The sequence below is a fragment of the Streptomyces luteosporeus genome (genome assembly GCF_039532865.1).
GTDB classification, from domain to species: Bacteria; Actinomycetota; Actinomycetes; order Streptomycetales; family Streptomycetaceae; genus Streptomyces; species Streptomyces luteosporeus.
This window is the reverse complement of sequence record NZ_BAAASL010000002.1, coordinates 54,985-169,117: the sequence shown is the minus strand read 5'-3', so window position 1 is coordinate 169,117 and position 114,133 is coordinate 54,985. Positions and strand designations below refer to the sequence as shown.

Sequence of the window (114,133 nt, the reverse complement as noted above, 5' to 3'; positions counted from 1 at the left end):
CACCTCGTCGGCCGCGACCGGGAGGAGGACGTGGCCCTCGCCCCCGCCGCCGGGACGCACACCTGGGACCTGCGCGCCGACTGCCGCCACCCCGTCCTCTTCGACCACCCCGTCGACCACGTGCCCGGCATGGCCGTCATGGAGGCCATGCGCCAGGCCGCCCACCTGGTCGCCGGCCCCGGACCCGTGACACCGGCCTCCTACACCACCGAGTTCGCCCACTACGTGGAGTTCGGCACGCCCTGCACCGTGCACGCCGAGATCACCGGCCGCACCGAGGAGGGCACGCACATCACCACCCGGGCCGTCCAGGACGGCCGGACCGCCGTCACCGGCCGCCTCGTCATGCGCCCGCGAGCCCGCGCATGAGCACCGGACGCATCCTGCTCACCGGCGCCACCGGCTTCATCGGCTCCACCGTCCTGCAGGAGCTGACCCGCACCACCGACGCACCCGTTCGGGCCCTGGTCCGGCGCCCCGTCGCCACCTCCCCCGGCCCGGCACCCGAGTACGTCCACGGCGACCTCACCGCACCGGACTCGCTGCGCGGCCTGTGCACCGGCGTCGACACCGTGCTCCACCTCGCCTCGTACGTCGGAAGCGACGAGGACACCTGCAAGGCGGTCAACGCCGCCGGCACCCGCGCCCTGCTCGCCGAGGCCCGCCGGGCCGGCGTGCGCAGGATCCTGTACGCCGGCACGACCGCCGTCCTCGGCGCCGGCCCGCACCGCGGCCTCGCCGAGGACGCCCCCGCCCGCCCCGTCTCGCCCGCCAGCCGCACCCGGCTGGCCGCCGAGCAGGCCGTGCTCGCGGCGGGCGGCACGGTGCTGCGGCCGCCCCTGGTCTACGGACGCGGCGACACGTGGGTGGTCCCCGCGATCGCCGAACTGACCGAACGCGTACCCGCACTGATCGACGGCGGCCGCGCCCTGCTGTCCCTGGTCGCCGTCGACGACCTGGCCCGCCTGGTGGTGGCGGTGGCCGGCAGCGACGCCGTGCCCGCCGGCGTCCACCACGCCGCCCACCCCGAACCGGTCGCCTTCCGCGACCTGCTGGACGCCCTCGTCACCCACGCCGGGCTGCGCCCGCCCGTGGACGACCTGAGCCAGGAGGAGTACCTCGCGCGCCTGCGCCGCACCTCCGGGCGCGTCTCGGAGCACCAGGTCTCGCTCATCGCCGCCGACCGCTGGTACGCGAGCCGGCGCATCTGGGAGCTGGCCGGCTGCGCCCCCGGCCCCGGCCTGCGCATCGCCGAGCACGCCGACTGGTACCGCGCCCACCTCGCGGGACGGGCCCGCCCCTACGGCAACGCCGCCTGACAGCACCACCCGACGAAAGCGGCCGGCGACATGGCCGACGACATGGCGAAAGGGCGGCTCGAGCCTCCCCCCTCTTGGCTCGAGCCGCCCGGCTCCACGAGGAAGAGCCGCGCGAACCAGGCTAGTTGACTCTGCGTCAGTGTCCAATCACGCCGGCGACACCGCCCTATCGACTTATTTATAGTTCCCCCACAATCAGTGGCGACAAGCCAAGGGGAGACACATGGATCTGGCCCTCTTACGCACGTTCGTCACGGTGCACCGGGCCGGCTCCCTCACCCGCGCCGCCGCCCTCCTCGGCCTCTCCCAGCCCGCCGTCACCAGCCAGATCCGGGCCCTCGAACGCCAGGTCGGCCGCCCGCTCTTCCTGCGCGTCGCCCGCGGCGTGCGCCCCACCACCACCGGCGACGAACTGGCCCACCGCATCGCCCCGCACGTCGACGCCCTGCTGGAGATCACCGAATCCGGCTTCGCCGGCCAGGGCCCCGCCCGCACCCTGCACCTGGCCGGGCCGCCCGAGTTCACCGCCCTGCGCATCCTGCCCGCCCTCGCCCCGCTCATCGGCCGCGGCCTGACCGTGCGCGCCGCCCACGGCATGGCCGAGGAGCTCTTCGAGGGCCTGGCCGCCGGCCACCACGACCTCGCCGTCACCACCACCCGCCCCCGCGGCCCCCTGCTGACCGCCACCCCGCTGTGCGACGAGGAGCACGTCCTGGTCGCCGCCCCCCGCTGGGCCGCCCGGCTCGGCGGCCCGGCCGTCCTGCGCGACAAGGGCGCGAGCGCCCTGGAGGGACTGCCCGTCGTCGAGGTCCACGAGAGCCTGCCGCTCCTGGCCCGCTACTGGGCCACCGTCTTCGACTCCGCACCCGTCACCGCCGGCACCGTCGTCGTCCCCGACCTGCGCGCCGTCCTGGCGTGCGTCGCCGCCGGGGCCGGCATCGGCGTCCTGCCCCGCTACCTGTGCGGCGACGCCCTCGACACCGGGGAGGTGGTGGCCCTGCTCGACCCGCCGGTGCCGCCGCTGCGCACGTACTTCCTCGTCGTCCGCGCCGGCACGCTCGGCAACCCGCAGCTGGCCCGGGCGCACGAGTGGCTGCTGCGCGCAGCGGTGTCGTGGTGAGACGCCCTTTCACCCGGCACCCGCGTTTCGCCCGCCGGTCCGCGCGGCAGATCTTCCCCATGACCGAACGCCCCGTGGTCAAACGCACCGCCCGCGCCATCCTGCTCGACACCCTCGACGCGCCCGGGGGCGGCTCCCGCCCGGCCGGCCACGAGATGATCCTGATCAAACGCACCAAGCCCGGCGAGCCGCCGTACTGGATCACTCCCGGCGGCGGCGTCGAGCCGCAGGACCCCACCGTCGTCGCCGCCCTGCACCGCGAGGTCGACGAGGAGCTCGGCGCCAAGGTCACCGACGTCGTCCCCGCCTTCGTCGACACCGTCCGCCACTCCCTGCACCACGCCGCCCACGGCGTGAAGGTCCAGCACTTCTTCGTCTGCCGGCTCGCCTCCATGGACCTCTCCCGGCGGCACGGCCCGGAGATCGACGAGCCCCACGGCACGTACGAGGTGGTGCGCATCCCCTTCACGCCCGCCGGCCTGGAGTCGGTCGAGGTCGTCCCGCCGTCCCTGCGCACCTACCTCCGCGAGAACGTCGAGGGCATCCTCGCCCTCCTCGCCCCCGACCTGGGCTGACGCCGAGCGCCCCGAAGGGGCGCGGGGCAGTGTCGATCTGCGGCTGCCGCCGCGTGGGCGCGATCGGCCACCGCCGGCCCGCAGACGAAGTGCCGCGCCCCCTACGGGGCACCCGCCGAGGCCAGCAGTTCGTCGAGGGAGTCGTGCCGGATGCGGTGCGGGGGGATGCCGATGCCCAGCAGGGCGTCCACCCCGCTGCGGACCATGCCGGGCGGCCCGGAGAGGAACGCCTCGTACGCCGTCCACGGCCCGTACTTGCGCACGACCTGCGGCAGCCGGCCGCTCAGCCCCAGCGTCGGGCCGTCGGAGACCACCGGGCGCACCGACAGCCAGCGGTGCACCTTCTGCAGCCGCAGCAGCGTGTCGAGGTCGTACAGGTCGTCGTCGTGCCGGGCGCCGTAGAAGACCTCGACGGGACGGCTGCGGCCGTGCTGTGCCACGTCCTCGACCAGCGCCTTGATGGGGGCGATGCCGGTGCCGCCACCCAGGCAGAGCATGCCGTCGTCGGTGCTGTGGTCGGCCACCATCGACCCGGCCGGGGGCCCGAGGCGGACGACGTCGCCGGGCCGGGCCCGGTGCACCAGCGCCCCGGACACCCAGCCCGCGGGCACGGCCCGCACGTGGAAGGTGAGCAGGCCGTCGGAGCGGGGGGCGCAGGCGAAGGAGTAGTGCCGCCACACCCGTGGCCACCACGGCGTCTCCACGCTCGCGTGCTGCCCGGCGCGGTAGGGGTAGGGCGCGTCGGGCCGGACGGTGATCACGGCAATGTCGTGGTTGCGGGGTTCGTGGGCGACGATCTCCGCCTGCCACCAGGGCGGGGAGGTGCGCTCGTCCGCGGCGGCCGCGTCGATCATGATCTGGGAGACGGTGGTGTACAGCCGCGCCCACGCCGCCTCGGCGGTCGCGTCCCACGTCTGCGTGGCGTAGCGGGCGAGCGCGCCGAGGAGGGCCTCGCCGACGGCGGGGTAGTGGGCGGCGACCGTGCCGTACTTGCGGTGCCCGCGGCCGAGTTCCGACAGGTACGTGGTGAGCACCGGCACGTCGTCGGCGTGTCGGGCGGCCGTCAGCAGCGCCTTGAACAGCCGGTCGCGCTGGACGTCCATGGCGGCGGGGAACAGGGCGCGCAGGTCCGGGTCGCGCAGGAAGAGCAGGGCGTAGAAGTAGGAGGTGACCTTGTCCGCGACGGGCTCGATCTCGGCGAGCGTGCGCCGCACGAGCGCCGCGTCGGCGGACGGCTGCGCCGCGCTGCCCTCCGGCCGGTGCGCCCGCTCCTGGTAGGCGAGCGGCTGCCAGCGGCTGCCGAGGCTGGACGGGGGCGCGGTCGCGCAGGAGGCCGGTATGCCCCCGCCGTTCGCCGGGGTGCTGGGAGCGTCCATCGTTCCCTCGCTCGGACGTCATCGTCTGCTGATGGAGCGCAGCCTGCCACCGGCATATCGGGCGGCAGAACGATTCAGCAGAAGTCCGAACGGGCGCGGGGGCGTTGCTCTAGGGTGCCCCGACGAGGGCGTGTGCCTCGCGCAGGTCCGTGCCGCGGTAGGAGTGCGTGGCGACGTGCTGGACGTGGTGGTCGGCGTTGACCGCCACCGACACCGGCACCACCTTGAACAGTTCGGCGTCCGACATCGAGTCGCCGTACGCCACGCAGTCGGCGCGCCCGAGCCCGTACTGCGCACACAGCGCATCGGTGATGCGGACCTTCGCCGAGGCGTCCAGGATGCCCGCCGGGTCCACCCGCTCCCGGAAGGGCACCGACGGCCACCGCGAGCCGTGGGCGGCGTCGGCGCCCCAGTCCAGCAGGCGCCGGACGAAGAACGCGGGCGACAGCGAGATCACCGCGATCCGCTCCCCGCGGGCCCGGATCGCGGCCCACACCTCCTCGATGCCGGTGAGCCACGGCGCACCGGCGAAGGCCGCGGCCACCTGGGCCTCGGTCAGCTCCGTCCACAGCGCGACCGCGCGCTCGGCGAACTGCGACGGCGTCAGCCGACCCGCGGCGAACTCCCGCTCCAGCTCGCCGGTTTCCGCCTCCAGCCCCAGCTGCCGGGCTATCTCCACGGCGGCGGCCGAGCCGTGGATCAGCGTTCCGTCGAGATCGAACACGTGCAGTCTGCTCATGGGCCGGAGCCTATGGCTTGTTACGCGGCACCAGTGCGCCCCGTAGGGGCGCTGTGCTCGGCCGTCGGGGCGACCGGCGCCCCGACAGCCACGAGCCGGCCCCCGGCGGACGCCGTCCGCCGCTCCACGGCCGCCGCGACCAGCGCCAGCAGCAGCGCCGACGCGGCCATCGCAGCCCCCACCCACGCGGGCGAGGTGTAGCCGTGACCGGCGGCGATCACGACACCGCCGAGCCAGGCGGCAATCGCGTTGCCCAGGTTGAACGCACCGATGTTGACGGCCGAGGCGAGGGTGGGCGCCTCGGCGGAGTGGTCCAGCACCCGCTTCTGCAGCGGCGGCACGGTCGCGAAGCCGAAGGCGCCGACGAGCATGACGGCCACCGCGGCCGTCGTCTTGTCGTGCGCGGCCAGCGGGAAGAGGGCGAGCAGCACCGCCAGTCCGCCGAGGGCGGTGTACAGCATGGGCATCAGCGCACGGTCGGCGTACCGTCCGCCGACAAGGTTGCCGGCGAGCATGCCGACGCCGAACAGCACCAGCAGCCAGGTGACCGACTGCGGGGCGTAGCCGGCGACCTCGGTCATCATCGGCGCCACGTACGTGCTCATGGTGAACACTCCGCCGAAGCCGAGGACGGTCATCGCCATGGCCAGCAGCACCTGGGGGTTGCGGAAGGCGGCCAGCTCGCCGGCGACCGGCCGGCGCTCGGGGCGCCCCTGGTGGGGGACGAGGGCTGCGATGCCGAGGACGGCGAGCACGCCGAGCCCGGCGACGACGAAGAAGGTGGCGCGCCAGCCGGCGTGCTGGCCGAGCAGCGTGCCCAGGGGCACTCCGGCCACCGTGGCCACGGTCAGGCCGGTGAACATCATCGCGATGGCGCCCGCCTTCTTCTGCGGGGCGACCAGGCCGGCGGCCACGATGGCGCCGATGCCGAAGAACGCGCCGTGCGCGAGCGAGGCCACGACGCGCCCGGCGAGCATGACGGAGAAGACCGGGGCGGCCGCGGAGAGGGCGTTGCCGGCCACGAACAGCCCCATCAGGGCCATCAGCATCGTCTTGCGCGGGACGCGACTGCCGAGCACCGCGAGGACGGGGGCACCGGCGACGACGCCGAGCGCGTAGCCGGTGGTCAGGAACCCCGCGGTGGGGATGGAGACGCCGTAGTCGGCCGCGATCTCGGGCAGCAGGCCCGAGACGACGAATTCCGTGGTGCCGATGCCGAAGGCACCGACGGCGAGCGCCAGCAGGGCGAGGGGCATGGGGGCAACTTTCCTTGCAAACGGTCTCTACTGGCTTAGACAATAATTGCAGACGCATTTGCTTGCAAGCGCCTGCTATTGCAGCGGAGGGATATCCTGGGGACGACCAGCACGAACGCGGCGAAGGAGGCCCACCCATGTCCCGCACGACGGACCCCGCACTGGTGGGGCTGGCTCAGGGCTGGTGCGCGCTCTCCGCACTGCACGGCCGCATCGAGGCCCACGTGGAACGCGCCCTGCAGGAGCACCACGACCTGAGCGTGCGCGAGTTCTCCGTGCTCGACGTCCTCAGCCGCCAGCACGACGGCGAGGGCGGCCACCTGCGCATGAACGAGGTCGCCGACGCGGTCGTCCTCAGCCAGAGCGCGACGACCCGCCTGGTCAACCGCCTGGAGGAGCGCGGCCTGCTGACCCGTTACCTCTGCCTCACGGACCGGCGCGGCATCTACACCGACGTCACGCCCGCCGGCCGCACCCTCCTGGAAGAAGCCCGCCCCACCAACACCCGGGCCCTGCGCGAGGCCCTGGACGAAGCCGCCACCCGCCCGGAACTGGCCCCGCTGGTAGCAGCAGTGGAGTCCCTGACGAGCGCCTAGCCCGGTTGTGGGCAATCGTCCCGCTGGGCGGGACGGGTGGGCACAACCCGACCCACGGGCAGCAACCGCCCCCGGGCCCGGGGCGCAGCCCCGGCTAGGCTCCGCGCTCCGCCCGGGCGCGGGCCCGGTGGGCGCGTTGGCGGCACGCCGCCCCGCAGTAGCGGGCCGGCCGGCCCGTCCGCGCCGGCACCACCACGCCACCGCACGCAGCGCACTGCGTTTCGTTACGCTCAGGTGCCGGATTCGGCGGGAGTTTCGTCACGCGCCGCCCCGGCCGGAGGCTGTCGCACGCCAGGGTCGTCATCCGGCCCGGTGCCACCTGGGGCCCGCGCCGCTGTTCCATGGACAGGCAGCCCACGAGCAGGGCGCGTACGTCGTCGACGGTGACGTCGGGCCGTACGGCGCCCGCCTGTTGAGCGCGTTCGAGGAGTACCGCGAGGGCGGCCCGGAAGTCCTCCTCCACGCCCGGCGAGGGCTGGAACGTGCCCTCCAGCGCGTCGCAGAGCCCCTTGTTGCGCACGGACAGCCGGACGACCGCCGCGAGGTAGCGGAAGAAGACCGGTCCGGCGTCGTCGGCACCCGCCAACTCCCTTGCCGTGTCGGTGAAGAGCCGTACCCGGTCCGCCACCGTCGCCCTGAACAGGGCGTCCTTGGACGGGAAATGGCGGTAGACCGTGCCCGTGCCCACCCCCGCGCGGCGGGCGATCTCGCCCAACGGCACGGCCAGCCCGGCCTCTTCGAAGGCGGAGCGGGCCGCACGCAGCACCAGTGCCCGGTTGCGCCGGGCGTCCGCGCGCAGCTCCGCGGGTGCCCGGACGGGGGTGCTGCGACGTGCCATGGGGTCCTTCCGCGGCCGGGGAACGAAGCGGGATCAGTGTTCCGATTCTATCCGCGGGTGTGGGCGAGCCGGCGCGGCGCCATACCGGGGCAAATGGGCACAAAGACGAAAAGGACAGCAAAAAGCCGCCCTCGGCGCGGGAGCGCCGGGGGCGGCTGGGCCTGTCCGGCCCCGTAGGGGCGCGGGGAACTGCGCGATCGGCCACGGACGGCCCGCAGCTGACACGCCACCCCGGGCTTCGGGACATCTGCGGGTGCGTCGTGGCTTGTCGCGCAGTTCCCCGCGCCCCTACGGGGCGCCGTGGTTACTGCGCGACGAGGGGGCGCGACACGTCCCGTGCCCCTGCGGGGCACCGTCAGGCGGCGGCCACCGCGTCCCAGGCCTTGCCCGCCGCGGCCAGGGCCTCGTCCGGCTCGGCGACCGGCACCTCCAGGGCCCGCAGGCCCGCGGCCAGCGCCTCCAGGGTCGCGAGGACGACCTCGCGGTCCGCGTCGAGCCCGTAGTGGTTGACGCGGATCATCTCGGTGGCCAGCGCGCCGCCGGCCGCCTGCAGCGGCACCGACGCGTCGGCGGCCAGGGCCGCGGCCACCACGTCCCGGGCGTCACGGTCCTGCGGGGCGCGCAGCGTCGTCGCCGCGGGCGCGGCGTCCTCGTCGCGTACGACGTAGGGGGCGAGGGCGCCCAGCAGGCGCACGCCGGCCCGGGTCGCCGCGGAGGCGGCCCGGTGCCGGGCGACGACGGAGTCCAGGCCCTCCTCCTGGATGCGGTCGACGGCCTGTTCCAGGGCGAGCATCTCCAGCTGGGCCGGGGCGTGCGGCAGGGCGGAGCGCCCGGCGTCGACCCAGCGCTCCTTCCAGTCCAGCAGGGACAGGTAGGAGCGGCGCGGGGCCTGCGGGTTGGCGGCGATGCGCTCCCAGGCCCGCTCGCTGACGGAGACGGCCGAGACGCCGGCCGGGCCGGCCATGGCCTTCTGGCCGCCGATGACGCACAGGTCGACGCCCCACTCGTCGGTGAGCAGCGGTTCGGCGGCCACCGAGGCGACGGCGTCGAGCATCAGCAGCGCACCGTGCTCGCGCACGACGGCGGCGATGTCGGCGACGGGGTTGGTGTTGCCCGTGGCCGCCTCCGCGTGCACCAGGCTCACGAAGTCGATGGCGGGGTGGGCGCGCAGCGCGTCGGCGATCTGCTCGGCGCTCACCGCGCCGGTGAACGGCGCCGCCACCGTCACCACGTCGGCACCGCACGAGCGCAGCCAGCCGCCGAAGGTCTCCCCGTAGGGGCCGGTGACGACGTTCAGCGCGGTGCTGCCGGGGCGTACGGCCGAGCGGATGGCGGCCTCCAGCGGCAGCAGCGCCTCGCCCTGCATGGCGACGACGGTCCGGCGGGTGCGCATCAGCGCCGCGACCTTGTCCTCGATGCGGGCGAAGTGGCCGGCCTCCAAAGGCGGGAAGTCGAGCAGGTCCGGTGCGATGTGGGCAGTCACGGTGCCTTCCAGGTGGGTGTCGCGCCGCTTGTTCGGGCGCCGCCGTTCTCCCGGTCGACTCTACGTCCGTGGTCCACCGCGTGACGACGATCCGACTATCGCCAGCCGCCCGTGTCGACTCCCCCGGGCACGGCGTCCCCGGGCTCGTAGGGGCGGCGGGTGAAGACGAAGGTGCCGATGTCCAGGTGGCTCACGGTGCCGTCGGCGGTGCGCACCGCGCGCAGGGTCTCCCCCGCGTAGTAGCCGTCGAGCCCGGTCCAGGTGCCGTCGGCCTCTGGGCGGAAACGTGCCGCGCGGCCGGGGCCGTCCACCGGTGCGAGGGACAGGGCGCGGTCCGCGCCGAGCCGCAGGGCGAAGGGGCTCGCGCCCCAGTACCAGGGCCCGGTCAGCTCCAGCAGCTCCGGGTCGGCGTCCTGCAGGGGCCGCCAGGGTGCGGGCAGGCCGGGTTCGAGCTCGGCCACGGTGGTGATCAGGTCGACGGCGACGGCGCCGGCGGTGGGCAGGGAGGTGAGGTTGCCCAGGACGACGGAGGCGATGCCTTCGCGCGGGTCCGTCCACAGCTGGGCCACGAAGCCGGGCATGGTGCCGGTGTGGCCGGCGAGGACGGTGCCGTCCTTGCGTACGAGCTGGACGCCCAGGCCGTAGCCGCCCGTCCAGTCCGCGCCCTGCGGCTCGGCCAGCGGCGTGCGCATCTCCTCGACGGTGGCCGCCGGCAGCACCGCCTCGTCCCCGGCCATGAGGAACGCGGCGAAGCGGCCCAGGTCGGCCGCCGTCGACCACAGCTGCCCGGCGGGTGCCATCCGCCCGGTGTCCGCGGCCGGTTCGGGCAGCAGGACGTCGGCCCACGGGTGCACCGCCCAGCCGTCGGCGTGCGGAGCCACCGGGTGCAGCGTGGTGCGCTCCAGCCCCAGCGGCAGCAGCACCTCGCGGCGCAGCACCTCGTACCAGTGCTCCCCGCGCAGCTTCTCCACCAGCGCGCCCAGCAGCGCGAAGCCGAGGTTGGAGTAGTGGTGGAGGCGTCCGGCCGGGTGGCGCTGCGGGCGCTCGCCGAAGAGGTCGCCGAGGCCGGGGCGCAGGCTCCCGTCCGTGCGTTCCCACCAGGGCCCGCGCGGCTCGGCGGACAGGCCGGAGGTGTGCGACAGCAGCTGGGCGATCGTCGCCCCGGCCCCCTCCGGCACCTCCAGGTGCTGCCCCAGCCGGTCGCCGAGGCCGAGCAGGCCCTCGTCGCGCAGCCGCATGACCAGCACGGCGAGGAAGGTCTTGGTGATCGAACCTATGCGGTACTGCGTGTCCGCGTCCGGCTCGCGCCCGCCGACGTCCCCGCGCCCCGCGGCCCACACCAGGTGCCCGTCGCGCACGACGGCCCCCACCATGGACGGCGTACGGCCCTCGGCCTGCCCCTGCGCCACCCGCCGCAGGAGGGCCCGCCGCGTACCCGGCAGCAGCCCGTCCCCGCCCTGCACCCCACTCGTGTCGATCATGCCCGCACCCTAACCAGGGCCGGCCGGTGCGGCAGCCCGGTTTCCCGGGCGTGCCGCCGGGGAGGCGGCGGGCCTTCTTGATAGGCAGTCGCGGTGACGCCTGATCAGCCCACCGGACCGGACGAGCCCGCCTGGCCCTTCGCCACGGCCGCGTACGCCTTCGCCGTCGCAATGTGCGGCACCACCCTGCCCACCCCGCTGTACGCGTTCTACCAGCGGGAACTGGGCTTCTCCTCGCTCATGATCACGGTGATCTTCGCGGTCTACGCCGTCGGCGTCATCGCCGCCCTGCTCCTGATGGGGCAGCTGTCGGACGTCGTCGGCAGACGGCCGGTCCTGCTGGCGGGGCTCGTGCTGTCGGCGGCGAGCGCCGCCTGCTTCCTCTTCGAGCACGGCCTCGCCGAACTCTTCGCCGGACGCATCCTCTCCGGGCTGTCCGCCGGGCTCTTCACCGGCACGGCCACGGCCGCCGTCGTCGAACTCGCCCCCCGGCGCCTGGCCGGTACGGCCGTGCTCGTCGCCACCGCCGCCAACATGGGCGGCCTGGGCAGCGGCCCCCTGCTCGCCGGCCTGCTGGCCCAGTACGCCCCCGACCCGCTGCGCCTGGTGTACGTCGTCGACCTGGCGCTGGTCGCCGTGGCCATCGCCGGGGTGCTGCTGATCCCCGAGACCGTGGGCGGCCGCCGCCGGGCCTCCCTCGTACCGCGCCGGCTGCGGGTGCCGCGGCAGGTGCGCCCCGCCTTCGTCCCCGGAGCCATGGCCGGCTTCGCCGGCTTCGCGACGCTCGGACTGTTCACGTCGGTGGCCCCCAGCTTCCTCGGCGAGGTGCTCGGCGTGCACGACCCGGCGGTCGCCGGCACGGTCGTCTGCGCCGTCTTCGCGGCCTCGACCGCCGGCCAGCTCGCCATGGGACGCGTCGGCGTCCACCAGGCCCTGCCGTGGGGGTGCGTGGTGCTCGTGGCGGGCATGGCCCTGATCTTCGCCGCGCTGCTCGCCGCCTCGCTGCCGCTGCTCGTCACCGGCGCCCTCGTCGCGGGCTGCGGGCAGGGCCTGTCGTTCCGCGCCGCCGTCACGGCGGTGGGCGACCTCGCTCCGGCCGAGCGGCGGGGCGAGGTCACCTCCGCGCTGTTCGTGGTGCTCTACGTGGCCATCTCGATCCCCGTGGTCGGCGTCGGCGCCATGGCCACGGCCTTCGGCCTGCGCTCCTCGGGGCTGGTCTTCAGCGCCTGCGTCGCCCTCCTCGCGACCACGACGGCCGTGCTGCTCGCGCTGCGCCCGCTGGAGGGCGGGCGGCGGGATCAGGTCTGGGCCATGTCCACGAAGCGCGAGTAGTGGCCCTGGAAGGCGACCGTGATGGTGGCCGTCGGACCGTTACGGTGCTTGGCCACGATCAGGTCGGCCTCGCCCGCGCGGGGCGACTCCTTCTCGTACGCGTCCTCGCGGTGCAGCAGGATGACCATGTCCGCGTCCTGCTCGATGGAGCCGGACTCACGCAGGTCGGAGACCATCGGCTTCTTGTCGGTGCGCTGCTCGGGACCACGGTTCAGCTGCGAGAGGGCGATGACCGGCACCTCCAGCTCCTTGGCGAGGAGCTTGAGGTTACGGGACATGTCCGAGACCTCCTGCTGCCGGCTCTCGGGACGCCGGGCGCCGCCGGACTGCATCAGCTGCAGGTAGTCGATGACGACGAGCTTGAGGTCGTTGCGCTGCTTGAGCCGGCGGCACTTGGCGCGGATCTCCATCATCGACAGGTTCGGGGAGTCGTCGATGTACAGCGGCGCGGCCGAGACGTCCGGCATCCGGCGCGCGAGGCGCGTCCAGTCGTCGTCCGTCATCGAACCCGAGCGCATGTGGTGCAGGGCGACGCGGGCCTCGGCGGACAGCAGGCGCATCGCGATCTCGTTGCGGCCCATTTCGAGGGAGAAGATGACGCTGGGCAGCTGGTTCTTGATCGAGGCGGCGCGGGCGAAGTCGAGAGCGAGGGTGGACTTACCCATGGCCGGACGCGCCGCGATGACGATCATCTGGCCGGGGTGCAGGCCGTTGGTCAGGGCGTCGAGGTCGGTGAAGCCCGTGGGCACGCCGGACATCTGGCCGCTGCGCGAACCGATCGCCTCGATCTCGTCGAGGGCGCCCTCCATGATGTCGCCGAGCGGGAGGTAGTCCTCGCTGGTGCGCTGCTCGGTGACCGCGTAGACCTCGGCCTGGGCCTTGTTGACGATGTCGTCGACGTCGCCGTCGGCGGCGTATCCCATCTGCGTGATGCGCGTGCCGGCCTCGACCAGGCGGCGCAGGACCGCCCGCTCGTGGACGATCTCCGCGTAGTACTCCGCGTTGGCCGCCGTGGGGACCGACTGGACGAGGGTGTGCAGATAGGCCGCACCGCCGACCCGGGTGATCTCACCGCGCTTGGTCAGCTCCGCCGCGACCGTGATGGGGTCGGCCGGCTCGCCCTTGGCGTACAGGTCGAGGACGGCCTGGTAGATCGTGGCGTGGGCGGGACGGTAGAAATCGTTGCCCTTGAGGACCTCGACGACGTCGGCGATGGCGTCCTTGGACAGCAGCATGCCGCCGAGCACGGACTGCTCGGCGTCCAGGTCCTGCGGGGGGACGCGCTCGAAGCCGGTCTCGCGGCCGCTCCAGTCGCCGTCCTCCGCGCCGCGGTCGTGCTGCTCGCCCCGGCCCTTGCCGTCGCCGCGGCGGGCGCGGGGGAAGGGGAGCCGGTCGCTGGGGCCGCCGTCGTCCCAGGGGTCGTCCATGGGCTCGGGGATACTCACCCGGGGACCTCCTACGGCACGGGGAAACGGACGACGGACAGCGCGCCCGACTCCGGCGGCCGCCGGTCCACGGTAGGGCCGCGGGCACCGTCAGCCAATCTGGTTATCCACAGGGGGTGTGGATGAGCGGCCCCAGTCTGTGGAGAAGTCCCCGTAACCTGTGCACAGCACGGGGGACAGCGCTGTGGACAAACACACAATCCCCCTGACCCAACCCCTCTGACCTGCACCTTTGCCATCCACCGGCTGTTGAGGAGAAAAAGTTTCGCCCGTGGCCGGAGATCACGACAAACGGCACAGAGAAGATCACACAACACCCCGCGACGTAAGGGGCGTAGACTGGGAGGACTGATTACCTGTGGAAGATGGGAGCGCATCCGTGGCCCAGCCGCCCACAACCGCCCGGCAGGCCGACCGGAAGGCCGCTCGGCAGACCGCCCGACGGCACGACCGCGAGATCCTCGCCCTGGCCGTCCCCGCCTTCGGCGCACTCGTCGCCGAACCCCTCTTCCTCATGGCCGACAGCGCCATCGTCGGCCACCTCGGCACCCCCCAGCTCGCCGGCCTCGGCATCGCCGCCGCCCTGCTCACCACCGCCGTCAGCGTCTTCGTCTTCCTCGCCTACGCCACCACCGCCGCCGTCGCCCGCCGCCTCGGCGCCGGCGACCTGCGGGCCGCCATCCGCCAGGGCATGGACGGCATCTGGCTCGCCCTCCTCCTCGGCGCCGCCGTCACCCTCGGCGTCCTCGCCACCGCCCCACTGCTCGTCGAGGCCTTCGGCGCATCCCCGACCGCCGCGCCCCACGCCACCACCTACCTGCGGATCAGCGCGCTCGGCATACCCGCCATGCTCGCCGTCCTCGCCGCCACCGGCGTCCTGCGCGGGCTGCAGGACACCCGCACCCCGCTCTACGTCGCCCTCGGCGGCTTCGCCGCCAACGCCGCCCTCAACCTCGGCCTCGTGTACGGCGCCGGCCTCGGTATCGCCGGCTCCGCCTGGGGCACCGTCACCGCCCAGTGCGCCATGGCCGCCGCCTACCTCGCCGTCGTGATCCGCGGCGCCCGCCGGCACGGCGCCTCCCTGCGCCCGGACGCCGCAGGCATACGCGCCTGCGCCCGGGCCGGGGCGCCCCTGCTGGTGCGCACCCTGTCCCTGCGCGCCGTCCTGATGATCGCCACGGCCGTCGCGGCCCGGCTCGGCGACACCGACATCGCCGCCCACCAGGTCGTGCTGTCCCTGTGGAACCTGCTGGCCTTCGCCCTGGACGCCATCGCCATCGCCGGTCAGGCCATCATCGGACGCCACCTGGGCGCCGGGGACGCCGCCGGGGCCCGCGCGGCCTGCCGGCGGATGGTGCAGTGGGGCATCGGCTCCGGAGTGGTGCTGGGCGCCCTGGTGGTGCTGGCCCGGCCGCTGTTCATCCCGCTGTTCACCTCGGACCCCGCCGTACGGGACGCCATGCTGCCCGCCCTGCTGCTGGTGGCCCTCGGCCAGCCGGTCGCCGGGGTCGTCTTCGTCCTGGACGGCGTGCTGATGGGCGCCGGCGACGGAACGTACCTGGCCGGGGCCATGCTCCTCGTCCTGGCCGTCTTCGCACCCGTCGCCCTGCTCGTGCCCGCCCTCGGCGGCGGACTGACCGCCCTGTGGTGGGCGATGACGCTGATGATGACAGTCCGGATGGCCACCCTGTGGCTACGGGCCCGCTCGGGCCACTGGATCGTCACGGGAGCGGTGCGGCCGTAGGGCGGTCCGGCGGATCTTCGCCATGCAGCACCAGGGCGCCCCGTCAGGGGCGCGGGGAACTGCGCGACAAGCCACGACGCACCCGCAGACGGGGTGGCACATCGGCTGCAGGCCGCGGGTGGCCGATCGCGCAGTTCCCCGCGCCCCTGACGGGGCGCTGCACGATCCGCCGGCACGCCCTAAGCGGCGGAGGGCAAAACGGCGAAGGGCCGCACCCCGAATGGGGTGCGGCCCTCGCTCAGTCTGCCGAGCGCAGCGATTACGCGGCGACGACCTCGATGCCGAGCTTGGCAACGACGTCGGCGTGCAGGCGCACGGACACCTGGTGGGCGCCGAGCGTCTTGATGGGCGCACCCAGCTCGACACGACGCTTGTCCACGTCCGGACCACCGGCAGCCTTGATCGCGGAAGCGACGTCGGCCTGGGTCACGGAACCGAACAGACGGCCGGCCTCGCCGGCACGGACGGCAAGGCTGACCTTGACGCCCTCCAGCTTGCCCTTGACCTCGTTGGCCTGCTCGATCGTGGCGATCTCGCGGATCTTGCGACCACGACGGATCTGCGCGACGTCCTGCTCGCCACCCTTGGTCCAGCGGATCGCGAAACCGCGCGGGACCAGGTAGTTGCGGGCGTAGCCGTCCTTGACGTCCACGACGTCGCCGGCGGTGCCGAGGCCGGAGACCTCGTGGGTGAGGATGATCTTCATGTTTTGGTCACCCTTCCCTTATCGCGCGGACGAGGTGTAGGGCAGCAGCGCCATCTCACGGCTGTTCTTGACGGCCGTGGCGACGTCACGCTGGTGCTGCGTGCAGTTGCCGGTCACGCGACGGGCACGGATCTTGCCGCGGTCGGAAATGAACTTCCGCAGCATGTTCGTGTCCTTGTAGTCCACGTAAGCGGTCTTGTCCTTGCAGAAAGCGCAGACCTTCTTCTTCGGCTTGCGCGGGGGCGGCTTCGCCATTGTCTCTCTCCTGTGAATCAAGAAGTTTTGTGCTGACGCCCTCGGGCCGGAAGGGCCCGGGCCCCTGCCGGGACCTAGAAGGGCGGCTCGTCGGAGTAGCCGCCGGAGTTGCCGGAGCCGCCGCCCCAGCCGCCTCCGCCGCCGCCCGGCTGGCCGCCGGACGGAGCGCCGGTGGCCCAGGGGTCGTCGGCGGGAGCCCCGCCGCCCTGCTGGCCGCCGGGGCCGGAGCCCCAGCCGCCGCCCTGGCCGCCACCCTGGCCGCCGCCGAAGCCACCCTGGCCACCGCGACCCGTGGTCTTGGTGACCTTCGCCGTGGCGTTCTTCAGGCTGGGGCCGACCTCGTCGACCTCGAGCTCGAAGACCGTGCGCTTGACGCCCTCGCGGTCCTCGTAGGACCGCTGCTTCAGACGGCCCTGCACGACGACGCGCATGCCGCGCTGAAGCGACTCGGCGACGTTCTCCGCCGCCTGACGCCACACCGAGCACGTGAGGAAGAGGCTCTCGCCGTCCTTCCACTCGTTGGTCTGGCGGTCGAAGGTGCGGGGGGTGGACGCGATACGGAACTTCGCGACCGCCGCACCGGACGGGGTGAAGCGCAGCTCGGGGTCGTCGACGAGATTGCCGACGACCGTGATGACGGTCTCGCCTGCCATGGATGAACCTCTCGGCGGGTGTGCTGCTGGCTGCTTGCTACTCGTTGGAGATGCAGCCCGATGACTCCTCTAAGCCGTCAGGCTCAGTGGGTCTCGGGACGGAGGACCTTGGTCCGGAGGACCGACTCGTTCAGGTTCATCTGGCGGTCGAGCTCCTTGACGACCTCAGGCGTGGCCTGCAGGTCGATGACCGAGTAGATGCCCTCGGGCTTCTTCTTGATCTCGTAAGCGAGACGACGACGGCCCCAGGTGTCGACCTTCTCGACCTTTCCGTTGCCCTCACGGACGACGGAGAGGAAGTTCTCGATCAGCGGGGAGACAGCGCGCTCCTCGAGATCGGGGTCGAGGATGACCATCACCTCGTAGTGACGCATGTGGAACCCACCTCCTTTGGACTCAGCGGCCACGGTCGATCCGTGGCAGGAGGGTCGTGATGCGTGAACAACGGTATCGGCGGACACTGACAATCAGCGGAGAGTCCCTGGGTTGCCCCCGGGACCGAAGCTGGGTCCGGGCAGACACCGGTGCAGACCGTACAGAGTACCCCCACCGTGGCGTGCGGTTGAAATCCGGCAGTCCGGGCCCTCAGTCTGGACGGAACGGGTGTGACCGGCGCCATACGGCGCCCCCTGCCTTCTGGAGGTGCCCCCATGACACAGGCAGCACGACAGCCCCGCCGCCCCGGGTCCCTGCTCGGCGGTCTGCTCAACAGCGACGGAAAGCCCCACCCGGTCGAGAACACCTTCGTCGCCGTGACGGTCGTGCTCGGCCTGGTGGCCTTCGTCTCCTCGGCCTTCGACAACCTGCACCTGCTCAGCTCCTGGAGCGGACTCCTCGGCATCCTCAGCGGGGCCTGGGGACAGTTCATCTCGGCCACCACCGGCGAGCGCTTCCTGCTGATCATCGGCCTCGGGGCGGCCGCCATCGGCTTCTTCCTGGGCATGGCGCACGGCGGGCTCTTCGGGGGTGTGATCGGATAGCGGGGCGTACGCCCAAACGGGGCGCTCCCCGGTCGCAGTAGGCTTCGGCGCGAGAGCCGGAGCCCCGACCATGGGGACACACCTGCCGAGGAGCGCCCCGCATGAGCCTGACCCTGAGGACAATCAGCCGAGAGCAGCATCTGGCATTCATCCAGAGCCTGCCCGCGGCCAGTCACATGCAGGTGCCGGGGTGGGCGGACGTCAAGGCCGAGTGGCGCTCGGAGAACCTCGGCTGGTTCGACAAGACCGGCCAGCTCGTCGGCGTGGGCCTGGTGCTCTACCGCCAGCTGCCCAAGGTCAAGCGCTACCTGGCCTACCTGCCCGAGGGCCCGGTGATCAACTGGTACGCCCCCAACCTCGCCGACTGGCTGGAGCCGATGCTGGCGCACCTGAAGCGGCAGGGCGCCTTCTCGGTGAAGATGGGCCCGCCCGTCGTCATCCGGCGCTGGGACGCCGGCGCCATCAAGAACGGCATCTCCGACCCGGACGCCAAGCGCCTGCGCGACGTCCAGCCGACCTTCATCGAGCCGCGCGCCTTCGAGGTCGCCGACCAGCTGCGCCGCATGGGCTGGCAGCAGGGCGAGGACGGCGGCGCGGGCTTCGGTGACGTCCAGCCCCGCTACGTCTTCCAGGTGCCGCTGGAGGGCCGCTCGCTGGAGGACGTCCACAAGGGCTTCAACCAGCTGTGGCGGCGCAACATCAAGAAGGCCGAGAAGGCCGGCGTCGAGGTCGTCCAGGGCGGCTACGAGGACCTGCCGACCTGGCAGCACCTGTACGAGATCACCGCGGAGCGCGACAAGTTCCGCCCGCGGCCGCTGAGCTACTTCCAGCGCATGTGGACGGCCCTCAACAACGAGGACCCCAACCGCATGCGGCTGTACTTCGCCGTCCACGAGGGCGAGGCCGTCGCCGCGGCGACGATGCTGATCGTCGGCGGGCACGTGTGGTACTCCTACGGCGCCTCCGCCAACCACAAGCGCGAGGTCCGTCCGTCGAACGCCATGCAGTGGCGGATGCTGCGCGACGCCTACGCGCTGGGCGCGAGCGTCTACGACCTGCGCGGCATCGGCGACTCCCTCGACGAGAACGACCACCTCTTCGGCCTGATCCAGTTCAAGGTCGGCACCGGCGGCCAGGCGGCCGAGTACCTCGGCGAGTGGGACTTCCCGCTGAACAAGCTGCTCCACAAGGCGCTCGACATGTACATGTCTCGTCGCTGATCCAACGGCTCCAACGACACTCAGGGAAAGGTTCCGGGACCGGCCATGGCGCTCACGCTCTACGTCGACACCGCGCGCTGGCGGGCACACCAGCAGTCCGTCATCCAGCAGTTCCCCGGGATCATCCCGGTCTGCAAGGGCAACGGCTACGGCTTCGGCCACGAGCGGCTGGCCGAGGAGGTCACCCGCATGGGGGCCGACACCCTCGCCGTCGGCACCACCTACGAAGCGGCCCGCATCAAGGACTGGTTCAGCGGTGACCTGCTGGTGCTGACCCCCTTCCGGCTCGGCGAGGAGCCGGTGCCGCTGCCCGACCGGGCCATCCGCTCGGTCTCCTCGGTCGAGGGCGTGCGCGGGCTGGTCGGCGCGCGCGTCGTCATCGAGGTCATGAGCAGCATGAAGCGGCACGGCATCAGCGAGGAGGACCTGCCCAAGCTGCACGCGGCCATCGAGGACGTGCGCCTGGAGGGCTTCGCCATACACCTGCCGCTCGACCACGCCGACGGCAGCAGCGGGGTCGACGAGGTCGCCGCGTGGATGGAGCGGCTGCGCGCCGCCCACCTGCCGCTGCACACGATGTTCGTCAGCCACCTCAAGGCCGAGGAGCTCGCCCAGCTGCAGCAGCAGTTCCCGCACACCCGCTTCCGGGCCCGCATCGGCACCCGGCTGTGGCTGGGCGACCACGACGCGACCCACTACCGGGGCGCGGTGCTGGACGTCACGCCGGTGGCCAAGGGCGACCGCTTCGGCTACCGCCAGCAGAAGGCCACCGGCGACGGCTACCTCGTGGTGGTGGCCGGCGGCACGTCGCACGGCGTCGGCCTGGAGGCGCCCAAGGCGCTCCACGGCATGATGCCGCGCGCCAAGGGCGTGGCCCGGGCGGGCCTGGCCACCATGAACCGCAACCTGTCGCCCTTCGTCTGGGCCGGCAAGCAGCGCTGGTTCGCCGAGCCCCCGCACATGCAGGTCTCGATCCTGTTCGTGCCCTCCGACGCCCCCGCCCCGCAGGTCGGCGACGAGCTGGTGGCCCACCTGCGGCACACCACCACGCAGTTCGACCGCGTGGTCGACCACTGATCCGGTCGTTCCCGCTGATCCCACTGTTCCCACCCCCGTGATCCGGGGCCGGGGGCCGTCACCTCACGGGTTGCGGCTCCCGGTGCCCCACTCGACGCGTGCGACCGAGGCGGGTTCCGTGCGCCGCTCGCGGCGCACGGAACCCGGGACCCATATGTCCGGGGCCCCGTCCAGCACGCCTCCGGAGGGGTCGTCGGAGCCGTCGCGGCGCACCACGTCCCGCTCGGGGAACCAGATGTCGCGCACGACCAGCGCGCAGAGGTAGAGCGTGCCCAGCAGGTGGGCGACGATGGCCAGTTGGTAGCCCTCGGGGGGCAGGCCCTGGTGCTTGTCCCCGCTGCCGGTGTAGGCCAGGTAGAACCAGATGCCCAGGTAGTACAGGACCTCGCAGGCCTGCCAGATCAGGAAGTCCCGCCACTTGGGCCGGGCCAGCGCGGCGAGCGGCACCATCCACAGCACGTACTGCGGCGAGTAGACCTTGTTGACCAGGATGAACAGGGCCACCACCAGGAAGGCCAGCTGGGCGAAGCGCGGGCGCCGGGGCGCGCACAGGGCGAGGACACCGATGCCCAGGCAGCCCAGGACCATCAGCGCGGACGCGTAGGTGTTGGCGTCCTCCAGGGGGTTCCCGGTGCGCTGGGAGAGGAAGAGCCACACCGAGCCGAAGTCGATCGGCCGCTCCTGGCTGAAGGTGTAGAACTTCGCCCAGCCCGGCCGGATGTGGAAGCCGCTCGCGTCGTGCGTGAGCATCACCGGCAGGTTCACCACGAGCCAGGACGCGGCGGCCGCGGCCGCCGCCGAGGCGAACGCCCGCAGCCGCCCGGCCCGCAGGCACAGCACGAACAGCGGCCCCAGCAGCAGCGCCGGGTACAGCTTGGCCGCGGCCGCCAGGCCGATCAGCACGCCCGCCGCCACCGTCCGGCCGCGCGACCAGGCCGCCATCGCCCCGGCCGTCAGGGCGACCGCGAACAGGTCCCAGTTGATCGTGGCCGTCAGCGCGAAGGCCGGTGCCAGGGCGAAGAGCAGGGCGTCCCAGGGCCGGCGGCGGTGGGTGCGCGCCACGCACACGGCGATGGCGGCCGTACAGGCCATCAGCATCCCGGCGTTGACGAACCAGTACATCTGCTCGCGGTGCTGCAGCGTGCCGCCGCCGGGTGTCAGCAGCGCCGCCACCTCCATGAACAGGCCCGTGAGCACCGGGTACTCCAGGTAGTCCATGCCCCCGGAGACGGTCTGCGGAATGTGGTCGAAGTAGGGAATGAGCCCCTGGTCGAAGCCGCGCCCGTAGTAGAGGTGGGGGATGTCGGAGTAGCAGGCGTGGGTGTACTGCGTGGTGGCGCCGAAGAACCAGCCGTAGTTGTAGCAGGGCAGCTTCTGCACCATGCCCAGCGCGAACAGGCCGATCGCCACGAGGGCGATCACCCGCACCGGCGACCACCATCCGGCGCCGAGCAGGGCCCGCCGCCCCATCGGCCCCCCGATGAGTTCGCTGCCGGCGGCGGCCACCTCGTCCTCGACGGTGGGCCGTACTGGCTGATCGTCCCGCGCGCTCCTCATGCGCCCATCCTGCCGTACGGGCCAGCAGCGGTGCGGAGCCTGTGGACAACCGCACGGGCCGCCCCGCGAAAGTGCGGAGCGGCCCGTGAAACGACCTGCTCAGGCGCATCGCGCCCTATTCGTATGACAATCAGCCGCCGGGGCCGCCGAAGAGGCCGCCACCGCCCTGCTGACCGCGGCGGCTCGGGGTGGGCGACGGGGTGTCGCCCGTGTCACCGCCGATGTCGCCCGTGCTGCCGCCGGGGCCGCCGGTGGTGCCGCCGTTGCCCTTGCCGCCGCCGTTCGGCTTGCACTTGGGCTCGAACAGGCCGCCGCAGGACGCGCTCGGCGAGGGCGAGGCCGACGGCGACTTGGAGGGCGAGGGGGACGCCGACGGGGACGGCGAGACCGCCGAGGGCACCGGGCTGGGGGCCGGGCTCGCCCCGTCGCCGTAGACCTTCTGGCCGATCGGCTGCGGCGGGTCGAACTGCATCACGGGCTGGCCCTTGAGCGCCTGGCCCATGTAGTCGGCCCAGATCTCGGCGGGGAACGACGCACCGTGGATCGTGGGCTGGCCGCCCACGCCGCGCATCGAGAGGAACTCCTGCTTCTTGGCGTTCGGGTCCACGCGGTACATGCCGATCGCCGTCGACAGCTGCGGGGTGTAGCCGGCGAACCAGGCCGAGCGGTTGCCGTCCGTCGTACCGGTCTTGCCCGCCACCGGGCGGTCGCCGAGCTTCGCCTTGGTGCCGGTGCCCGACTCCACGACCGTCTTCAGCACGTCGGTGACGTTGTTGGCGACGTTGGCGTCGAAGGCCTGGGCGCTCTTGAGCTCGTGCGCGTAGACCGGCTTGCCGTCCTTCTCCACCTTCTCCACCGAGTAGGGGTCGACCTGCTTGCCGGAGGCCGCGAAGGTCGCGTACGCGCCGGCGAGGCGGATGGCGCTGGGGGCGGAGGTGCCCAGCGAGAAGGTGGGCGTGATCGAGGCCAGCTGGTCCTTGTCCAGGCCCGCCTTGAGCGCCGCCTCCTTCACCAGGTCCGTGCCGACGTCCATGCCGAGCTGGATGTAGGGGGTGTTCACCGAGAACTGCATGGCGGTGCGCAGCGTGATGAGGCCCCTGTCCTCGTCACCGTCGTTCGGCTGGTGCCATTCCTTGCCGTCCTGGTCGTGCCAGACGGTGCCGTTGTACGTCCGCAGGGTCAGCTTGTTGTTGCCGTTGTAGATGCTCTCCGGCGAGACGACGGTGCGCTGGCTGTCGCTCTGGTTGGGGCCGAGGCCGGGGTTGCGCTTGCCGTGGGTCATCGCGGCGGCCAGCACGAACGGCTTGAAGGTCGAGCCGACCTGGACGCCGGTGTAGTCGGCGTTGTTGGTGTAGTGCTCCAGCGCGTTCTCACCGCCGTAGATGGCGACGATCTTGCCGGTCTTGGGCTCCACCGACGCGCCGCCGAACTGCACGAACTGGTCGACGTCGCGCACCTTCGGCTTGATGTTGGCCTTGCGGACCTCCTCGACGGACTGCGCCAGCGCGTTGATCTTGTCGCGGTCGAACGTCGTGTAGATCTGGTAGCCGCCCTTGTCCAGCTCGGCCTTGCTGATCTTGGAGTGGGCGACGATGTAGTTGTCGGCGAGATCGGTGAGGTAGCCGATCTGGCCCGCCCGGTTGGTCGCCGGCTTGGGCTTCTGCGGCTGCGGGAAGCCCTTGGCCACCCACTTGTCGTGCTCGGCCTTGTCCATGCGGCCGACCTGGACCTCGCGGTCCAGCGTCCACTTCCAGCGGTCCGTGGCGCGCTTGGTGTTCTTCTCCGGCGTCGCCGCCGGCCCCTGGCCGCCGTACGGGTCGTAGAGGTTCGGACCGTTCAGCGTCGCCGCGAGGAACGCGCTCTCGCTGGGCGTGAGGTCCGCGCAGTCCTTGTCGAAGTACGCCCGGGCCGCCGCCTGGATGCCGTACGCGCCGCGGCCGTAGTAGGCGGTGTTGAGGTAGCCGGCGAGGATGAACGGCTTGTCCTTGGTGGCACCGACCTTCACCGAGATCAGCAGCTCGGTGGCCTTGCGCTTGAGCGTCTGCTCCTGACTCAGGTAGGTGTTCTTCACGAACTGCTGGGTGATGGTGGAGCCGGACTGCGTCTCACCGCCCTGCGCCATCTTCACGACGGCGCGCAGGATACCCATGGGGTCGACGCCCCAGTCCTTCTCGAAGCTGGCGTTCTCGGCGGAGATCACCGCGTTCTGCATGGACGTGGGGATCTGGCTGATCGGCACGATCTGCCGGTTGAGGCTGCCGCCGCCGGCGACCACCATCTGCTTGCCGTCGGACCAGTAGTAGACGTTCTTCTGGACCTTCGACGCCTTCTGCGCGTCGGGCACCTGCACCACCGCCAGGGCGACGCCCACGATGCCCACGATCAGGCCGGCGAAGGTGACGATCATGCCGGTGACCAGCTTCCAGGACGGGATCCAGCGCCGTACGCCCGTCTTCCCCGCGCGCGGGTAGTCGATGAAGCGCTTCGCCGCGGGCCGGCCGTCCCTCCTGCCGCCGCGGCCCCCGCCGGCCGCTCCGGCCGCCGGCGGGCGTCTGCGCCCGCCGGGGGCGCTCGATCGCCGGTCGCTGCGGCGGGCGTCGGCCCGGCCGACGGGCCGGGCCCCGTCACGGCCGTGACCCGGCGCGCCCGGATTGCTGTGTGGTGCGGCGCGACGGCCGGACGCCGGCTGCGGGGCCGCGCGACGGGCCGCGGCTCGTCCGCCGCCCTGAGGCTGCGGCGGCTTGCGGCGGTGCTCGCTCATCGAACGATTACTCCTCGGGCAGGCACTGTGCGCCTGACAGCTGCAGGTGGCTTGCGTTCCCCCCGGTGTGCGAGCCGGCTGTCCCCCCGAGCTACGGTCCGCACTGCTGCATACGGGTCGAGGACGCGTGTCGGCGTCACCCGGTTCCCGCTGGTCTGCATGCCGCACAGACTACGCACGGCCAAATCACGCCCTCTGCGGATGTTCACTCCAAATCAGGCCCGTTGTGTCCCACGAATCAGTGATGTGACCTCGTTCACCGTGCCCGCTCTTGTCCGCTCGGGGTGCCGGCCCTATCGTCTGGATGTATCGAGTCGATACATCAGCTCGGCATAAGGGACCAATAAGGATCGGATCATCAAGGACTAGGCTGTGGGGGACAAGGAGGCGAAATATGAGCAGACGCTCCGGCATCCTCGAGTTCGCCGTCCTCGGCCTGCTCCGCGAGTCCCCGATGCACGGCTACGAGCTGCGGAAACGCTTGAACACCTCGCTCGGGGTGTTCCGCGCGTTCAGCTACGGCTCCCTCTACCCCTGCCTGAAGTCCCTCGTGGCGAACGGCTGGCTGGTCGAGGAGCCCGGGAGCGCTCCGGAAGCCGCCTCCACGGCGGCCCTGGCCGGACGGCGGGCCAAGATCGTCTACCGGCTGACGGCCGCGGGCAAGGACCACTTCGAGGAGCTCCTGACCCACACCGGCCCGGACGCCTGGGAGGACGAGCACTTCGCCGCCCGGTTCGCGTTCTTCGGACAGACCTCGCGGGACGTACGGATGCGGGTGCTGGAAGGCCGCCGCAGCCGGCTGGAGGAGCGCCTGGAGAAGATGCGCGCCTCCTTGGCCCGCACCCGGGAACGGCTGGACGACTACACCCTCGAACTCCAACGGCACGGCATGGAGTCCGTGGAGCGCGAAGTCCGCTGGCTGAACGAGCTGATCGAGAGCGAGCGGGCCGGGCGTGACACACGCAACGGCCCGGACAAGTGAGTCCTGCACCCCGCAGGGCTTCGTCGAGTACAAACAGGGAGCAACCGCCAATGGGTTCGGTTCGCGTAGCGATCGTGGGTGTGGGCAACTGCGCCGCCTCGCTGGTGCAGGGCGTCGAGTACTACAAGGACGCCGACCCGAACGGCCGCGTGCCGGGTCTGATGCACGTGCAGTTCGGCGACTACCACGTCGGTGACGTGGAGTTCGTGGCCGCGTTCGACGTCGACGCGAAGAAGGTCGGCCTCGACCTCGCCGACGCCATCGGCGCGAGCGAGAACAACACCATCAAGATCTGCGACGTGCCCGCCACCGGCGTGACCGTCCAGCGCGGCCACACCCTCGACGGCCTCGGCAAGTACTACCGCGAGACCATCGAGGAGTCCGCCGAGGCCCCGGTCGACGTCGTCCAGGTCCTCAAGGACAAGCAGGTCGACGTTCTGGTCTGCTACCTGCCGGTCGGCTCCGAGGACGCCGCCAAGTTCTACGCGCAGTGCGCCATCGACGCCAAGGTCGCCTTCGTCAACGCCCTCCCGGTCTTCATCGCCGGCACCAAGGAGTGGGCGGACAAGTTCACCGAGGCCGGCGTGCCGATCGTCGGTGACGACATCAAGTCGCAGGTCGGCGCCACCATCACGCACCGCGTGATGGCCAAGCTCTTCGAGGACCGCGGCGTCGTCCTCGACCGCACCATGCAGCTGAACGTCGGCGGCAACATGGACTTCAAGAACATGCTCGAGCGCGAGCGCCTGGAGTCCAAGAAGATCTCCAAGACGCAGGCCGTCACCTCCCAGATCCCCGACCGCGACCTGGGCGAGAAGAACGTCCACATCGGTCCCTCGGACTACGTGGCCTGGCTCGACGACCGCAAGTGGGCCTACGTCCGCCTCGAGGGCCGTGCCTTCGGCGACGTCCCGCTGAACCTGGAGTACAAGCTCGAGGTCTGGGACTCCCCGAACTCCGCCGGCGTCATCATCGACGCCCTGCGCGCCGCGAAGATCGCGAAGGACCGGGGCATCGGCGGCCCGATCCTCTCCGCCTCCTCGTACTTCATGAAGTCCCCGCCGGTGCAGTACTTCGACGACGAGGCCCGCGAGAACGTCGAGAAGTTCATCAAGGGCGAGGTCGAGCGCTAAGAAGCGCCCCACCGCCGTTCGCACAGGGGTCCCCGGGTCATCCGCCCGGGGACCCCTGTGGTGTGTGAGGCTGTGGGCCATGCCTGTCGTGCGGGATCTCCGCGTTCTGCTCCGGCTGCGCCCCGTCCGCCGCCTGCTGACGGTCCGGCTGCTCTCCCAGGCCGCCGACGGCGTCTACCAGGTCGCCCTCGCCGCGTACGTCGTCTTCTCCCCCGAGAAGCAGGCGTCGGCCGCGGCCATCGCCTCCGCCATGGCCGTCCTGCTCCTGCCCTACTCCCTGCTGGGCCCCTTCGCCGGAGTGCTCCTCGACCGCTGGCGCCGCCGCCAGGTGCTGCTCCACGGCAACCTGCTGCGCGGCGCGCTGGCCGCGGTGACCGCGCTGCTCATCGTCGCCCGCGTCCCCGACGGCCTCTTCTACGCCTCCGCGCTCTCGGTCACCGCCGTGAACCGCTTCGTCCTCGCCGGGCTCTCGGCGTCGCTCCCCCGCGTCGTCGACTCCCCCGAGGGCCTGGTCATCGCCAACTCCCTCTTCCCCACCGCGGGCACCCTCGCCGCCACGGCCGGCGGCGGCCTGGCCTTCGCCGCACGGCTCGGCGCGCCCGGGGGCGGCGTCTCGGACGCCGGCGTGGTGCTCCTGGGCGGCGTCCTCTATCTGATCGCCGGGCTGAGCGCCCTGCGGCTGCCGGCCGACCTGCTCGGCCCGGACGTCCCGGCACCGGACACCCGGCTGCGGACGGCGGTGGTGGTCACCGCCCGTGGGCTCGCCGAGGGGCTGCGCCACCTCGCACAACGCCCCGTCGCGGCGCGGGCGCTGGCGGCCATGACCCTCATGCGCTTCTGCTACGGGGCGCTGACGGTCACGGTGCTGGTGCTCTGCCGGCACGCCTGGGCCGGTGACGGCTCGGCCGGGCTGGCCCTGCTCGGCTACGCCGTCGCCGCGTCGGGGGCGGGGTTCTTCACCGCCGCCCTCGTCACGCCCTGGGCGGTCGAACGGCTGGGGCGCCGCGGCTGGATGCTCGCCTGCGCCGGGGCGTCGGCGCTCCTGGAACCCGCGCTCGGCCTGCCCTTCGCGCCCGTTCCCATGCTGGTCGCGGCGTTCGCCCTGGGCATCGCCACGCAGGGAGCCAAAATCACGACCGACACCGTGGTGCAGGCGTCCATCGACGACGCCTTCCGGGGGCGGATCTTCTCCGTGTACGACGTCCTGTTCAACGTCGCCTTCGTCGGCGCGGCAGCCGTGGCCGCCGTCATGCTGCCGCCTGACGGCCGCTCACCCGCCTTGATTCTGGTGACGGCTTTTCTCTATGCCCTGATTACCGCCGCGTTGTGGGCATTTGGCCGCCGATAAGTGTCACATCAAGGCCACAGGACCGCTCGAAATCTCTGGAATGTCATGGACACGGGGTACCTTCGCTGCACCGCCTGTCTGCTTTTCGACATTCCAGAGGACATCTGTGACCACTCCGCCGCCCAACCAGCAGCACCCGTACGCCCCCCAGGGCGGCACCCCCTACGGCCAGCAGCCGCCGGCCCCGTACGGCCAGCAGCCGGGGCCGTACCCGCAGCAGCCCGGTCCGTACGCGCAGCAGCCCGGCCCCTACGGCCAGCAGCCCCCCGCTCCGTACGGCCAGCCCGGCGCCTTCCCCGGGAACCCGGTGCAGCCGCCCAAGCGCTCGAAGCTGAAGTTCATCCGCAAGGTCATCGTGCCGATCATTGCGATCATCGTGGCCGCCTGCGGCTGGTTCTTCAGCAAGAGCGACGACACCCAGAAGCTCGCGGTCGGTGACTGCCTGCGGAACTCCGGCACCGAGAACAAGCCGGAGATCCACAAGGTGGACTGCACCGACGCCAAGGCCACCCACAAGGTGCTGAAGAAGGTCAGCGGCACCTACTCCGACTCGGTGTGCAACGGCGTCGAGGGCACCGTCGCCGCCCTGACCTGGGAAGAGCGCCGGAACAACTTCGTGCTCTGCCTGGCGGACAACAAGAAGTAGGGGAAAAGCAGCGGGGGCGGTGTTTCACGTGAAACACCGCCCCCGCTGACGTTTCACGTGAAACATCAGCCCTGAACGTCAGCCCTGGTCCTGGGCCGCCCACCACTCCTTGAGGGCGGCGACCGCCGCCTCGTGGCCCATCGGCCCGTGCTCCAGGCGCAGCTCCAGCATGTGCTGGTACGCCTTGCCGACCGCCGGACCGGGCTTGATGCCGAGGATCGTCATGATCTCGTTGCCGTCCAGGTCCGGGCGGATCGCATCCAGCTCCTCCTGCTCCTGCAGGCGGGCGATGCGCTCCTCCAGGCCGTCGTAGGCCCGGGAGAGGGCATTGGCCTTGCGCTTGTTGCGGGTCGTGCAGTCCGAGCGCGTCAGCTTGTGCAGCCGGTCCAGCAGCGGGCCGGCGTCGCGCACGTACCGGCGCACAGCCGAGTCGGTCCACTCACCGGTGCCGTAGCCGTGGAAGCGCAGGTGCAGCTCGACCAGCTTGGAGACGTCCTTGACCATCTCGTTGGAGTACTTCAGCTTGGTCAGCCGCGCCTTAGTCATCTTCGCGCCCACCACCTCGTGGTGGTGGAAGGAGACCCGGCCGTCCTTCTCAAAGCGGCGCGTCCTGGGCTTGCCGATGTCGTGCAGCAGCGCCGCGAGACGCAGCACCAGGTCGGGGCCCTCGGTCTCCAGGTCGATGGCCTGCTCCAGGACGGTGAGCGTGTGCTCGTAGACGTCCTTGTGGCGGTGGTGCTCGTCGCGCTCCAGCCGCAGGGCCGGCAGCTCGGGCAGGACCCGCTTGGCCAGGCCGGTGTCGACGAGCAGGGCGAGCCCCTTGCGGGGGTGGTCGGAGAGGATCAGCTTGTTCAGCTCGTCCCGGATGCGCTCGGCGGAGACGATCTCCAGCCGCTCGGCCATCCCGGTCATGGCGGTCACGACCTCGGGGGCGACCTCGAAGTCGAGCTGGGCCGCGAACCGCGCGGCCCGCATCATGCGCAGCGGGTCGTCCGAGAAGGACTCCTCCGGCGTCCCCGGGGTGCGCAGCACCCGGGCGGCCAGGTCCTGCAGACCGTTGTGCGGGTCGACGAACTCCTTCTCCGGCAGCCTCACGGCCATCGCGTTGACGGTGAAGTCGCGACGGACGAGGTCCTCCTCGATGGAGTCGCCGTAGGAGACCTCCGGCTTGCGGGAGGTCCGGTCGTACGCCTCCGACCTGTATGTGGTGACCTCGATGTCGAAGTCCGACTTGCGGCATCCCACGGTCCCGAAGGCGATGCCGACCTCCCAGACGGCGTCCGCCCACGGCCGCACGATCTTCAGCACGTCCTCCGGACGGGCGTCGGTGGTGAAGTCGAGATCGTTGCCGAGCCTGCCGAGCAGCGCGTCGCGCACGGATCCGCCGACCAGGGCGAGCGTGAAGCCGGCGTCCTGGAAGCGGCGGGCGAGGTCGTCGGCCACGGGGGAGACCCGCAGGAGCTCGCTCACGGCACGGCGCTGCGCCTGGCTGAGCTCGTTGGTCGACGGCAGGGTGGGGCTGTCATGGTTGGCGTTCGGCACAACAGAAGAGGGTACGTGTCCGCGCGCGCCGCGGCCTCCTCGTTATGGGGCGGTTTCCGGCAGCTCCGGCAAAGCAGGCGCAGCCCGGACAACGGACCCGGTGGCGATCTTGTGATGCGGTCCGCGGCACTTCGCCACAGCGGGCCTCGTTACCATTCGTGGACGCACCATCCGACGACCACTGACACGACGAGGGACGGGCGAGCGCGTGGCCGAGGCGGCAGAGGTCCAGGAGGCCTTGTACGGGACACGGCCCGCTCCTGCCTTCCGGCGGTCACGCTGGGCCGTCCTGGTGCTCACCGGCCTGCTGGTGGCCTTGGGGCTGGGGCAGCTGCCCGCCGCCCCCGCGGCCCGGGCGGCGGAGACCGGCGGCACGTCCGCGGTCGACGTCTCCGTGGACTCCCTGGCCCCCGTCGCACCCAAGCAGGACGACACGCTCGTCGTCTCGGGCCACGTCACCAACAACAGCCGCTCGACGATCACCGGCGCCCACGTGGGGCTGCGGGTGGGTCCCCAGGTCACCACGCGCAGTGACATCGACGCCATCGGCGACCAGGCCCCCTTCTCCTCCTCCGACGGCTCCGAGGTCGGCGGCAACCACACCCAGAAGATCGACAGCCTGCCGCCGGGCACGAGCCGCGACTTCACCCTGAACGTCCCCGCCAAGGACCTCGACCTCGGCAAGGACGGCGTCTACCAGCTGGGCGTCACGCTCTCCGGGCAGTCCGGCGGGCAGCCCTACGAGCGCGTGCTGGGCATCCAGCGCACGCTCCTGCCCTGGCAGCCCTCCGGCACCGACGGCAAGAAGACCCGGCTGACCTTCATGTGGCCGCTGATCTCCGCGACCCACCTGACGGCCCGCACCGAGTCCGACCAGCAGCAGACGCCGGTCTTCCCCAACGACGACCTCGCCGCCGAGCTCGCGCCCGGCGGGCGCCTGCAGCAGCTGGTGGCGCTCGGCAAGAACCTGCCGGTCACCTGGGTGATCGACCCGGACCTGCTGGCCACCGTCGAGGCCATGACGAAGAGCTACCACGTCAGCGGCCGCAACGGGCAGGAGAACACCCCCGGCCACGGCCAGGCGGTGGCCAAGCAGTGGCTCAACCAGCTGCAGCAGGCCGTCGCCGACCACCAGGTGGTGGCCCTGCCCTTCGGCGACCCGGACATCGCCTCCCTGGCCCACCGGGGCAAGGACGTCTCCGGCGCCCTCAGCCACCTGCAGTCCGCCACCGAGCTGGCCTCGACCACCGTCGACACGATCCTCGGCGTGAAGCCGCGCACGGACTTCGCCTGGCCCGTCGACGGCGCCGTCGACTCCTCCATCGTGGACGTGGCCACCTCGGCCGGCGCCCACAACGTCATCGCCCGCAGCGACAGCCTCCGCGAGCCCGTTCCCTACGCCCCCACGGCGGCCCGGCAGATCGGCGGCGGCAACACCGCGATCGTGGCCGACGCCCGGCTCTCCACCGCCTTCCAGGGCGACATGATCCGGGCCGAGGACGCCTCCCTCGCCGTGCAGCGCTTCCTGGCCCAGAGCCTCGTGGTCACCAAGCAGGCCCCGGACAACGAGCGCAGCATCGTCGTCGCCCCGCAGCGCATGCCCACGGCGAGCCAGGCCCAGGCGATGGCGACCGCGCTGGGCGGGCTGGCGGACGGCCGCTGGAGCCAGGCCGCCGATCTGGGCGCCGCGGCCGCCTTCCAGCCCGACCCGGCGGCCGGCCGGCACGTGCCCGGCCCGGGGTCCTACCCGGACGCACTGCGGGCCCAGGAACTGCCCACCGAGGCGTTCGAGGCGATCCAGCGCACGCAGAACACCCTGGACAGCTTCAAGGTCATCCTCACCGCCCAGGACCGCGTGGTCACCCCCTTCGGCAGCGCGATCATGCGGGAGATTTCCACGTCCTGGCGCGGCGACCCGCAGGGTGCGGCCGCCTTCCGGGACGCCGTGCAGTCCTACCTCGACCAGCTCACCCGCCAGGTGCAGCTGATCAAGAAGTCCGACGCCACGCTCTCCGGCCGCAGCGCGACCATCCCCGTGACCGTGCACAACGGCCTGCTGCAGGGGGTCCGCGGGCTCAAGCTCGTCCTCACCTCCAGCCAGCCCAACCGCCTCAAGATCGACGCCTCCCAGCCCGTCGAGGTCGGCGGCGGACGGCAGCAGACGGTGAAGTTCGAGACCCGGGCCAATGCCAACGGCCCGGTGCAGGTGACGGCCCGGCTCTACGCCGAAGACGGGCAGCCGTACGGCGAACCGATCCGCTTCACTGTGCATGTCACCTCCATCACCCCTATGGTTCTGCTGGTCATCGCCGGTGGGGTGCTCCTCCTCGTCCTCGCGGGCCTGCGGATCTACCTCCAGCGACGCAAGCGGGCGGCCGCCCGTGGCACCGCCGGTGACGGTCCCGGCCAGGACGGCGGACCGGACGCGGGCGGCGAAGGGCCCGGTGGCGACCGGCCCGGCGACGGCGAGAGCGGCGAGGGCAAAGCCGGCGACGGCGAGCCCGAGCAGCCGGGTGATCCGGCAGCCGAAACCGGGGCGCGGAACGGTGAGCCGTCCGGCCCGGGTGAGAAAGTGGAACGTTGAGCGTGCGGTGGGGCCAGCCCGCCGCCGACGATGAGGTGGGGTAGCGATGAGCGCGCCGTACGACGGTGACCGCGGTCAGGGCACCGGCGGTGGGCAGCGGGGCCCGTACCCGCCGATCCCGCCTGCCCACATTCCGCCCGGCCAGACGCCTCCCCCCGTGATGGACCAGGGCACGACGGGTGCGATGGGCACGACGGGCGCGATGGACCAGGGGCAGCAGGGCGGCCCGTACGCGCGGGACCCGTACCTGCGGGACACCTACGCCTCGGACCCCTACCCCCGCCAGCAGACGTGGCCGCCGGCCCAGGCCCAGTACGCCGCTCCGCAGGCCCAGCAGCAGCCGCAGCCGTACGGTGACGCCGACGAGACCCAGATCATGGGCGTGGGCGGCTTCGACGAGCAGCCCGCCGAGGGCCGGCCCCGCGACGCCTTCGCCCACCTCTACCGCGACCAGCAGCAGCCGTACGAGCCCCAGCCGCCGGTGGGCCGCCAGGTGCCCCCGCCGGGCGCCTACGTGCCCCCGCCCGTCGCACCGCAGCCGGCCGAGCCGGCCACCGAACCGGAACCGGAGCAGGTGGCCGAGGCACCGGCCGCCGGCAAGGGCGGCAAGGCCGCGGGCCTGCTGAAGTCCAGCGCGATCATGGCCGCCGGCACGATGGTCTCCCGCCTCCTGGGCTTCGGCCGCAACCTGGTGATGGCCGCGGCCATCGGCGTCAGCACGCTCAACGACGACTACCAGGTCGCCAACGTCCTGCCGACGATGATCTACATCCTCGTCGCCGGTGGCGCACTGAACTCGGTGTTCATCCCGCAGCTGGTGCGCGCCATGAAGAACGACGAGGACGGCGGCGAGGCCTACGCCAACCGCCTCCTCACCCTCGTGGTCGTGCTGCTGGCCGGCGTCACCACCATCTGTGTGCTGGGAGCTCCGCTCTTCATCCGGATGATGTCGCCGACGATCGCCGACGACCCGGCACGGATGGACGTGGCGGTCGCCTTCGCCCGCTACTGCGTGCCGACCCTCTTCTTCATGGGCGTGCACGTCGTCCTCGGCCAGATCCTCAACGCCCGGGGCCGGTTCGGCGCGATGATGTGGACCCCGGTCCTGAACAACATCATCATCATCGCCACCTTCGGCGCCTTCATCTGGGCCTTCGGTCCCTTCACCACCACTGACGTCAGCGCCGCGACCATCACGCCGGAAGGTGTCCGCCTGATCGGCATCGGCACGCTGCTGGGACTCGCGGTCCAGGCCCTGGCGATGTTCCCCTACCTGCGGGACGCCGGCTTCCGGATCCGGCCGCGCTTCGACTGGCGCGGCCAGGGCCTCGGCAAGGCCGCGGGCCTGGCCAAGTGGACCCTCTTCTTCGTCCTCGCCAACCAGCTCGGCATGGTCGTTGTCACCCAGCTGGCCACCAAGGCCGGAGCCCTGGCCGACAAGGCCGGCCACAAGGGCACGGGCATCACGGCCTACAACTTCGCCCTCCAGCTGTGGCAGATGCCGCAGGCCATCATCACCGTCTCGGTCATGACCGCCGTCCTGCCCCGGATCTCCCGCGCCGCCCACGACGGGGACGCGATCGCCGTCCGCGACGACCTCTCCCACGGTCTGCGCACCTCGGCCGTCGCGATCGTGCCCTGCGCCTTCGCCTTCCTGGCGCTCGGCGTCCCGATGACGACCCTGATGTTCGGCGGCTCGGGCGTCTCGGCCGCCACCAACATCGGCTACATCCTGATGGCCTTCGGCCTCGGCCTGATCCCGTTCTCCGCGCAGTACGTCATCCTCCGCGGCTTCTACGCCTACGAGGACACGCGTACGCCGTTCTACAACACGGTGATCGTCGCCGCGGTCAACGGCGCCGCCTCCTTCGTGAGCTACCTCGTCCTGCCCGCGCGCTGGGCCGTCGCCGGCATGGCCGCCTCGTACGGCCTCGCCTACGCCGTCGGTGTGGGCGTCGCCTGGCGCAGGCTGGCAGCGCGTCTCGGCACCGACCTGGACGGCGCGCGCGTCGTGCGCACCTACGCCCGCCTCACCGGCGCCTGCATCCCGGCCTCGCTCGCCGGCGGAGCGGCGGCCTACGGAATCGGTCAGGTCCTGGGCAACGGCGTCCTCGGCTCGCTCGCGTCCCTGGTCGGCGGCGGACTGCTCCTGATCGTCGTCTTCTTCTTCGCCGCGAAGCGGATGCGCGTGGAGGAGTTGAACGCCATGGTCGGTATGGTGCGCGGACGCCTCGGTCGCTGACCGGAGCACAACCATCGCCCGCCGCCGCGTGTCGTGCATAGCGCCGGACTGTGGGCACAATTGTCTTGGCTGTGGACAGCGTGCAACGGATGGGGAGGCAGGAACGACGGTGGCGGAACGGAGCACGGCTGCCGTCGACGTGGCTGGCAACAGCGGCGACCAGCCGCTGACCGCCCAGGCGGGCCCGGCCACGGCCGACGGGGCGAAGGCCCAGAAGAAGGCCAGCACCCACCAGGACCACTCGCGCGCGGAGAGCAAAAGCCCCGCGCGCGACGCACAGCAGCCCGAGCTGCACAGCGGTCACAAGCTCGCCAGAAGGTACCGCCTGGAGGAGTGCGTCACCCGTCTGGAGGGATTCAGCAGCTGGCGTGCCGTCGACGAGAAGCTGCGCCGCGCCGTCGGGGTCCACCTCCTGCCCGCCGACCACCCCCGGGCCCGGCCCGTCCTCGCCGCCGCCCGCTCCGCCGCCCTGCTGGGCGATCCCCGCTTCGTCCAGGTCCTCGACGCCGTCGAGGAGAACGACCTCGTCTACGTGGTCCACGAGTGGCTCCCCGACGCCACCGAGCTGACCCCCGTCCTCGCCTCCGGCCCGCTCGAACCGCACGAGGCGTACCAGCTCGTCAGCCAGGTGTCCCAGGCCATGGCCGCCGCCCACCGCGAGGGGCTCGCCCACCTGCGCCTCAACCCCGGGTCCGTGCTGCGTACGGCGACCGGGCAGTACCGCATCCGCGGCCTCGCCGTCATGGCCGCCCTGCGGGGCATCACCTCCGAACACCCGCAGCGCACCGACACCGAGGCCATCGGCGCCCTGCTGTACGCGGCGCTGACCCAGCGCTGGCCCTACGAGGGCAACGCCCACGGGCTGCCCGGCCTGCCCAAGGGCGTCGGCCTCATCGCCCCCGACCAGGTCCGTGCCGGCGTCCACCGCGGGCTGTCGGAGCTCGCCATGCGGGCCCTGGTCAACGACGGCGCCACCGCCTCCCGGCAGGAGCCGCCGTGCACCACGCCGGAGGAGCTGGCCAAGGCGGTCGCCGCGATGCCGCGCATCCGGCCGCCGGAGCCCGACTTCACGACTCCGCCCCCCTACCCGCGCCCCCACGCCGGGGCGCGCGGCGCCGCAGCGGCCCCGCCGGTGCCGGTGCCCCCGCCCCCGCTGGAGGGCCGCACCGGGCGGGCCCTGAAGTGGACGGTCTCCGCCCTGCTCATCGCCGCCCTCGGACTGGGCAGCTGGCAGCTGGCGGACACCCTGCTCAAGGACGGCGAGGACGACACCCCGCGCTCGCAGTCGTCGGGTGACGACACCCCGCAGAAGACGCCGCGGCCCATCCAGATCCACGGGGCCAAGGAGTACGCCCCGGACGGGCTGCCCCAGCAGAGCGACCGCGTGCGGCAGACGTATGACAACGACCCGAACACATACTGGCAAACCAGGGCGTTCAACGAGGGTCCCAAGATCCTGATCAAGCCCGGTGTCGGCATCGTCTACGACCTCGGCGAAAAGCAGGAGCTGAGCGAGGCGACGATCGGCCTCAAGTACGGGGGAGACCACACCAAGCTCTCGCTGTATGCCGTCGACTCGCTGAACCCGTCCACTCAGCCGAACGCCATGAAACCGGTGGCCACGGAACAGACGTCGGACAAGACGCTGAAGTTTTCACTCAAGGAGCCGGTCGAAACCCGCTACGTCCTGCTGTGGCTCACGGACGTGCCCTCGGCCCCGGCCGAGGGATACAGCCAGGCCGGCTACAAGCAGGGCATCACCGAAGTGCGATTCACCGGCTGACCGTCAGGTCGCGTCGGTCAGGGGGAGGGCTCGACGGTGGACGAGGTCGCTCGTGACGACGCAAGCGATGCCGAGCTCCTGGCCCTGCACGTCGGCGGGGATCCCGACGCCTTCGCCGAGATCGTGCGCCGGCACCGCGACCGGCTCTGGGCCATCGCGCTGCGCACCCTCGGGGACAGGGAAGAGGCCGCCGACGCCGTGCAGGACGCCCTGGTCTCCGCCTACCGGGCCGCCCACACCTTCCGGGGCCAGTCCGCGGTGACCACCTGGCTCCACCGCATCACGGTCAACGCCTGCCTGGACCGCGCCCGCAAGGCCGCCTCCCGGCGCACCGCGCCGCTCGCCGAGACCGAGCGCCTGGAGCAGCTCCTCGAACCGCACGAGTCGGCCGCCGCGCCGGCCGAGCGCGGCGATCTGCATCGTGAGCTGATCCGGGCCCTGGCCAAGCTGCCACCGGACCAGCGCGCTGCCCTGGTCCTCGTCGACATGCAGGGGTATCCCGTGGCGGAGGCGGCCGCCGTCCTGGGGGTGCCACCCGGCACCGTGAAGAGCAGATGCGCCCGGGGCCGGGCCCGGCTGCTGCCGATGCTCACCCATCTGCGCCACGACGGCATGGGTAGCGCCTCCGCCGGGAGGGAAAGGAACCGGTCGCAGGGCGCATCCGTCCCACCACCGGCGGGGCAGAACGACTCGGATCCAGTGAAGGGCGGAGGTGGGCGAGCGTGACCAGGACCGGCACGGATGGGCACCCGGAGGTCGCGGAGATCTCCGCGCTCACCGAGGGCATCCTCTCCCCGTCCCGTACGGCGGACGTCCGGGAGCACCTGGCCGACTGCGCCGTCTGCGAGGACGTCCACAGCTCCCTGACGGAGATCAAGGACCTGCTGGGCACGCTGCCCGGCCCGGCCCGGATGCCTGTGGACGTCGCCGAGCGGATCGACGCGGCGCTGGCCGCCGAGGCCCTGCTCGATGCCACCGTCCCCGGGGCCGACTCCGTTGTTTCACGTGAAACGGCGGAGGACGAGGAGGAAGGACAGCGCTCCCCCGTCCGCGTTTCACAGGAGCAGGTTTCACGTGAAACGGCCGAACGCCCCTCCCGGCCGCGCCCCCGTGCCGTGACCGGACCCGGCCGCCAGGCACCCGCTGCCTCCGGCCCCGGCAAGCGAAGCCCCCGGCGCTGGTCCCGGGCCCTGCTGGGAGCGGCCTGTGCCGCGGCCGTGATCGGCGTGGGCACCTTCTTCCTCCAGTCCGGGCAGGACACCGACCAGCACGCCGACGCACCGGCACCCGGCAGCAGCCAGGCCACCCTCTCCCCCCTCGCCGCGGACGACCTCTCCACCAGGGTGGCGAGCCTGCTCCACCAGTCCTTCAAGGCTCCGGACGGCCAGAGTGCCGGCGCCCAGGGGATCAGTCCCAAGACCTCCACCGACGGCACACCGACGACATCGGCGACCGTGGAACCCCCGTGCGTCCGCCAGGGCATCGGCCGCTCCGAGCCGGCGCTCGCAACGCACCGCGAGACGTACGACGGGCAGGACGCGTACCTGGTGGTGCTGCCGCACCCGGGTGACACGCAGCTCGTCGACGCCTACGTGGTGGCCTCCTCGTGCGAGACCGCGTCCGCCCCCACTCCCGGGAAAGTGCTGAGGCAGCTGACCCTGCCGCGCCGCTGAGGGTGGCGTGCCGCGCTGTCGTCCGCGCCGGGAATGCTCGCCCCGTAGGATCCGTTGGGTGGGGTGAGACCCAGCAAAGACCCATACAGCTGTCGGCAGACAAGGAAGACACCCGTGAGCGACGTCCGCAACGTGATCATCATTGGCTCCGGGCCTGCGGGCTACACGGCCGCGCTCTACACCGCCCGCGCCTCCCTGAAGCCTCTGGTCTTCGAGGGCGCCGTCACCGCCGGTGGTGCGCTGATGAACACCACCGACGTGGAGAACTTCCCGGGATTCCGTGAGGGGATCATGGGCCCGGACCTCATGGACAACATGCGGGCCCAGGCCGAGCGCTTCGGCGCCGAGCTGATCCCGGACGATGTCGTCGCCGTCGACCTCAGCGACGAGATCAAGACCGTGACGGACTCGGCGGGCACCGTCCACCGCGCCAAGGCCGTGATCGTGACGACCGGCTCTCAGCACCGCAAGCTGGGCCTGCCCCGCGAGGACGAGCTCTCCGGCCGCGGTGTCTCCTGGTGTGCCACGTGCGACGGCTTCTTCTTCAAGGACCAGGACATCGTCGTGGTCGGCGGTGGTGACACCGCGATGGAGGAGGCCACCTTCCTCTCGCGCTTCGCCAAGTCCGTCACCATCGTCCACCGCCGGGACACCCTGCGGGCCAGCAAGGCGATGCAGGAGCGCGCCTTCGCCGACCCGAAGATCCGCTTCATCTGGGACAGCGAGGTCGCCGAGATCCACGGCGAGAGCAAGCTGTCCGGGCTGACGCTGCGCAACCTCAAGACCGGCGAGACCTCCGAGCTGCCGGTGACGGGCCTGTTCATCGCCATCGGCCACGACCCGCGCACCGAGCTGTTCAAGGGCCAGCTGGAGCTGGACGACGAGGGCTACCTCAAGGTGGAAGCCCCCTCGACCCGCACCAACCTCACGGGTGTGTTCGCCGCGGGTGACGTGGTCGACCACACCTACCGCCAGGCGATCACCGCCGCCGGCACCGGGTGCTCCGCGGCACTCGACGCCGAGCGTTTCCTCGCTTCCCTGACGGACAGCGAGAAGGTCCGGGAGCCCGAGAAGACCCCCTGATCCACCCCACCCCCCACCCCACGCAGAAAGACCCGAGGAGACCTCAGTGGCTCTCAAGAACGTGACCGACGCTTCCTTCGACGAGGATGTCCTCAAGAGCGACAAGCCCGTCCTGGTGGACTTCTGGGCCGCGTGGTGCGGCCCGTGCCGCCAGATCGCCCCGTCGCTGGAGGCCATCGCCGCCGAGTACGGCGAGAAGATCGAGATCGTCAAGCTCAACATCGACGAGAACCCGGCGACCGCCGCGAAGTACGGTGTCATGTCGATCCCGACCCTGAACGTCTACAAGGGCGGCGAGGTCGTGCAGACCATCGTGGGCGCCAAGCCGAAGGCGGCGCTGGAGCGCGAGCTCTCCGACTTCATCCACGCGTAAGCCACGCGCTGTTTCACGTGAAACGGGACTGCCCAGCGGGCAGTCCCGTTGCGTTTTCCCGCACCTGTGCCCGCGCGCCTAGAGCGGTCGGAGCGCAGGTTCCTTCTGCACGGCGCCCAGCAGCCGGTCCAGCGCCAGCTCGACGTCCTCCCGCCACGACAGCGCCGTACGCAGCTCCAGCCGGAGCCGGGGATAGCGCAGGTGCGGTCGTACGGTCTTGAAGCCCACGGCCAGCAGATGATCGGCGGGAAGGACACACGCCGGGTCCTTCCACTGGGCGTCACCGAACGCCTCGATCGCCTTGAAGCCGCGCCTGAGCACATCCTTGGCAACCGTCTGCACCATGACCCGGCCCAGCCCCTGCCCCTGGTAGGCGGGCATCAGCCAGGCAGTCATCAGCTGAACCGCATCCGCAGCGACGGGGCTGGTGGGAAAGGCGGTCGAGCGCGGCACATAGGCCGGGGGAGCGTAGAGCACAAAGCCGACGGGCACGTCGTCCACATAGACCACCCGGCCGCAGGAACCCCACTCCAGGAGCACGGCGGAGATCCAGGCTTCCTTCTCCAGCTCGGGGCGACCGGCTCTCAGTGCGGCTTCACCGCTGACGGGGTCCAACTCCCAGAAGACGCAGGCGCGGCAGCGCTTGGGCAGGTCCGGGAGGTTGTCCAGCGTGAGCGGTACGAGCCGACGCCCCATGCAGCCAGTTCCTCACTTCCGTCGTCTGCCACGCTCCGGGCGGCGCTCAAGGCGCTGCGCTCCCTCAGGAAGCTGCCGACGAAACCGCCGACTGCCCCCAGGCCCAAGCCTGCCGCCACCAGCCCGGTCCGGCTCACCGATCGCATGGCCCCGCCCCTCCGTGAACCGTGTCCAACGTGGATGTGCCATACCTGAACGCATCGTATCCGCAGCCCGATTCAGCGGACAGCGCGACAAGGCAAAGGGCGGGTGTGTTGCACGCAAACGTTCCACGTGAAACACGACCCGCCCTCCACGAGCGTCAGCCTGGGCGCCCCTACCCGGTGGCCTCGTCCTCGCCGGTGGAAAGCCGCTGCTCCATGACCCGGCCCTCGCCGGGGGCGAGCGTCCCCAGGATGCGCTCCAGGTCCTCCATCGAGGCGAACTCGACGACGATCTTCCCCTTCTTCTGACCGAGGTCGACCTTCACCCTGGTCTCGAAGCGGTCCGACAGCCGGGCGGCGAGATCGGTCAACGCGGGCGACACCCGGCCGCCGGCCCGGGGCCCCTTGGCCCGGGCGTTCTTGGGCCGCGACCCCATCAGGGTCACGATCTCCTCCACCGACCGCACCGACAGCCCTTCGGCGACGATGCGCCGGGCCAGGTCGTCCTGTGCCTCGGGGTCGTCGAGCGAGAGCAGCGCCCGGGCATGGCCGGCGGACAGCACGCCCGCGGCCACCCGCTTCTGGACGGCCGGTGAGAGCTTCAGCAGGCGCAGGGTGTTGGACACCTGGGGGCGGGAACGCCCGATGCGGTCCGCGAGCTCGTCATGCGTGCAGTTGAAGTCCTTGAGCAGCTGGTCATAGGCGGCCGCCTCTTCCAGCGGGTTCAGCTGAGCCCGGTGGAGGTTCTCCAGCAGCGCGTCCAGCAGCAGCTTCTCGTCCTCGGTGGCCCGGACGATGGCGGGGATCCGCTCCAGGCCGGCCTCACGGCAGGCCCGCCAGCGGCGCTCGCCCATGATGAGCTCGTACCGCTCCGGACCCAGCTGACGGACGACCACCGGCTGGAGCAGGCCGACCTCGCGGATCGACGTGATCAGCTCGGCGAGGGCGTCCTCGTCGAAGACCTCGCGCGGCTGGCGGGGGTTGGGCGTGATGGAGTCCAGCGGCAGCTCGGCGAAGTGGGCACCGGCCACGCCTTCGTCGTCCGGACCGTTGGCACCGGCCGGGCCCACGCCATCCGTTTCACGTGAAACGGCGTCGTGGCCCCCCGGCTCGCGCAGAGTGTCCTGGGAAGGGGCGTCCTCCACCGCAAGCGTGGCAACCTTGGCCGCGGCGACCCCCCGCTCGGGAGTCAGCACCGGCACCGCGGTCGGGGACGTGGCCCCCGTCCCCACGATCGGTCCCCCCGTCTCCCCTCCCTTCGGCGCCGGCGGGATCAGCGCACCGAGCCCCCGGCCCAGTCCTCTACGTCGCTCACTCACTGAAGCCCCTCCGACATGCTGTGCTGTTCGTGCTGTTGCTGGCGGCCCACCATGTGGGCCCTGCTGCCGTCGTAGTGCACCCCGACCCCCCGCAGTGCGATCTCCCGGGCAGCCTCCAGGTAGGACAGCGCCCCGCTCGAGCTCGGGTCGTAGGTCAGAACCGTCTGCCCATAGCTGGGCGCCTCGGAGATGCGCACCGAACGCGGAATGCTGGTGCGCAGCACCTCGTGCCCGAAGTGGCTGCGCACCTCCTCGGCCACCTGGGAAGCGAGCCTCGTCCGGCCGTCGTACATCGTCAGCAGGATCGTGGACACATGAAGCTTGGGGTTCAGATGCCCCCGTACCAGCTCGACATTGCGCAGCAGCTGCCCCAGGCCCTCCAGCGCGTAGTACTCGCACTGGATGGGGATCAGCACCTCCGCACCGGCCACCAGGGCGTTCACCGTGAGCAGGCCGAGCGAGGGCGGACAGTCGATGAGGATGTAGTCCAGCGGCTGCTCGTAGGCCTTGATGGCCCGGTCCAGCCGGCTCTCCCGCGCCACGAGCGAGACCAGCTCGATCTCCGCGCCGGCCAGGTCGATCGTCGCGGGGGCGCAGAAGAGCCCCTCCACGTCGCGCACGGGCTGCACCACGTCGGACAGCTGCTTGCTGTCCACGAGGACGTCATAGATCGACGGCACCTCGGCATGGTGGTCGATGCCCAGCGCGGTCGAGGCATTGCCCTGCGGGTCGAGGTCGATGACCAGCACCCGGTTGCCGTGCAGCGCCAGGGAGGCGGCCAGATTCACGGTGGTCGTGGTCTTGCCGACCCCACCCTTCTGGTTGGCGACGACCATCACCCGGGTGCGCTCAGGCCGGGGCATGGGGGGCGGCGGCGTTTCACGTGAAACGAGCTCGCCCATGGGCAGGGGTCCATGAGCGGCCGTCGATGGGGAGTCGGAGGGGCGGGGACCGGGGACCGGGTCGGTCATCGGTCCCCCAAGATTGGCGTCGGACCGCAAGGATTCACTCTCCTCGACTTCAGGCTCGCGATGCACAGAGCCTGCCATGCTTTCGGGGTCATGAACCAGCGAGGCCCGTTCTCCTGTGGATGAATCCCCCGGGCCTGTGGATGAATCCACGCCCTCACAGCCCACAGCCTCGACCGCCTGGCGGTCACGCGTTGCCGCGGCGGCACGACCTCGACCGATGATTCCCTGCAGCAGCGAGCGATGTTTCACGTGAAACACGATGCATGGCACACCTCGCTACGTCGGAGCGACACTCCGTGACGAGTCGTCTTGCCAGCTTGTATGGAGCATTCGCCGCCCCGTGGGGCGGCGTGCACCAGGAGAATCAGCGAAACGAGGCTCAGCGGCGACGACGCGCGCGGGTGGACCGGGCGGCCTTCGCCCTCTTGGCGGCGAAGCGCACACCACCGGGGCTCTCGCCCACCTCCACCCGCACCAGGGTGGACAGGGGGTCGACGACGCCCTCGCCGACGTGCAGCACCGAGGTCCGTACGACCCCCAGCTTGCTGAGCGCGGCCCGCGCGGCCTTGAGCTCCTCCTCGGCCGTGTCCCCCTTGAGGGCCAGCATCTCGCCGTACGGCCGCAGCAGCGGGACGCCCCAGCCCGCCAGCCGGTCCAGCGGCGCCACGGCACGGGCGGTGACCACGTGCACGGGATCGATCTTGCCGAGCATCTCCTCCGCCCGGCCACGGACCACGGTCACATGGTCCAGGCCCAGCAGCTCCACGACCTCCTGCAGGAACGTCGTCCGCCGCAGCAGCGGCTCCAGCAGGGTGATCTGCAGGTCGGGACGGACGAGGGCCAGAGGGATGCCGGGCAGCCCGGCCCCGGAGCCCACGTCGCACACGGACACGCCGTCCGGCACGGCCTCGGCGAGAACCGCACAGTTCAGCAGGTGCCGCTCCCACAGCCGGGGCACCTCACGGGGGCCGATCAGGCCCCGCTTGACGCCCGCGTCCGCGAGCAGCTCCGCGTAACGGACGGCCTCCGGAAAGCGGTCACCGAAAACCGCCCGCGCCGCCTCGGGCGCCGGGGGGAGCTCCGCTGCCTCTTCCACGGGGACCGTCCTTCCGTACAACATCGTTCGTCTGGGGATGCGGGCTGGTGATACGGGCTGGGATTCAGGCCGGCCCCGCCTGCCGGGCAGACGGGGCCGTGCACACCTGAAGGCGTGAGTGGGTCAGGCGGGCAGGACGACCACTCGGCGCTGGGGCTCCTCGCCCTCCGACTCGCTGCGCAGCCCCGCCGCGGCCACGGCGTCGTGGACGACCTTGCGCTCGAAGGGGGTCATCGGGTCCAGCTTGACCGGCTGACCGGTGCTCCGGGCCTCCTCGGCGGCCTTGGCGCCCAGCCCGGCCAGCTCCTCGCGCTTGCGCGCGCGGTAGCCGGCGATGTCGAGCATCAGGCGGCTGCGGTCGCCGGTCTCCCGGTTCACCGCGAGGCGGGTGAGCTCCTGGAGGGCTTCGAGCACCTCGCCGTCCCGGCCGACGAGCTTCTGCAGGTCGCGGCTGGTGGTGTCGCTGATGATCGACACCGAGGCGCGGTCGGCCTCGACGTCCATGTCGATGTCGCCGTCGAGGTCGGCGATGTCCAGCAGGCCCTCGAGGTAGTCGGCCGCGATCTCGCCCTCCTGCTCCAGGCGGGAGAGGGTGTCGGTGGTGCCCTCAGCGGCGGTCTGGGGCTGCGTCTCCGTCACGGTGGACTCCTTCATCACTTCTTCGAGGGGTGCTTGGGCCGCTGCGGGCCGCCCTTGCGCTGACCGGACTTGCCGCGGGCCGAGCCGCCGGCCTGCTTGCCCTTGCCGGCACCGGGCTCCTCGGGCTTCTCCAGGGAGGTCTGCTCGCCGTTGCCCGCGGTGGCCCGGGCGTGACCGGTGGTACCGGTCGTACCGGCGGCACCGGCGCCCTGGCGCTTGGACTTGGTCTGCCGCTTGGGCTGCTGGCGGGACGCACGGGCCGCCTCGGCGGCCTGGCGGGCCTCGACCTCGGCCGGGTCCTCCTTGAGCTTGCCCTTGGCGCGCAGGCGCTCCTGGCGCTGCTTGAAGGCGAGGCTGCCGGGGGTGGGGTTGCGGCGGATCACGAACATCTGCTGGCCCAGGGTCCACACGTTGGTGGTCAGCCAGTAGACCAGGACACCGACCGGGAAGTTGATGCCGAAGACGGCGAACATGATCGGGAAGACGTACATCAGCATCTTCTGCTGCTGCATGAACGGCGTCTTCACCGTGAGGTCGACGTTCTTCGTCATCAGCTGGCGCTGCGTGTAGAACTGCGACAGCGACATCAGCACGATCATGATGACCGTGACGACGCGAACGTCGGTGAGCGTGGCGCCCAGGGACTCGACCTTGCTCGCGCTGTCCATGAACTTGGACGCGATCGGGGCACCGAAGATGTGCGCCTTACGGGCGCTGTCCACCAGGGCCTGGTCCATCACGCCGACGGTCCGGCCACCGGCGATGTGGTTCAGCACCTGGTACAGAGAGATGAAGAACGGCGACTGGGCCAGGATGGGGAAGCAGCTGGAGAGCGGGTTGGTGCCCGACTCCTTGTAGAGCTTCATCATCTCTTCGGACTGGCGCTGCCGGTCGCTCTTGTAGCGCTCCTGGATCGCCTTCATCTTCGGCTGGAGCGCCTGCATGTTCCGCGTGGCCTTGATCTGCTTCACGAAGAGCGGGATCAGGCAGATGCGGATCAGCACCACCAGCGAGACGATGGACAGACCCCACGCCGCTCCACTGTCCTTGTTGAAGATCAGGCTGTAGAACGAGTGGAACTGGACGATGATCCAGGAAACTGCGTCATAGAGAGGACCGAGGATCGTGTCCACGAATCAGGCTCCTTGGGCGTTGGGCTGAGTCTCGGGCTGTGCGGCGGCCACCGTGGCGGGGTGTCCGCCCAGTCGGCTCCTCAGCCGCTGGTGCCAGACCGGACGCTTCCGGGGAGGAACGTGGTCGACGCCACCGAGCGACCACGGGTTGCAGCGCACGATGCGCCAGGCGGTCAGTACCGACCCCTTGATCGCGCCGTGCACGTCGATGGCCGTGTAGCCGTAGTGCGAGCACGAGGGGTAGTACTTGCAGACCGGGCCCAACAAGGGGCTGATGGTCCACTGGTAGATCTTGATCAGCCAGAGCAGCGGGTACTTCACCGTGCGCTCCCTCCCGGGTGACCGGGGTTCCGGGGGTCACCCCCCGGGGGATTGCTTCGCGGCGCCCTCCCCTTGGCTCCGCCGGGGGTGCCCCCGCCCAGAAGCCGCTGCAGCGCTGCGTCGAGGTCGCCGGCCAGCTGTCCGTAGTCGGCCTCGCCCGCGCCGGGCAGGGCTCTCACCACCACCAGGCTACCGGCGGGCAGCCGATCCAGCCGTTCGCGCACCAGGTGGCGCAGCCTGCGTTTGACCAGGTTGCGCACCACGGCGCCGCCGACGGCCTTGCTCACGACGAAACCCGCACGCACCGGGGGGACGATTCCCCCAGGTGGGTGCGGGTCCGTGGTACCGCTGCGGAAGTGGACGACGAGGAGCGGGCGGCCGGCCCTGCGTCCCCGGCGAACCGCGGTCGCGAAGTCCTCGCGCCGCCTCAGCCGGGACTCGGAAGGCAGCACGTCATGGACCTTGACGTCGTGGCTGCTCAGGCCGACAGGCGGGCGCGACCCTTGCTACGGCGGGACGCGAGGATCGCGCGGCCGGCGCGGGTGCGCATGCGCAGGCGGAAGCCGTGGGTCTTCGCGCGACGGCGGTTGTTCGGCTGGAAGGTGCGCTTGCTCACTCGGGGACTCCAGAAATGAATCGTGTGATGGCGGTACATCGCCTGGCTGTCACCGTGCGCCCACGAGTAGCTCGCAAGTGCGCCCAAGTGCACCGCTTCATGACCACGAACTCGGCAAGAATCCCGGGGAGAGAACCCGACGAGATCGCGACCTTTGCCCATCGGAGGCAGGCGGCAGCAGCCATCGACAACTCGACCTGGTCACGGTACGCGTGGTTACGCCATCCGGTCAAACCGGCAGCGCATCACCTGTTTCGTCGCGCACCACCGTAGCCTCCGGACGGCCGGGAGGACGTCAGGCGCCACCGCATGGCACATTTGTACACACCCTGTGGACAACGACTTGAACCACGTACCTCGCCCTGACTACCGTGACTGAACTCCGAATCCTTCCCGCCCGTCCCGAGAACCACACATTCGTGGGACTCCAGGGCACCCCCTGTGACTGAGAGAGCGTGCCCTGTGGCTGACCTGCCCGCCGATCTTGCCGCAGTGTGGCCGCGCGTGCTCGAACAGCTCCTCGGTGAGGGGCGCGGCCAAGGCGTGGAGAGCAAGGACGAGCACTGGATCAGGCGCTGCCAGCCCCTGGCGCTGGTGGCGGACACCGCCCTGCTCGCGGTGCCCAACGAATTCGCCAAGGGCGTCCTGGAGGGCCGGCTCGCGCCGATCGTCAGCGAGACCCTCAGCCGCGAGTGCGGCCGCCCCATCCGGATCGCGATCACCGTCGACGACTCCGCCGGCGAGCCCCCGGCCCCCCAGCCCCAGGAGCGCCCGCAGCCGCGTCCGCACGCGACCGGCCCCGCCCAGGACGGCTACGAGGGCTACCCGGGCCGGCCCGGCGACGACCTGCCGAGCGTGCGCCCCGCGTACCCGGACTACCAGCACCGCTCCGCCGAGCAGCCGGGCGCCTGGCCGCGCCACTCGGCGCCCTCCGGCCCGGTCGGCGGCGGCGAGCGGGGCGAGCGGCCGGAGCGCCCGGGCGGCCGGTCCGAGCGTGGTGACCGGGGCGACTACGGCTGGCAGCAGCCGCGCCTGGGCGCCTTCGCCGAGGCGGAGCGTGATCCTTACGCCTCGCCCTACGAACAGCAGTCGGAGTACCGCTCCCCGGCCCAGGACGGCCGCTCGCCGTACGAGCGCCCGCGCCACGACCTGCCCGAGGGCCCGCCGTCCCGCGGCGGTGCCGGAGGCCACGCGGACCGCCCCTCGTCCCCGGTGCCGCCGCTGCCGTCCGCCGGAGGCGGCTCGTCCACCGGTACGGGACCGGGCACGGGTGCGGGCGAGCCGACGGCCCGGCTGAACCCGAAGTACCTCTTCGACACCTTCGTCATCGGCGCGTCCAACCGCTTCGCCCACGCCGCCGCGGTCGCGGTGGCCGAGGCGCCGGCCAAGGCGTACAACCCGCTGTTCATCTACGGCGAGTCCGGGCTCGGCAAGACGCACCTGCTGCACGCCATCGGGCACTACGCCCGCAGCCTCTACCCGGGCACCCGCGTGCGCTACGTGAGCTCCGAGGAGTTCACCAACGAGTTCATCAACTCCATCCGCGACGGCAAGGCGGACGCGTTCCGCAAGCGCTACCGCGACATGGACATCCTGCTGGTCGACGACATCCAGTTCCTGGCGAGCAAGGAGTCGACGCAGGAGGAGTTCTTCCACACCTTCAACACCCTGCACAACGCGAACAAGCAGATCGTGCTGTCCTCCGACCGGCCGCCCAAGCAGCTGGTCACCCTGGAGGACCGGCTGCGCAACCGCTTCGAGTGGGGCCTGATCACCGACGTGCAGCCGCCGGAGCTGGAGACGCGCATCGCGATCCTGCGCAAGAAGGCGGTCCAGGAGCAGCTGAACGCTCCGCCGGAGGTGCTCGAGTTCATCGCCTCCCGCATCTCGCGCAACATCCGCGAGCTGGAGGGCGCTCTGATCCGGGTGACGGCCTTCGCGAGCCTGAACCGGCAGCCGGTGGACCTCGGCCTCACCGAGATCGTCCTGAAGGACCTGATCCCGGGCGGCGAGGACGCCTCCCCGGAGATCACAGCGACCGCGATCATGGCGGCCACCGCGGACTACTTCGGACACACCGTGGAGGACCTGTGCGGGGCCTCCCGCAGCCGGGTGCTGGTCACGGCCCGGCAGATCGCGATGTACCTGTGCCGGGAGCTCACCGACCTGTCGCTGCCCAAGATCGGTGCACAGTTCGGCGGCCGCGACCACACCACGGTGATGCACGCCGACCGCAAGATCCGCGCGCTGATGGCCGAGCGGCGCTCGATCTACAACCAGGTGACCGAGCTGACCAACCGCATCAAGAACGGCTGACGGGCGCGGCCGGCGGCCGCCGTACGGACCCGTCCGAGGGCGCTCCGGGGCTTCCCGGAGCGCCCTTCGGCGTACCTGGAACGGCTCACGTACCGGCTCCCGGCACCCGGTACGGGCCGGCCGCGATCCGTTGGCGATCCGTTCCGCGGGCCCCGTCGTCCCCGCATGATCCCCAACCTGTTCGAATAGTGGCCCTGATCTGCGGGTTCTCCACAGATCGGCCCTCCATCGGCCGTCCACACCCTGGGGAGGGCGAAGTTATCCAGACCCTGTCCACAGACCGGGCTGTTGATATGCCATCAGCAGCAGGTCAGCGGCGTGTGGATTTGTGGCCAAGCCCGTTCCACAGCCTGTGGACGACGCAGGGCGCCGCGACACGCCGGAACGTTGTCCACCGCCCGCCCACAGGAGGCGCGGTGTTATACACAGCCTTTCCACACGGCTGTCCACTGTTCGGCAACGAAACGCCCGAGGTCACCGCGCCGAGTGAAAGGCATCACACCAACGAGGCGGGTTGGGCTGTGGGCAACGTGGGTAAAGCTGGGGACAGTGCTGGGGAGAAGTGCGCCCTGCCTGTGCACCGGGTGTGCAGAACTTTCCCCGGTCCACAGCACCCCCCGGTTTTCCACCGCTCCCACCCACAGGCCCGGTGGACAAAAAATCCGGCCTGAGCTGGGCAAAGAAGGTTTTCCACGGTTTCCACAGGCCCTACTACTACGACCACAGAGATCTAGCGGGGAACTCGTTTCGAAGTGGGTCCTGTGCACAACTTCGCCTCGGGCCGCGCCACGCCCCGGGCCTCGACTTGACCGCCAGCCGCACCGACTGTCGGCGGCGTGCGTCAGACTGGTCTCCGGCAACTCGTGCCGACGAAGAAGCCAGCAGGGCGAGCCAGCGACTAGCAGGAGGCGGTTCCGGTGAAGATCCGGGTGGAGCGCGATGTACTCGCGGAGGCAGTGGCCTGGGCGGCCCGCAGCCTCCCGGCCCGTCCGCCGGTACCGGTGCTCGCGGGCCTGCTGCTGAAGGCCGAGGACGGCTCCCTGAGCCTGTCCGGCTTCGACTACGAGGTCTCGGCCCGCGTCTCCGTGGAAGCGGACGTGGAGGAGGACGGCACCGTCCTCGTCTCCGGCCGCCTGCTCGCCGACATCTGCCGTGCACTTCCCAACAGGCCTGTGGAGATCTCCACCGACGGCGTGCGCGTCACCGTCGTCTGCGGCTCCTCGCGATTCACACTCCACACCCTGCCTGTGGAGGAATACCCGGCCCTGCCCCAGATGCCGACCGCCACTGGCACCGTCCCGGGCGAGGTCTTCGCCTCCGCCGTCGCCCAGGTGGCCATCGCCGCCGGCCGTGACGACACCCTGCCGGTGCTCACCGGTGTGCGCATCGAGATCGAGGGCGAGACCGTCACCCTGGCCTCCACCGACCGCTACCGCTTCGCGGTGCGCGAGTTCCTGTGGAAGCCCGAGACCCCCGACATCTCCGCCGTCGCCCTGGTGCCCGCCAAGACGCTGCTGGACACCGCCAAGTCGCTCAGCGGCGGCGAGACGGTGTCGCTGGCGCTGTCCGGCGAGGGCAAGGGCGAGGGCCTGATCGGCTTCGAGGGCGCCGGCCGCCGTACGACCACCCGCCTGCTCGAGGGCGACCTGCCGAAGTACCGCACGCTCTTCCCGACCGAGTTCAACTCCGTCGCCGTGATCGAGACCGCGCCGTTCGTGGAGGCCGTCAAGCGCGTCTCCCTCGTCGCCGAGCGCAACACCCCGGTGCGGCTGAGCTTCGAGCAGGGCGTGCTGATCCTGGAGGCCGGCTCCAGCGACGACGCACAGGCTGTGGAAAGGGTCGACGCCCAGCTCGACGGCGACGACATCTCGATCGCGTTCAACCCCGGCTTCCTGCTGGAGGGCCTGTCCGCCATCGACTCCCCGGTCGCCCAGCTGTCCTTCACCACGTCGACGAAGCCGGCGCTGCTGAGCGGCAAGCCGGCGATCGACGCGGAGGCGGACGACGCGTACAAGTACCTGATCATGCCGGTGCGCCTTTCCGGCTGACGCCGGGTTTCCCGGGAGCGCGGTCGGCTGCGGGCCGTCTGTGGCCGATCGCGCAGTTCCCCGCGCCCCTGCGGGGCGCGCCCCCTCAGGGGCGACCCGACCCGTTTGAGCGGTGCGACCCCACAGGTGTGCGTGCGGGCCCGGGCGTAGGCTCGGACCGTACCCCTGGTACGTATCGCACGACTACGGCAAAGAGGATCACCCATGGAGCTCGGTCTCGTCGGTCTCGGCAAGATGGGCGGCAACATGCGCGAGCGCATCCGTCGCGCAGGCCACACCGTCATCGGATACGACCGCAACCCGGACCTCGCGGATGTCCACAGCCTGCGTGAGCTTGTGGATTCCCTCCAGGGTCCGCGCGTGGTGTGGGTCATGGTGCCGGCCGGTGCCGCGACGCAGTCCACGATCGACGAGCTCGCCGAGCTGCTGTCCCCCGGCGACGTCGTGGTCGACGGTGGCAACTCCCGCTGGACCGACGACGAGAAGCACGCCGAGGAGCTGGCGGCCAAGGGCATCGGCTTCGTCGACTGCGGCGTCTCCGGCGGCGTGTGGGGCCTGGAGAACGGCTACGCGCTGATGTACGGCGGCGACGCCGAGAACGTGGCCAAGGTGCAGCCGGTCTTCGACGCGCTCAAGCCCGAGGGCGACTTCGGTTCCGTCCACGCCGGCAAGGTCGGTGCGGGCCACTTCGCGAAGATGGTCCACAACGGCATCGAGTACGCGATGATGCAGGCCTTCGCCGAGGGCTGGGAGCTGCTGGAGGCCGTGGACTCGGTGACCGACGTCCGCGAGGTCTTCCGCTCCTGGCAGGAGGGCACGGTCATCCGTTCCTGGCTGCTCGACCTGGCCGTGCGCGCCCTGGACGACGACGAGCACCTGGAGAAGCTGCGCGGCTACGCGGCCGACTCCGGCGAGGGCCGCTGGACGGTCGAGGCCGCGATCGACAACGCGGTCCCGCTGCCGGCGATCACCGCGTCGCTGTTCGCGCGGTTCGCCTCCCGCCAGGACGACTCGCCGCAGATGAAGATGATCGCGGCGCTGCGCAACCAGTTCGGCGGCCACGCGGTCGAGTCGAAGTAACACCGAGCACTACAGCAACACCCAGCAGCCGGGGGAGGTCGGCGCGCACCCATGCACGTCACGCATCTGTCGCTGGCCGACTTCCGCTCGTACGCCCGGGCCGAGGTCCCGCTCGACCCGGGCGTCACCGCCTTCGTGGGCCCCAACGGGCAGGGCAAGACCAATCTCGTCGAGGCCGTCGGCTACCTGGCCACCCTCGGCAGCCACCGGGTCTCCTCCGACGCCCCGCTGGTGCGCATGGGCGCGGACCGGGCGGTGATCCGGGCCGCCGTCGTGCAGGACGAGCGCCAGCAGCTGATCGAGCTGGAGCTCAACCCGGGCCGCGCCAACCGCGCCCGGATCAACCGTTCCTCCCAGGTCAGGCCGCGCGACGTGCTGGGCATCGTGCGCACGGTGCTGTTCGCCCCGGAGGACCTGGCCCTGGTCAAGGGCGATCCCGGTGAGCGCCGCCGGTTCCTCGACGAGCTGATCACCGCGCGCTCGCCGCGCATGGCCGGCGTGCGCGCCGACTACGACCGGGTGCTCAAGCAGCGCAACACCCTGCTGAAGTCGGCGGCCATGGCCCGCCGGCACGGCGGCCGGTCCATGGACCTGTCCACCCTGGACGTGTGGGACCAGCACCTGGCCCGGGCCGGCGCCGAGCTGCTGGCCCGCCGCCTGGACCTGATATCCGCGCTGCGCCCGCTGGCCGACGCGGCCTACGAGCAGCTGGCGCCCGGCGGCGGCCCGGTCTCCTTCGACTACCGCGGCCCCGAGGGCCTGACGGACTCCCAGGGCCGCGACGAGCTGTACGAGGTGCTGCTCGCCGCCCTCGGCGAGGTCCGCAAGCAGGAGATCGAGCGCGGGGTGACGCTGGTCGGCCCGCACCGCGACGAGCTGGTGCTGCGCCTGGGCCGGCTGCCGGCGAAGGGGTACGCGAGCCACGGCGAGTCCTGGTCGTACGCGCTGGCGCTGCGCCTGGCCTCGTACGAGCTGCTGCGCTCGGAGGGCAACGAGCCGGTGCTGGTGCTGGACGACGTCTTCGCCGAGCTGGACGCCCGTCGCCGGGAGCGGCTGGCGCAGATGGTCGCGCCCGGCGAGCAGGTGCTGGTGACCGCGGCGGTGGACGACGACGTGCCGGGCGTGCTGGCCGGTGTCCGGTACGCGGTCTCGGAAGGCAGGGTCGAGCGCGCATGACCACTCCGGCCGAACAGCCCCGCGAGGGCGCGGCGCCACAGCCCTCCGGCGTGCCGCAGCCTTCCGGTGTGGATCTGGCGCGCGTGGCGTTGCGCGCGGCGAAGGAGCAGGCGCGGGCGCGGGGCAACGCCGTGCAGCAGAAGAAGCAGGCGCGCCGCGGCGGCCTGCGCTCCGGCGCGCGTGCCGACGGGCGTGACCCGCTGCCGCTGGGCGCCGCCATCAACCGGCTGATCACCGAGCGCGGCTGGGAGACGCCGGCCGCGGTGGGCGGGGTGATGGGCCGCTGGCCGCAGATGGTGGGCCCGGAGGTGGCGCTGCACTGCGAGCCGCTGAAGTACGACGAGGACGCCCGGGTGCTGACCGTCGGCTGCGACTCCACGGCCTGGGCGACGCAGCTGCGGCTGCTGGCGCCGACCCTGGTGGCCCGGCTGAACGCCGACCTGGGACAGGGCACCGTAAAGATGATCAAGGTGGTGGGGCCGGGCGGTCCCGGCCGCCGCTTCGGCCCGCTGCGCGCCCCAGGCAGCACCGGTCCGGGCGACACGTACGGCTGATCACCGGGGCCTCCGGGGCCCCGGTCCGGGTGCGGTGGCGGGCCGTTGGTGAAGGGCGTGGCGCCCGAAGGTTCCTGGGACTGCGCCCACCGTAGCGCGCGGTTGACAGCCGGAAGCGCTGAGTGCCTCTGTGAGCCGCTCGGAGCCCGGGGTCGCATATAGGGAGTCGGCTGATGCCGGTTCAGGGCGGCACATGGGGACTCAGGCACCGCCAAACCCCCATTCATGTCAGCGCCCCCGGTACACTGGTAAGTAATCCCGCCGGATCGCGGGGGGTCGCCGACACACACCGACAAACCGAACGACGCAGCCTCTCCTGTCTGCCCCGGAAGTGCCCATGCAGCAGGGATGGCCTGTGCTGTGCCAGAAAGGGCGCTTCGTGGCCGATTCCGGCAACTCCAACGAGAACACCACCCCCTCCGAGGCAGTGGGCGCCGCCGGCGCCGCCGGCGGTGAGAAGTCGTACGACGCGAGTGCGATCACCGTCCTGGAGGGCTTGGACGCGGTCCGCAAGCGGCCCGGCATGTACATCGGCTCGACCGGTGAGCGCGGCCTGCACCACCTCGTCTACGAGGTCGTCGACAACTCCGTCGACGAGGCCCTCGCCGGTCACGCGGACACCATCGACGTCACGATCCTCCCCGACGGCGGCGTCCGCGTCGTCGACAACGGCCGTGGCATCCCGGTCGGCATCGTGCCCTCCGAGGGCAAGCCCGCCGTCGAGGTCGTCCTGACCGTCCTGCACGCGGGCGGCAAGTTCGGCGGCGGCGGCTACGCCGTCTCCGGCGGTCTGCACGGCGTCGGCGTCTCCGTCGTCAACGCGCTGTCCACGCGCGTCGCGGTCGAGGTCAAGACCGACGGCTTCCGCTGGACCCAGGACTACAAGCTCGGCGTCCCGACCGCCCCGCTGCAGAAGAACGAGGCGACCGACGAGACCGGCACCTCCGTCACCTTCTGGGCCGACGGCGACATCTTCGAGACCACCGAGTACTCCTTCGAGACGCTCTCGCGGCGCTTCCAGGAGATGGCCTTCCTCAACAAGGGCCTGACCATCTCGCTGACCGACGAGCGCCCGGCCCACGTGGACGAGGAGGGCAAGCCCCTCGCCGTCCGCTACCACTACGAGGGCGGCATCTCCGACTTCGTCCGCTACCTCAACTCGCGCAAGGGTGAGGTCGTCCACCCGACGGTGATCGCCTTCGAGGCCGAGGACAAGGAGCGGATGCTCTCCCTCGAGGTCTCGATGCAGTGGAACACCCAGTACACCGAGGGTGTCTACAGCTTCGCGAACACCATCCACACCCACGAGGGCGGCACCCACGAGGAGGGCTTCCGCGCGGCGCTGACCGGTCTGATCAACCGCTACGCGCGCGACAAGAAGCTGCTGCGGGAGAAGGACGACAACCTCACGGGCGACGACATCCGCGAGGGCCTGACGGCGATCATCTCCGTCAAGCTGGGCGAGCCGCAGTTCGAGGGCCAGACCAAGACCAAGCTGGGCAACACCGAGGCCAAGACCTTCGTGCAGAAGGTCGTCCACGAGGAGCTCACGGACTGGCTGGACCGCAACCCCAACGAGGCCGCGGACATCATCCGCAAGTCCATCCAGGCCGCCACGGCCCGCGTCGCGGCCCGCAAGGCCCGCGACCTGACCCGCCGCAAGGGCCTGCTGGAGACGGCCTCGCTGCCGGGCAAGCTGTCGGACTGCCAGTCGAACGACCCGGCCAAGTGCGAGATCTTCATCGTCGAGGGCGACTCCGCCGGCGGCTCGGCCAAGTCCGGCCGCAACCCCGAGTACCAGGCGATCCTCCCGATCCGAGGCAAGATCCTCAACGTCGAGAAGGCCCGGATCGACAAGATCCTGCAGAACCAGGAGATCCAGGCGCTGATCTCGGCCTTCGGCACGGGTGTGCACGAGGACTTCGACATCGAGAAGCTCCGCTATCACAAGATCATCCTGATGGCGGACGCCGACGTCGACGGCCAGCACATCAACACCCTGCTGCTGACCTTCCTCTTCCGCTTCATGCGGCCGCTGGTCGAGGCCGGGCACGTCTACCTCTCGCGTCCCCCGCTCTACAAGATCAAGTGGGGCAAGGACGACGTCGAGTACGCCTACTCCGACCGCGAGCGCGACGCCCTGATCCAGCTCGGCCGGGAGAACGGCAAGCGGATCAAGGACGACTCCGTCCAGCGCTTCAAGGGTCTCGGTGAGATGAACGCCGAGGAGCTGCGCGTCACCACCATGGACGTCGACCACCGCGTGCTCGGCCAGGTCACCCTGGACGACGCCGCGCAGGCGGACGACCTGTTCTCGGTGCTCATGGGCGAGGACGTCGAGGCACGGCGCTCCTTCATCCAGCGCAACGCCAAGGACGTCCGCTTCCTCGACATCTGAGCCTGTCGGCCCACGACAAACTGCCGCAGCGCGAAAGGACTTTGAACAACCATGGCCGACGAGACTCCCGAGACCCCGACCGCCGCTCCCGTCCCCGAGGTCACTCCGGAGGGCGCGCCCGCGCCCCTGGAGGGCGTGGGGATGCGCGTCGAGCCCGTCGGGCTCGAGACGGAGATGCAGCGCTCGTACCTCGACTACGCGATGAGCGTCATCGTCTCGCGCGCGCTGCCCGACGTGCGGGACGGCCTCAAGCCGGTGCACCGCCGCGTGCTCTACGCGATGTACGACGGCGGCTACCGCCCCGAGAAGGGCTTCTACAAGTGCGCCCGCGTCGTCGGTGACGTGATGGGTACGTACCACCCGCACGGCGACGCCTCCATCTACGACGCCCTCGTCCGCCTCGCCCAGCCCTGGGCCATGCGGATGCCGCTGGTGGACTCCAACGGCAACTTCGGCTCGCCCGGCAACGACCCGGCCGCCGCCATGCGCTACACCGAGTGCAAGATGGCGCCGCTGTCGATGGAGATGGTCCGGGACATCGACGAGGACACCGTCGACTTCCAGGACAACTACGACGGCCGCAACCAGGAGCCGACGGTCCTGCCGTCGCGCATCCCCAACCTCCTGGTGAACGGTTCCGCCGGCATCGCGGTCGGCATGGCCACCAACATCCCGCCGCACAACCTGCGCGAGGTCGCCGAGGGCGCGCAGTGGTTCCTCGCCAACCCCGAGGCCTCCTCCGAGGAGCTGCTGGACGCGCTCATCGAGCGGATCAAGGGCCCCGACTTCCCCACCGGTGCCCTGGTGGTCGGCCGCAAGGGCATCGAGGAGGCCTACCGCACCGGCCGCGGCTCGATCACCATGCGCGCGGTGGTCGCGGTCGAGGAGATCCAGGGCCGCCAGTGCCTGGTGGTCACCGAGCTGCCCTACCAGGTCAACCCGGACAACCTCGCGCAGAAGATCGCCGACCTGGTGAAGGACGGCCGGATCGGCGGCATCGCCGACGTCCGCGACGAGACCTCCTCGCGCACCGGCCAGCGCCTGGTGATCGTCCTCAAGCGGGACGCGGTCGCCAAGGTCGTCCTCAACAACCTCTACAAGCACACCGACCTGCAGACCAACTTCGGTGCCAACATGCTGGCGCTGGTCGACGGCGTGCCGCGGACCCTGTCGCTGGACGCGTTCATCCGCAACTGGGTCACGCACCAGATCGAGGTCATCGTCCGGCGCACCCGCTTCCGGCTGCGCAAGGCCGAGGAGCGCGCCCACATCCTGCGCGGCCTGCTCAAGGCCCTGGACGCCATCGACGAGGTCATCGCCCTCATCCGGCGCAGCGACACCGTCGACGTCGCCCGCACGGGCCTGATGGAGCTGCTGCGGATCGACGAGATCCAGGCCAACGCCATCCTCGAGATGCAGCTGCGCCGCCTGGCCGCCCTGGAGCGCCAGAAGATCACCGCCGAGCACGACGAGCTCCAGGCGAAGATCAACGAGTACAACCAGATCCTGGCCTCCCCCGAGCGCCAGCGCGGCATCATCAGCGACGAACTGACGGCCATCGTCGAGAAGTTCGGCGACGACCGGCGCAGCAAGCTCGTGCCCTTCGAAGGCGACATGTCCATCGAGGACCTGATCGCCGAGGAGGACATCGTCGTCACCATCACCCGCGGCGGCTACGTCAAGCGGACGAAGACCGACGACTACCGCTCGCAGAAGCGCGGCGGCAAGGGCGTGCGCGGCACGAAGCTGAAGGAAGACGACATCGTCGACCACTTCTTCGTCTCCACCACGCACCACTGGCTGCTGTTCTTCACCAACAAGGGCCGCGTCTACCGCGCCAAGGCCTACGAGCTGCCGGACGCCGGCCGGGACGCGCGCGGCCAGCACGTGGCGAACCTGCTGGCCTTCCAGCCGGACGAGCGCATCGCCCAGATCCTGGCCATCCGCGACTACGACGCGGCGCCGTACCTGGTGCTCGCCACGAAGTCCGGCCTGGTGAAGAAGACCTCGCTCAAGGACTACGACTCGCCCCGTTCCGGCGGCGTCATCGCCATCAACCTGCGCGAGACGGACAGCGGCGCGGAGGACGAGCTGATCGGCGCCGAGCTGGTCTCGTCGGACGACGACCTGCTGCTGATCAGCAAGAAGGCGCAGTCCATCCGGTTCACCGCTTCGGACGATGCCCTGCGTCCCATGGGCCGCGCCACGTCCGGCGTCAAGGGCATGAGCTTCCGCGAGGGCGACGAGCTGCTCTCGATGAGCGTGGTGCGCCCGGGCACGTTCGTCTTCACTGCGACCGACGGCGGTTACGCCAAGCGGTCCAGCGTCGACGAGTACCGCGTGCAGGGTCGCGGCGGCCTCGGCATCAAGGCCGCCAAGATCGTCGAGGACCGCGGTTCGCTGGTCGGAGCCCTGGTCGTCGAGGAGAACGACGAGATCCTCGCCATCACCCTCGGGGGCGGCGTGATCAGGACGCGGGTCAGCGAAGTCCGTGAAACCGGCCGTGACACCATGGGCGTCCAACTGATCAACCTGGGCAAGCGCGATGCCGTCGTGGGCATCGCCCGGAACGCCGAGGCCGGTCGTGAGGCTGAAGTGGTCGACGATGCGGCCGGAGCGGCCGAGATCGACGAGGCCGAGGTGGCCGAGGGCGCCGCGCCCCCGGTCGAGGACACCGAGGAGTAAGTCGTGAGTCGAGCCACGGGCACCGCCACCAGCGGCGCGGGTACCGAGCGGCGGAGTTCCGCCCGGTCCGGCCCCGAGCAGGCGGAAGCCCGTGGCCCGGCCGACGACGGCTCCACCGCGCAGGGCGGTGAGGACGAGGCCGCCGGAGCGGCGGAATCCGTGAAGGCGGCCGGCGCCGGAAAGATTGCCGGTGCCGGTGCTGGAAAGGCTGCCGGGGGGACCTCCGGCGCCAAGAAGGCCGAGCAGGCCGGGAAGGCCGCCGGCCTCGAAAAGACCAGCTCCGAGAAGGACGCCGGTGCGGGCGATGCTGCACAGGGCGGCGACACCGTGTCCGCCGCGTCCGCCGAGGGCTCCCGGGAAGACGACGCCAGGCCCGCAGGCAGGGGGAGGACCATGACGGACACCCGGGGCCCACAGCCCTACCACCCGCCGAAGGCGTACGAGCCTCCGGCCGAGGCGGCCGAGGGCGACGGGGCGGCTGCGGCCGGCGGGCCCGGCGAGGGCGCCAAGGGCCGCAAGCCCGGCAAGGCGGCGAGGAACGAGAAGGCGCAGGAGGCCCGCAAGGCCCTGAACGCCGTCAAGAAGGCCGTGCAGGCCGCCGAGGCGGCCGAGGAGGCCTCCACCGCGGCCGCCATTCCCCGGCAGCAGTCCGCGGCCACGGCGGCCCGCCCGGCTCCGCGCACCCGCAAGGCGCGGCTGCGGGTGGCCAGGGTCGACCCCTGGTCGGTGATGAAGGTCAGCTTCCTGCTCTCGGTCGCGGTCGGCGTGTGCACGATCGTGGCGGCGGCGGTGCTGTGGGGCGTCATGGACGGCATGGGCGTCTTCTCGGCCGTCGGCGGCACGGTCAGCGACGCCACGGCCTCCGGCTCGGGCGAGGGCGGCGGCTTCGACCTGGAGTCGTTCCTGTCGCTGCCGCACGTGCTGCTCTTCACCACCGTCATCGCGATCATCGACGTCGTCCTGGCGACGGCGCTGGCCACGCTGGGCGCCTTCGTCTACAACCTCGCCGCGGGCTTCGTGGGCGGTGTGGAGCTGACGCTGGCCGAGGACGAATAGGGACCGCACACGGCGGGGCCCGGGCGATTTTGGGACTGGGCCCCAAGTGCGCTAATCTTTCGGTGTCGCAAGGCGCGGGGCTATAGCTCAGACGGTTAGAGCGCTTCCCTGATAAGGAAGAGGCCACAGGTTCAAGTCCTGTTAGCCCCACAGGATCGATCGGCCCGGACGGAATTTCCGTCCGGGCCGATCGTCTTTGGGAGTTCGGCTGCGGTCGCCACCGTCGGGGGAGGGGACGCAGGTCACCGATCGGTATCGGCCGGTGTGTATCATCGGCCCCCAGAGGTCCCCTTACGTCGACGAAAGACGAGGTCGCGCGGTGAAGAAGCTGCTCCTGGTCGCACTGGCCGCCATCGGCGGGCTCCTCGTGTACCGGCAGATCCAGGCGGATCGTGCCGAGCAGGACCTGTGGACGGAGGCGACCGACTCCGTGCCCGCCGGCTCGAACGTGTGATCCACGACATATGCAGGACCGGGTCCTGGCCGCAGTGGCGGCCGGGGCCCGGTTTTTTGCATCCGCAAATAAAATGATTGCGATGGTGAAGCCGCTCACGAGCGGGCCGCGGACCGCCCCCGCCGCCCCCGCCGTCAGCTGAGGTACAGCGCCCACACGCCCGCCGCAAGGCAGAACAGCGCCAGGACCAGCAGGGGCACGGCCACCTTTGCCGGCGGCCCCGTACGGCCCCGTGGCGGGCCGTCACCGGCTGCCGCGGGTGCGGGCGGCGGCAGCGGGAGGGTGGCCGGCGCCGGGGGCGTCCAGGCGCCTGTGGGCGGGTAGTTCGGCCGGGGCGGTACGGGCCGGGCGCGCTGCTCCGAGGCGGCCTCGGGCCCGTTCGGGCCGAAGCCCGGCGGCAGCGGCCCCAGCTGGTCGAAGATCTCGATGGGCTCCTCGTCCGCCGGCGGTTCCCCCAGCAGCTCCACGGCCGCCGCCAGCGCCTTGCGCGCGCCCGTGGCCGTACGGAAGCGGGCGTACGGGTCCGGGTGCAGCAGCCCCGCGACGACGTCCCACAGCGGCTCCGGCACCTCCCGCGGGGCGCCGGGGACGCCCTGCTCCAGGAAGCGCTCCACGAGCGCCTCGGCATCGGGTTTGCGGCCCGTGAGGAGATACAGGGCCACCAGGCCGACCGCGAAGAGGTCGGCGGGGAAGTCGGGTTCCTCGCCGAGCATTTGCTCCGGCGCGAAGTAACCGGGAGTTCCCATGACGAAGTTGGTCTCCGTCAGCCGCGGCTCGCCCTTGCGCATGGCGATGCCGAAATCCGAGAGCCGTAAATGCGGCCGGCCCGTTCCCGTCACCTCCAAAAGGAGATTGGCGGGCTTGATGTCGCGGTGCACCACGCCCTCGGTGTGCACCGCGGTCAGACCGGACAGCAGCTGGTCCAGCAGCACGCAGACGTAATGCGGCGGCAAGGGACCGTAGTCGCCGATGAGATGGGCGAGCGAACCGCCGCCCACCAGCTCCATGGTGAACAGCACCTTGTCGTCGTCGGCGGCCCAGCTCATCGGCGCCAGCACATGGGGATGGTCGATGCGCAGCGCCTGCTCCCGGACGAACCTCAGCAGGGTGTGCGCATCGCTGTGCTGCAGCACCTTGGCGGCCACGTACCGCCGTCGCCGGCGGTCCCAGGCCCGCCACACGGCCCCCGCGCCGCCCCGTCCGATGGGGTCCACCAGCACGTACCGACCAGCGAAGACCTCGCCCATGTCGTTCGCGTCGCCCCCGTCCGGCGCGGTCAGCTCTGGTGCGCCTCGTAGTGCGCGACCGCCTCGGCGGTCCGCCCGGCGCCGTAGACGCGCAGGAACTCGGCCAGTTCCGGATGGGTGGGGGCGAGGGTCTCGGCGGCGTCGATGATGTCCCCCGCACCCGCCACCGAGCGCAGCAGCGACTGGATCTCCCGCACGACCCGGCGCACGGTCGGCGCACCGCTGCTGGCCGTCGTCTGCGTGGAGTTGAGCACCGACCCGCCCGAGCTGCGCTTGACCTCCTCCATCCGCTCGGCGGCCTCCGCGGCGCTCACGGTGCCGTCCGCGACCTGGCTGGAGAGCTCCTGCAGCGCCTGCACCCGCTGCACCACGGCCGGGTTGCCGATTTTCGCCCGCTGACCGCTCATCAGCTGGGAGAGCATGGGCGCGGAGAGCCCCAGAACGGACGCGAGACGTGCCTGGTTCAGCCCCAGATCGTCGATGAGCCGACGAAAGAGCGCCCCCAACGGCTCCCCGTACCAGCTCCTCTGCAGCTCTCGTGCGCGGGCGGTGGCTTCCTGCTGTGCTGCGTCCATCTCGCTCTCCCCTTCGCTTCGCTGCAGCGAATCTTGCGGTGCATCCTACGGAGAGCGGTGGGTCGCGGCGATACCCGGTCGGGAAACACTGCCGGCACCGGGTAGTCTGTCCCCGACGGGGCCTTAGCTCAGTTGGTAGAGCGCTGTCTTTGCATGGCAGATGTCAGGGGTTCGACTCCCCTAGGCTCCACAAGATCAGACCCCTCTGACCTGCGCAAACGCGGTCAGAGGGGTCTTTTGTCATCCGGCGCCGGGCCGGCTTTCGCCGTCAGGGCCGGTCGTCGTCGCCGTGGGGGGCGGCGTCGGTGTCGGCGCGGTCCTGTTTGGCCTGGACCTCCGGGTCGAGGGTGGCCGGGGAGCTCCCGTCGACCGAGGTGAGGGTGGCGCGGTCGGCCGGTTCGGTGGCCTCCGGGGGCTCCAGGAGCCAGTCGGGGTTCGACTGGCGGTCCCACCACTTCCACGCGGCCACCGCCCCACCGGCCAGGAGGCCGAGGACCAGCAGTCGTTTGGTGGCGCGGCCGGCGCGGCAGCGGCGGGCATTGCGGCGGTTGATCTTCTGGACGTCGGCTGCGGAGACCTGGCCGCGCAGGGCGGCGAGGGCAGCGGTGCCGCGGGAGAGCGCCTCGTCGCGGACGGGCTCGGCGAGGGCGCGGGCCTTGACCGCGGCCTGGTCGATCGCGGGGGGCAGGGCGTCCCGGGCTTGTTCGATGCGGGGCTGGAGATGGGTGTCGTACTGCGCCCGGGCCTGGTGCGCGGCCTCGGCGACCTTCGGTGCGAGGCGCGTCTTGGCCTCGTGCGCGTAGTGCACGGCCGTGTCCTTGGCCGTGCCGGCGTAGGGAGCCACCACCTCCGCGGCGTGGCGCACGCTGTCCTTCGCGGAATTCGTTGCGGCGCGCACGCTGTCCTTGCGGGTCACGGGAACCTCCTCCTCGGTGGCGTATGGTTTGTCGCCTTTCCACCCAGTGGAAAAATCATGCCTGCCGGCGGCCGGTACGGCAGTGCGGGGCGCGCATCCGGGTCACGGTCCGTCCGCGGGGCACGCACCGTGCGAGGATCGGTAGCCGTCAGTGACCACTATGGAAGGTAGATCGTGGCCGAGCAGCTCTACGCCACCTTGAAGACCAACCAGGGCGACATCGAGATCCGGCTGCTGCCGAATCACGCCCCCAAGACCGTCCGGAACTTCGTCGAGCTCGCCCAGGGCGAGCGCGAGTGGGTGAACCCCGAGACGGGCCAGAAGACGACGGACAAGCTGTACGACGGCACGATCTTCCACCGTGTCATCGAGGGCTTCATGATCCAGGGCGGTGACCCGCTGGGCAACGGCACCGGCGGCCCGGGCTACAAGTTCGCGGACGAGTTCCACCCGGACCTCGCCTTCACCAAGCCCTACCTGCTGGCCATGGCCAACGCCGGCCCGGGCACCAACGGCTCGCAGTTCTTCATCACCGTCGCGCCGACCACCTGGCTCACCGGCAAGCACACCATCTTCGGTGAGGTCTCCAACGACGCCTCCAAGAAGGTCGTGGACGCCATCGCCTCGACGCAGACGAACCCGCGCACCGACCGCCCGGTCGACGACGTGGTCATCGAGTCGGTCGTCGTCGAGACCCGCTGAAGCGAGACCGCTGAGCGACCGCACGTTCCGTGGGAACCTGGCGCCCCGCCCGTCCGTATGACGGGCGGGGCCGCGCGTTGTGAGGGGCGAGGGGAAGAAGATGAACGACCAGGCCGTCCGCTGCTACCGGCACCCGGACCGGGAGACCGGCGTCCACTGTGTGCGCTGCGAGCGCCCGATCTGCCCGGAGTGCATGGTCAGCGCCTCGGTGGGCTTCCAGTGCCCGCAGTGCGTGAGCGACGGTGCCGGCGCCGGGCCGCAGGCCACCGCGAGCGCGCCGCGCACGATCGCCGGCAGCGTGCACGTCAGTGATCCGCGCCTGGTGACGAAGACGCTGATCGGGATCAACGTCGCCCTGTGGATCGCCGTCATGGCCACGGGGGAGCAGCTCGGCCGGTCCCTGGAGCTGATCGGGCGGGTCTCCTACGACGGCATGACGCTGGACGGCGTCGCCGAGGGGCAGTGGTACCGGCTGCTGACGGCGATGTTCATGCACGACACGCCCGCTCCCACGCACATCCTCTTCAACATGATCTCGCTGTGGTTCCTCGGGCCGCCGCTGGAGGCCGCCCTCGGCCGGGTGCGCTACCTCGCGCTGTACCTGCTCTCCGGCCTCGGCGGCAGCGCGCTGACCTACCTGCTGGCCGCGCCCAACCAGCCCTCGCTGGGCGCCTCCGGGGCGATCTTCGGCCTGCTGGGTGCCACGGCGGTGCTGCTGCGCCGGCTGAAGTACGACATGCGCCCGGTGATGGCGCTGCTCGTGCTCAACCTGATCTTCACCTTCACCTGGGCCAACATCGCCTGGCAGGCCCACGTCGGCGGCCTGGTGGTGGGCACGGCCGTGGCGTACGCGATGGTGCACGCGCCGCGCGGCAGGCGGGTGCTGGTGCAGCGCCTGGCGTGCGCGGCGGTGCTCGCCGTGATCGTCGCGATGGTGGTCGTGCGGACGCTGCAGCTCACCTGACCGGCTCACCTGACCGGCGCAGTGCCCGGGGGCCGGGGCGGTCGCCCGCGGCCCTCACTCACACGTGTGGCCCAACGGGTTGTCCACAGCGCGCGCAGAATCTTGTGCACGGGGTGAAGGAACGGCCGTCCCCTCGCCCCGCACCCGGCCCACACCCGCTCCGATCTGCGTTTCTGCTGGAAGACGCCGGTGTGGACCATGGATACGCAGTGCGTGCGACCAGTCACACCGGCGTCAACCCGCAGGTGGTTATCCACAGATCTTCAGAGTTTTCCCCACTGTGGACGAGGGTGTGGATAACTCGCTGCCAGGCTCAGGGCAGAGGTGCTGCCGCCTACTTCCACTGGGTGGAAACGACGAACCCCGCGGCGATGAAACCGAAGCCCACGACGATGTTCCAGTTGTGCAGCGACTCGATCGGCATGTCACCGCTCGTCACGTAGAAGATGACGATCCACGCCAGCCCGATCAGGAACATCGCCAGCATCAACGGCGCCACCCAACGGCGGCCGGTGTTCAGCTTGATGCTCTGCTGCTGCTTCACCGGCGGCGGCGTGAAGTCGTCTTTCTTGCGGATCCGTGACTTCGGCACGAGGGAACTCTCCTGTCGATGCGCTGCGTGACCGCGCTGGGCTTGCATGGGGCCGGGCTTACAAGGGACGACCGCCGGGGCGGGAGCGACGGGGAGCGCTTCCTTCCCCGGGCGTCCGTTAGCGTAGTGCTTCGGCGGCGTCGGAGAGGATAAGGGTACGGTGAGTAATTCTGCGGACTCCACCAGCCGGCCTGCTCGGCGCTTCCGGCCGGTCCGGCTGCTGACCGGTGGCGTCTTCGCCCTCGCCGGCCTCATCTTCTGGATGAGCTTCAACACCGCACAGGGCACCAACATCCGGACCGACGCCTCCATGCTGCGCCTGTCCGACCTCATCCAGGAGCGCAGCCGCAAGAACGGCGAGCTGGAGGACAGCGCCGCGGCCGCCCGCGCGCAGGTCGACGCCCTCGCCCGGCGCGACAACGGCAACACCGCCGCCGAGGACAAGCGGCTCGACGCCCTGGAGAAGGCCGCGGGCACCCAGAAGATCGCCGGATCCGGCCTGACCGTCACCCTGACCGACGCCCCGCCCAACGCCACCGCCCGCATCCCCGGCGTCCCCCAGCCGCAGCCCAACGACCTCGTCATCCACCAGCAGGACCTGCAAGCCGTCGTCAACGCCCTGTGGCGGGGCGGCGCGCAGGGCATCGAGGTCATGGACCAGCGGCTGATCTCCACCAGCGCCGTGCGCTGCGTGGGCAACACCCTCATCCTGCAGGGCCGCGTCTACTCCCCGCCCTACAAGGTCACCGCCGTCGGCGACCGCGGCGCCCTGCGCAAGGCGCTGGACTCCTCCCCCGCGATCCAGAACTACCTGCAGTACGTGGCGGCCTACGGCCTCGGCTGGAAAGTCGACCAGCACGACGCGGTGACTCTTCCGGGGTACTCCGGCACAGTGGACCTCCACTACGCCAAGCCCGTGGGGTGACGCCCCGCGGGAAGGGGGCCGACCGGTGGGCTTACGACTGCTCGTGCGGACGCTCAGCGAACTGTGCCTGACCGCCGGGGCGCTGATCGTGCTGTTCGTGGTCTACGTCCTGTACTGGACGGGGGTCCGGGCCGACGACGCCATGGAGCGCGAGATCGGCCGCCTGCAGCAGCAATGGGCCGCGGACCGCACCGCCGGCGCCCCGGCCGGACAGGCGCCCGGCGGCGCACCACCGGCGGACGGTGATCCGCAGGCGCCCGCGGCGCCGACCCCCGGCGCCGGCCCGGACCCGGAAGCCGCAGTGCCCGCCCCCGGCTCCGGCGCGCAGCACCGGTCCGCCCCGGCGCAGGGAGGTACGGGCGGCACGGGCCCGCGCCCCGGTGCGCCGTTCGCCGTGATGACGATCCCCCGCTTCGGCACCGGCTGGGCCAAGCCCGTCCTGGAGGGCACCGGCACCGACCTGCTCAAACGGGGCCTGGGGCACTACGCGGGCAGCGCCGGCCCGGGCGGTACGGGCAACTTCGCGGTCGCCGGCCACCGCCGCACGTACGGCGACCCGTTCAAGGACCTGCCCGCCCTGCGCCCGGGGGACACGGTCGTGCTGACCGTGGGGGCCGCCCGCTACACCTACCGCGTCGACACCCGTCCGTACCGGACGCTGCCCACCGACACCGCGGTGATCGACCCCGTGCCGGCGGCGGCCGGCTACCGCGAGCCGGGGCGCTATCTGACGCTGACCACCTGCGACCCCGAATGGGGGCACAGCCACCGGCTGGTCGTCTGGGGCCATTTGGAGAGCACGGAGGGTCTTTCGCCGCCCGCGCAAGCCGAGCCCAAAGCTTTGCCCGGCTGACCCCGCCGCACGCGGGCCGCCCCGTACCCTGGTGGCTGCAAACGACCGACAACCTTCGGCGAGTGGGTAGAGCATGTACGGCTGGATCTGGCGTCATCTGCCGGGCAACGCATGGGTGAAGGCGCTGATCTCCCTGCTGCTCGTGCTGGGGATCGTCTACGCCCTCTTCCAGTACGTCTTCCCCTGGGCGGAACCGCTCCTGCCGTTCAACGATGTGACGGTCGACAACGGCATGCCGGCCGGTGCCCTCGTGACCGCCGGCCACGGAACGGCGGTGACCCGGTGAGCGCACGCATCCTCGTCGTGGACAACTACGACAGCTTCGTCTTCAACCTCGTGCAGTACCTCTACCAGCTCGGCGCCGAGTGCGAGGTGCGGCGCAACGACGAGGTGGAGCCCGCCCACGCGCAGGACGGCTTCGACGGCGTCCTGCTCTCGCCCGGCCCCGGCGCCCCCGAACAGGCGGGCGTGTGCATCGACATGGTGCGCCACTGTGCGAACACCGGGGTGCCCGTCTTCGGCGTCTGCCTGGGCATGCAGTCGATGGCGGTCGCCTACGGCGGCGTCGTCGACCGCGCCCCCGAGCTGCTGCACGGCAAGACCTCGCTCGTCACGCACGAGGGCAAGGGCGTCTTCCAGGGCCTCCCCTCGCCCTTCACGGCCACCCGCTACCACTCCCTGTCCGTCGACCGGCAGCAGTGGCCGGACGAGCTGGAGATCACCGCCTGGACGGACACGGGCATCGCCATGGGCCTGCGCCACCGCGACCTGCCGGTCGAGGGCGTGCAGTTCCACCCCGAGTCGGTGCTCACCGAGTGGGGCCACCGGATGCTGGCCAACTGGCTGGCCGCCTGCGGCGACACGGGGGCGGTGGAACGTTCCGCCGGCCTGGCCCCGGTGGTGGGCAAGGCCGGGGCGTGACGGCCACGCGGCCCGAGCAGGACCCCCTGCTGCTGCCGCGGCGCACCACGTACGGCACGGGAGCCGCGTACGGGACCGGAGCCGCCCCGTACGGCTCCGGTGCCGGCACCGGGAGCGGGTACACCCCCGGCAGCGTCGCGCAGCCGCTGCCGCCCGAGGACGACCCCACCATGACGCTGCGCCGCGTCGAGCCGGCGCCGCCCGTCGCGGCCGGGGGGCGTGCGGCGCGGCGCAAGGCCGCCCGGCGCGCCGTGCGCGCCCGCCGCGACAGCGTGGGCGTGATCGTGAGCCGTCTGATCGGCGAGCTGTTCATCACCCTCGGCGTGGTGATGCTGCTCTTCGTCGCCTACCAGCTGTGGTGGACGAACGTCAGGGCCTCGCAGCAGGCCGGCGGCGCCGCCAGGGACCTGCGGCACAGCTGGGAGCAGGGCGGGGGGAACCGGGCCGCCGGGGAGTTCTCCCCGGGCCAGGGCTTCGCGATCATCTACATCCCGAAGCTCGACGTGAAGGCGCCCATCGCCCAGGGCGTCGGCAAGCACCAGGTGCTGGACCGCGGCATGGTCGGCCACTACGCCGAGGGAGCGCTGAAGAGCGCCATGCCCTGGGACAAGGACGGCAACTTCGCGCTGGCCGGGCACCGCAACACGCACGGCGAGCCGTTCCGCTACGTCAACCGGCTGCAGCCCGGTGACAAGATCGTTGTGGAGACGCGGGACACCTTCTACACGTACGAGATGACCAGCCGACTGGACCAGACTCCCCCGGCGAACACGCGGGTCATCGCCCCCGTCCCGGCCGGCTCCGGCTTCACCGGCCCCGGCCGCTACATCACGCTGACCACCTGCACCCCGGAGTTCACCAGTACGTACCGCCTGATCGTGTGGGGCAAGATGGTCGAGGAGCGGCCGCGGAGCAAGGGCAAGCCGGACGCTCTCGTCAACTGAGACACGCAGAACGGGGTACGAACGTCCGTGGCAGGCACCGACCGCACCAGGAGGCGGATCGCCGCCGTCGTCAGCGTCCTGGGCGAGGCCCTGATCACCGCCGGTGTGATCATGGCACTGTTCGTCGTCTACTCCCTGTGGTGGACCAACGTCCTCGCCGACCGCGAGGCCCGGCGCCAGGGCGACCACGTCCGCGACAACTGGGCCAAGGCCCCGGCCGCCACCGGCCCCGGCGCGCTCGACACCAAGGACGGCATCGGCTTCCTGCACGTGCCGGCCATGCGCAACGGCGAGGTGCTGGTCAAGCCCGGCACCGGCAGCGGCGTCCTCAACGAGGGCGTCGCCGGCTACTACCGCGACCCGGTGAAGGCGGCCATGCCCTGGGACAAGCAGGGCAACTTCACCCTCGCCGCCCACCGCGACGGCCACGGCGCGAAGTTCCACAACATCGACAAGATCAAGGTCGGTGACCCGGTCGTCTTCGAGACCCGCGACGTCTGGTACGTCTACAAGGTCTACGGCGAGCTGAAGGAGACCTCCCGCTACAACGTCGCCGTCCTCGACCCCGTCCCCAAGGAGTCGGGCCGCACGCAGCCGGGCCGCTACCTGACCCTGACGACCTGCACGCCCGTGTACACCTCCGACTACCGCTACATCGTCTGGGCGGAGCTGCAGCGCACGGAGAAGGTCGACGCCAAGCGCACCCCGCCGAAGGAGCTGGCGGGCTGATCCCGCCGCCTACGTACGCCGAAGCCCCGGCATCCCTCACGGGACGCCGGGGCTTCGGCGTATCTCAGTGCTTGCGGCCCCAGCCGCCGAACAGGCCGCCGATGTCCTGGTTGCCGCCCGTCTGGCCCTGGGTGCTGCCCCCGGTGCCGTCCGGGACGCCCTGCTGGGTCGTCAGGGCGACCGGAGTGTCCTTGGGCACCGGCTGGCCGATCGGCGGGTTCGTGCCCAGGACGATCGCGTTGTCGTCCTGCGGGCCCGCGATCGGGCCGACCTTCAGACCGGCGTCGGTCAGCGCCTTCTTGGCGTCCTTGAGCTTCTGACCCGCCAGGTTGGGGACGGGGATGTTGGTCTTGCCGCCCTTGGAGACGAACAGGTTGACCGTCGAGCCGGGCTGGGCCGAGGTGTTGCCGTCCGGGCTCTGCCGGGTGACCGTGCCCGCCGGCTTGTCGGAGTCCTCGTCGGTGCGCTGCACCTGGAAGCCGAGGTCCGTCAGCTGCTTCTGGGCCTGGTCGAAGGGCTGGCCGACCACCGAGGGCACCGTCTTGCTCGACGCCTTGGTGGCGACCGTCACGACGATCTCGGAGCCCTTGTCGGCCGACGTGCCGCCCTTGGGGTCCTGCTTGAACACGACGCCGGGGGTGCGGTCGGACTCCTCCTGCTTCTGCGTGACCGTGAAGCCCTTGGCCTCCAGCTGCGCCTTGGCCTCGTCGAACTGCGTGCCGAGGACGTCGGGGACCTGGACCTTCGCCTTCCCCTTGGATACGACGACCTTGACCTCGCTGTCGCGCGCCACCTTGGTGCCGGCCTTGGGGTCCTGGTCGCAGATCTTGCCCTTGTCCTGGTCGCAGTTCTTCTGCTCGCCCTCGACGACCTTGAAGCCGCCGTTGTCACCGGAGCGCTGCGCCTCGGCCAGCGTCTGGCCGGTCAGGCTGGGCACGGTGACGCGGTCGTTGTTGCCGCTGCCGCTGAAGAGCGACTTGCCGATGAAGATCGCACCGACCAGCACCAGGACGCCCGCGACGACCAGCAGGATCGTCGACAGGTTGTTCTTCCGGCCGCCGCCGTTGCCGCGGCGCCCGCCGCGGGAGCCCTCGTCGTAGCCGCCGTACCCGCCGCCGTAGCCACCGCCCTCGGCGACGGGCGGCATCATCGACGTCTGGCCCATGCCCTGCTCGTGGGAGCGCAGCATGGTGGTCGGCTGGTCCTCGCCGTAGCCGCCGGGGCCCATGGCGCCCAGAGCGGCCGCGGCGGCCACGGGCCGGCCGTCCAGGGCCGCCTCGATGTCGGCGCGCATCTCGTCGGCCGACTGGTAGCGGTAGTCCGGGTCCTTGGTCAGCGCCTTGAGGACGATGGCGTCGATCTCGGGCGCGATCTCCGGGTCGTGGACGCTCGGCGGGTTCGGCTCCTCCCGCACGTGCTGGTAGGCGACGGCCACCGGGGAGTCGCCGACGAACGGCGGGCGCACCGTGAGCAGCTCGTAGAGCAGGCAGCCGGTCGAGTACAGGTCGGAGCGCGCGTCGACCTGCTCGCCCTTGGCCTGCTCCGGGGAGAGGTACTGCGCGGTGCCGATCACGGCCGCGGTCTGCGTCATCGTCATGCCGGCGTCGCCCATCGCGCGGGCGATGCCGAAGTCCATGACCTTGACCTGGCCCGTGCGCGTCAGCATGACGTTCGCGGGCTTGATGTCGCGGTGCACGATGCCGGCCCGGTGCGAGTACTCCAGGGCCTGCAGGACGCCGATGGTCATCTCCAGCGACCGCTCGGGCAGCAGCTTGCGGCCCGAGTGCAGCAGCTCGCGCAGCGTCGACCCGTCGACGTACTCCATGACGATGTACGGGATGGAGACGCCGTCGACGTAGTCCTCGCCGGTGTCGTAGACGGCGACGATCGACGGGTGGTTGAGCGAGGCCGCCGACTGCGCCTCGCGACGGAACCGGGCCTGGAAGGACGGGTCACGGGCGAGGTCCGCCCGCAGCGTCTTCACGGCGACGGTGCGACCGAGCCGGGTGTCGTGGGCGAGGTAGACCTCGGCCATGCCACCGCGGCCGAGCACCGAGCCCAGCTCGTACCGGCCGCCGAGGCGACGCGGCTCTTCCATAGCTCCAGCCCTTCCGTTCTCCTGACCGCACCTTCGTTACGTCCGGCTGCGTGCTGTCCGGCCTACCGTACCCGGCGGCCGGGGCGCCTCCCGGGCGCCACCGTCACCTGATATAGGACCGGTACAGACGGAGGGGGGAAGCGGCCGCGAGGGAGTGAGCCGGATCACTTCTCCGTCGCGAGCACCGCCTGCATCACGCTCTTGGCGATGGGCGCCGCGAGCGCGCCACCGGCGATGTCGTCGCGCGCGGTCTCCTCGTCGCCCTCGATGACCACGGCCACCGCCACCGGCGAACCGTTGTCCGTCTTCGCGTACGAGATGAACCACGCGTACGGGTTGCCGCTGTTGTCCACGCCGTGCTGGGCCGTACCGGTCTTGCCGCCGACCTTCACGCCGTTGATCTGGGCGGACTTGCCGGTGCCCTGCTCGACCACGGTCTCCATGATGCTCTGCAGCTTGCGCGCGGTGTCCGCGGAGATGGGCTGACTCATCTCCTTGGGCTGGTGGTGCTCGATGACGTTGAGGTTCGGCGCGCGCAGCTTGTCGACCATGTACGGCTCCATGAGCTTGCCGTTGTTGGCGACGGCCGCGGCGATCATGGCCATCTGCAGCGGGGTGGCGCGGTTGGAGGCCTGGCCGATGCCGGCCATGGCGTTCTGCGGGCGGTTGTCCTTGGGGTAGACGCTCGGCACGGCGCGGACGGGGGTGTCCACCGGCTTGTTGAAGCCGAACTTGTTCGCCTGGTCGATCATCTTCTTGTTGCCCAGGTCGGCGCTGACCTTGCCGAAGACGCTGTTGCAGGACCACTGCAGGGCCACGCGCAGCGAGGCGTCCTTGCAGGGGATGTTGCCCTCGTTCTTCAGGTCGATCCGGGTGTCCGGCAGCGTCCACGGCAGCGGGGAGTCCGTCTTGGCGTCCACGTCCGTGTACAGGCCGTTCTCCAGCGCCGCGGCGGCCGTGACGACCTTGAACGTCGAGCCCGGCGGGTAGGTCTGGCGCAGCGCCCGGTTCAGCATGGGCTGGTTCTTGTCGTCCTGCAGGGCCTGCCAGGCCTTGGAGTCCTGCGCTCCGGCGATCTTCGACGGGTCGTACGACGGCGTGGAGGCCAGCGCGAGGATCTTGCCGGTGCGCGGGTCGAGGGCGGCGACCGCGCCCTTCTTGTTGCCCAGGCCCTTGAAGGCGGCCTCCTGGGCCTTGCCGTTGAGGGTGGTGATCACGTCACCGCCCTTCTTGCCCTTGCCGGTGATCATGTCGACCGTGCGGTTGAAGAACAGCCGGTCGTCGTCGCCCGTCAGGACCGGGTCCTCGAGCTTCTCGATCTGGTTGGCACCGAAGACCTGCGAGCTGAAGCCCGTGACCGGGGCCCACATCTCGCCGTTCTGGTAGGTGCGCTTGTACTTGAAGTCGATGCCGCCGGTCTGCTCGGAGCCGGTGATGGCGTTGCCGTCGACGATGATGTTGCCGCGCGGCTGGCTGTAGCGGGCGATGGTCACCCGCCGGTTGTTCTTGTTGGTCTTGAGCTCGTCCGCCTGGACGAACTGGATCCAGTTGTCCCGGATCATCAGGGCGAGGACGAGGAGACCGCAGAAGATGGCGATCCGGCGCACGGGCTTGTTCACGGGCGGACCACCTGGGTCATCTCGGCGTCGGGGGACGGGGCGGGGGCCGGTGCGGGCCGGCGGGCCGTGTCACTGATCTTGATCAGGACGGCGATCAGCGCCCAGTTGGCGATCACCGAGGAACCGCCCTGGGCCATGAACGGCATCGTCATACCGGTCAGCGGGATCAGGCCCATGACGCCGCCCGCGACCACGAAGACCTGGATGGCGAAGGCGCCGGACAGGCCCGTGGCGAGCAGCTTGCCGAAGGGGTCCCGGGCGGCCAGCGCGGTGCGCACGCCGCGCTCCACGATCAGCCCGTAGACCAGCAGTATGGCCATCACGCCGGCCAGGCCGAGCTCCTCGCCGACGGTGGCGAGGATGAAGTCGGAGTTGGCCGCGAAGCCGATCAGGTCCGAGTGGCCCTGGCCCCAGCCCGTACCGAAGACGCCGCCGGAGCCGAAGGCCATAAGCGCCTGCGCGATCTGGTCGGAGCTGCCGTCCTTGAACGCGTCGAAGGGGTGCAGCCAGGCGTCCACACGCTGCTGGACGTGGTGCTCGAAGGTGGAGACGGCGACCGCGCCGACGGCCGACATCAGCAGGCCGAAGACGATCCAGCTGGTGCGCTCGGTCGCGACGTAGAGCATCACGACGAACATGCCGAAGAACAGCAGCGAGGTGCCGAGGTCGGTCTCGAAGACGAGGATCAGGATCGAGAACGCCCACACCGCCAGGATCGGGCCGAGGTCACGGCCGCGCGGCAGGTACAGCCCCATGAAGCGGCGGCTGGCCAGGGCCAGCGCGTCCCGCTTGACCATCAGGTAGCCGGCGAAGAAGACCGCCAGCACGATCTTGGCGAACTCACCCGGCTGGATCGAGCCCAGACCCGGGATCGTGATCCAGATGCGCGCACCGAACTTCGCCGGGAAGAACACCGGCGCGATCAGCAGGATCAGCGCCACCACCATCGAGATGTAGGTGTAGCGCTGCAGGATGCGGTGGTCCTTCAGGACCATCAGCACGACCACGAACAGCGCGATGCCCAGCGCCGAGAACAGCAACTGGTTGGTGGCGCTGGCGTGGAAGAACTTGCGGGCCTGCAGCCGCGGCGACTGGTCGAGGCGCCAGATGATCACCAGGCCGATGCCGTTGAGGAACGTGGCCATCGGCAGCAGGATCGGGTCCGCGTACTTGGCGAACCGGCGCACCACCAGGTGGCCCACGCCGGCCAGCAGACCGAGGCCGATGCCGTAGCCGAGCATGCCGGTGGGCATCTCGCCGTCCATGGCGAGGCCCACGTTGGCGTAGGCGAAGCACGGGATGAGCACGGCGAAGGCCAGCAGCGCGAGCTCGGTGTTGCGCCTGCTGGGCGGGCCCGCGGTGCTGATCGTCGTCGTGTTGGTGGTGTTCGGCATCGGTGAAATCGCTGACATGCGTGTGGCCCCCTACGGCTTCACTGCTGGGCGCTGCTGCACTGCGGGACCAACTTCTGCTCTTCCTCGCTCAGGGTCGGGCCCGGGCTGGGGGCCGGGGTGGCCTGTGCGGCTTCCTTCTCCTTGGCGGGATCCTTCGCGGCCCCGCCGGTGCGATCGGCGTTCTGCTTCTCGCTCTCGCGCTGCTGCTGTTGCTCGGCCTTGCGGCGCTCGCCCTCCTTCTTGCAGGCGCCGGCGAGCGTGCCGAGCTCCTTGGCCTTCTGCAGGGCCTGGTCGCGGCTGCCGACCGCGATCGTGTCCACCACGCGGCTGCGCTGGTCGACCGGGAGGTACTTGAGTTCGATCTCGGGGTGGTCCTCGTACAGGCGGCTCAGGCTGAGCCAGGCCAGGTCCTGGTTGATGCCCCGGTAGACGGCCACGTGGTCGTTGTCCTTGGCGCCCACGTAGTACTGCGTCTGCGTCCAGGAGTAGCCCCCGTACAGACCGCCGCCCACCACGCCCAGGGCCAGGACCAGGATCAGCGAGCGCTTCAGCCACCGGCCCTTGCGGCGGGGCTTGACGAAGTCCTCGTCCGTGAACGGGCCGAAGCCCTCCGGACCGTCGGTGGCGCCCATGGCGTACATGTCGCCGCTGCCGGGCGGCCCGAAGCCGCCGGCCGCGCCGCCGCCGTCCTGCGGCGGTACGGGACGGTGGGCGCGGGCGTGCTCGGCGGCACGGCCGGCCGGGGTGCCCATGGCGTCGCCGCCCAGCTGCACCTGGTGCTCGGCGACCGCGCCGACGATCACCGGGGTGTCGCTGTACTGGCCGGCCAGGGAGTCCCCGCCGTCGACGTCGAGGACGTCGGCGACGATGCAGGTGATGTTGTCCGGGCCGCCGCCGCGCAGGGCGAGCTGGATCAGCTCCTGGACCGTCTCGTGCGGGCCCTGGTAGCTGGCGAGCGTCTCCTCCATCGTCTGGTGGCTGACGACGCCGGACAGGCCGTCCGAGCAGATCAGGTAGCGGTCGCCGGCGCGCACCTCGCGGATCGACAGGTCCGGCTCGACGTGGTCGCCGCTGCCCAGCGCGCGCATCAGCAGGGAGCGCTGCGGGTGGGTGGTGGCCTCCTCCTCCGTGATGCGGCCCTCGTCCACCAGACGCTGCACCCAGGTGTGGTCCTGGGTGATCTGGGTGAGGACCCCGTCGCGCAGGAGGTACGCCCGGGAGTCGCCGACGTGCACCAGGCCCAGGCGCTGACCGGTCCACAGCAGGGCGGTCAGGGTGGTGCCCATGCCCTCCAGCTGCGGGTCCTCCTCGACCATGACGCGCAGCTGGTCGTTGGCGCGCTGCACGGCGGTGCCGAGCGAGGTGAGGATGTCGGAGCCGGGGACGTCGTCGTCGAGGGTGACCAGGGTGGAGATCACCTCGGAGGAGGCGACCTCGCCGGCGGCCTGGCCGCCCATGCCGTCGGCGATGGCGAGCAGCCGGGGGCCGGCGTAACCGGAGTCCTCGTTGCCCTCGCGGATCATGCCCTTGTGCGATCCGGCGGCGAAGCGCAGTGACAGACTCATGCGCACCTCGCCCGTCGGCTCCGGGTACAGCCCCTTCCCAGCCACGCTGCCCACCCTCCGGTCGTCATGGTCCTACTACTTCCGCAGCTCGATGACGGTCTTGCCGATGCGGATCGGCGCGCCGAGCGGGATCGGGGTCGGAGTGGTCAGCCGGGTCCGGTCGAGGTAGGTGCCGTTGGTCGACCCCAGGTCCTCGACGATCCACTGGCCGTCGCGGTCGGGGTAGATCCGGGCGTGCCGGCTGGAGGCGTAGTCGTCGTCCAGCACGATCGTGGAGTCGTGGGCACGGCCGAGGGAGATCGTCTGGCCCTGCAGGGCCACGGTGGTGCCGGTCAGGGAGCCTTCCGAGACGACCAGTTTGGTGGGCGCCCCGCGCCGCGAACGGTCCGCCCGGCGGCCACCGCCGCCGGACTGCTGCTGGCGCTGCTGCGGCGGCGCGGTCTGCGCCGCACGCGCGGCGCGGCCGCCGTCACCGCGACGGGACCCGCGCTGGGTCACGCGGGTGCCGAACAGGTCGCTGCGGATGACCTGGACGGCCACGATGACGAACAGCCACAGTACGGCGAGGAAACCCAACCGCATGACCGTGAGGGTCAGCTCTGACATTGCCCCCGCTTCACCCTTCGGCTTGCCGGTAAACGATGGTGGTACTGCCCACGACGATCCGTGAGCCGTCGCGGAGCGTAGCGCGCGTGGTGTGCTGTCCGTCCACCACGATGCCGTTCGTCGACCCCAGGTCCTGGATCGTCGCGGGGGTGCCGACCCGGATTTCGCAGTGCCGGCGGGAGACGCCGGGGTCGTCGATGCGTACGTCCGCTTCCGTGCTGCGCCCCAGCACGAGGGTGGGCCGCGAGATCTGGTGGCGGGTGCCGTTGATCTCGATCCAGCGGCGCGTCTGGCCGCCCGCGCCGGCGCTCGGGCCCGGCCCGGTGCGCGGCAGCGGGCGCACGCCCGGCGGCGGCGAGGCGGGCATGGGCGGCGCCCCGGCCGGCTGCGGCGGGTAGCCCCCGCCCGCGGCCCGGCCCGCCGGCGGCCTGCCGTGCGGCTCCTGCGACTCGCTGGCGGCCAGCGTGCGGCTGCGCACCCGGTACAGACCGGTGTCCAGATCGTCGGCCTTCTCCAGGTGGACCTTGATCGGGCCCATGAAGGTGTACCGCTGCTGCTTGGCGTAGTCGTGGACCATGCCGGACAGCTCGTCGCCGAGCTGCCCCGAGTACGGGCTGAGCCGCTCGAAGTCGGGGGCGCTCAGCTCCACGATGAAGTCGTTGGGGACGACGGTGCGGTCACGGTTCCAGATGGTGGCGTTGTTGTCGCACTCCCGCTGGAGTGCCCCCGCGATCTCGACCGGCTGCACCTCGGACTTGAACACCTTGGCGAAGGTGCCGTTGACGAGACCCTCGAGTCGCTGCTCGAAGCGCTTCAGTACTCCCACGGGGCACCTCCTTCCCTCAGTGACGTCTGTGATGCTCGGTGTCGTTCCTGTACTGCTTACTGATCGTATCCACGCGCCGGGAAAACAGGTGGTTCCCCTTCGGCGCCAGGAGTGACGAGTGTCGCCCCGGCCGCCCCCGCGTCGCGCGCCCACGCGGATCCGCTACGCGGATCGTAGAGGCGGCCCGAGCCCAGTGTCGCGCAACCGGAGCCCTCCCCGTGGTCCCGCACGGGGGCGGCCGGGGGCAACGGGTGTGAAGGCACCCTCGGGACCGTGCTAATGTTCTCTGTGTCGGAAGGCGAACGGACGAAAGCCCGGGCCGAAAAGCCCAGGATCTCGACCTGGTAGCCTGAGGACACACCCAATGCGCGGGTGGCGGAATAGGCAGACGCGCTGGATTCAGGTTCCAGTGCCCGCAAGGGCGTGGGGGTTCAACTCCCCCCTCGCGCACCAGTCGGAGCGGCCCCCTCCGAGTGACGGAAGTCACTCGGAGGGGGCCGCTCTGCATCTCCGGGTGCTGTTCCGTCCTTCCGGATCCCCAGCGTTTGTGATCTTGAACTCTCCCGGCGGCGCTGCGCACCCTTTCCCTTCGACGGCCGGGCTGTACCTTCGGGGCACTGTCGTCGACGGGGGAGGAGGCGCCGTGATGGCGCGACTGCCGTTTGTGCCGGGGTTTGCGGAGCCGGTGGGGCGGGGGGCCGCTCGGAGTGGGGGCAAGGCGGTGGGGAAGGCGTTGCGGGCGAAGGTGCCGCGGGCCGCGCACGCCGAGTTCCGGGTCGGGGCCGGGCGGCCGGGGGCCGTGGAGAGCGTGGAGGCGGTGAACGCCGGGCGGCTGGCGGAGCTCGTTCCGATAAGGGTGGGGCGCATGGTGGCCTCGCCGTTCGCCTTCCTGCGCGGTTCGGCCGGGCTGATGGGGTACGACCTGGTGGACACCCCGGTCACGGGGCTGGGCGCCCAGGTGTGCGGCGACGCCCATGCGGCCAACTTCGGGCTGTACGGGGACGCGCGTGGCGGGCTGGTCATCGACCTCAACGACTTCGACGAGACGCTGCACGGGCCCTGGGAGTGGGACGTCAAGCGGCTGGCGGCCTCGCTGGTGCTGGCCGGGCGGGAGGCCGGGGCCGGGGAGGAGACGTGCCGGCAGGCCGCGCGGGACGCGATGGGCGCCTACCGGCGCACCATGCGGCTGCTGGCCAGGATGCCCGCCAGCGAGGCGTGGAACGCCATCGCCGACGAGGAGCTCGTCTCGCACGCCGACGCCCACGAGCTGGCCGGGACGCTGGAGCGGGTCGCGGAGAAGGCGCGGCGCAACAACAGCGCCCGCTTCGCCGCGAAGGCGACGGAGAAGGACGGCTCGGGCGGGCGGCGGTTCGTGGACGCGCCGCCGGTGCTGCGCCGGGTGCCGGACGGGGAGGCGGCCGAGGTCGCCGCGGCGCTCGCCGCGTACCTGGGCACCCTGCCCGCCGAGATGCTGCCGCTGCTGGCCCGCTACGAGGTGCAGGACGTGGCGTTCCGGATCGTGGGCACCGGCAGCGTGGGCCTGCGCTCGTACGTCGTGCTGCTGCTCGACCACCGGGGCGAGCCGCTGGTGCTGCAGGTGAAGGAGGCCCGGCCCTCCGCGCTGCTGCCGCACGTGGAGAAGGCGGGCTTCGCCGCCGCGCCGGTCGCGCACGAGGGACGGCGCGTGGTGCTGGGGCAGAAGTCGATGCAGGTCGTCAGCGACGTGCTGCTGGGCTGGACGACGGTGGCCGGACGGCCGTACCAGGTACGCCAGTTCCGCAACCGCAAGGGCAGCGTCGACCCGGCGCTCCTGGCCAGCGACGAGCTCGACGACTACGCGCGGATGACCGGGGCGCTGCTCGCCCGGGCGCACGCGCACAGCCTCGATCCGCTGGTCGTGGCCGGCTACTGCGGCAAGGGCGAGGAGATCGACGAGGCGATCGCGGCCTTCGCCGTGACCTACGCCGACCGTACGGAAGCGGATCACGCGGAGCTGGCGGCCGCGGTGCGCAGCGGGCGGGTGGCGGCCGAGACGGGGATCTGAGCCGCCCCTGACCTCGTACCCTGGGCGGGTGACGAATCCGGAAGCCGATATTTCCGAGGAGCCCGGCGTCGAGCGTCTCGCCCGGGCGGTGGAGACGGCCGAACAGGCACTGATCGAGTTCGAGATCGCGGTGGAGACCTTCCGGGTCGAGGTGGAGAACTTCTCCCGCCTGCATCACCAGCGGCTCGGCCCGATGTACGCCCGCCTGGACGAGCTCGAGGCACGCATCGCCGAGGCCGTCGCGGCGCGCACGGGCGCGCCCGAGGACGTGCAGCGGGCGCGCGAGGCGCGCGCCATGGTGCAGCCGATGCCCGGGGTCGAGGAGCTGTTCGGCGGCTGGATGGACGGCGACGGGCTCTCGCCGGAGGCCCAGGCCATGCTCACCGATCAGCAGGTCAGGCCGCCGCAGCGGGTGCGGCCGAGCGACGAGGCGCGCAAGATCTTCCGGGACCTCGTCCGCAAGGCGCACCCCGACCTCGCCCGGGAGGACGGCGAACGCCGGCGCCGCGAGGAGTTCATGGTCCGGGTGAACGCCGCCTACGCGGGCGGCGACGAGGCGCAGCTGCTGCGGCTGGCCGAGGAGTGGGCGGCCGGCCCGCTGCCGGCACAGCGCCGGCCGAACCGCAGCGAGGAGCTGTACGCGCGGCTGGAGTGGCTGGCCGAGCGCAAGGAGATGCTCTCCGTCCTGGCCGCGGAGCTGGAGGAGTCGGCCATCGGCTCGATGCTGCGGATGGCGCCCGACGACCCGGACGGGCTGCTGGTGCAGATCGCCGAGGGGCTGGTGGCGCAGATCGCCGAACGCGAGGCCCACCTGGCCTCGCTCGTCGCCTAGCGTCCGGTAGCGTCGGAGGCATGTTTATCGGTTCCGGAGTTCCCACGGTCACCGTCGACGCCCTGACGTCCGACGATTTCCTGCTGGACGTGCGCGAGATCGACGAGTGGCAGGCGGGGCACGCCGAGGGGGCGCTGCACATCCCGATGAGCGACTTCGTGGCGCGCTACGGCGAGCTGACCGAGAAGGCGCCCGAGGGCGGGCGCATCAACGTCATCTGCCGCTCGGGCGGTCGCTCCGCGCAGGTCACCGCCTACCTGGTGCAGCAGGGACTGGACGCGGCGAACGTCGAGGGCGGCATGCAGGTGTGGGCGGCCGCCGGCCGCCCGGTGGTGGACGCCGGCGGCGCGCCCGGCACGGTGATCTGACCTCCGGTCTTCCGGTGATCTAGCCCGGGGTGTGGGCGGCCAGCAGGTCGCCCAGGGCCTCCTCGTGGGCGGCGGCCGGGCCCAGCGCCAGTTCGAGCTGCTTGGCCCAGGCGTGGTAGCGGTGCAGGGCGTAGTCGGTGTCCGCGCCGAAGCCGCCGTGCAGGTGCTGGGCGGTCTGCACCACGCGGCGCACGCCCTCCGCCGCCCAGATCTTGGCGACGGCCACGTCGGCCGCGGCCGGCAGCGGGCCCGGGGCGCCGGACTCCAGGCGCCAGGCGGCCTGCCAGAGCGTGGCCTCCATGGCGCGCAGGTCGATGTAGCGGTCGGCGCACTGGACGGCCACGGCCTGGAAGGTGGCCAGCGGGTGGCCGAACTGCTCGCGCTTGCTCGTGTAGTCGCTCGTCATCCGGGCGGCCGCCTCGCCCAGGCCGAGGGCCAGGGCGCAGGTGCCGCAGGTCAGCGTGGTGCGCAGCAGCTCCCAGGCGCCGTCGGCGGTGATCATCTCGGTGTGCTCGGCGCGGACGGAGTCCAGGGTCAGGTGGGCGAGGCGCTCGCCGTTGGTGGAGACCTGCTCGGCGAGGGTGATGCCGGTGCGGCCGGGCGGGAGCAGCGCGAGGACGGTTCGTCCGTCGGGCGTGTGCGCCGGCAGCAGGACGCGGTCGGCGGTGGCGGCCCACGGTACGGCGGTGTGGGCGCCGTCCAGGAGCCAGTGGCCGGCGTGCGGGGTGGCGGTGGCGGACAGCGTGGGGGCGTCGTGGCCGGTGCGGCCGTTGGCGGCCACGGTGACGACGAGCTCGCCCCGGGCGAGGGGCGCGAGCAGGTGCCGGGTCTCCGGTGCCGCGCACGCCCGCAGGACCAGGGCCGCGGCGGCGGTCTCCAGCAGCGGGACGCGGGCCAGCACCCGGCCGGCCTCGCGCAGCACCAGGCACAGGGCGAGGGGGCCGAGGCCGGAGCCGCCGTGCTCCTGCGGCACGACGAGGCCCAGCAGGTCGGCGCGGGCCAGGCGCTGCCACAGCGGGCGGTCGAAGTCCTCGGCGACCGCGCCGGGGGTCAGGGCCGGGCTGGGGACGGCATCGGGGGCGACGCCCGAGAAGACGGCCCGTGCGGCCTCGGCGGCCGCCTGCTGTTCCTCGGTGAAGGTGAAGTCCACTGCGCCGCCCCTTCGTCAGCCGTCCACATCATCTGACGGCCCGTCAAGATAGGGGCTGCTCGCCCAATTGGGAATGCCCAATTGGGAATGTGGAGACGCCGTCGCATTGTGCACGAGCCGGTCGGCTCAGCGGTCGAAGTCCAGCTCGACCTCCTCCGTGGCCGGGTGGGACTGGCAGGCCAGGACGTACCCGGCGTCCAACTCGTCCTGCTCCAGAGCGAAGTTGCGGTCCATCCGCACCTCGCCGGAGACCAGGAACGCCCGGCACGTGCCGCACACGCCGCCCTTGCAGGCGTAGGGGGCGTCGGCGCGGTTGCGCAGGACGGTCTCCAGCAGCGACTCCCCCTCGCGCACCGGCCACCTGCCGCTGCGGCCGTCGAGCTTGGCGGTCACCGTGCTGTGCGCCGGTGTCCCGGCCGGTGCGCCGGCCGCCGCGGGGCCGGCGGGGTCCTCCTCGACGTGGAAGATCTCCTGGTGGACGCGCTCGCGGGGGACGCCCAGCGCCTTCAGCGCGCCGCGGGCGCCCTGCACCAGCCCGTGCGGGCCGCACAGGAACCAGCCGTCGACGTCCGGCACGGGCAGCAGGGCCGGCAGCAGCCGGGTCAGCCGCTCCTCGTCCAGCCGGCCGGAGGCGGGGCCGGCCTGCTGCTCCTCGCGGGAGAGGGTCTGCACGAGCTGGAAGCGGTCGGGGAAGCGGTCCTTGAGCTCGGCCACCTCGTCCAGGAACATCGTCGAGGCCGTCGTGCGGTCGCTGCGTATCAGGCAGAAGCGGGCGGCCGGCTCGCTCTCCAGCAGCGTGGAGACGATGGAGAGCACCGGGGTGATGCCGCTGCCGCCGACGATCGCCGCGAAGTGGCCCGGGCGCGGGGCGAGCACGAACCGGCCGGCGGGCACCATCACCTCGACCGTGTCCCCGGGGGCGAGCTCCTTGAGGGCGTACGTGGAGAAGGCGCCCCCGTCCACCAGCCGCACCCCGATCCGCAGGGACTGCGGCCCCTCGGGGCCCGGTGCCCGGCCGCAGAGGGAGTAGGTGCGGCGTATCTCGGCGCCGTCGGCCGTCCGGCGCAGCGCCAGGTGCTGGCCGGGCGTGTACCGGAAGGCCTCGCGCAGGGCGGGCGGCACCGCGAGAGTGACGGCGACCGAGTCGTCGGTGAGCGGTTCGACGGCCGTGACCCGCAGGTAGTGGAACGCGCCGTGGTGGGCCGCTGCCATCACAACTCCTTGAAGTGGTCGAACGGTTCGCGGCAGGACTCGCAGCGGCGCAGGGCCTTGCAGGCGGTGGACGAGAACCGGCTGAGCAGCGTGGTGTCGGTGGAGCCGCAGTGGGGGCAGCGGATGGCCAGGTCGACCATGACCGGCCCGCTCGCCCCCGTGGGCCGGGGCGGGGCTATGCCGAACTCGGCGAGCTTGCGCCGCCCTTCGGGCGTGATGTCGTCGGTGGACCAGGCCGGCGAGAGGACGGTGCGGACCGTCACCTCCTGCTGGCCGTGGGCGCGCAGCACCTGCCGGACGTCCTCGGACATGGCCTCGATGGCGGGACAGCCGGTGTAGGTGGGGGTCAGCTCCACCTCGACCCGGCCCGGACCGGTGATGTGCACCTGACGCAGCACGCCCAGCTCGGCCAGGCTGAGCACGGGCAGCTCGGGGTCGGGGACGGCCCCGGCCAGGGCCCGCAGCTCCTCTTCCAGCGGCGTGGGATGCAGCGGTGTGGGATCCAGCGGCGTGGGCTCCGGCCGCGTGGGCTCCAGGGGGGTGCGCGGGCTCACCATGACGCCCCCGGGTGGCTTCGGTGCAGGTGCTGCATCTCGGCGAGCATCCGCCCGAACGGCTCGGTGTGGATGCCCTGCCGGCCGCCGCCGGCCGTCCAGCTGCCGGTTTGCGGGCCGCCGGGGACGGTGAGCGTGGCCCGCTCGACCACGTCGGCGACCGCCTTCGTCCAGCCCTCGCGCAGCTCCGTCCCGTCCACCTCCAGGCCCTCGACGGGCTCGAACAGCTCGCCGGTGTACCGCCACAGGCCGTCCAGGGCGTCCTGCATCCGGGTGTGGCTCTCCTCGGTGCCGTCGCCGAGCCGCACCGTCCAGTGCTCGGCGTGGTCGCGGTGGTAGGCGACCTCCTTGACCGCCTTGGCGGCCAGGCCGGCCAGCGGCCCGTCCCCGGCGGCCAGCTGCCCGTACAGCAGGTGCTGGTGGACGGAGAAGAACAGCTGCCGGGCCATCGTGCGGGCGAAGTCGCCGTTGGGCTGCTCGACGAGCTGGACGTTGCGGAAGGCGCGCTCCTCGCGGCGGAAGGCCAGCTCGTCCTCGTCGCCGACGAGGGAGAGCAGGGTGCGGGCCTGGCCGAGCAGGTCGAGGGCGATGTTGGCGAGGGCGACCTCCTCCTCCAGCACGGGGGCGTGCCCGGCCCACTCGCCGAGCCGGTGGGAGAGCACCAGGGCGTCGTCGCCGAGGGCGAGCGCCGCGGGAAGGGCGGGTGCCACGGTCACAGGTGCCGCACCCCCTCGGGGATCTCGTAGAAGGTCGGGTGGCGGTAGGGCTTGTCGGCGGCGGGCTCGAAGAAGGGATCCTTCTCGTCCGGCGACGAGGCGGTGATCGCGGCGGAGGGCACCACCCAGATCGAGACGCCCTCGGAGCGCCGCGTGTACAGGTCGCGGGCGTTGCGCAGGGCCATCTCCGCGTCCGGCGCGTGCAGGCTGCCGGCGTGCGTGTGGGACAGGCCCCGCCTGCTGCGCACGAACACTTCCCACAGGGGCCAGTCGGTGCCGGTCATGCCGTCGCCTTCCCGTGCTTGGCCGCGTACGCCGCGGCTGCCTCGCGCACCCAGGCGCCGTTCTCGTGTGCCGTGCGGCGCTGGGTGATGCGCTGGTCGTTGCAGGGGCCGTTGCCCCGGAGCACTTCCTGGAACTCGGCCCAGTCGATGGGCCCGAAGTCGTAGTGGCCGCGCTCCTCGTTCCACCGCAGGTCGGGATCGGGCAGGGAGAGCCCGAGGGACTCCGCCTGGGGGACGCAGATGTCCACGAAGCGCTGGCGCAGCTCGTCGTTGGAGTGCCGCTTGATCTTCCATGCCATGGACTGCGCGGAGTGGGCCGATGCGTCGTCGGGCGGGCCGAACATCATCAAGGAGGGCCACCACCAGCGGTTCACGGCGTCCTGGGCCATCTCGTGCTGGGCCGGCGTGCCGCGGCTGAGGGTGAGCAGCAGCTCGTACCCCTGGCGCTGGTGGAAGGACTCCTCCTTGCAGATGCGGACCATGGCGCGCGCGTACGGCCCGTAGGAACAGCGGCACAGCGGCACCTGGTTGGTGATGGCCGCGCCGTCCACCAGCCAGCCGATCGCGCCGACGTCGGCCCAGGTCAGGGTGGGGTAGTTGAAGATCGAGGAGTAGCGCTGGCGGCCGGCGTGCAGCTTGTCGAGCAGCTCCTCGCGGCTGGTGCCCAGCGTCTCGGCCGCGCTGTACAGATACAGCCCGTGGCCCGCCTCGTCCTGGACCTTGGCCATGAGGATCGCCTTGCGCCGCAGGGAGGGCGCCCGCGTGATCCAGTTGGCCTCCGGCTGCATGCCGATGATCTCGGAGTGGGCGTGCTGGGCGATCTGCCGGACGAGCGTCGCGCGGTAGGCGTCGGGCATCCAGTCGCGCGGCTCGATGCGCTCGTCCGCGGCGACCGCGGCGTCGAACACCGCCTCCAGAGTCCCTGCCTCCGGCGCCGTCGTGGTCATGTCCGTGCCCCCTCGCCTCGCGAACTCTCCCTACCGACCGATCGTTCGGTTCAATGGTGGGCCCGGCCCCGGGGCCTGTCAACCCTGTGGATAACCCGGCGGGCGGTCCGCGGGCGGGCGTGCGCGCGGCCGTCCCGGGCCCTCCGGGCGCTGGGCCTGCCAGGCCCGCGTCGGTACGGTTCGGGTCGTACACCGCAAGAAAGCAGTACGAGAGCAGTACGCGAGCAGACGGAATCGGGGCGGGCATGGAGACGCACGAGGCGGGCGCGCGAGCCGGCGGGGCGGCCGGGCGGGCGGGACCCCACCCGCCCGCCGCCGGGGTGAGGAGCCTGTCCCTGCCCGCCTGCCTGGTCGTCACGGCCGGCGCCGCCCTGATCGCGCTGGCCGCGACCATGCACCTGCTGATGGTGTTCCTGCACGTCGCGCCGCAGAACACCGTCAGCAGACAGCACGCGCAGGCGATAGACGACTACGTCCTTCCCGAGTTCGAGCAGAACTGGAAGTTCTTCGCCCCCAACCCCCTGCAGCAGAACATCGCCGTCCAGGCCCGGGCCGAGCTGCGCGGCCCAGACGGCCGCACCACCGTCACCCCCTGGACGAACCTGTCGGCCCTCGACGGCGCCGGCATCCTGCACAACCCCCTGCCCAGCCACACGCGCCAGAACGAACTGCGCCGCGCCTGGGACTTCTACGCCGCCACCCACGACGTCCAGGAACGCCCCCAGGGCCTGCGCGGACGGCTCTCCGAGAGCTACGTCCGGCGCATCGTCGTCTCCCGCCTCGGCGCGCAGCGCGACGGCCGCCCCGTCGACCGCGTCCAGGTCAGGACCGTCACCACGCCCATCGCCCCGCCGCCCTGGAGCCAGGAGAAGGCCGACACCACGCCCGTCCAGCGGGTGCTCGCCTGGTGGCCGGTGACCGGCGACGACCTCGCGGAGGCCCGGACCCGATGAACGCCTCGACCACCACCGCCCTCCGGCGCGGCATCGACCGCGTCACCGGCTCCTCCCTCGGGCCGTACCAGAGCGCCCTCCTGCGGATCGGCCTGTCCTTCGTGTGGGTCGGCTACCTGCTGCGCGAATGGCCCGAACGCCACGAGCTGTACGGCCCGAACGCCCCCTGGGGCTGGTCGCTGGCCCGCGAGCTGACCGCCGACAACCACGCCTTCACCGTGCTCATGTGGTCCGACGGCCGGTGGTGGTTCGAGGCCGTCTACGCGCTCGCCGTCGTCTCCGGCGTCCTGCTCATGCTCGGCTGGCGCACGCGCACGATGTCCGTGCTGTTCATGCTCGGTGTGCTCGGCCTGCAGAACCGCAGCGTCTTCGTCGGCGACGGCGGCGACAACGTCGTCCACCTGATGTCCATGTACATGGTCCTCACCCGCTGCGGCCGGGTCTGGTCGCTCGACGCCCGTCGCGCGGCCCGCCGGGCCCGCGAAGGCGCCGCCCCGGGGCGGGACACGACGGGCGTGGTGCTGTGGGCCGTGTGCGGAACGGCCCTCGCCGCCGCCCAGGTCCTCGCCGACCCCGCGCTGTCGTGGACCGAGCACGGCCCCCTCCCCGGCATCGGCTGGGCCGCGGCCCTGTGGGGCCTGTGGGGCGTGCACGGCCTGTGGTGGGTGGTCTGCCGCCACGCCCCCGGCGAGCCGCGCACCGTGCTGGACGTGCTGGCCCATCTGGCGCACAACGCCGCCCTGTTGGTGATCATGGCCGAGGTGTGCCTGATCTACGCCACGGCCGGCTGGTACAAGATCCAGGGCTCGCGCTGGCAGGACGGCACCGCGCTGTACTACCCGATGCACATCGACTACTTCTCCCCCTGGCCCGCGCTCTCGCACGCCCTGGCGTCGGACGGCACGGTGGTGATGCTGCTCAGCTACGGCACCGTGATCGCGCAGACGGCCTTCCCCTTCACCCTGCTGAACCGGCGCGTGAAGAACGTGCTGCTGCCGGTGATGATGGCCGAGCACGTGGGCATCGCCGTGCTCATGGGCCTGCCGTTCTTCTCCCTGGCGATGATCGTCACCGATGCGGTGTTCCTGCCGACGTCCTTCCTGCGCCGCCTCGGGACGGCGGCCGGACGGCTGACGGGACGGATGACGGCGCGACTGACGGGGCGGCTGCCGGGCCGGGCGGTCCCGGTCGCCGGCGGCACCAGCGGCACCGATGGCGCCGGCGAGGCCGCCGGCGACCGGCCCAGGACGTCGACTCCGGTCGGCGGACCCTAGGCTGAGCCCATGACCAGGCACGACGACTCCGAGACCACGGCGGCGCCGGAGCGGTGGGCCGCCCTGGCCCCCGGCGCCGTGCTCCTCGACGGCTTCCACGCCCTCAAGCACGCCCTGCGCTTCGGAGCGCCGGTGAGCATGGCCCTCACCAGCGACCGGGCGGCCGCCCTGGAACTGGCCGAGGACCTGGCCGACGACCTGACGGACCGGCTCGCGGACCTCTTGGTGGAGGTTCCTGCGCAGACCCTGCGCACCCTGCTGCCCAGGGTCCACCCGACGGGAGTGGCCGCACTGGCCGGCCGCCCCGACCGCGACGCCCATCTGCAGGCGCTGGCCCGGCGGCCGCGGCAGGCACCGATCGTCGTCCTGGACAACCCCCGCAACCTCGGCAACGTCGGCGCGGTGGTGCGCCTCGCGGCCGGGTTCGGGGCCACCGGCGTCATCACCACCGGCACCCTCGACCCCTGGCACCCCAACGCGGTGCGCTCCGGGGCCGGGCTGCACTACGCGACGGCCGTCGAGCGGCTGCCGGCGGAGGACCTGCCGGACGGGCCGCTGTACGTCCTGGACCCGGAGGGCGAGGACATCCGTGCCGTGGCCGTGCCCGACGACGCGCTGCTCGTCTTCGGCTCGGAACGGCACGGGGTGTCGGCGGAGCTGCGGGGCAGGGCGGACCGGTTGGTCGCCCTGCCGATGCGGCCGCAGGTGTCGAGCTACAACCTCGCCACGAGTGTGGCGATGGCCTTGTTCCACTGGGGTTCGGGGGCGCGGGCCGATTAGGGCGTGTCCGGTGGATCGTGCAGCGCCCCGTAGGGGCGCGGGGAACTGCGCGACAAGCCACGACGCGCCCGTAGACGGAGCGCCGTGCTGCGCCCGGGCCCAGGGGTGGCGCGCTTGGCTGCGGGCCGTTGGTGGCTGATCGCGCAGTTCCCCGCGCCCCTTACGGGGCGCCGTGGTGCCGCGTGACGAAGATCCGCCGGACAGGCCCTAGGCCTGGCGGCGGACCTCCACCACGCGGAAGCGGGGGGCCACGAACGCGCTGTCGCACAGCACCGCGTTGGCGGCCGGGTTGCCGCCGGAGCCGTGGAAGTCGGAGAAGGCCGCGGTCTGGTTCACGTACACACCGCCCGTGAGGTTCAAGGAGAGCTGGGCGCACTCCTCCAGGCAGGCCTCCTCCACCAGGCGCTCGACCTCCGGCGACGTGGTGTACGCGCCGACCGTCATCGCGCCCTTCTCCCGCACCGTGCGGCGCAGCAGCTCGACGGCCGCCTCCGCGGAGTCGACGGCCACCGCGAAGGACACGGGGCCGAAACACTCGGAGAAGTAGGCCGCTTCGGCATCCGGCTTGGCGCCGTCCAGCTTGACGATCACCGGGGTGCGCACGGTGGCGCCGGGGAAGTCGGGGTTGGTCAGCGTGCGCGAGGCCAGGGCGACCTCGCCCAGCTGCGCGGCGGCGTCGATGCGGGCCTTGACCTGGTCGTTGACGATCGCGCCGAGCAGGGCGTTGGCCCGGGCGTCGTCGCCCAGCAGCTTCTCCACGGCCATGGCGAGGTCGGCGACCACCTCGTCGTACGACTTGTGGCCGGCGTCGGTGGCGATGCCCTCGCGCGGGACGAGCAGGTTCTGCGGGGTGGTGCACATCTGGCCGCTGTACAGGGACAGCGAGAAGGCCAGGTTGGAGAGCATGCCCTTGTAGTCGTCGGTGGAGTGGACGACGATCGTGTTCACACCGGCCTTCTCGGTGAAGACCTGGGCCTGGCGGGCGTTGGTCTCCAGCCAGTCGCCGAAGGCGGTCGAGCCGGTGTAGTCGATGAGGCGGATCTCGGGGCGCACCGCCAGGCTCTTGGCGATGCCCTCGCCGTCCCGCTCGGCGGCCAGCGCGACCAGGTCGGGGGAGAAGCCGGCCTCGCGCAGCACCTCGCGGGCGATGCTCACGGTCAGCGCGAGCGGCAGCACGGCCCGCGGGTGCGGCTTGACCAGGACGGCGTTGCCGGTGGCGAGGGACGCGAACAGGCCCGGGAAGCCGTTCCACGTGGGGAAGGTGTTGCAGCCGATGACGAGCGCGATGCCCCGGGGCACGGGGGTGAAGCGCTTGTCCAGCTTCAGCGGGTCGCGCTTGCCCTGCGGCTTGACCCACTCCGCGCTCTCCGGCGCGGCCGCGGTCTGCTCGGCCAGGGCGTAGACCACGGCCTCCAGGCCGCGGTCCTGGGCGTGCGGGCCGCCGGCCTGGAACGCCATCATGAACGCCTGGCCGCTGGTGTGCATCACGGCGTGCGCGAACTCGTGCGTACGGGCGTTGATACGGGCCAGGATCTCCGCGCTCACCGCCGCCCGGGCCAGCGGCCCGGCCTCGCGCCAGGCCGGCATGGCCGCGCGCATGGCGGGCAGCAGGACGTCGGTGTCCACATGCGGGTACTCGATGGAGAGGTCGATGCCGTACGGCGAGACCTCGGAGCCGGCCCAGCCGTCGGTGCCGGGCTGGTCGAGCTCGAAGCGCCGGCCGCGCAGCGCGTCGAAGGCCGCCTGGCCGGCGGCGGCGTCGAGGCTGCCGGGCACGCCCTCGGGGCCGTAGGCCTTCGGGTGCTCGGGGAAGGGGGACCAGTAGGCGCGCGTGCGGATGGCCTCCAGCGCCTGGTCGAGCGTGGGGCGGTGCTTCTCGATCAGCTGAGCGGTGGTGAGTCCGGCGGTCACGTCTGACCAACTCCTCGTCGAGCGGGGCTCCGATACGGGGGACCAGATGCACCCCCGATGGATACAGTAACCGAACGATCGGTCGGGACAAGGGGGCCCGGCGAACCTGTGGACAACGCATCGGGGAGGATCACTGCCATGACCGCAATCGACCCGGCCCGTGCCGTCGCCGTCGTCGGCACCGGCACCATGGGCCAGGGCATCGCCCAGGTCGCCCTGACCGCGGGGCACCCCGTGCGGCTGTACGATGCCGCGCCCGGCCGCGCGGAGGAGGCGGCGGGGGCGATCGCCGCCCGGCTCGGCCGCCTGGTGGACAAGGGCAGGCTCGACGCCGCCGTCCGCGACGCGGCCCTCTCCCGGCTGCGGCCCGCCGCGCAGCTCGCCGAACTCGCCGGCTCCGCGCTGGTCATCGAGGCGATTGTGGAGCAACTCGGCGTCAAGCAAAAGCTGTTCGAGGAGCTGGAACAGGTCGTTGCGCAGGACTGCCTGCTGGCCACCAACACCTCCTCCCTTGCCGTCACCGCCGTCGCCGCGGCCCTGCGCCACCCCGGGCGCTTCGTCGGCCTGCACTTCTTCAACCCCGCGCCGCTGATGCCGCTGGTGGAGGTGGTCCGCGGCTTCGCCACCGACGAGGCGGCCGCCGAGCGGGCGCGGGCGACCATGACGGCCTGGGGGAAGACGCCGGTGGCCTGCGCGGACACCCCCGGCTTCATCGTCAACCGCCTCGCCCGGCCCTTCTACGCGGAGGCGCTGCGGGTGTACGAGGAGGGGGCGGCCGACCCGGCGACCATCGACGCCGTCCTGCGGGAGAGCGGCGGCTTCCGCATGGGTCCCTTCGAGCTCACCGACCTCATCGGTCAGGACGTGAACAACTCCGTCACCCATTCGGTGTACGAGGCGTTCTTCCACAGCCCGAAGTTCACGCCGTCGCTGGCGCAGGGCCGGCTGGTGCAGGCGGGGCTGCTGGGCCGGAAGACCGGCCGCGGGTGGTTCGCGTACGGCGAAGGAGCCGAGAAGCCCGAGCCCGGCACGGCCGAGCCGTGCGCGGCCCCCGCCGAGGTGGGGTACCGCCACCGCCTCACCGGACCCGCCGCGGTCCTGCCGCAGATGATCGAGGAAGCGGGCATCAAGATCACCCGTGACGGCGGGCAGGACACCTACGACGGCAGCATCGTCCTGCCCGGTGGAACCGAGCTGTGCCTCACGGACGGCCGGGGGCCCACCAACGCCGCGCACCTCGGCCCCCGCATCGACTTCGACCTGGCGCTGGACTACCGCACCTGCACCCGGGTGGCTCTGGCACCCTCCAGGACGGCCCCGGAGGCCGACGTCCGGGCGGCCGTCGGCCTCTTCCAGGCACTCGGCAAGAAGGTCAGCGTGATCGGCGACATCCCCGGCATGATCGTCGCCCGTACGGTCGCCCTCCTCGCCGATTTCGCCGAGGACGCCGCCGGCCGGGGCGTGGCGAGCGCCGAGGACATCGACACCGCCATGCGCCTGGGCGTGAACTACCCCGCCGGCCCGCTGGAGTGGGGGCGGTCGCTCGACACCACCTGGCTGCGGCAGTTCCTGCTGAACATGGACCACGAATACCCCGGCGGACGCTACAGCGCCTGCCAGACCCTGCGCCGCCGTGCGGCCGTCGAAGAGAGCCTGCTGTAATCATGACCATGGCCAAGCGCGACACCTACACGCCCGAATCGCTGCTCGCGGTCGCCGTCAAGGTGTTCAACGAGCGGGGCTACGACGGCACGTCCATGGAGCACCTCTCCAAGGCGGCCGGGATCTCCAAGTCCTCGATCTACCACCACGTCAAGAGCAAGGAAGAGCTCCTGCGCCTGGCGATAAGCCGGGCGCTGGACGGGCTGTTCGCCGTGCTGGACGAGCCCGGGGCGAGCACCGGGCGGGCCGTGGACCGGCTGGAGCACGTCACCCGGCGCACGGTCGAGGTGCTGATCACCGAGCTGCCGTACGTGACGCTGCTGCTGCGGGTGCGCGGCAACACCGGCACCGAGCGCTGGGCCATGGAGCGCCGCCGCGAGTTCGACCACCGGGTGGCCGGTCTGGTGAAGGAGGCCGCCGCCGAGGGCGACCTGCGCCAGGACGTGGACGCGCGGCTGGCGACCCGGCTGCTCTTCGGCATGATCAACTCGGTCGTCGAGTGGTACCGGCCGGAGCGCGGCGGCGCCGCCACGGCCGACGAGGTCGCCGCCGCCGTGATCCACACCGCCTTCGACGGCCTGCGCACGGACCGCTGAACCGGGCCGGCCCCCGCGGCCGGCCCGCCTCCCGTGCTGCTCGCCCTGCTTTGCCCGCCCTGCCTGCCCGCCCTGCCCTGCTCGCCCTGCGAGTCCTTCAGTGCGCGTCCTGCGAGGGGTGGACGTCGTCCATGTCCGTCTCCTCGAACACCAGCAGCGTCCGGGTGCTCAGCACTTCCTCGATGGCCTGGATCCGGGTCAGGACCAGCTCCCGCAGGGCCCGGTTGTCGCGCGTGTGCACCAGCAGCAGGACGTCGAAGTCCCCGCTGACCAGGGCGATGTGCGCGGCGCCGGGCAGCTCGCGCAGCTTGTCGCGCACCGTGCGCCAGGAGTTCTGGACGATCTTCAGCGTGATGTACGCGGACGCGCCGTGCCCCGCCCGCTCCTGGTCTATTCGCGCCCCGAAGCCCCGGATGACCCCGTCGTCGATGAGCCGGTTGATGCGCGCGTAGGCGTTGGCCCGCGAGACGTGCACCCGCTCGGCCACCGAGCGTATCGAGGCCCGGCCGTCGGCCTGGAGCATGCGCAGGATCGACCGGTCGATCTCGTCGAGCGGACGGGCCGGTGGTCTGCCCCCCGACGTGGCCATCTGTTCGTCCCGCATACCGCCATGCCTCCCCTTCATGGACGCGCTGTCCATATCTCAGGCTGTGGAGAACCGTTTGTCCACAGGCTCGGGCCGCCTGTAGCCAAAAAGTGTCGACGACCGAACAATCGGTAGGGAGAGCGCACGACGCTTTCCGGTCAGGCTCGTCCCAAGAGGAGGTGCTCGCCATGACGGTTCTGGAGCAGCCGGGTCCCTACCGGCCCACGCCGCCCCCCGCCTGGCAACCCCGTACCGACCCGGCACCGCTGCTGCCCGACGCGGAGCCGTTCCGGGTGCTGGGCACCCCCGCGGCCGACGCGCTCGACCCCGAGCTGATGCGCCGGCTGTACGGGCAGCTGGTGCGCGGCCGGCGGTACAACACCCAGGCCACCGCGCTCACCCGGCAGGGGCGGCTCGCCGTCTACCCCTCCTCCACCGGCCAGGAGGCCTGCCAGGTCGCCGCCGCGCTCGCCCTCGAAGAGCGCGACTGGCTCTTCCCCAGCTACCGCGACACCCTCGCCGCCGTCGCCCGCGGCATGGACCCGGTCCAGGTCCTGACCCTCCTGCGCGGCGACTGGCACACCGGCTACGACCCCCGCGAGCACCGCGTCGCCCCCCTGAGCACCCCGCTGGCCACCCAGCTCCCGCACGCCGTCGGCCTCGCCCACGCCGCCCACCTCAAGGGGGACGACGTCGTCGCCCTCGCCCTGGTCGGCGACGGCGGCACCAGCGAGGGCGACTTCCACGAGGCGCTGAACTTCGCGGCCGTCTGGCAGGCGCCCGTCGTCTTCCTCGTGCAGAACAACGGCTTCGCCATCTCCGTGCCGCTCGCCAAGCAGACCGCCGCGCCCTCCCTCGCCCACAAGGCCGTCGGCTACGGCATGCCCGGCAGGCTCGTCGACGGCAACGACGCCCCCGCCGTCCACCAGGTCCTCACCGAAGCCGTGCACCGGGCCCGGGCAGGCGGCGGGCCCACCCTCGTCGAGGCCGTCACCTACCGCATCGAGGCCCACACCAACGCCGACGACGCCACCCGCTACCGCGGCGACACCGAGGTCGAGACGTGGCGCGCCCACGACCCGCTCGTCCTGCTCGAACGCGAGCTCACCGGCCGCGGTCTGCTCGACGACGCCGGCATACGCGCCGAGGCGGAGGCCGCCGAGCGGCTCGCCGCCGACCTGCGCGAGCGGATGCACCAGGACCCCGTCCTGGATCCGATGGAGATGTTCACGCACGTTTACGCCGAGCAGACTGCCCAACTGCGCGAGCAGGCAGCACAATTGCGTGCTGAGCTGACCGCCGCGGGGGAGCTCCCGGGGCCCGGTGAGGACCCCCAGGAAGGAAGGCCGCGATGACCACCGCGCCCGCCGCAACCGGCCGCAAGCCGGCCACCATGGCCCAGGCCCTGGGCCGCGCGCTGCACGACGCCATGGCCGACGACCCCGCCGTGCACGTCCTCGGCGAGGACGTGGGCACGCTCGGCGGCGTCTTCCGGATCACCGACGGCCTGGCCAAGGAGTTCGGCGAGGACCGCTGCACCGACACGCCCCTGGCCGAGGCCGGCATCCTCGGCACGGCCGTCGGCATGGCGATGTACGGGCTGCGCCCGGTGGTCGAGATGCAGTTCGACGCCTTCGCCTATCCCGCCTTCGAGCAGCTCGTCAGCCACGTCTCCCGGATGCGCAACCGCACCCGCGGCGCCCTGCCCATGCCCATCACCGTGCGCGTGCCCTACGGCGGCGGCATCGGCGGCGTCGAGCACCACAGCGACTCCTCCGAGGCCTACTACCTGGCCACACCCGGCCTGCACGTCGTCACCCCCGCCACCGTCGCCGACGCCTACGGGCTGCTGCGCGCAGCGATCGCCTCCGACGACCCCGTCGTCTTCATGGAGCCCAAGCGGCTGTACTGGGGCAAGGACGACTGGGACCCCGAGCACCCCGAGCCGGTGCCCGGCATCGGACGCGCGGTCGTGCGCCGGCCCGGCACCTCCGCGACCCTCGTCACCTACGGCCCCTCCCTGCCCGTGTGCATGGAGGCCGCCCGCGCGGCCGCCGCGGAGGGCTGGGACCTGGAGGTCGTCGACCTCCGCTCGCTCGTCCCCTTCGACGAGGAGACCGTGTGCGCCTCCGTGCGCCGCACCGGCCGCGCGCTGATCGTCCACGAGGCCGCGGGATTCGGCGGCCCCGGCGCGGAGATCGCGGCAAGGATCACCGAGCGCTGCTTCCACCACCTGGAGGCACCGGTGCTGCGCGTGACGGGCTTCGACGTGCCGTACCCGCCGCCCATGCTCGAAAAGCACCATCTGCCGGACGTGGACAGGGTGCTGGACGCCGTGGCACGGCTGCAGTGGGAATCCGAATGGACCTCCGACGACTATGAGAGTGGTGCGCGCTGATGGCGGTCGTGCGCGAATTCACGCTGCCCGACCTGGGTGAAGGACTCACGGAGGCACAGGTCGTCCGCTGGCTCGTCGAAGTCGGCGACGTGGTCGCCGTCGACCAACCCGTGGTCGAGGTCGAGACGGCCAAGGCCATGGTGGAGGTGCCCTGCCCCTACGGGGGCGTGGTCACCGCCCGCTTCGGCGACGAGGGCACCGAACTGCCCGTCGGGGCACCGCTGCTGACCGTCGCCGTCGGCGAGACGGCCACCGCGCCGGACGCCGGCGCCGCCGAGGAGGGCTCCGGCAACGTCCTGGTCGGCTACGGCACCCAGGCCCCGGCCGCCGGCCGGCGGCGCCGGGTGCGGCCGCAGGCCCGGCCGGCCGTATCGGCCCCGGCCCCCGCCGCTGCACCCGCCCCCGGGCCGGAGGCCGCCGGCGACGCCCGTGCCGTGGCGGTCATCTCCCCGCTCGTGCGCCGGCTCGCCCGCGAGCGCGGCGTGGACCTCGGGCGGCTCCACGGCTCCGGCCCCGACGGGCTCATCCTGCGCTCGGACGTCGAACAGGCCGCCGAGGCCGGACACGGCGAGCACACCGAGCACACCGGGCACGTCGTCCGGGCCGTCCCCGCCGCAGCCGGCCCCGGCGCCACCCCGGCCGGCCCCTCGGCCGCCCGGCCCGCCGCCCGCACCGGCCGCCGCACCACCGCCGGCCGCAAGAACAACGACGGCCTGCGCGTACCCCTGCGCGGCGCACGGGGCGTCGTCGCCGAGAAGCTCAGCCGCAGCCGGCGGGAGATCCCCGACGCCACCTGCTGGGTCGACGCGGACGCCACCGAGCTGCTGGCCGCCCGCCACGCCATGAACGCCTCCGGCGGCGCCAAGGTCTCCCTCCTGGCCCTGCTCGCCCGCATCTGCACGGCAGCACTCGCCAAGTACCCCGAGCTCAACGCCACCGTCGACACCGAGGCCCACGAGATCGTGCGGCTGCCCGACGTCCACCTGGGCTTCGCCGCCCAGACCGACCGGGGCCTGGTCGTCCCCGTCGTCCGCGACGCCCACGCGCGCAACGCCGTCGAGCTCTCCGTCGAAATGGCACGCCTGACCGAGGCCGCGCGCGCCGGGAAGATCAGCCCCGCCGAGCTGACCGGCGGCACGTTCACCCTCAACAACTACGGGGTGTTCGGCGTCGACGGCTCCACGCCCATCATCAACCACCCCGAAGCAGCCATGCTCGGCGTCGGCCGAATAACGCCCAAGCCGTGGGTGCACGAGGGCGAGTTGGCGGTACGACAGGTGGTGCAGCTGTCCTTCACCTTCGACCACCGCGTGTGCGACGGAGGCACGGCAGGCGGCTTCCTGCGGTACGTCGCCGACTGCGTCGAACAACCGGCGGTGCTGCTGCGCACGGTCTGAGACCGGTGCGGACGCCGCCTGGCGACATACTCGAAGGGTGACGGAATACGACGCGGTGGTACTGGCCGGGGGAGCCGCCCGGCGTCTGGGCGGTGCCGACAAGCCCGCGGTACGGGTCGGCGGGCGCCGGCTCCTCGACCGGGTCCTCGGCGCCTGCCCCGACGCCGGACGGACGGTGGTCGTCGGCCCCAGGCGGCCCACCGCCCGGCCCGTGACCTGGACCCGCGAGGAACCACCCGGCGGCGGCCCCCTCGCCGGCCTCGCCGCCGGACTGCGCTGCGTGCGGGCCGAGCGGGTGCTCGTGCTCTCCGCCGACCTGCCCTTCCTCGCCCCCCGCACCATGCACGGCCTCCTCGGCGCCCTCGACCCCGCGGAAGCCGCACTGCTCGTCGACGCCGAGGGCCGCGACCAGCCGCTCGTCGCCGCGTACCGCACGGAGGCGCTGCGACGCGAGATCGGCCTGCTCGCAGCCGAACACGGCACGCTCAGCGGGCTGCCCGTACGACTGCTCGCCGGCGAACTGACCACGCAGCGGGTGCCGGCCGCCGCGAGCGGCCACGGGGCCGCCGCCCCCTCCTTCGACTGCGACACCTGGGAGGACATCAGCCGGGCCCGCGCACACATCAGGGACGATGGAACCGTGCTCGAAGAATGGATCTCCGCCGTCAAGGCCGAACTCGGCCTCGACCTCGACGTCGACGTCACCGGCCTCCTCGACCTCGCGCGCGACGCGGCCCACGGCGTGGCGCGGCCCGCCGCACCCCTGACGACCTTCCTCATCGGCTACGCCGCCGCCCAGCGGGGCGGCGGGCCCGAAGCGGTCGCCGAAGCGTCCCGTGTCGCGGGAGAACTGGCACGGCGGTGGGCGGCGGAGGCCGCCGGGGAGCAGGCGTGAGCGCCGGCGACGCCGACAGCGACCGCGACGGCGACGGCCGGCCCGCTTCCGCGGACGACGACCGGGCGGGGCTCGACCGGGCGACGGCGGAAGCGTTGGCCCTGCTGGCCGATGCGCGGCGGGGCGGGGGGGTGCGGCCGCGGTACCGGGTGCGGCCGGCGGGGCGGTTCGACTTCGACTTTGCGGCGGATCCGTTCGGGGAGGTTTCTTCCCCCACCCCGCCCCTTCCCGACAGTACCGATGTGCGGCTCCGCCGCGTGGGGGCTGCGCCCCGGACCCCCTTGGCCGGGACCGGGGCTGCGCCCCAGGACCCGCTGGCCCCGCTGCTCGTGCCGGCCGGGTCGGGCGTGCTGCCCGGGGACGCCCGCTCAGGGGACGGTCAGGCCGAGGGGGCTGCCGTTGGTGGCGGGGACGCCGACGGTGACGCCGGCACGGCGGCCGCGGGCGGCGCTGCGGAGCAGGCCGATGCGGCTGCTGCTGCCCCCGACGGCCCGGCATCCGGCACGGGGTCCGCCGCCTCGGAGCCGGACGATGCCGTGCCCCCGGCCTCCGAGCCGGACCGCGCCGGGTCCGCCCGCTCTGCTCGAAGCGTTCCCGAACCGGGCTCCGTCTCCCCTGAGCGTCCCACCCCCTGGCCCGCCGCCCGGGAGGTTGCCGCCGGGGCTGCCGGTGTGCTCGGGGTGCGGGACGTGGGGATCGGGGAGGCCCTGGGGCAGACCCTTGCCGTGGGGCTCACCGCACTTGTCGATCTGCCGTCCTTCGACACCTCCGCCATGGACGGGTGGGCCGTTGCCGGGCCCGGGCCGTGGCGGGTCGGCGGGGACGAGGGGATCCTCGCCGGGCGGGGGAGCATCGCGCCGTTGGCCGACGGGCATGCCGTGCGCATTGCCACCGGGGCGCGTGTGCCGCCCGGGGCCACTGCGGTGTTGCGCAGTGAGCACGGCACCGTGGGGCCGCACGGGGAGTTGCAGGCGCAGCGGCGGGTGACGCACGGTCAGGACGTGCGGCCGCGGGGGCAGGAGTGCCAGAAGGGCGACGAGTTGTTGCCGGCCGGTACGTTCGTCACGCCCGCCGTGCTGGGGCTGGCCGCGGCGTGCGGGTACGACCAGGTGCGGGTCGTGCCGCGGCCGCGCGTGGAGGTGCTGGTCCTCGGGGACGAGCTGCTGCGCGAGGGGTTGCCGCACGACGGCCGCATCCGGGACGCGCTCGGGCCCATGCTGGGCCCGTGGCTGGAGGCGCTCGGTGCCGAGGTGGTCGCCACCCGGCGCCTGGGCGACGAGGCCTCGGCGCTCAGCGGTGCGCTGGAGGCGTCGGACACGGATCTCGTGCTGACCACGGGCGGTACGGCCGCCGGTCCGGTCGACCATGTGCACCCCACGCTGCGCCGGCTGGGCGCGGAGCTGCTGGTGGACGGGGTGGCCGTGCGGCCCGGTCATCCGATGCTGCTCGCACGCCTGGGCGACGGCCGGCACCTGGTGGGTCTGCCGGGCAATCCGCTGGCCGCCGTGGCGGGGTTGTTCACGCTGGCCGCGCCGCTGCTGCGGGCGCTCGCCGGCCGTCCGGCGGCCCAGCCGTCGTGGGCGCAGGTGGCCGAGGTGGTGCCGGGGCACGCGAGCAGTACGCGCCTGGTGCCCGTGGTGCGCCGGTCGGACGGGTGGCTGCTGCCGTTGCGCTTCCACGGTCCGGCGATGCTGCGCGGCCTGGCCGGTGCGGATGCGCTCGCCGTCGTACCGCCGGGCGGGCTCGCCGCCGGTGACGCGGCGGAGGTGCTGGTGCTGCCGCGCCCGGGTGGTGCGCCGTGATCCTGCCGGAGCGCGACGCCGCGTCCCGGGACGAGGCGCCGGTGGCGGACGCCCGGGTGGTGCTGCCGCGCTGCACGGTGGCCCCGATACGGCAGGTGGGCCGCCGGCTGCTGCTCGCGCTGCTGGTGATGGTGGCCACCGTCGCCATCGTCTACGGGGACCGGCAGGGCTACCACGACAACGCCGACGGCTCGGTCGACTTCCTCGACTCCGTCTACTACGCGACCGTCACCCTGTCGACGACGGGGTACGGCGACATCGTCCCGTACAGCGACAGCGCACGGCTGAGCAACGTGCTGCTGGTGACGCCCCTGCGCGTCCTGTTCCTGATCATTCTGGTCGGCACCACGCTCGAAGTGCTCACGGAGCGCACCCGTGAGCAGTGGCGCCTGGCCCGCTGGAGGTCCGCTTTGCGCGAGCACACCGTCGTCGTCGGCTTCGGCACCAAGGGCCGGTCGGCCGTGCAGACCCTGGTGGCCACGGGGCAGCCGCGCGAGAAGGAGCGGATCGTGGTCGTCGACCCGAATCCCAAGGTCGTCGAGTCGGCCACGGCGCTGGGCTACGCGGGGGTGGTCGGGGATGCGACCCGCAGCGACGTCCTGCTGCGTGCCGAGGTGCACAAGGCCCGCCGGGTGATCGTGGCGACGCAGCGGGACGACACGGCCGTCCTGGTCACGCTGACCGCCCGGCAGCTCAACCGCGCCCTGAAGATCGTGGCCGCCGTGCGGGAGGAGGAGAACGCGCCGCTGCTGCGCCAGTCGGGCGCCGACGCGGTGATCACGAGCGCGAGCGCGGCGGGCCGGCTGCTGGGCCTGTCGGTGCTCAGCCCGAGCGCCGGCACCGTGATGGAGGACCTCATCCAGCAGGGCAGCGGCCTCGACCTCGTCGAGCGCCCCGTGGTGAAGGCGGAGGTGGGGCGCGGCGTGCGCGAGACGGACGACCTGGTCGTCTCCGTGCTGCGCGGGCACCGGCTGCTGGGCTACGACGACCCGCAGATCGGCCGGCTGCAGGCGACGGACCGCCTCATCACGATCGTCCGCGCCCGGCCGCCCGCCGCCGCGGAATAGCCCGGAACAGCGCCGGAACAGCCCGGAACAGTGCCGGAATAGCCGCGGAAGACCGCCCGCCGGCGAGTAGCCTCGCGCCATGCATGCGATCACGATTCCCGTGCCCGGCGGCCCCGAGGCCCTGGTCTGGTCCGAGGTCCCCGATCCCGTACCCGGCGAGGGCGAGGTCCTCGTCGACGTGGTGGCCAGCGGCGTCAACCGCGCCGACGTGGTGCAGCGGCAGGGCTTCTACGACCCGCCGCCCGGCGCCTCCCCGTACCCGGGGCTGGAGGTCTCCGGCCGCATCGCCGCGCTGGGCCCGGGCGTGAGCGGCTGGGCGGTGGGCGACGAGGTGTGCGCGCTGCTCGCGGGCGGCGGGTACGCCGAGCAGGTGTGCGTGCCGGCCGGCCAGCTGCTGCCCGTACCGGACGGCATGGACCTGGTCTCGGCGGCCGCGCTGCCGGAGGTGACCGCCACCGTCTGGTCCAACCTGTTCATGATCGCGCACCTGCGGCCGGGCGAGACGCTGCTGGTGCACGGCGGCGGCAGCGGCATCGGCACGATGGCCGTGCAGCTGGGCAAGGCGGTCGGCGCGCGGGTGGCCGTCACCGCGGGCGGCCCGCAGAAGCTGGAGGCGTGCCGGGAGCTGGGCGCGGACATCCTCATCGACTACCGCGAGCAGGACTTCGTCGAGGAACTCCACAAGGTGACCGGCGGCATCGGCGCCGACGTCATCCTCGACATCATCGGCGCCAAGTACCTCGACCGGAACCTCGACGCCCTCGCCGTCAACGGCCGGATGACCATCATCGGCCTGCAGGGCGGCCGCCGCGCCGAGCTGGACCTGGGCAAGCTGCTCGCCAAGCGCGCGGCCGTCGCCGGTACGTCGCTGCGCGGCCGCCCGCTCGCCGAGAAGGCGGCCATCGTGGCGGCCGTGCGCGAACACGTCTGGCCGCTGATCGGCGGCGGCAGGGTACGGGCGGTGATCGACCGCACGCTGCCGCTGCGGGAGGCGACCGCCGCGCACCGCGTGCTGGAGGAGAGCAGCCACGTGGGCAAGGTACTTCTGACGACCGCCTGACCGGACGACCGCCTGACCAGGGCCCCGTCACCCGACCGGCCCTCCAGCGCGCCGCCCCGCCGCCGGCGGCGTGTGAGGGTGGGGAACGTCCGCAGATGTCCGCAGGGGGGCTCTCGGAGGCGGCGACATGGCCGGCAGCACCGGAGCGCGAGGGTTCCTGTTCGCCCTGACGGTCTCGGCGGCCCTCATAGCCCCGGCCACGACGGGGCCGCCGGCCCTGGCGTCCGACCGGGAGCCCACGGCCGCCCCCTCGGCGCCCGCCGCGGACCCGCCGTCCCCCTCCCCGACCGGGCGCCTCGCGGGCACCCTGGCGGGCGAGGGGCGCAGGCACCCCGGCCGTGCGCCCCGGCACGGTACGCCCCGGCACGGTGCGCCCCGCAGGGACCCCGGGGGCGACGGCGACACCGGCTACGACACCGACGACGTGACCGGCGAGCAGGAGGAGGAGCCGGCCGCCACGCCGGCCGAGCCGCCGCCGGCGGCCTCGCCGGTCCCCGACGCGGCCCGCGCGCCCGCCACCCCGGCGGCGCGGCGCACGGCGACGAGGGAACGCGACCGTGTCATACGCGTGCTGCCCCTGGGTACGGGGATGACACTGACAGGTCTGGGCCTGGGGTTCCTCGCGCTACGGCTGCGACGCCGGTAGCGGACGGGGGGCGTGCGCCCGGACGAAGTTCGCGCCCCCGCGCGCCCCCGCGGTGGATCAGGCGTGTACGGGGGCATCAACAGGGGGAAATCACCTGTGCGAGAGAATGGCGGCATGGATATGCCGAGGAATGAACGGTCGCAGGAGAGCCCGCACATCCTGGTCGTAGGACCGGACGGCATGGCTCTCGGCAACGCCAGCCCCGGCGGCGGGGAGGGCGACGACGAGCCGCGCGAGGTCCCGGTGACGGAAATGGTGGAACAGCCTGCCAAGGTCATGCGGATCGGCAGCATGATCAAGCAGCTGCTCGAAGAGGTCCGGGCGGCGCCTCTCGACGAGGCGAGCCGGGTCCGGCTCAAGGAGATCCACCGCGGCTCCATCAAGGAGCTGGAGGACGGCCTGGCCCCCGAGCTCGTGGAGGAGCTGGAGCGGCTGTCCCTGCCCTTCACCGACGGGACAATCCCCAGCGAGGCGGAACTGCGCATCGCGCAGGCGCAGTTGGTCGGCTGGCTGGAGGGGCTCTTCCACGGAATCCAGACCACCCTCTTCGCCCAGCAGATGGCCGCCCGGGCCCAGCTGGAGCAGATGCGCCGCGCCCTGCCGCCCGGCCTGACGGTCGAGGACGACCACGAGGGTCCGCAGCACGGCGGCGCCCGCTCGGGCCCGTACCTGTAAACACGCACGGACACGCACGGAAAGAGCGGGTGGCCGGCACCGGCCACCCGCTCTTTCCGTACGAACGCTACGAGCCCGACTCGCCCGTGGAGACCTGCAGCACGACCGTGCCGTTCTTGGGGTCGAACGGGTCGCCGGCCTCGGGCTGCTGGGTCATCACGGTGCCCTTGCCCCAGGTGTTCTCGTTGGTCACGTCCACGCGGTACTTCCAGCCCGCCGCCTGCAGGCACTCCTTGACCGAGTCGATGTAGAGGTACTTGAAGTCCGGCGTGGTCTTCTTCGACTTGTCCGAGTAGCTGTCGTACGCCTTGGTGCACTTCTCCGTCGGGATGGTCTTGGACTTGTCGCCGTCCTTGACCTTCGCCTGGGCGCCGGAGCCGCCGCCCGTGCCGCTCCCGCCGGTGGTGTTGCCGCCGCCCGGGGCGGGGGCCGCGGACTGCGAGCTGCCGCCGCCCTGGGCCTGGTTGTTGTTGTCGTCGTGGCCGCCCTTGTTCAGGACGATGGCCGTGATCACGCCGATGACGGCGAGCACGGCGACGACCGCCGAGCCGATGACGACCGGCTTGTTGCCCTTGCCGCCGCCGCTGCCGCTCACCGGCGCGTTGGGCGCCGCAGGCGCGGAGTACGGCGGCGGGGTGCCCGGACCGGCCTGGTAGCCGGCCGCCGGGGCCGCGTACGCCGGCGGGCCCTGCGGGGGCGTGGCGGGCCCGTACGGGCCGCTGTAGGGCCCCTGGGGCGCCGGCTGCGGCTGGTAGGGGGTCTGGAGCGACTGCGGGCCCGGAGCGGGCGCCTGGCCGTCGACGGGCGGGAAGACGGCCGAGCCGACGCCGGCGCCGCTGCGGGCGGGGCCCGTGCCGGGCACGATCAGGGGCGAGGGCGCGGCCTGGGCCGTGCCCACGACCCGGGCGCACTCGTCGCGCATGGCCTCGGCGCTGGGGAAGCGCTCGTTCGGGTTCTTCTTCAGCGCGCGGGCGACCAGGGCGTCCACGGCCGGCGGGACGGAGCGGTTGATCGACGAGGGGACCGGCGGCTCCTCCTGGACGTGCGCGTACGCGATGGCCAGGGGCGAGTCGGCGTCGAACGGCAGCCGGCCGGTGAGCAGCTCGAAGAGCATGATGCCGACCGAGTACAGGTCGGAACGGGCGTCCACGCCGCGGCCGAGGGCCTGCTCGGGGGAGAGGTACTGCGGGGTGCCCACGACCATGCCGGTCTGGGTCATCGAGGTCACGCCGGACTGCATGGCGCGGGCGATGCCGAAGTCCATGACCTTGACCACGCCGCGCTTGGTCATCATCACGTTGCCGGGCTTGATGTCCCGGTGGACCAGCCCCATCTCGTGGCTGACCTCGAGCGCGGCCAGCACGTCCGATGTGATCTTGAGCGCTTTTTCGGCGGGCATCGCGCCGAAGCGGGCCACGTCCTCGTCGAGCACCGAGCGCAGCGGCCGGCCCTCGATGTACTCCATGACGATGTACGGCATCGTGGTGCCGTCCAGCTCGTCCTCGCCGGTGTCGAAGACCGAGACGATGTTGGTGTGCGTGAGCTTGGCCACGGCCTGCGCCTCGCGGCGGAAGCGCTCGCGGAAGGAGGACTCGCGCCCCAGTTCGGTGTGCAGGGTCTTGACCGCGACCTGCCGGTCGAGCACCGTGTCGTAGGCGAGGTGGACGGAGGCCATGCCGCCTTCGCCGAGCAGGTCGCGCAGCTGGTAGCGACCGCGGCCGACGGACCGTCCGGCGTAGCGGGCCTGTGCGCCGTCCTGGCTCATGGTGTTGCTTCCCCCTCGGCGCTCGCCTGGTGATCCCGGTCGGGATCACAGCCGTCCGGCAAGCGCTCGGATCCGGCTGTTCTTCGGTTCATCCCGGCCAAGTCTGCCCCAGGCCGCGGGCACGTCAAGCCGCGTGCCCGTTCCGTGACCGGATGCGCGACAAGCCGTCACGGGATTTGCCTTGCTCATACCGGTACGGGTTTGATAGCCGGTCCATCCCGGACCGGAGCGCGGCGCGAAGGCTGTACCGTGCCCTAGCGGAAGAACCTACGAGTTTCCCCGCGCAATCGCCTCCCACGCGAAGCGGCCAGACACGACGGCGAGGACTGATGGCACAGACGCAGAGCGACCAGGGTCCGTCCGACCCTGACGCCAACGGGGCCGGAATGCCCGATGTGCCTGAAATGTGGGGCAATGGAGGGCTGGTCGGCGACGGCCGCTACCGCCTCACCCACCGGCTCGGCCGCGGCGGCATGGCGGAGGTGTTCGCCGCCGAGGACGTGCGCCTCGGCCGCACCGTCGCCGTCAAGCTGCTGCGCGCGGACCTGGCCGAGGACCCGGTCTCCAAGGCCCGCTTCACCCGCGAGGCACAGTCCGTCGCCGGCCTGAACCACCACGCCGTCGTCGCGGTCTACGACTCCGGCGAGGACACCGTCGGGCGCAACGTCGTGCCGTACATCGTCATGGAGTTGGTTGAAGGCCGCACCATTCGCGACCTCCTCCTCAACTCCGAGGCGCCGCCGCCCGAGCAGGCCCTGATCATCGTCTCGGGCGTGCTGGACGCGCTGGCCTACAGCCACCAGCACGGCATCGTGCACCGCGACATCAAGCCCGCCAACGTGATCATCACCAACACGGGCGCGGTCAAGGTCATGGACTTCGGCATCGCCCGTGCCCTGCACGGCGCCGCCTCGACCATGACCCAGACCGGCATGGTCATGGGCACGCCGCAGTACCTCTCGCCCGAGCAGGCCCTCGGCAAGACCGTCGACGCCCGCTCGGACCTGTACGCCACCGGCTGCCTGCTGTACGAACTGCTCGCGCTGCGCCCGCCGTTCACCGGCGAGACCCCGCTGTCGGTGGTCTACCAGCACGTCCAGGACACCCCCGTGCCGCCCTCGCAGGTGCTCGGCGCCGTCCCGCCGGAGCTCGACGGGCTCGTCATGCGCGCCCTCGCCAAGGACCCGGACGACCGCTTCCAGAGCGCCGAGGAGATGCGCGGCCTGGTCCAGTACGCGCTGCAGATGCTGCACGAGGCCGGCAGCCACACCGGCCAGTGGAACACCGGCCCGGTCGACCAGGTCACCGCGGCCACCCAGGTCATCGGCGGCGCGGGCCCCGGCATGGCGGCCACCACCGCGCTGCCGCAGGTCCCGCAGCACGGCGGCCCCGCGCAGCCGCCGCTCATCCCCCGGCGCAACGGCGGCGACGAGGGCGGCTTCGACGGCTACAACGGCCCCCGCGGGGGCGGCGGCCGCGGCAACGGCGGCGGCCGGGCCCGTACGGTCCTGCTCGCGGCGGTCGCGCTGATCGTGATCGTGGCGGGCGCGGTGTGGGCGGTGAAGGCGATGAACACGAGCGACACCACCGGCAACAACAAGCCGGACAAGACCACCGTCTCGCCTTCCGTCTCCGACTCCCCGAGCCCGAGCAAGTCGCACAGCAAGAAGCCCGGCAACGGCGGCACCGACCACAACAGCACCACCGGCGGCGACTCCGGCGACCGGGGCAGCTGGACGGACCCGAACGAGGACGACCAGACGACCGCCCCGTCCAAGGGCACGCACTCCTCGACGCAGCCCTCGGGCAACCCCTCCACGGAGCCGTCGAACCCGGGCAAGCCGTCGGACGGCGGTGACAACAAGCCCTCGGGCCAGCCGTCGGCGCCGACCGAGCCGACCGGCAACACCGGGACGTCCGGCAACCCGGGCACCACGGGCAACCCCGGCGGCACCACGACCCGCGGGGCCACCGGAGGCTGAGACGCGCCGAGCGGCCCTGCGGGGCCGCTCGGTTCGTTTTCGGTGCGGGTTCGGGCCCGTTTCAGTCCGTGAAGGCGTCGCGCACCGCGTCGTACGCGCGCGTCCACCACACCGACAGGGCCGCGGACGCCGGGAAGCCGGGGTCGGCGCGGTGGTCGCCGAGCTGGTAGCGCCAGCGCAGCATCCAGAAGTCGTTGAGCCGCTCCCACCACACGCGGTGCACGGCGGCCGCCAGCTCCGCCGCGTCGGCTCCGGCGGCCCGGCGGTAGGCGCGGGCGTACGGCCGTACCTTCACCAGGTCCAGCGTGCCGTCGGGCCGCAGGAAGAAGATCACCGCGGCCCGGACGGCCTCCTCGGCGCGCGGTTTGACGCCCAGCCGGTCCCAGTCGACGATCGCGGCGGGCTCGCCGTCGCGGTAGAGCAGGTTGAGCGGGTGGAAGTCGCCGTGCACCCAGCCGCGGGCCGGGATGACCGCGGCGGGCGGCCGCAGGTGGGCGTAGCGCTCCAGCAGGGCGCGGCGCTCGATCAGGCGGTGCTCGGCCAGCTCGTCGAAGCAGTCGCGGGGGCGGCCGCGCCTGCCGCGCCGTACGAGCTCCAGGAGCTCCTCGATGAGGGCGAACGTCTGTGCCGGGTCGGCGGCGGCGTCAGGGGCGCCCGTGGCGCCCTCGGCGGCCCGTTCCGCGGCGGGGACGCCCGCGCGGCCCGCCATGACCTGTTCCAGTGAGGTGTGGACCTTTCCCAGCAGCGCGCCCAGGCGGCGGGACTGGGCGGCGGTGAGTTCGCCGCCGTCGCGGTGCCTGCCCTCGACCCAGGGGTGCAGGGCGTAGCAGCGGCCGCCGAGGACGGCGACGGTGTTGCCGTCGGCGTCGGGCACGGGCGGGGCCACGGGCAGGCCGATCTCGCCGAGGCGGCGGGTGGCCTCGTGCTGGTGGGAGATGGCGTCGCGGTCGCCGTCGAGGTGGTGCTTGAGGAAGAAGCGTCCCCTGGTGGTGGAGAGGCGGTAGCCGCGGTTGAGGAGGCCCTCGGTCAGCGTTTCGCAGGAGACGGGTTCGCCGGCACGTTCGTAGCGCCGCAGCAGGGTGCGCAGGGTGCCGTGGTCGGGCAGGGTGCCGTTGTCAGGTGGAGCGTCGGGTGGGGCACAAGGGGATACAAGTGAGCGCGGCACGTCCCAAATGTTAGTTCACGCAGCGTGCACGGAGCGTCGCGCGGGAACGCCTTCGAGGTGGTGCAGGCTGATGAACTGGGGTTCTATGCACAGGTATTCGGCCTGGAAGGGCTCGCCGTCCGCGGTGTGCGGGGCGCGGCCGAAGCGGGCGAGCTCCTCGGGCCGCGGGGTGATCACCCGTGCGGTGCCGACGAACTGCACCGTCCACACCGCCTCGTCCCCCTCCTCGCGGTCGGCGAGGTTGTCCGCGCCGTACGCCACGACGCTGCCGTCGCAGGCCTGTGCGTAACCGAAGCCGCCGTGCAGCCGCAGCAGGACGCGCGCGGGGGCGTCATCGGCCACGATGTGCCGGGCGACGGTGACGAACGGCAGGGCGCGCATGCTCACGGAGACGCGGCCGTAGGGGGTGCGGGCGAGCAGATCGAGGGCGCGCCGTTCGTCGGGGTATGCGGTTGGCATGGGCACCACTTTGCCGTGCGGGTGAACGGGCCCCCAGGGGCTCCCGGCCCTGGGGAATGGGACGTAAGTCCTTACTTCACGTTTATCAATGCTCGTCAGCGTGGTCGCCGGCGCAATGCCGCGCACATTCTCAGCGCTTTTCCGCCTGCAAACGGGCGACGTAGGCGGCGGCCTGGGAGCGGCGCTCCATGCCGAGCTTGGACAGCAGGCTGGAGACGTAGTTCTTGATGGTCTTCTCCGCCAGGTGCAGCCGCTCGCCGATGGCGCGGTTGGTCAGCCCCTCGCCGATCAGGTCGAGGATGCGGCGCTCCTGGTCGGTCAGGGAGGCGAGCCGGTCGTCGCCGCGGCCGCCCGTGCCGTCCCGCAGCCGCTCCAGCACCCGGGCGGTGGCCACCGGGTCCAGCAGGGACCGGCCGGCCGCCACGTCCCGTACGGCCGAGAGCAGCTCGGTGCCGCGGATGGCCTTGAGGACGTAGCCCGCCGCCCCCGCCATGATCGCGTCGAAGAGCGCCTCGTCGTCGGCGTACGAGGTGAGCATCAGGCACTTGACGCCGTCGTCCTGCGAGCGGATCTCACGGCATACTTCGACTCCGCTGCCATCCGGAAGACGAACGTCCAGTACGGCGACGTCGGGGCGGGTGGCCGGAATGCGCACGAGCGCGTCGGCGGCCGTCCCGGCCTCGCCGACCACCTCGATGTCCTCCTCGCCGGAGAGGAGCTCATGCACGCCGCGCCGTACGACTTCATGGTCGTCAAGCAGAAATACCGTGATTTTTCGTTGCTCGCGCACGCTGCCAGTCTCACACATCGACTCTTCCCCCGCCCGAGTCCTCCGGGATAACGTGCCCCCGTTCCGGCCGCTCGCAAGGCGCTGACCAGTGGAAGTGTCCCCGCATTGGCCCGGCTTTCTCGATTTACTTGGAAATCCAAGCAAAATCGCAGGTCAAGCGGGGTTTCGCAGGAATGCCCCCCACTGGGTAACGTGCTTATTGCAGGCCATTGGCCGGGGCGCCTGTCACGCCCGGTTCCGGCCTCGGCACACCCACCCCGTGTGCCGCCGGGGATCGAGCGAGCCTCTTCCCGCCCCACGGCGGGGGGACCCCCTCTGGCCGCCGGCGACCCCGGGGGCCGGACAGACGGAGGAGCACACGTGACCGTGGACAGCACTGCCGCGCGCAAGCCGCGACGCAGCAGCAAGCGCGCCGGGGCCAAGAAGGCCGCCGGCGAGAGCGAACTCGTCCAGCTGCTGACGCCGGAAGGCGAACGGGTCGAGCACCCGGACTACTCCATCGACCTGTCGCCCGAGGAACTGCGGGGTCTGTACCGCGACATGGTGCTGACCCGCCGCTTCGACGGCGAGGCCACCACCCTGCAGCGGCAGGGCGAACTGGGCCTGTGGGCCTCGCTGCTGGGCCAGGAGGCCGCCCAGATCGGCTCGGGCCGGGCCACCCGTGACGACGACTACGTCTTCCCCACCTACCGCGAGCACGGCGTCGCCTGGTGCCGCGGCGTCGACCCCACCAACCTGCTGGGCATGTTCCGCGGCGTGAACAACGGCGGCTGGGACCCCAACGAGAACAACTTCCACCTCTACACCATCGTCATCGGCTCGCAGGCGCTGCACGCCACCGGCTACGCCATGGGCGTGGCCAAGGACGGCGCCGACTCCGCCGTCATCGCCTACTTCGGCGACGGCGCCTCCAGCCAGGGCGACGTGGCCGAGGCCTTCACCTTCGCCGCCGTCTACAACGCGCCCGTGGTGTTCTTCTGCCAGAACAACCAGTGGGCCATCTCCGAGCCCACCGAGCGCCAGAGCCGCGTCCCGCTGTACCAGCGCGCCCAGGGCTACGGCTTCCCCGGCGTGCGCGTCGACGGCAACGACGTCCTTGCCGTCCTCGCCGTCACCCGTGCCGCGCTCGACCGCGCCCGCAGCGGCGAGGGCCCCATGCTCATCGAGGCGTTCACCTACCGCATGGGCGCCCACACCACCTCCGACGACCCCACGCGCTACCGCCGCGACGAGGAGCGGGAGCTGTGGGAGGCCAAGGACCCGATCCTGCGCCTGCGCGCCCTGCTGGAGCGCGAGGGCCACGCCGACGAGGCGTTCTTCACCGAGCTCGAGGCGGAGAGCGACGCGCTCGCCAAGCGCGTGCGCGACACCGTGCGCACCATGCCGGACCCGGACGACATGGCGATGTTCGAGCACACCTACGCCGACGGCCACGCGCTCGTCGACGAGGAGCGTGCACAGTTCTTGGCCTACCAGGCGTCGTTCGCGGACGAGGAGAGCAAGTAGTCATGGGCACCGAGAAGCTCACGATCGCCAAGGCGATCAACGCCTCCCTGCGCACCGCACTGGAGAGCGACCCCAAGGTCCTCGTCATGGGCGAGGACGTCGGCAAGCTCGGCGGCGTCTTCCGGGTCACCGACGGGCTGCAGAAGGACTTCGGCGAGGAGCGGGTGATCGACACCCCGCTGGCCGAGTCCGGCATCGTCGGCACCGCCATCGGCCTGGCCCTGCGCGGCTACCGCCCCGTCGTGGAGATCCAGTTCGACGGCTTCGTCTTCCCGGCGTACGACCAGATCGTCACCCAGCTGGCCAAGATGCACGCCCGCGCGCTCGGCAAGGTCAAGCTGCCCGTCGTCATCCGCATCCCCTACGGCGGTGCCATCGGCGCGGTCGAGCACCACAGCGAGTCGCCCGAGGCTCTGTTCGCGCACGTCGCGGGCCTGAAGGTGGTCTCGCCGTCGAACGCGCAGGACGCGTACTGGATGCTGCAGCAGGCCATCCAGAGCGACGACCCGGTGATCTACTTCGAGCCCAAGCGCCGCTACCACGACCGCGCCGAGGTCGACACCACCGCGATCCCCGGCCCCCTGCACGCCGCCCGCACGGTGCGCGAGGGCACGGACCTCACGCTCGTCGCCTACGGCCCCATGGTCAAGACCTGTCTGGAGGCCGCCGCGGCGGCCGCCGAGGAGGGCAAGTCGCTGGAGGTGATCGACCTGCGGTCGGTCTCCCCCATCGACTTCGACACCGTGCAGAAGTCGGTCGAGAAGACCCGCCGGCTCGTCGTGGTGCACGAGGCACCGGTGTTCTTCGGCTCGGGGGCGGAGATCGCCGCGCGCATCACCGAGCGCTGCTTCTACCACCTGGAGGCCCCCGTCCTGCGGGTCGGCGGCTACCACGCCCCCTACCCGCCCTCGCGGCTGGAGGACGAGTACCTGCCCGGCCTGGACCGGGTGCTCGACTCCGTCGACCGGGCGCTGGCGTACTAGGGGAGAGGGTTTCGTGACCATGACTGCAAGCACCCAGCGCTTCCGCGAGTTCAAGATGCCGGACGTCGGCGAGGGACTCACCGAGGCCGAGATCCTCAAGTGGTACGTGAACGTCGGCGACACCGTCGCCGACGGCCAGGTGGTCTGCGAGGTCGAGACCGCCAAGGCGGCCGTCGAACTGCCGATCCCCTTCGACGGCGTGGTGCACGAGCTGCGCTTCCCCGAGGGCACGACCGTCGACGTCGGCCAGGTGATCATCTCCGTGGACACCCAGCCCGGCGCGGGGCCCGCGGAGGAGGCCCCGGCGGCCACCGCTGCCCACGCGGAGAGCCGCGCCGAGGCCGCCCCGGCGCTGCCGGACGAGGCCGAGGCCGAGCCGCAGGGCCGGCAGGCCGTGCTGGTGGGGTACGGCGCGGCGCCGTCGTCCACCAAGCGCAGGCCGCGCAAGGCGCGGCCGGAAGCGGGTACGGGTACGGCCTCGGTGGCCGCAGCCCTGCAGGCCGAGCTGAACGGGCACGCTCCCGCGGCCCCCGTGGCCCCCGTGGCGCCGGCTGCGCCCGGTACGGGCGCCGTACCCGCGCAGGGCCGCGCGCTGGCCAAGCCGCCCGTGCGCAAGCTCGCCAAGGACCTGGGCGTCGACCTGGCCTCCGTCACCCCGACCGGCCCCGGCGGGGTCGTCACCCGTGACGACGTGCACGCGGCCGTCGCGGCGGCGACGCAGGCCGCACCCGCCGCCCCCGCCGCGGAAGCGGCTGCCGCGCCGGCCGCCGAGGCCCCGGCGTACGGCGCCCGCGAGACGCGGATCCCCGTCAAGGGCGTCCGCAAGGCCACCGCGCAGGCGATGGTGGCCAGCGCCTTCACCGCGCCGCACGTCACGGAGTTCGTCACCGTCGACGTCACGCGCACGATGAAGCTCGTCGAGAAGCTGAAGTCCGACCCGGACATGGCGGGCCTGCGCGTCAACCCGCTGCTGCTGGTCGCCAAGGCGCTCCTCGTCGCCATCAAGCGCAACCCGGCGGTCAACGCCGCCTGGGACGAGGAGAACCAGGAGATCGTCCTCAAGCACTACGTGAACCTGGGCATCGCCGCCGCGACCCCGCGCGGTCTGATCGTGCCGAACATCAAGGACGCCCACACCAGGACGCTCCCGGAGCTCTCCCGGGCACTGGGCGAGCTGGTGGCGACCGCGCGCGAGGGGAGGACGAGCCCCGCGGACATGGCGGGCGGCACCGTCACGATCACCAACGTCGGCGTCTTCGGCGTCGACACCGGTACGCCCATCCTCAACCCGGGCGAGTCCGCGATCCTGGCCTTCGGGGCGATCAAGCTGCAGCCGTGGGTCCACAAGGGCAAGGTCAAGCCGCGCCACGTCACCACCCTGGCGCTGTCCTTCGACCACCGCCTCATCGACGGCGAGCTCGGCTCCCGCTTCCTCGCGGACGTCGCCGCCGTCCTGGAGGACCCCAAGCGCCTGATCACCTGGGGCTGACGGTAAAAGAAACACGGCAAAGGAAAACGGCAAAGGAAACAGGGCCCGGACGCATCTCTCCTCGCCCCCCTCCAGCGAGGAGGGAGCGCGTGTCCGGGCCCTGTTT

General features: G+C 71.9%; 103 protein-coding genes, 3 tRNA genes and 1 pseudogene (1 of these 107 cut by a window edge). 62 read left to right on the top strand and 45 right to left on the bottom strand.

Going from position 1 to position 114,133, the window contains the following annotated elements; all coding sequences use genetic code 11:
* The 4 genes from ABD361_RS02955 to ABD361_RS02940 all read left to right on the top strand — a co-directional run.
* Positions 1–369, top strand: the final stretch of a protein-coding gene (locus tag ABD361_RS02955; protein WP_344433044.1) for a ScbA/BarX family gamma-butyrolactone biosynthesis protein. Its footprint begins 591 nt before the window's first position; only the last 369 of its 960 coding nucleotides appear in the window; its start codon lies beyond the left edge, outside the window; its stop codon occupies positions 367–369.
* The gene (locus ABD361_RS02950; protein WP_344433043.1) at positions 366–1,319 is read left to right on the top strand and encodes an NAD-dependent epimerase/dehydratase family protein; all 954 of its coding nucleotides are present in this window, start codon (positions 366–368) and stop codon (positions 1,317–1,319) included. Before ABD361_RS02955 ends, ABD361_RS02950 begins: the two co-directional genes overlap by 4 nt.
* A 223-nt stretch (positions 1,320–1,542) precedes the next feature.
* On the top strand, positions 1,543–2,439 hold the full coding sequence (locus ABD361_RS02945; RefSeq protein ID WP_344433042.1) for a LysR family transcriptional regulator: 897 nt from the start codon (positions 1,543–1,545) through the stop codon (positions 2,437–2,439).
* A 59-nt stretch (positions 2,440–2,498) separates the two neighbouring features.
* Positions 2,499–3,014: an NUDIX domain-containing protein gene (locus ABD361_RS02940; RefSeq protein ID WP_344433041.1), complete on the top strand. Its 516-nt coding sequence runs from the start codon at positions 2,499–2,501 to the stop codon at positions 3,012–3,014.
* 101 nt (positions 3,015–3,115) lie between these two features.
* Here ABD361_RS02940 and ABD361_RS02935 read toward each other — a convergent pair whose 3' ends face one another.
* The 3 genes from ABD361_RS02935 to ABD361_RS02925 form a co-directional block, all read right to left on the bottom strand.
* On the bottom strand, positions 3,116–4,390 hold the full coding sequence (locus tag ABD361_RS02935; protein WP_344433040.1) for a globin domain-containing protein: 1,275 nt from the start codon (positions 4,388–4,390) through the stop codon (positions 3,116–3,118).
* Positions 4,391–4,499: 109 nt separating this feature from the next.
* A complete protein-coding gene (locus ABD361_RS02930) occupies positions 4,500–5,129 on the bottom strand; it encodes an HAD family hydrolase (RefSeq protein ID WP_344433039.1) in 630 nt (209 codons plus the stop codon).
* A gap of 20 nt (positions 5,130–5,149) precedes the next feature.
* Entirely contained in the window at positions 5,150–6,385 is a 1,236-nt protein-coding gene (locus ABD361_RS02925) for an MFS transporter (protein ID WP_344433038.1), read from the bottom strand.
* A gap of 137 nt (positions 6,386–6,522) precedes the next feature.
* On the opposite strand from ABD361_RS02925, the gene ABD361_RS02920 reads away from it, so the two are divergent.
* The gene (locus ABD361_RS02920; protein ID WP_344433037.1) at positions 6,523–6,981 is read left to right on the top strand and encodes a MarR family winged helix-turn-helix transcriptional regulator; all 459 of its coding nucleotides are present in this window, start codon (positions 6,523–6,525) and stop codon (positions 6,979–6,981) included.
* Positions 6,982–7,075: 94 nt separating this feature from the next.
* On the opposite strand, the gene ABD361_RS02915 is transcribed toward ABD361_RS02920, so the two are convergent.
* The 3 genes from ABD361_RS02915 to ABD361_RS02905 all read right to left on the bottom strand — a co-directional run bounded on the left by ABD361_RS02915 (position 7,076) and on the right by ABD361_RS02905 (position 10,783).
* Positions 7,076–7,819: a TetR/AcrR family transcriptional regulator gene (locus ABD361_RS02915; protein WP_344433036.1), complete on the bottom strand. Its 744-nt coding sequence runs from the start codon at positions 7,817–7,819 to the stop codon at positions 7,076–7,078.
* Positions 7,820–8,174: 355 nt separating this feature from the next.
* Positions 8,175–9,302, bottom strand: a complete 1,128-nt coding sequence (locus ABD361_RS02910) for a pyridoxal-phosphate-dependent aminotransferase family protein (protein WP_344433035.1) — start codon at positions 9,300–9,302, stop codon at positions 8,175–8,177.
* Between the two features lie 95 nt (positions 9,303–9,397).
* A complete protein-coding gene (locus tag ABD361_RS02905) occupies positions 9,398–10,783 on the bottom strand; it encodes a serine hydrolase domain-containing protein (protein ID WP_344433034.1) in 1,386 nt (461 codons plus the stop codon).
* Between the two features lie 93 nt (positions 10,784–10,876).
* Between ABD361_RS02905 and ABD361_RS02900 the strand changes: the two genes are divergently transcribed.
* Entirely contained in the window at positions 10,877–12,115 is a 1,239-nt protein-coding gene (locus ABD361_RS02900) for an MFS transporter (RefSeq protein WP_344433033.1), read from the top strand.
* On the opposite strand, the gene dnaB is transcribed toward ABD361_RS02900, so the two are convergent.
* Entirely contained in the window at positions 12,082–13,542 is a 1,461-nt protein-coding gene (dnaB, locus tag ABD361_RS02895) for a replicative DNA helicase (protein WP_344433272.1), read from the bottom strand. The two genes, ABD361_RS02900 and dnaB, sit on opposite strands and share 34 nt — an antisense overlap.
* A gap of 397 nt (positions 13,543–13,939) precedes the next feature.
* Between dnaB and ABD361_RS02890 the strand changes: the two genes are divergently transcribed.
* Positions 13,940–15,304 carry an MATE family efflux transporter gene (locus tag ABD361_RS02890; protein WP_344433032.1) on the top strand — a complete coding sequence of 455 codons (1,365 nt, stop codon included), beginning with the start codon at positions 13,940–13,942 and terminating at the stop codon, positions 15,302–15,304.
* Positions 15,305–15,563: 259 nt separating this feature from the next.
* Here the strand turns inward: ABD361_RS02890 and rplI are convergent, their stop codons facing one another.
* The 4 genes from rplI to rpsF form a co-directional block, all read right to left on the bottom strand.
* Positions 15,564–16,010: a 50S ribosomal protein L9 gene (gene rplI / locus ABD361_RS02885; RefSeq protein ID WP_344433031.1), complete on the bottom strand. Its 447-nt coding sequence runs from the start codon at positions 16,008–16,010 to the stop codon at positions 15,564–15,566.
* Between the two features lie 18 nt (positions 16,011–16,028).
* On the bottom strand, positions 16,029–16,265 hold the full coding sequence (rpsR, locus tag ABD361_RS02880; RefSeq protein WP_004950692.1) for a 30S ribosomal protein S18: 237 nt from the start codon (positions 16,263–16,265) through the stop codon (positions 16,029–16,031).
* A 74-nt stretch (positions 16,266–16,339) separates the two neighbouring features.
* The gene (locus tag ABD361_RS02875; RefSeq protein WP_344433030.1) at positions 16,340–16,918 is read right to left on the bottom strand and encodes a single-stranded DNA-binding protein; all 579 of its coding nucleotides are present in this window, start codon (positions 16,916–16,918) and stop codon (positions 16,340–16,342) included.
* A gap of 83 nt (positions 16,919–17,001) precedes the next feature.
* Positions 17,002–17,292, bottom strand: coding sequence for a 30S ribosomal protein S6 (gene rpsF, locus ABD361_RS02870; RefSeq protein ID WP_049719052.1), 291 nt, complete (start codon positions 17,290–17,292; stop codon positions 17,002–17,004).
* Between the two features lie 276 nt (positions 17,293–17,568).
* On the opposite strand from rpsF, the gene ABD361_RS02865 reads away from it, so the two are divergent.
* The 3 genes from ABD361_RS02865 to ABD361_RS02855 all read left to right on the top strand — a co-directional run bounded on the left by ABD361_RS02865 (position 17,569) and on the right by ABD361_RS02855 (position 20,195).
* A complete protein-coding gene (locus ABD361_RS02865) occupies positions 17,569–17,898 on the top strand; it encodes a hypothetical protein (protein WP_344433029.1) in 330 nt (109 codons plus the stop codon).
* 101 nt (positions 17,899–17,999) lie between these two features.
* Positions 18,000–19,118, top strand: coding sequence for a lipid II:glycine glycyltransferase FemX (locus tag ABD361_RS02860; RefSeq protein ID WP_344433028.1), 1,119 nt, complete (start codon positions 18,000–18,002; stop codon positions 19,116–19,118).
* A gap of 45 nt (positions 19,119–19,163) precedes the next feature.
* Positions 19,164–20,195, top strand: a complete 1,032-nt coding sequence (locus tag ABD361_RS02855; protein ID WP_344433027.1) for an alanine racemase — start codon at positions 19,164–19,166, stop codon at positions 20,193–20,195.
* A gap of 63 nt (positions 20,196–20,258) precedes the next feature.
* On the opposite strand, the gene ABD361_RS02850 is transcribed toward ABD361_RS02855, so the two are convergent.
* Both ABD361_RS02850 and ABD361_RS02845 read right to left on the bottom strand, forming a co-directional pair.
* Entirely contained in the window at positions 20,259–21,752 is a 1,494-nt protein-coding gene (locus tag ABD361_RS02850) for a glycosyltransferase family 87 protein (RefSeq protein ID WP_344433026.1), read from the bottom strand.
* A gap of 130 nt (positions 21,753–21,882) precedes the next feature.
* Positions 21,883–24,513, bottom strand: a complete 2,631-nt coding sequence (locus tag ABD361_RS02845; RefSeq protein WP_344433025.1) for a transglycosylase domain-containing protein — start codon at positions 24,511–24,513, stop codon at positions 21,883–21,885.
* Positions 24,514–24,907: 394 nt separating this feature from the next.
* On the opposite strand from ABD361_RS02845, the gene ABD361_RS02840 reads away from it, so the two are divergent.
* The 4 genes from ABD361_RS02840 to ABD361_RS02825 all read left to right on the top strand — a co-directional run bounded on the left by ABD361_RS02840 (position 24,908) and on the right by ABD361_RS02825 (position 28,622).
* Positions 24,908–25,495 carry a PadR family transcriptional regulator gene (locus ABD361_RS02840; RefSeq protein WP_344433024.1) on the top strand — a complete coding sequence of 196 codons (588 nt, stop codon included), beginning with the start codon at positions 24,908–24,910 and terminating at the stop codon, positions 25,493–25,495.
* Positions 25,496–25,545: 50 nt separating this feature from the next.
* On the top strand, positions 25,546–26,628 hold the full coding sequence (locus tag ABD361_RS02835) for an inositol-3-phosphate synthase (RefSeq protein ID WP_344433023.1): 1,083 nt from the start codon (positions 25,546–25,548) through the stop codon (positions 26,626–26,628).
* Between the two features lie 79 nt (positions 26,629–26,707).
* A complete protein-coding gene (locus ABD361_RS02830) occupies positions 26,708–27,976 on the top strand; it encodes an MFS transporter (protein WP_344433022.1) in 1,269 nt (422 codons plus the stop codon).
* A gap of 106 nt (positions 27,977–28,082) precedes the next feature.
* On the top strand, positions 28,083–28,622 hold the full coding sequence (locus ABD361_RS02825; protein ID WP_344433021.1) for an LppU/SCO3897 family protein: 540 nt from the start codon (positions 28,083–28,085) through the stop codon (positions 28,620–28,622).
* 78 nt (positions 28,623–28,700) lie between these two features.
* On the opposite strand, the gene ABD361_RS02820 is transcribed toward ABD361_RS02825, so the two are convergent.
* Complete coding sequence (locus ABD361_RS02820) at positions 28,701–30,164, bottom strand: CCA tRNA nucleotidyltransferase (RefSeq protein WP_344433020.1); 1,464 nt, start codon at positions 30,162–30,164, stop codon at positions 28,701–28,703.
* A 208-nt stretch (positions 30,165–30,372) separates the two neighbouring features.
* Here ABD361_RS02820 and ABD361_RS02815 point away from each other — a divergent pair, with 208 nt between their 5' ends.
* The 7 genes from ABD361_RS02815 to trxA all read left to right on the top strand — a co-directional run bounded on the left by ABD361_RS02815 (position 30,373) and on the right by trxA (position 39,902).
* Positions 30,373–32,748 carry a DUF6049 family protein gene (locus ABD361_RS02815; protein WP_344433019.1) on the top strand — a complete coding sequence of 792 codons (2,376 nt, stop codon included), beginning with the start codon at positions 30,373–30,375 and terminating at the stop codon, positions 32,746–32,748.
* 46 nt (positions 32,749–32,794) lie between these two features.
* Positions 32,795–34,990 carry a murein biosynthesis integral membrane protein MurJ gene (murJ, locus tag ABD361_RS02810; protein WP_344433017.1) on the top strand — a complete coding sequence of 732 codons (2,196 nt, stop codon included), beginning with the start codon at positions 32,795–32,797 and terminating at the stop codon, positions 34,988–34,990.
* 109 nt (positions 34,991–35,099) lie between these two features.
* A complete protein-coding gene (locus ABD361_RS02805; RefSeq protein WP_344433016.1) occupies positions 35,100–36,773 on the top strand; it encodes a protein kinase family protein in 1,674 nt (557 codons plus the stop codon).
* Positions 36,774–36,809: 36 nt separating this feature from the next.
* Positions 36,810–37,499 (top strand): RNA polymerase sigma factor SigM, encoded by a 690-nt coding sequence (sigM, locus tag ABD361_RS02800; protein WP_344433015.1) that lies wholly within the window; start codon positions 36,810–36,812, stop codon positions 37,497–37,499.
* Entirely contained in the window at positions 37,496–38,446 is a 951-nt protein-coding gene (locus ABD361_RS02795) for an anti-sigma factor (protein ID WP_344433014.1), read from the top strand. Before sigM ends, ABD361_RS02795 begins: the two co-directional genes overlap by 4 nt.
* A gap of 114 nt (positions 38,447–38,560) precedes the next feature.
* Positions 38,561–39,529, top strand: a complete 969-nt coding sequence (gene trxB, locus ABD361_RS02790; protein WP_344433012.1) for a thioredoxin-disulfide reductase — start codon at positions 38,561–38,563, stop codon at positions 39,527–39,529.
* 46 nt (positions 39,530–39,575) lie between these two features.
* Complete coding sequence (gene trxA, locus ABD361_RS02785) at positions 39,576–39,902, top strand: thioredoxin (RefSeq protein ID WP_344433011.1); 327 nt, start codon at positions 39,576–39,578, stop codon at positions 39,900–39,902.
* A 78-nt stretch (positions 39,903–39,980) separates the two neighbouring features.
* Here trxA and ABD361_RS02780 read toward each other — a convergent pair whose 3' ends face one another.
* The 9 genes and pseudogenes from ABD361_RS02780 to rpmH form a co-directional block, all read right to left on the bottom strand.
* Positions 39,981–40,598, bottom strand: a complete 618-nt coding sequence (locus ABD361_RS02780; RefSeq protein WP_344433010.1) for a GNAT family N-acetyltransferase — start codon at positions 40,596–40,598, stop codon at positions 39,981–39,983.
* 316 nt (positions 40,599–40,914) lie between these two features.
* Positions 40,915–42,060 (bottom strand): ParB/RepB/Spo0J family partition protein, encoded by a 1,146-nt coding sequence (locus ABD361_RS02775; RefSeq protein ID WP_344433009.1) that lies wholly within the window; start codon positions 42,058–42,060, stop codon positions 40,915–40,917.
* On the bottom strand, positions 42,057–43,109 hold the full coding sequence (locus ABD361_RS02770; RefSeq protein WP_344433008.1) for a ParA family protein: 1,053 nt from the start codon (positions 43,107–43,109) through the stop codon (positions 42,057–42,059). Before ABD361_RS02770 ends, ABD361_RS02775 begins: the two co-directional genes overlap by 4 nt.
* 301 nt (positions 43,110–43,410) lie before the next feature.
* Positions 43,411–44,151, bottom strand: coding sequence for a 16S rRNA (guanine(527)-N(7))-methyltransferase RsmG (gene rsmG, locus ABD361_RS02765; RefSeq protein ID WP_344433007.1), 741 nt, complete (start codon positions 44,149–44,151; stop codon positions 43,411–43,413).
* Between the two features lie 99 nt (positions 44,152–44,250).
* Positions 44,251–44,781, bottom strand: a complete 531-nt coding sequence (locus ABD361_RS02760) for a Jag family protein (RefSeq protein ID WP_344433006.1) — start codon at positions 44,779–44,781, stop codon at positions 44,251–44,253.
* Positions 44,781–45,899, bottom strand: coding sequence for a membrane protein insertase YidC (gene yidC, locus ABD361_RS02755; RefSeq protein ID WP_344433005.1), 1,119 nt, complete (start codon positions 45,897–45,899; stop codon positions 44,781–44,783). The genes ABD361_RS02760 and yidC overlap by 1 nt, the downstream gene beginning before the upstream one ends.
* A gap of 3 nt (positions 45,900–45,902) precedes the next feature.
* Entirely contained in the window at positions 45,903–46,220 is a 318-nt protein-coding gene (gene yidD / locus ABD361_RS02750) for a membrane protein insertion efficiency factor YidD (RefSeq protein WP_344433004.1), read from the bottom strand.
* 89 nt (positions 46,221–46,309) lie between these two features.
* Positions 46,310–46,672 (bottom strand): annotated as a pseudogene (gene rnpA / locus ABD361_RS02745) (ribonuclease P protein component); the annotation flags it as partial.
* Positions 46,673–46,698: 26 nt separating this feature from the next.
* Entirely contained in the window at positions 46,699–46,836 is a 138-nt protein-coding gene (rpmH, locus tag ABD361_RS02740; protein ID WP_003956500.1) for a 50S ribosomal protein L34, read from the bottom strand.
* 462 nt (positions 46,837–47,298) lie between these two features.
* Between rpmH and dnaA the strand changes: the two genes are divergently transcribed.
* The 10 genes from dnaA to ABD361_RS02690 all read left to right on the top strand — a co-directional run bounded on the left by dnaA (position 47,299) and on the right by ABD361_RS02690 (position 60,603).
* Positions 47,299–49,152, top strand: a complete 1,854-nt coding sequence (dnaA, locus tag ABD361_RS02735) for a chromosomal replication initiator protein DnaA (protein ID WP_344433003.1) — start codon at positions 47,299–47,301, stop codon at positions 49,150–49,152.
* Positions 49,153–50,069: 917 nt separating this feature from the next.
* Positions 50,070–51,200 carry a DNA polymerase III subunit beta gene (dnaN, locus tag ABD361_RS02730; protein ID WP_344433002.1) on the top strand — a complete coding sequence of 377 codons (1,131 nt, stop codon included), beginning with the start codon at positions 50,070–50,072 and terminating at the stop codon, positions 51,198–51,200.
* A gap of 204 nt (positions 51,201–51,404) precedes the next feature.
* Positions 51,405–52,280, top strand: a complete 876-nt coding sequence (gene gnd / locus ABD361_RS02725; protein WP_344433001.1) for a phosphogluconate dehydrogenase (NAD(+)-dependent, decarboxylating) — start codon at positions 51,405–51,407, stop codon at positions 52,278–52,280.
* Positions 52,281–52,331: 51 nt separating this feature from the next.
* A complete protein-coding gene (gene recF / locus ABD361_RS02720; RefSeq protein WP_344433000.1) occupies positions 52,332–53,456 on the top strand; it encodes a DNA replication/repair protein RecF in 1,125 nt (374 codons plus the stop codon).
* On the top strand, positions 53,453–54,010 hold the full coding sequence (locus ABD361_RS02715; RefSeq protein WP_344432999.1) for a DciA family protein: 558 nt from the start codon (positions 53,453–53,455) through the stop codon (positions 54,008–54,010). The genes recF and ABD361_RS02715 overlap by 4 nt, the downstream gene beginning before the upstream one ends.
* 355 nt (positions 54,011–54,365) lie before the next feature.
* Complete coding sequence (gene gyrB, locus ABD361_RS02710) at positions 54,366–56,408, top strand: DNA topoisomerase (ATP-hydrolyzing) subunit B (protein ID WP_344432998.1); 2,043 nt, start codon at positions 54,366–54,368, stop codon at positions 56,406–56,408.
* Positions 56,409–56,459: 51 nt separating this feature from the next.
* Positions 56,460–59,093: a DNA gyrase subunit A gene (gene gyrA, locus ABD361_RS02705; RefSeq protein WP_344432997.1), complete on the top strand. Its 2,634-nt coding sequence runs from the start codon at positions 56,460–56,462 to the stop codon at positions 59,091–59,093.
* 183 nt (positions 59,094–59,276) lie between these two features.
* On the top strand, positions 59,277–60,149 hold the full coding sequence (locus tag ABD361_RS02700; RefSeq protein ID WP_425583140.1) for a DUF3566 domain-containing protein: 873 nt from the start codon (positions 59,277–59,279) through the stop codon (positions 60,147–60,149).
* 76 nt (positions 60,150–60,225) lie between these two features.
* A tRNA-Ile gene (locus ABD361_RS02695) sits at positions 60,226–60,299 on the top strand.
* Between the two features lie 169 nt (positions 60,300–60,468).
* On the top strand, positions 60,469–60,603 hold the full coding sequence (locus tag ABD361_RS02690; protein WP_344432996.1) for a DLW-39 family protein: 135 nt from the start codon (positions 60,469–60,471) through the stop codon (positions 60,601–60,603).
* Between the two features lie 134 nt (positions 60,604–60,737).
* Here the strand turns inward: ABD361_RS02690 and ABD361_RS02685 are convergent, their stop codons facing one another.
* Both ABD361_RS02685 and ABD361_RS02680 read right to left on the bottom strand, forming a co-directional pair.
* A complete protein-coding gene (locus ABD361_RS02685; protein ID WP_344432995.1) occupies positions 60,738–61,850 on the bottom strand; it encodes a serine/threonine-protein kinase in 1,113 nt (370 codons plus the stop codon).
* 29 nt (positions 61,851–61,879) lie between these two features.
* Positions 61,880–62,425 carry a helix-turn-helix domain-containing protein gene (locus ABD361_RS02680; RefSeq protein WP_344432994.1) on the bottom strand — a complete coding sequence of 182 codons (546 nt, stop codon included), beginning with the start codon at positions 62,423–62,425 and terminating at the stop codon, positions 61,880–61,882.
* 117 nt (positions 62,426–62,542) lie between these two features.
* Here ABD361_RS02680 and ABD361_RS02675 point away from each other — a divergent pair.
* A tRNA-Ala gene (locus ABD361_RS02675) sits at positions 62,543–62,615 on the top strand.
* Between the two features lie 78 nt (positions 62,616–62,693).
* Here ABD361_RS02675 and ABD361_RS02670 read toward each other — a convergent pair.
* The gene (locus ABD361_RS02670; protein WP_344432993.1) at positions 62,694–63,341 is read right to left on the bottom strand and encodes a DUF5324 family protein; all 648 of its coding nucleotides are present in this window, start codon (positions 63,339–63,341) and stop codon (positions 62,694–62,696) included.
* A gap of 174 nt (positions 63,342–63,515) precedes the next feature.
* On the opposite strand from ABD361_RS02670, the gene ABD361_RS02665 reads away from it, so the two are divergent.
* Both ABD361_RS02665 and ABD361_RS02660 read left to right on the top strand, forming a co-directional pair.
* Entirely contained in the window at positions 63,516–64,043 is a 528-nt protein-coding gene (locus ABD361_RS02665) for a peptidylprolyl isomerase (RefSeq protein WP_344432992.1), read from the top strand.
* A gap of 100 nt (positions 64,044–64,143) precedes the next feature.
* Entirely contained in the window at positions 64,144–65,007 is an 864-nt protein-coding gene (locus ABD361_RS02660; protein WP_344432991.1) for a rhomboid family intramembrane serine protease, read from the top strand.
* Between the two features lie 334 nt (positions 65,008–65,341).
* On the opposite strand, the gene crgA is transcribed toward ABD361_RS02660, so the two are convergent.
* A complete protein-coding gene (crgA, locus tag ABD361_RS02655) occupies positions 65,342–65,599 on the bottom strand; it encodes a cell division protein CrgA (protein WP_344432990.1) in 258 nt (85 codons plus the stop codon).
* Positions 65,600–65,759: 160 nt separating this feature from the next.
* Here crgA and ABD361_RS02650 point away from each other — a divergent pair, with 160 nt between their 5' ends.
* The 6 genes from ABD361_RS02650 to ABD361_RS02625 all read left to right on the top strand — a co-directional run bounded on the left by ABD361_RS02650 (position 65,760) and on the right by ABD361_RS02625 (position 69,971).
* Positions 65,760–66,524, top strand: a complete 765-nt coding sequence (locus tag ABD361_RS02650) for a DUF881 domain-containing protein (RefSeq protein ID WP_344432989.1) — start codon at positions 65,760–65,762, stop codon at positions 66,522–66,524.
* Between the two features lie 25 nt (positions 66,525–66,549).
* Positions 66,550–67,377 carry a class E sortase gene (locus ABD361_RS02645; protein WP_344432987.1) on the top strand — a complete coding sequence of 276 codons (828 nt, stop codon included), beginning with the start codon at positions 66,550–66,552 and terminating at the stop codon, positions 67,375–67,377.
* 73 nt (positions 67,378–67,450) lie between these two features.
* Positions 67,451–67,663 carry a hypothetical protein gene (locus ABD361_RS02640; protein ID WP_344432986.1) on the top strand — a complete coding sequence of 71 codons (213 nt, stop codon included), beginning with the start codon at positions 67,451–67,453 and terminating at the stop codon, positions 67,661–67,663.
* Positions 67,660–68,298 (top strand): aminodeoxychorismate/anthranilate synthase component II, encoded by a 639-nt coding sequence (locus ABD361_RS02635; protein WP_344432985.1) that lies wholly within the window; start codon positions 67,660–67,662, stop codon positions 68,296–68,298. The genes ABD361_RS02640 and ABD361_RS02635 overlap by 4 nt, the downstream gene beginning before the upstream one ends.
* On the top strand, positions 68,193–69,242 hold the full coding sequence (locus ABD361_RS02630) for a class E sortase (protein ID WP_425583126.1): 1,050 nt from the start codon (positions 68,193–68,195) through the stop codon (positions 69,240–69,242). Before ABD361_RS02635 ends, ABD361_RS02630 begins: the two co-directional genes overlap by 106 nt.
* A gap of 27 nt (positions 69,243–69,269) precedes the next feature.
* Entirely contained in the window at positions 69,270–69,971 is a 702-nt protein-coding gene (locus ABD361_RS02625; RefSeq protein ID WP_344432983.1) for a class E sortase, read from the top strand.
* A gap of 64 nt (positions 69,972–70,035) precedes the next feature.
* Here ABD361_RS02625 and pknB read toward each other — a convergent pair whose 3' ends face one another.
* The 6 genes from pknB to ABD361_RS02595 form a co-directional block, all read right to left on the bottom strand.
* Positions 70,036–72,069 (bottom strand): Stk1 family PASTA domain-containing Ser/Thr kinase, encoded by a 2,034-nt coding sequence (gene pknB / locus ABD361_RS02620; protein WP_344432982.1) that lies wholly within the window; start codon positions 72,067–72,069, stop codon positions 70,036–70,038.
* Positions 72,070–72,233: 164 nt separating this feature from the next.
* A complete protein-coding gene (locus tag ABD361_RS02615; RefSeq protein ID WP_344432981.1) occupies positions 72,234–73,688 on the bottom strand; it encodes a peptidoglycan D,D-transpeptidase FtsI family protein in 1,455 nt (484 codons plus the stop codon).
* On the bottom strand, positions 73,685–75,082 hold the full coding sequence (locus ABD361_RS02610) for an FtsW/RodA/SpoVE family cell cycle protein (RefSeq protein WP_344433269.1): 1,398 nt from the start codon (positions 75,080–75,082) through the stop codon (positions 73,685–73,687). Before ABD361_RS02610 ends, ABD361_RS02615 begins: the two co-directional genes overlap by 4 nt.
* Before the next feature lie 38 nt (positions 75,083–75,120).
* Positions 75,121–76,692 carry a PP2C family protein-serine/threonine phosphatase gene (locus ABD361_RS02605; RefSeq protein WP_425583125.1) on the bottom strand — a complete coding sequence of 524 codons (1,572 nt, stop codon included), beginning with the start codon at positions 76,690–76,692 and terminating at the stop codon, positions 75,121–75,123.
* A gap of 30 nt (positions 76,693–76,722) precedes the next feature.
* A complete protein-coding gene (locus tag ABD361_RS02600; protein ID WP_344432979.1) occupies positions 76,723–77,253 on the bottom strand; it encodes an FHA domain-containing protein FhaB/FipA in 531 nt (176 codons plus the stop codon).
* Positions 77,254–77,263: 10 nt separating this feature from the next.
* Complete coding sequence (locus ABD361_RS02595) at positions 77,264–78,079, bottom strand: FHA domain-containing protein (RefSeq protein ID WP_344432978.1); 816 nt, start codon at positions 78,077–78,079, stop codon at positions 77,264–77,266.
* A 366-nt stretch (positions 78,080–78,445) separates the two neighbouring features.
* Here ABD361_RS02595 and ABD361_RS02590 point away from each other — a divergent pair.
* The 4 genes from ABD361_RS02590 (at position 78,446) to ABD361_RS02575 (ending at position 81,323) form a co-directional block, all read left to right on the top strand.
* Positions 78,446–78,532: transfer RNA gene (locus ABD361_RS02590), tRNA-Leu, on the top strand.
* A 193-nt stretch (positions 78,533–78,725) separates the two neighbouring features.
* Positions 78,726–80,123 carry a DUF2252 domain-containing protein gene (locus ABD361_RS02585; protein WP_344432977.1) on the top strand — a complete coding sequence of 466 codons (1,398 nt, stop codon included), beginning with the start codon at positions 78,726–78,728 and terminating at the stop codon, positions 80,121–80,123.
* Positions 80,124–80,151: 28 nt separating this feature from the next.
* A complete protein-coding gene (locus ABD361_RS02580) occupies positions 80,152–80,955 on the top strand; it encodes a hypothetical protein (RefSeq protein ID WP_344432976.1) in 804 nt (267 codons plus the stop codon).
* A gap of 20 nt (positions 80,956–80,975) precedes the next feature.
* Complete coding sequence (locus tag ABD361_RS02575) at positions 80,976–81,323, top strand: rhodanese-like domain-containing protein (RefSeq protein WP_344432974.1); 348 nt, start codon at positions 80,976–80,978, stop codon at positions 81,321–81,323.
* A 19-nt stretch (positions 81,324–81,342) separates the two neighbouring features.
* On the opposite strand, the gene ABD361_RS02570 is transcribed toward ABD361_RS02575, so the two are convergent.
* The 6 genes from ABD361_RS02570 to paaA all read right to left on the bottom strand — a co-directional run bounded on the left by ABD361_RS02570 (position 81,343) and on the right by paaA (position 86,186).
* Positions 81,343–82,473: an acyl-CoA dehydrogenase family protein gene (locus ABD361_RS02570; protein ID WP_344432973.1), complete on the bottom strand. Its 1,131-nt coding sequence runs from the start codon at positions 82,471–82,473 to the stop codon at positions 81,343–81,345.
* Between the two features lie 126 nt (positions 82,474–82,599).
* Entirely contained in the window at positions 82,600–83,685 is a 1,086-nt protein-coding gene (locus tag ABD361_RS02565; protein WP_344432971.1) for a 2Fe-2S iron-sulfur cluster-binding protein, read from the bottom strand.
* Positions 83,685–84,242 (bottom strand): 1,2-phenylacetyl-CoA epoxidase subunit PaaD, encoded by a 558-nt coding sequence (gene paaD / locus ABD361_RS02560; protein WP_344432970.1) that lies wholly within the window; start codon positions 84,240–84,242, stop codon positions 83,685–83,687. The genes ABD361_RS02565 and paaD overlap by 1 nt, the downstream gene beginning before the upstream one ends.
* Positions 84,236–84,955 (bottom strand): 1,2-phenylacetyl-CoA epoxidase subunit PaaC, encoded by a 720-nt coding sequence (paaC, locus tag ABD361_RS02555; RefSeq protein ID WP_344432969.1) that lies wholly within the window; start codon positions 84,953–84,955, stop codon positions 84,236–84,238. Before paaC ends, paaD begins: the two co-directional genes overlap by 7 nt.
* A complete protein-coding gene (gene paaB, locus ABD361_RS02550; protein ID WP_336410259.1) occupies positions 84,952–85,239 on the bottom strand; it encodes a 1,2-phenylacetyl-CoA epoxidase subunit PaaB in 288 nt (95 codons plus the stop codon). The genes paaC and paaB overlap by 4 nt, the downstream gene beginning before the upstream one ends.
* Positions 85,236–86,186: a 1,2-phenylacetyl-CoA epoxidase subunit PaaA gene (gene paaA, locus ABD361_RS02545; RefSeq protein ID WP_344432968.1), complete on the bottom strand. Its 951-nt coding sequence runs from the start codon at positions 86,184–86,186 to the stop codon at positions 85,236–85,238. The genes paaB and paaA overlap by 4 nt, the downstream gene beginning before the upstream one ends.
* Before the next feature lie 245 nt (positions 86,187–86,431).
* Between paaA and ABD361_RS02540 the strand changes: the two genes are divergently transcribed.
* From ABD361_RS02540 to ABD361_RS02530, 3 genes are read left to right on the top strand one after another with little or no spacing between them, the layout of a single operon-like run.
* On the top strand, positions 86,432–87,139 hold the full coding sequence (locus ABD361_RS02540) for a DUF5819 family protein (protein WP_344432966.1): 708 nt from the start codon (positions 86,432–86,434) through the stop codon (positions 87,137–87,139).
* A complete protein-coding gene (locus ABD361_RS02535; RefSeq protein ID WP_344432965.1) occupies positions 87,136–88,413 on the top strand; it encodes an HTTM domain-containing protein in 1,278 nt (425 codons plus the stop codon). The genes ABD361_RS02540 and ABD361_RS02535 overlap by 4 nt, the downstream gene beginning before the upstream one ends.
* 9 nt (positions 88,414–88,422) lie before the next feature.
* Positions 88,423–89,193 (top strand): TrmH family RNA methyltransferase, encoded by a 771-nt coding sequence (locus ABD361_RS02530; protein WP_344432964.1) that lies wholly within the window; start codon positions 88,423–88,425, stop codon positions 89,191–89,193.
* A gap of 207 nt (positions 89,194–89,400) precedes the next feature.
* Here the strand turns inward: ABD361_RS02530 and paaN are convergent, their stop codons facing one another.
* Positions 89,401–91,104 carry a phenylacetic acid degradation protein PaaN gene (gene paaN / locus ABD361_RS02525; RefSeq protein WP_344432963.1) on the bottom strand — a complete coding sequence of 568 codons (1,704 nt, stop codon included), beginning with the start codon at positions 91,102–91,104 and terminating at the stop codon, positions 89,401–89,403.
* 138 nt (positions 91,105–91,242) lie between these two features.
* On the opposite strand from paaN, the gene ABD361_RS02520 reads away from it, so the two are divergent.
* Positions 91,243–92,766 (top strand): 3-hydroxyacyl-CoA dehydrogenase, encoded by a 1,524-nt coding sequence (locus ABD361_RS02520; protein WP_344432962.1) that lies wholly within the window; start codon positions 91,243–91,245, stop codon positions 92,764–92,766.
* A 2-nt stretch (positions 92,767–92,768) separates the two neighbouring features.
* A complete protein-coding gene (locus tag ABD361_RS02515; protein WP_344432961.1) occupies positions 92,769–93,362 on the top strand; it encodes a TetR/AcrR family transcriptional regulator in 594 nt (197 codons plus the stop codon).
* Between the two features lie 97 nt (positions 93,363–93,459).
* Here ABD361_RS02515 and ABD361_RS02510 read toward each other — a convergent pair whose 3' ends face one another.
* On the bottom strand, positions 93,460–93,966 hold the full coding sequence (locus tag ABD361_RS02510; protein ID WP_344432960.1) for an Lrp/AsnC family transcriptional regulator: 507 nt from the start codon (positions 93,964–93,966) through the stop codon (positions 93,460–93,462).
* Positions 93,967–94,136: 170 nt separating this feature from the next.
* On the opposite strand from ABD361_RS02510, the gene pdhA (ABD361_RS02505) reads away from it, so the two are divergent.
* The 9 genes from pdhA (ABD361_RS02505) to ABD361_RS02465 all read left to right on the top strand — a co-directional run bounded on the left by pdhA (ABD361_RS02505) (position 94,137) and on the right by ABD361_RS02465 (position 103,888).
* On the top strand, positions 94,137–95,303 hold the full coding sequence (gene pdhA / locus ABD361_RS02505; RefSeq protein WP_344432959.1) for a pyruvate dehydrogenase (acetyl-transferring) E1 component subunit alpha: 1,167 nt from the start codon (positions 94,137–94,139) through the stop codon (positions 95,301–95,303).
* Positions 95,300–96,346, top strand: a complete 1,047-nt coding sequence (locus tag ABD361_RS02500) for an alpha-ketoacid dehydrogenase subunit beta (RefSeq protein WP_344432958.1) — start codon at positions 95,300–95,302, stop codon at positions 96,344–96,346. Before pdhA (ABD361_RS02505) ends, ABD361_RS02500 begins: the two co-directional genes overlap by 4 nt.
* Complete coding sequence (locus tag ABD361_RS02495; protein ID WP_344432957.1) at positions 96,346–97,743, top strand: dihydrolipoamide acetyltransferase family protein; 1,398 nt, start codon at positions 96,346–96,348, stop codon at positions 97,741–97,743. The genes ABD361_RS02500 and ABD361_RS02495 overlap by 1 nt, the downstream gene beginning before the upstream one ends.
* Before the next feature lie 37 nt (positions 97,744–97,780).
* Positions 97,781–98,638 carry an NTP transferase domain-containing protein gene (locus tag ABD361_RS02490; protein ID WP_344432956.1) on the top strand — a complete coding sequence of 286 codons (858 nt, stop codon included), beginning with the start codon at positions 97,781–97,783 and terminating at the stop codon, positions 98,636–98,638.
* A 323-nt stretch (positions 98,639–98,961) separates the two neighbouring features.
* Entirely contained in the window at positions 98,962–100,440 is a 1,479-nt protein-coding gene (locus ABD361_RS02485) for a molybdopterin molybdotransferase MoeA (RefSeq protein ID WP_425583139.1), read from the top strand.
* On the top strand, positions 100,437–101,507 hold the full coding sequence (locus ABD361_RS02480; RefSeq protein ID WP_344432955.1) for a potassium channel family protein: 1,071 nt from the start codon (positions 100,437–100,439) through the stop codon (positions 101,505–101,507). The genes ABD361_RS02485 and ABD361_RS02480 overlap by 4 nt, the downstream gene beginning before the upstream one ends.
* A 79-nt stretch (positions 101,508–101,586) precedes the next feature.
* On the top strand, positions 101,587–102,567 hold the full coding sequence (locus ABD361_RS02475; RefSeq protein WP_344432954.1) for an NAD(P)H-quinone oxidoreductase: 981 nt from the start codon (positions 101,587–101,589) through the stop codon (positions 102,565–102,567).
* Between the two features lie 127 nt (positions 102,568–102,694).
* Positions 102,695–103,213: a hypothetical protein gene (locus ABD361_RS02470; RefSeq protein WP_344432953.1), complete on the top strand. Its 519-nt coding sequence runs from the start codon at positions 102,695–102,697 to the stop codon at positions 103,211–103,213.
* Between the two features lie 114 nt (positions 103,214–103,327).
* Positions 103,328–103,888 (top strand): bacterial proteasome activator family protein, encoded by a 561-nt coding sequence (locus ABD361_RS02465; RefSeq protein WP_344432952.1) that lies wholly within the window; start codon positions 103,328–103,330, stop codon positions 103,886–103,888.
* Positions 103,889–103,955: 67 nt separating this feature from the next.
* Here the strand turns inward: ABD361_RS02465 and ABD361_RS02460 are convergent, their stop codons facing one another.
* On the bottom strand, positions 103,956–105,653 hold the full coding sequence (locus ABD361_RS02460; RefSeq protein ID WP_344432951.1) for a protein kinase domain-containing protein: 1,698 nt from the start codon (positions 105,651–105,653) through the stop codon (positions 103,956–103,958).
* 329 nt (positions 105,654–105,982) lie between these two features.
* On the opposite strand from ABD361_RS02460, the gene ABD361_RS02455 reads away from it, so the two are divergent.
* Positions 105,983–107,635: a protein kinase domain-containing protein gene (locus ABD361_RS02455; protein ID WP_344432950.1), complete on the top strand. Its 1,653-nt coding sequence runs from the start codon at positions 105,983–105,985 to the stop codon at positions 107,633–107,635.
* 61 nt (positions 107,636–107,696) lie between these two features.
* On the opposite strand, the gene ABD361_RS02450 is transcribed toward ABD361_RS02455, so the two are convergent.
* The 3 genes from ABD361_RS02450 to ABD361_RS02440 all read right to left on the bottom strand — a co-directional run bounded on the left by ABD361_RS02450 (position 107,697) and on the right by ABD361_RS02440 (position 110,049).
* On the bottom strand, positions 107,697–108,800 hold the full coding sequence (locus ABD361_RS02450; RefSeq protein WP_425583123.1) for a phosphotransferase: 1,104 nt from the start codon (positions 108,798–108,800) through the stop codon (positions 107,697–107,699).
* Positions 108,801–108,815: 15 nt separating this feature from the next.
* Positions 108,816–109,259, bottom strand: a complete 444-nt coding sequence (locus tag ABD361_RS02445) for a pyridoxamine 5'-phosphate oxidase family protein (RefSeq protein ID WP_344432949.1) — start codon at positions 109,257–109,259, stop codon at positions 108,816–108,818.
* Positions 109,260–109,389: 130 nt separating this feature from the next.
* On the bottom strand, positions 109,390–110,049 hold the full coding sequence (locus tag ABD361_RS02440; protein ID WP_344432948.1) for a response regulator: 660 nt from the start codon (positions 110,047–110,049) through the stop codon (positions 109,390–109,392).
* A 360-nt stretch (positions 110,050–110,409) separates the two neighbouring features.
* On the opposite strand from ABD361_RS02440, the gene pdhA (ABD361_RS02435) reads away from it, so the two are divergent.
* Genes pdhA (ABD361_RS02435) through ABD361_RS02425 form a run of 3 tightly spaced genes read left to right on the top strand, consistent with a single transcriptional unit; the run spans position 110,410 to position 114,027 of the window.
* Positions 110,410–111,555: a pyruvate dehydrogenase (acetyl-transferring) E1 component subunit alpha gene (gene pdhA / locus ABD361_RS02435; protein WP_344432947.1), complete on the top strand. Its 1,146-nt coding sequence runs from the start codon at positions 110,410–110,412 to the stop codon at positions 111,553–111,555.
* A gap of 2 nt (positions 111,556–111,557) precedes the next feature.
* On the top strand, positions 111,558–112,538 hold the full coding sequence (locus tag ABD361_RS02430) for an alpha-ketoacid dehydrogenase subunit beta (RefSeq protein WP_344432946.1): 981 nt from the start codon (positions 111,558–111,560) through the stop codon (positions 112,536–112,538).
* Between the two features lie 19 nt (positions 112,539–112,557).
* Positions 112,558–114,027: a dihydrolipoamide acetyltransferase family protein gene (locus tag ABD361_RS02425; RefSeq protein ID WP_344432945.1), complete on the top strand. Its 1,470-nt coding sequence runs from the start codon at positions 112,558–112,560 to the stop codon at positions 114,025–114,027.
* The last annotated feature ends 106 nt before the right edge of the window (positions 114,028–114,133 follow it).

Bases quoted from the DNA above. Each gene is read 5' to 3' on its own strand.
- ABD361_RS02950 (WP_344433043.1), top strand. From the start codon at position 366: ATGAGCACCGGACGCATCCTGCTCACCGGCGCCACCGGCTTCATCGGC.
- ABD361_RS02945 (WP_344433042.1), top strand. From the start codon at position 1,543: ATGGATCTGGCCCTCTTACGCACGTTCGTCACGGTGCACCGGGCCGGC.
- ABD361_RS02940 (WP_344433041.1), top strand. From the start codon at position 2,499: ATGACCGAACGCCCCGTGGTCAAACGCACCGCCCGCGCCATCCTGCTC.
- ABD361_RS02935 (WP_344433040.1), bottom strand. From the start codon at position 4,390: ATGGACGCTCCCAGCACCCCGGCGAACGGCGGGGGCATACCGGCCTCC.
- ABD361_RS02930 (WP_344433039.1), bottom strand. From the start codon at position 5,129: ATGAGCAGACTGCACGTGTTCGATCTCGACGGAACGCTGATCCACGGC.
- ABD361_RS02925 (WP_344433038.1), bottom strand. From the start codon at position 6,385: ATGCCCCTCGCCCTGCTGGCGCTCGCCGTCGGTGCCTTCGGCATCGGC.
- ABD361_RS02920 (WP_344433037.1), top strand. From the start codon at position 6,523: ATGTCCCGCACGACGGACCCCGCACTGGTGGGGCTGGCTCAGGGCTGG.
- ABD361_RS02915 (WP_344433036.1), bottom strand. From the start codon at position 7,819: ATGGCACGTCGCAGCACCCCCGTCCGGGCACCCGCGGAGCTGCGCGCG.
- ABD361_RS02905 (WP_344433034.1), bottom strand. From the start codon at position 10,783: ATGATCGACACGAGTGGGGTGCAGGGCGGGGACGGGCTGCTGCCGGGT.
- dnaB (WP_344433272.1), bottom strand. From the start codon at position 13,542: ATGGACGACCCCTGGGACGACGGCGGCCCCAGCGACCGGCTCCCCTTC.
- rplI (WP_344433031.1), bottom strand. From the start codon at position 16,010: ATGAAGATCATCCTCACCCACGAGGTCTCCGGCCTCGGCACCGCCGGC.
- rpsR (WP_004950692.1), bottom strand. From the start codon at position 16,265: ATGGCGAAGCCGCCCCCGCGCAAGCCGAAGAAGAAGGTCTGCGCTTTC.
- ABD361_RS02875 (WP_344433030.1), bottom strand. From the start codon at position 16,918: ATGGCAGGCGAGACCGTCATCACGGTCGTCGGCAATCTCGTCGACGAC.
- rpsF (WP_049719052.1), bottom strand. From the start codon at position 17,292: ATGCGTCACTACGAGGTGATGGTCATCCTCGACCCCGATCTCGAGGAG.
- ABD361_RS02865 (WP_344433029.1), top strand. From the start codon at position 17,569: ATGACACAGGCAGCACGACAGCCCCGCCGCCCCGGGTCCCTGCTCGGC.
- ABD361_RS02860 (WP_344433028.1), top strand. From the start codon at position 18,000: ATGAGCCTGACCCTGAGGACAATCAGCCGAGAGCAGCATCTGGCATTC.
- ABD361_RS02855 (WP_344433027.1), top strand. From the start codon at position 19,164: ATGGCGCTCACGCTCTACGTCGACACCGCGCGCTGGCGGGCACACCAG.
- ABD361_RS02850 (WP_344433026.1), bottom strand. From the start codon at position 21,752: ATGAGGAGCGCGCGGGACGATCAGCCAGTACGGCCCACCGTCGAGGAC.
- ABD361_RS02845 (WP_344433025.1), bottom strand. From the start codon at position 24,513: ATGAGCGAGCACCGCCGCAAGCCGCCGCAGCCTCAGGGCGGCGGACGA.
- ABD361_RS02840 (WP_344433024.1), top strand. From the start codon at position 24,908: ATGAGCAGACGCTCCGGCATCCTCGAGTTCGCCGTCCTCGGCCTGCTC.
- ABD361_RS02835 (WP_344433023.1), top strand. From the start codon at position 25,546: ATGGGTTCGGTTCGCGTAGCGATCGTGGGTGTGGGCAACTGCGCCGCC.
- ABD361_RS02830 (WP_344433022.1), top strand. From the start codon at position 26,708: ATGCCTGTCGTGCGGGATCTCCGCGTTCTGCTCCGGCTGCGCCCCGTC.
- murJ (WP_344433017.1), top strand. From the start codon at position 32,795: ATGAGCGCGCCGTACGACGGTGACCGCGGTCAGGGCACCGGCGGTGGG.
- ABD361_RS02780 (WP_344433010.1), bottom strand. From the start codon at position 40,598: ATGGGGCGTCGGCTCGTACCGCTCACGCTGGACAACCTCCCGGACCTG.
- ABD361_RS02770 (WP_344433008.1), bottom strand. From the start codon at position 43,109: ATGGCAGGCTCTGTGCATCGCGAGCCTGAAGTCGAGGAGAGTGAATCC.
- rsmG (WP_344433007.1), bottom strand. From the start codon at position 44,151: ATGTTGTACGGAAGGACGGTCCCCGTGGAAGAGGCAGCGGAGCTCCCC.
- ABD361_RS02760 (WP_344433006.1), bottom strand. From the start codon at position 44,781: ATGAAGGAGTCCACCGTGACGGAGACGCAGCCCCAGACCGCCGCTGAG.
- gnd (WP_344433001.1), top strand. From the start codon at position 51,405: ATGGAGCTCGGTCTCGTCGGTCTCGGCAAGATGGGCGGCAACATGCGC.
- recF (WP_344433000.1), top strand. From the start codon at position 52,332: ATGCACGTCACGCATCTGTCGCTGGCCGACTTCCGCTCGTACGCCCGG.
- ABD361_RS02715 (WP_344432999.1), top strand. From the start codon at position 53,453: ATGACCACTCCGGCCGAACAGCCCCGCGAGGGCGCGGCGCCACAGCCC.
- gyrA (WP_344432997.1), top strand. From the start codon at position 56,460: ATGGCCGACGAGACTCCCGAGACCCCGACCGCCGCTCCCGTCCCCGAG.
- ABD361_RS02685 (WP_344432995.1), bottom strand. From the start codon at position 61,850: ATGGGCGAGGTCTTCGCTGGTCGGTACGTGCTGGTGGACCCCATCGGA.
- ABD361_RS02680 (WP_344432994.1), bottom strand. From the start codon at position 62,425: ATGGACGCAGCACAGCAGGAAGCCACCGCCCGCGCACGAGAGCTGCAG.
- ABD361_RS02660 (WP_344432991.1), top strand. From the start codon at position 64,144: ATGAACGACCAGGCCGTCCGCTGCTACCGGCACCCGGACCGGGAGACC.
- ABD361_RS02640 (WP_344432986.1), top strand. From the start codon at position 67,451: ATGTACGGCTGGATCTGGCGTCATCTGCCGGGCAACGCATGGGTGAAG.
- pknB (WP_344432982.1), bottom strand. From the start codon at position 72,069: ATGGAAGAGCCGCGTCGCCTCGGCGGCCGGTACGAGCTGGGCTCGGTG.
- ABD361_RS02610 (WP_344433269.1), bottom strand. From the start codon at position 75,082: ATGCCGAACACCACCAACACGACGACGATCAGCACCGCGGGCCCGCCC.
- ABD361_RS02600 (WP_344432979.1), bottom strand. From the start codon at position 77,253: ATGTCAGAGCTGACCCTCACGGTCATGCGGTTGGGTTTCCTCGCCGTA.
- ABD361_RS02585 (WP_344432977.1), top strand. From the start codon at position 78,726: ATGGCGCGACTGCCGTTTGTGCCGGGGTTTGCGGAGCCGGTGGGGCGG.
- ABD361_RS02575 (WP_344432974.1), top strand. From the start codon at position 80,976: ATGTTTATCGGTTCCGGAGTTCCCACGGTCACCGTCGACGCCCTGACG.
- ABD361_RS02565 (WP_344432971.1), bottom strand. From the start codon at position 83,685: ATGGCAGCGGCCCACCACGGCGCGTTCCACTACCTGCGGGTCACGGCC.
- paaD (WP_344432970.1), bottom strand. From the start codon at position 84,242: ATGGTGAGCCCGCGCACCCCCCTGGAGCCCACGCGGCCGGAGCCCACG.
- paaB (WP_336410259.1), bottom strand. From the start codon at position 85,239: ATGACCGGCACCGACTGGCCCCTGTGGGAAGTGTTCGTGCGCAGCAGG.
- paaA (WP_344432968.1), bottom strand. From the start codon at position 86,186: ATGACCACGACGGCGCCGGAGGCAGGGACTCTGGAGGCGGTGTTCGAC.
- ABD361_RS02540 (WP_344432966.1), top strand. From the start codon at position 86,432: ATGGAGACGCACGAGGCGGGCGCGCGAGCCGGCGGGGCGGCCGGGCGG.
- ABD361_RS02535 (WP_344432965.1), top strand. From the start codon at position 87,136: ATGAACGCCTCGACCACCACCGCCCTCCGGCGCGGCATCGACCGCGTC.
- ABD361_RS02530 (WP_344432964.1), top strand. From the start codon at position 88,423: ATGACCAGGCACGACGACTCCGAGACCACGGCGGCGCCGGAGCGGTGG.
- ABD361_RS02520 (WP_344432962.1), top strand. From the start codon at position 91,243: ATGACCGCAATCGACCCGGCCCGTGCCGTCGCCGTCGTCGGCACCGGC.
- ABD361_RS02515 (WP_344432961.1), top strand. From the start codon at position 92,769: ATGACCATGGCCAAGCGCGACACCTACACGCCCGAATCGCTGCTCGCG.
- ABD361_RS02510 (WP_344432960.1), bottom strand. From the start codon at position 93,966: ATGCGGGACGAACAGATGGCCACGTCGGGGGGCAGACCACCGGCCCGT.
- pdhA (WP_344432959.1), top strand. From the start codon at position 94,137: ATGACGGTTCTGGAGCAGCCGGGTCCCTACCGGCCCACGCCGCCCCCC.
- ABD361_RS02500 (WP_344432958.1), top strand. From the start codon at position 95,300: ATGACCACCGCGCCCGCCGCAACCGGCCGCAAGCCGGCCACCATGGCC.
- ABD361_RS02495 (WP_344432957.1), top strand. From the start codon at position 96,346: ATGGCGGTCGTGCGCGAATTCACGCTGCCCGACCTGGGTGAAGGACTC.
- ABD361_RS02475 (WP_344432954.1), top strand. From the start codon at position 101,587: ATGCATGCGATCACGATTCCCGTGCCCGGCGGCCCCGAGGCCCTGGTC.
- ABD361_RS02470 (WP_344432953.1), top strand. From the start codon at position 102,695: ATGGCCGGCAGCACCGGAGCGCGAGGGTTCCTGTTCGCCCTGACGGTC.
- ABD361_RS02465 (WP_344432952.1), top strand. From the start codon at position 103,328: ATGGATATGCCGAGGAATGAACGGTCGCAGGAGAGCCCGCACATCCTG.
- ABD361_RS02460 (WP_344432951.1), bottom strand. From the start codon at position 105,653: ATGAGCCAGGACGGCGCACAGGCCCGCTACGCCGGACGGTCCGTCGGC.
- ABD361_RS02455 (WP_344432950.1), top strand. From the start codon at position 105,983: ATGGCACAGACGCAGAGCGACCAGGGTCCGTCCGACCCTGACGCCAAC.
- ABD361_RS02445 (WP_344432949.1), bottom strand. From the start codon at position 109,259: ATGCCAACCGCATACCCCGACGAACGGCGCGCCCTCGATCTGCTCGCC.
- ABD361_RS02430 (WP_344432946.1), top strand. From the start codon at position 111,558: ATGGGCACCGAGAAGCTCACGATCGCCAAGGCGATCAACGCCTCCCTG.
- ABD361_RS02425 (WP_344432945.1), top strand. From the start codon at position 112,558: ATGACTGCAAGCACCCAGCGCTTCCGCGAGTTCAAGATGCCGGACGTC.